This is a genomic window from Sanguibacteroides justesenii, assembly GCF_003204205.1.
GTDB classification, from domain to species: domain Bacteria; phylum Bacteroidota; class Bacteroidia; order Bacteroidales; family Marinifilaceae; genus Gabonibacter; species Gabonibacter massiliensis.
The window spans coordinates 403,700-519,042 of sequence record NZ_QJPL01000001.1 but is presented as its reverse complement, the minus strand read 5'-3'; the positions used below and the strand labels follow the sequence as shown (position 1 = coordinate 519,042).

102 protein-coding genes and 3 CRISPR repeat arrays (2 of these 105 running past the window's edge) are annotated in these 115,343 nt (G+C 41.6%); of the genes, 28 read left to right on the top strand and 74 right to left on the bottom strand.

Translation table 11 applies throughout. The features are described 5' to 3' along the window. The 5 genes from DMB45_RS02340 to guaA form a co-directional block, all read right to left on the bottom strand. Positions 1-1,003 carry the 5' portion of an aminoacyl-histidine dipeptidase gene (locus tag DMB45_RS02340; RefSeq protein ID WP_041504908.1) on the bottom strand. Its footprint begins 452 nt before the window's first position, so 1,003 of the gene's 1,455 nt are visible here — the first part of the coding sequence; its start codon is at positions 1,001-1,003; its stop codon lies beyond the left edge, outside the window. A gap of 135 nt (positions 1,004-1,138) precedes the next feature. Then, on the bottom strand, positions 1,139-1,564 hold the full coding sequence (locus DMB45_RS02335) for a MarR family winged helix-turn-helix transcriptional regulator (protein ID WP_041503669.1): 426 nt from the start codon (positions 1,562-1,564) through the stop codon (positions 1,139-1,141). Positions 1,565-1,652: 88 nt separating this feature from the next. After that, a complete protein-coding gene (locus tag DMB45_RS02330) occupies positions 1,653-1,979 on the bottom strand; it encodes a DUF1904 family protein (protein ID WP_041503670.1) in 327 nt (108 codons plus the stop codon). Positions 1,980-1,983: 4 nt separating this feature from the next. Then, the gene (locus DMB45_RS02325; RefSeq protein ID WP_041504909.1) at positions 1,984-3,009 is read right to left on the bottom strand and encodes a DHH family phosphoesterase; all 1,026 of its coding nucleotides are present in this window, start codon (positions 3,007-3,009) and stop codon (positions 1,984-1,986) included. A gap of 230 nt (positions 3,010-3,239) precedes the next feature. After that, on the bottom strand, positions 3,240-4,769 hold the full coding sequence (guaA, locus tag DMB45_RS02320) for a glutamine-hydrolyzing GMP synthase (protein WP_041503672.1): 1,530 nt from the start codon (positions 4,767-4,769) through the stop codon (positions 3,240-3,242). A 252-nt stretch (positions 4,770-5,021) separates the two neighbouring features. Here guaA and DMB45_RS02315 point away from each other — a divergent pair, with 252 nt between their 5' ends. After that, positions 5,022-6,371 carry a sodium-dependent transporter gene (locus tag DMB45_RS02315; protein WP_041503674.1) on the top strand — a complete coding sequence of 450 codons (1,350 nt, stop codon included), beginning with the start codon at positions 5,022-5,024 and terminating at the stop codon, positions 6,369-6,371. A gap of 114 nt (positions 6,372-6,485) precedes the next feature. Here the strand turns inward: DMB45_RS02315 and DMB45_RS02310 are convergent, their stop codons facing one another. Next, entirely contained in the window at positions 6,486-7,673 is a 1,188-nt protein-coding gene (locus DMB45_RS02310; protein WP_041503675.1) for a carboxypeptidase-like regulatory domain-containing protein, read from the bottom strand. Between the two features lie 327 nt (positions 7,674-8,000). Here DMB45_RS02310 and DMB45_RS02305 point away from each other — a divergent pair, with 327 nt between their 5' ends. Further along, on the top strand, positions 8,001-8,651 hold the full coding sequence (locus DMB45_RS02305) for a hypothetical protein (RefSeq protein WP_041503676.1): 651 nt from the start codon (positions 8,001-8,003) through the stop codon (positions 8,649-8,651). Between the two features lie 4 nt (positions 8,652-8,655). Then, a complete protein-coding gene (locus DMB45_RS02300; protein WP_041503677.1) occupies positions 8,656-9,018 on the top strand; it encodes a hypothetical protein in 363 nt (120 codons plus the stop codon). Here the strand turns inward: DMB45_RS02300 and DMB45_RS02295 are convergent. After that, entirely contained in the window at positions 9,010-10,299 is a 1,290-nt protein-coding gene (locus tag DMB45_RS02295) for a DUF2851 family protein (RefSeq protein WP_041503678.1), read from the bottom strand. The genes DMB45_RS02300 and DMB45_RS02295 overlap by 9 nt on opposite strands. 168 nt (positions 10,300-10,467) lie before the next feature. Between DMB45_RS02295 and DMB45_RS02290 the strand changes: the two genes are divergently transcribed. The 5 genes from DMB45_RS02290 to DMB45_RS02270 all read left to right on the top strand — a co-directional run bounded on the left by DMB45_RS02290 (position 10,468) and on the right by DMB45_RS02270 (position 16,878). Further along, positions 10,468-11,355: a hypothetical protein gene (locus DMB45_RS02290; RefSeq protein ID WP_041503679.1), complete on the top strand. Its 888-nt coding sequence runs from the start codon at positions 10,468-10,470 to the stop codon at positions 11,353-11,355. A 21-nt stretch (positions 11,356-11,376) separates the two neighbouring features. Beyond that, positions 11,377-13,047 (top strand): formate--tetrahydrofolate ligase, encoded by a 1,671-nt coding sequence (locus tag DMB45_RS02285; protein WP_041503680.1) that lies wholly within the window; start codon positions 11,377-11,379, stop codon positions 13,045-13,047. A 144-nt stretch (positions 13,048-13,191) separates the two neighbouring features. After that, positions 13,192-13,776 (top strand): carbohydrate-binding family 9-like protein, encoded by a 585-nt coding sequence (locus DMB45_RS02280; protein WP_052634662.1) that lies wholly within the window; start codon positions 13,192-13,194, stop codon positions 13,774-13,776. Between the two features lie 10 nt (positions 13,777-13,786). Further along, positions 13,787-14,974, top strand: a complete 1,188-nt coding sequence (locus DMB45_RS02275) for a metallophosphoesterase (RefSeq protein ID WP_041503681.1) — start codon at positions 13,787-13,789, stop codon at positions 14,972-14,974. Beyond that, entirely contained in the window at positions 14,971-16,878 is a 1,908-nt protein-coding gene (locus DMB45_RS02270; RefSeq protein ID WP_041503682.1) for a SpoIIE family protein phosphatase, read from the top strand. The genes DMB45_RS02275 and DMB45_RS02270 overlap by 4 nt, the downstream gene beginning before the upstream one ends. Here DMB45_RS02270 and DMB45_RS02265 read toward each other — a convergent pair. From DMB45_RS02265 to recN, 5 genes are all read right to left on the bottom strand, one after another. Continuing rightward, a complete protein-coding gene (locus DMB45_RS02265) occupies positions 16,865-18,673 on the bottom strand; it encodes an LTA synthase family protein (protein ID WP_041503683.1) in 1,809 nt (602 codons plus the stop codon). The genes DMB45_RS02270 and DMB45_RS02265 overlap by 14 nt on opposite strands. 16 nt (positions 18,674-18,689) lie before the next feature. Further along, the gene (dnaB, locus tag DMB45_RS02260; protein WP_041504043.1) at positions 18,690-20,228 is read right to left on the bottom strand and encodes a replicative DNA helicase; all 1,539 of its coding nucleotides are present in this window, start codon (positions 20,226-20,228) and stop codon (positions 18,690-18,692) included. 245 nt (positions 20,229-20,473) lie between these two features. After that, complete coding sequence (locus DMB45_RS02255) at positions 20,474-21,046, bottom strand: 3'-5' exonuclease (RefSeq protein ID WP_041503684.1); 573 nt, start codon at positions 21,044-21,046, stop codon at positions 20,474-20,476. Positions 21,047-21,090: 44 nt separating this feature from the next. Next, positions 21,091-21,918 (bottom strand): enoyl-ACP reductase FabI, encoded by an 828-nt coding sequence (locus DMB45_RS02250; protein WP_041503685.1) that lies wholly within the window; start codon positions 21,916-21,918, stop codon positions 21,091-21,093. A 134-nt stretch (positions 21,919-22,052) separates the two neighbouring features. After that, positions 22,053-23,711: a DNA repair protein RecN gene (gene recN, locus DMB45_RS02245; protein ID WP_041503686.1), complete on the bottom strand. Its 1,659-nt coding sequence runs from the start codon at positions 23,709-23,711 to the stop codon at positions 22,053-22,055. A gap of 116 nt (positions 23,712-23,827) precedes the next feature. Between recN and nusB the strand changes: the two genes are divergently transcribed. Beyond that, entirely contained in the window at positions 23,828-24,775 is a 948-nt protein-coding gene (gene nusB, locus DMB45_RS02240) for a transcription antitermination factor NusB (protein ID WP_110688392.1), read from the top strand. A 135-nt stretch (positions 24,776-24,910) separates the two neighbouring features. On the opposite strand, the gene DMB45_RS02235 is transcribed toward nusB, so the two are convergent. The 3 genes from DMB45_RS02235 to DMB45_RS02225 all read right to left on the bottom strand — a co-directional run bounded on the left by DMB45_RS02235 (position 24,911) and on the right by DMB45_RS02225 (position 28,896). After that, the gene (locus DMB45_RS02235) at positions 24,911-25,474 is read right to left on the bottom strand and encodes an LOG family protein (RefSeq protein ID WP_041503688.1); all 564 of its coding nucleotides are present in this window, start codon (positions 25,472-25,474) and stop codon (positions 24,911-24,913) included. A gap of 96 nt (positions 25,475-25,570) precedes the next feature. Next, the gene (gene gyrB / locus DMB45_RS02230; RefSeq protein WP_041503689.1) at positions 25,571-27,532 is read right to left on the bottom strand and encodes a DNA topoisomerase (ATP-hydrolyzing) subunit B; all 1,962 of its coding nucleotides are present in this window, start codon (positions 27,530-27,532) and stop codon (positions 25,571-25,573) included. Between the two features lie 161 nt (positions 27,533-27,693). Next, positions 27,694-28,896, bottom strand: coding sequence for an ATP-grasp domain-containing protein (locus tag DMB45_RS02225; protein ID WP_110688391.1), 1,203 nt, complete (start codon positions 28,894-28,896; stop codon positions 27,694-27,696). A 212-nt stretch (positions 28,897-29,108) separates the two neighbouring features. Between DMB45_RS02225 and DMB45_RS02220 the strand changes: the two genes are divergently transcribed. The 3 genes from DMB45_RS02220 (at position 29,109) to DMB45_RS02210 (ending at position 32,783) form a co-directional block, all read left to right on the top strand. Continuing rightward, on the top strand, positions 29,109-30,419 hold the full coding sequence (locus tag DMB45_RS02220; protein ID WP_041504044.1) for an anaerobic C4-dicarboxylate transporter family protein: 1,311 nt from the start codon (positions 29,109-29,111) through the stop codon (positions 30,417-30,419). Between the two features lie 38 nt (positions 30,420-30,457). Continuing rightward, positions 30,458-31,519, top strand: coding sequence for an L-asparaginase 2 (ansB, locus tag DMB45_RS02215; RefSeq protein ID WP_041503691.1), 1,062 nt, complete (start codon positions 30,458-30,460; stop codon positions 31,517-31,519). A gap of 88 nt (positions 31,520-31,607) precedes the next feature. After that, entirely contained in the window at positions 31,608-32,783 is a 1,176-nt protein-coding gene (locus DMB45_RS02210; RefSeq protein ID WP_041503692.1) for a porin, read from the top strand. Positions 32,784-32,892: 109 nt separating this feature from the next. Here DMB45_RS02210 and DMB45_RS02205 read toward each other — a convergent pair whose 3' ends face one another. The 4 genes from DMB45_RS02205 to DMB45_RS02190 form a co-directional block, all read right to left on the bottom strand. Beyond that, on the bottom strand, positions 32,893-35,199 hold the full coding sequence (locus DMB45_RS02205; RefSeq protein WP_041503693.1) for an ABC transporter permease: 2,307 nt from the start codon (positions 35,197-35,199) through the stop codon (positions 32,893-32,895). A 230-nt stretch (positions 35,200-35,429) separates the two neighbouring features. After that, entirely contained in the window at positions 35,430-35,810 is a 381-nt protein-coding gene (locus DMB45_RS15110; protein WP_449415970.1) for a golvesin C-terminal-like domain-containing protein, read from the bottom strand. A gap of 16 nt (positions 35,811-35,826) precedes the next feature. Beyond that, positions 35,827-38,652 carry an ABC transporter permease/M1 family aminopeptidase gene (locus DMB45_RS02195; RefSeq protein ID WP_110688389.1) on the bottom strand — a complete coding sequence of 942 codons (2,826 nt, stop codon included), beginning with the start codon at positions 38,650-38,652 and terminating at the stop codon, positions 35,827-35,829. A 66-nt stretch (positions 38,653-38,718) separates the two neighbouring features. Beyond that, positions 38,719-39,129 carry a fibronectin type III domain-containing protein gene (locus DMB45_RS02190; protein ID WP_041503695.1) on the bottom strand — a complete coding sequence of 137 codons (411 nt, stop codon included), beginning with the start codon at positions 39,127-39,129 and terminating at the stop codon, positions 38,719-38,721. Between the two features lie 106 nt (positions 39,130-39,235). Between DMB45_RS02190 and DMB45_RS02185 the strand changes: the two genes are divergently transcribed. Then, positions 39,236-40,348 carry a hypothetical protein gene (locus DMB45_RS02185; protein ID WP_236684950.1) on the top strand — a complete coding sequence of 371 codons (1,113 nt, stop codon included), beginning with the start codon at positions 39,236-39,238 and terminating at the stop codon, positions 40,346-40,348. 307 nt (positions 40,349-40,655) lie between these two features. Continuing rightward, positions 40,656-41,843 carry a porin gene (locus DMB45_RS02180; RefSeq protein ID WP_041504913.1) on the top strand — a complete coding sequence of 396 codons (1,188 nt, stop codon included), beginning with the start codon at positions 40,656-40,658 and terminating at the stop codon, positions 41,841-41,843. A 183-nt stretch (positions 41,844-42,026) separates the two neighbouring features. On the opposite strand, the gene DMB45_RS02175 is transcribed toward DMB45_RS02180, so the two are convergent. The 19 genes from DMB45_RS02175 to DMB45_RS02090 all read right to left on the bottom strand — a co-directional run bounded on the left by DMB45_RS02175 (position 42,027) and on the right by DMB45_RS02090 (position 61,238). Further along, positions 42,027-42,824 (bottom strand): nitrilase-related carbon-nitrogen hydrolase, encoded by a 798-nt coding sequence (locus DMB45_RS02175; protein WP_052634668.1) that lies wholly within the window; start codon positions 42,822-42,824, stop codon positions 42,027-42,029. 21 nt (positions 42,825-42,845) lie between these two features. Then, positions 42,846-44,594 (bottom strand): aconitase family protein, encoded by a 1,749-nt coding sequence (locus DMB45_RS02170; protein WP_041503704.1) that lies wholly within the window; start codon positions 44,592-44,594, stop codon positions 42,846-42,848. Positions 44,595-44,600: 6 nt separating this feature from the next. Beyond that, complete coding sequence (locus DMB45_RS02165; protein WP_316929911.1) at positions 44,601-45,350, bottom strand: copper homeostasis protein CutC; 750 nt, start codon at positions 45,348-45,350, stop codon at positions 44,601-44,603. 199 nt (positions 45,351-45,549) lie between these two features. Continuing rightward, on the bottom strand, positions 45,550-46,149 hold the full coding sequence (locus DMB45_RS02160; RefSeq protein WP_235375075.1) for a GNAT family N-acetyltransferase: 600 nt from the start codon (positions 46,147-46,149) through the stop codon (positions 45,550-45,552). 228 nt (positions 46,150-46,377) lie between these two features. After that, positions 46,378-47,052: a lipoyl(octanoyl) transferase LipB gene (lipB, locus tag DMB45_RS02155; RefSeq protein ID WP_181416478.1), complete on the bottom strand. Its 675-nt coding sequence runs from the start codon at positions 47,050-47,052 to the stop codon at positions 46,378-46,380. 1 nt (position 47,053) lies between these two features. After that, entirely contained in the window at positions 47,054-47,908 is an 855-nt protein-coding gene (gene lipA, locus DMB45_RS02150; RefSeq protein ID WP_041503706.1) for a lipoyl synthase, read from the bottom strand. A 213-nt stretch (positions 47,909-48,121) separates the two neighbouring features. Further along, positions 48,122-48,757 (bottom strand): endonuclease III, encoded by a 636-nt coding sequence (gene nth / locus DMB45_RS02145; RefSeq protein ID WP_041504051.1) that lies wholly within the window; start codon positions 48,755-48,757, stop codon positions 48,122-48,124. Between the two features lie 45 nt (positions 48,758-48,802). Further along, complete coding sequence (locus DMB45_RS02140) at positions 48,803-49,675, bottom strand: SDR family oxidoreductase (protein ID WP_041503707.1); 873 nt, start codon at positions 49,673-49,675, stop codon at positions 48,803-48,805. Between the two features lie 48 nt (positions 49,676-49,723). Continuing rightward, a complete protein-coding gene (locus tag DMB45_RS02135) occupies positions 49,724-50,518 on the bottom strand; it encodes an SDR family NAD(P)-dependent oxidoreductase (RefSeq protein ID WP_041503708.1) in 795 nt (264 codons plus the stop codon). A gap of 42 nt (positions 50,519-50,560) precedes the next feature. Next, on the bottom strand, positions 50,561-51,781 hold the full coding sequence (locus DMB45_RS02130; RefSeq protein WP_041503709.1) for an NADH:flavin oxidoreductase: 1,221 nt from the start codon (positions 51,779-51,781) through the stop codon (positions 50,561-50,563). 24 nt (positions 51,782-51,805) lie between these two features. Continuing rightward, positions 51,806-52,537: a DUF1295 domain-containing protein gene (locus DMB45_RS02125; protein ID WP_041504052.1), complete on the bottom strand. Its 732-nt coding sequence runs from the start codon at positions 52,535-52,537 to the stop codon at positions 51,806-51,808. A 205-nt stretch (positions 52,538-52,742) separates the two neighbouring features. After that, positions 52,743-53,492 (bottom strand): CDGSH iron-sulfur domain-containing protein, encoded by a 750-nt coding sequence (locus DMB45_RS02120; protein ID WP_041503710.1) that lies wholly within the window; start codon positions 53,490-53,492, stop codon positions 52,743-52,745. 59 nt (positions 53,493-53,551) lie between these two features. After that, positions 53,552-54,322 (bottom strand): YaaA family protein, encoded by a 771-nt coding sequence (locus DMB45_RS02115; RefSeq protein ID WP_041503711.1) that lies wholly within the window; start codon positions 54,320-54,322, stop codon positions 53,552-53,554. Position 54,323: 1 nt separating this feature from the next. Further along, positions 54,324-54,539, bottom strand: a complete 216-nt coding sequence (locus DMB45_RS02110; RefSeq protein WP_041503712.1) for a heavy-metal-associated domain-containing protein — start codon at positions 54,537-54,539, stop codon at positions 54,324-54,326. 19 nt (positions 54,540-54,558) lie between these two features. Further along, positions 54,559-56,787, bottom strand: a complete 2,229-nt coding sequence (locus tag DMB45_RS02105; RefSeq protein WP_052634670.1) for a heavy metal translocating P-type ATPase — start codon at positions 56,785-56,787, stop codon at positions 54,559-54,561. 59 nt (positions 56,788-56,846) lie between these two features. Further along, positions 56,847-57,176 (bottom strand): cupin domain-containing protein, encoded by a 330-nt coding sequence (locus DMB45_RS02100; RefSeq protein WP_041503714.1) that lies wholly within the window; start codon positions 57,174-57,176, stop codon positions 56,847-56,849. A 143-nt stretch (positions 57,177-57,319) separates the two neighbouring features. Then, entirely contained in the window at positions 57,320-58,990 is a 1,671-nt protein-coding gene (locus DMB45_RS02095) for a putative transporter (RefSeq protein WP_041503715.1), read from the bottom strand. Between the two features lie 233 nt (positions 58,991-59,223). Continuing rightward, positions 59,224-59,394, bottom strand: coding sequence for a hypothetical protein (locus DMB45_RS14675; protein WP_160289146.1), 171 nt, complete (start codon positions 59,392-59,394; stop codon positions 59,224-59,226). A gap of 120 nt (positions 59,395-59,514) precedes the next feature. Continuing rightward, positions 59,515-59,940: direct repeats of the CRISPR family, unit length 30 nt; unit sequence ATTTCAAGTCTTCCGTAGTGCTATTAAAGT. Between the two features lie 389 nt (positions 59,941-60,329). Continuing rightward, the gene (locus DMB45_RS02090) at positions 60,330-61,238 is read right to left on the bottom strand and encodes a DUF5996 family protein (protein ID WP_041503716.1); all 909 of its coding nucleotides are present in this window, start codon (positions 61,236-61,238) and stop codon (positions 60,330-60,332) included. Between the two features lie 179 nt (positions 61,239-61,417). Between DMB45_RS02090 and DMB45_RS02085 the strand changes: the two genes are divergently transcribed. The 4 genes from DMB45_RS02085 to DMB45_RS02070 are packed head-to-tail and all read left to right on the top strand — an operon-like array spanning position 61,418 to position 64,836. After that, on the top strand, positions 61,418-62,551 hold the full coding sequence (locus DMB45_RS02085; protein ID WP_235375077.1) for a hypothetical protein: 1,134 nt from the start codon (positions 61,418-61,420) through the stop codon (positions 62,549-62,551). A 13-nt stretch (positions 62,552-62,564) separates the two neighbouring features. Next, positions 62,565-63,206 (top strand): ABC transporter permease, encoded by a 642-nt coding sequence (locus DMB45_RS14800; protein WP_041503717.1) that lies wholly within the window; start codon positions 62,565-62,567, stop codon positions 63,204-63,206. A gap of 6 nt (positions 63,207-63,212) precedes the next feature. Continuing rightward, positions 63,213-64,115, top strand: a complete 903-nt coding sequence (locus DMB45_RS14795; protein WP_041503718.1) for a glycine betaine ABC transporter substrate-binding protein — start codon at positions 63,213-63,215, stop codon at positions 64,113-64,115. Further along, positions 64,105-64,836 (top strand): ATP-binding cassette domain-containing protein, encoded by a 732-nt coding sequence (locus DMB45_RS02070; protein ID WP_110688388.1) that lies wholly within the window; start codon positions 64,105-64,107, stop codon positions 64,834-64,836. The genes DMB45_RS14795 and DMB45_RS02070 overlap by 11 nt, the downstream gene beginning before the upstream one ends. On the opposite strand, the gene DMB45_RS02065 is transcribed toward DMB45_RS02070, so the two are convergent. Then, complete coding sequence (locus DMB45_RS02065; protein WP_041503720.1) at positions 64,822-65,886, bottom strand: hypothetical protein; 1,065 nt, start codon at positions 65,884-65,886, stop codon at positions 64,822-64,824. The two genes, DMB45_RS02070 and DMB45_RS02065, sit on opposite strands and share 15 nt — an antisense overlap. 1 nt (position 65,887) lies before the next feature. Then, positions 65,888-67,174, bottom strand: a complete 1,287-nt coding sequence (locus tag DMB45_RS02060) for a DNA cytosine methyltransferase (protein WP_041503721.1) — start codon at positions 67,172-67,174, stop codon at positions 65,888-65,890. A 498-nt stretch (positions 67,175-67,672) separates the two neighbouring features. Here DMB45_RS02060 and DMB45_RS02055 point away from each other — a divergent pair, with 498 nt between their 5' ends. After that, positions 67,673-68,017 carry a hypothetical protein gene (locus DMB45_RS02055; RefSeq protein WP_041503722.1) on the top strand — a complete coding sequence of 115 codons (345 nt, stop codon included), beginning with the start codon at positions 67,673-67,675 and terminating at the stop codon, positions 68,015-68,017. A 455-nt stretch (positions 68,018-68,472) separates the two neighbouring features. On the opposite strand, the gene DMB45_RS02050 is transcribed toward DMB45_RS02055, so the two are convergent. Further along, positions 68,473-69,249, bottom strand: a complete 777-nt coding sequence (locus DMB45_RS02050; RefSeq protein ID WP_041503723.1) for a glucose 1-dehydrogenase — start codon at positions 69,247-69,249, stop codon at positions 68,473-68,475. Positions 69,250-69,540: 291 nt separating this feature from the next. Here DMB45_RS02050 and DMB45_RS02045 point away from each other — a divergent pair, with 291 nt between their 5' ends. Both DMB45_RS02045 and DMB45_RS02040 read left to right on the top strand, forming a co-directional pair. Further along, a complete protein-coding gene (locus DMB45_RS02045; protein ID WP_041503724.1) occupies positions 69,541-70,800 on the top strand; it encodes a Y-family DNA polymerase in 1,260 nt (419 codons plus the stop codon). A 3-nt stretch (positions 70,801-70,803) separates the two neighbouring features. Then, positions 70,804-71,511 carry an SOS response-associated peptidase gene (locus DMB45_RS02040; protein WP_041503725.1) on the top strand — a complete coding sequence of 236 codons (708 nt, stop codon included), beginning with the start codon at positions 70,804-70,806 and terminating at the stop codon, positions 71,509-71,511. A 1-nt stretch (position 71,512) separates the two neighbouring features. On the opposite strand, the gene DMB45_RS02035 is transcribed toward DMB45_RS02040, so the two are convergent. Beyond that, positions 71,513-71,956, bottom strand: a complete 444-nt coding sequence (locus DMB45_RS02035; RefSeq protein WP_041503726.1) for a LexA family protein — start codon at positions 71,954-71,956, stop codon at positions 71,513-71,515. A 602-nt stretch (positions 71,957-72,558) separates the two neighbouring features. On the opposite strand from DMB45_RS02035, the gene DMB45_RS02030 reads away from it, so the two are divergent. After that, complete coding sequence (locus DMB45_RS02030) at positions 72,559-72,921, top strand: hypothetical protein (protein WP_041503727.1); 363 nt, start codon at positions 72,559-72,561, stop codon at positions 72,919-72,921. Positions 72,922-73,106: 185 nt separating this feature from the next. On the opposite strand, the gene DMB45_RS02025 is transcribed toward DMB45_RS02030, so the two are convergent. The 4 genes from DMB45_RS02025 to DMB45_RS02010 are packed head-to-tail and all read right to left on the bottom strand — an operon-like array spanning position 73,107 to position 79,013. After that, the gene (locus DMB45_RS02025) at positions 73,107-73,523 is read right to left on the bottom strand and encodes a hypothetical protein (protein ID WP_041503728.1); all 417 of its coding nucleotides are present in this window, start codon (positions 73,521-73,523) and stop codon (positions 73,107-73,109) included. A gap of 12 nt (positions 73,524-73,535) precedes the next feature. Then, on the bottom strand, positions 73,536-74,159 hold the full coding sequence (locus DMB45_RS02020; protein ID WP_041503729.1) for a fasciclin domain-containing protein: 624 nt from the start codon (positions 74,157-74,159) through the stop codon (positions 73,536-73,538). Positions 74,160-74,170: 11 nt separating this feature from the next. Beyond that, on the bottom strand, positions 74,171-75,691 hold the full coding sequence (locus DMB45_RS02015) for a RagB/SusD family nutrient uptake outer membrane protein (protein ID WP_041503730.1): 1,521 nt from the start codon (positions 75,689-75,691) through the stop codon (positions 74,171-74,173). A gap of 4 nt (positions 75,692-75,695) precedes the next feature. Further along, a complete protein-coding gene (locus DMB45_RS02010) occupies positions 75,696-79,013 on the bottom strand; it encodes a SusC/RagA family TonB-linked outer membrane protein (protein ID WP_041503731.1) in 3,318 nt (1,105 codons plus the stop codon). 170 nt (positions 79,014-79,183) lie between these two features. On the opposite strand from DMB45_RS02010, the gene DMB45_RS02005 reads away from it, so the two are divergent. The 3 genes from DMB45_RS02005 to DMB45_RS01995 all read left to right on the top strand — a co-directional run bounded on the left by DMB45_RS02005 (position 79,184) and on the right by DMB45_RS01995 (position 81,812). Beyond that, a complete protein-coding gene (locus DMB45_RS02005) occupies positions 79,184-79,414 on the top strand; it encodes a helix-turn-helix domain-containing protein (RefSeq protein WP_041503732.1) in 231 nt (76 codons plus the stop codon). Between the two features lie 392 nt (positions 79,415-79,806). After that, complete coding sequence (locus tag DMB45_RS02000) at positions 79,807-80,034, top strand: helix-turn-helix domain-containing protein (RefSeq protein WP_041503733.1); 228 nt, start codon at positions 79,807-79,809, stop codon at positions 80,032-80,034. A 386-nt stretch (positions 80,035-80,420) separates the two neighbouring features. Beyond that, the gene (locus DMB45_RS01995; protein ID WP_041503734.1) at positions 80,421-81,812 is read left to right on the top strand and encodes a P-loop NTPase fold protein; all 1,392 of its coding nucleotides are present in this window, start codon (positions 80,421-80,423) and stop codon (positions 81,810-81,812) included. A 134-nt stretch (positions 81,813-81,946) separates the two neighbouring features. Here the strand turns inward: DMB45_RS01995 and DMB45_RS01990 are convergent, their stop codons facing one another. The 8 genes from DMB45_RS01990 to DMB45_RS01955 form a co-directional block, all read right to left on the bottom strand. Next, positions 81,947-82,306 (bottom strand): DUF5655 domain-containing protein, encoded by a 360-nt coding sequence (locus DMB45_RS01990; protein WP_262509257.1) that lies wholly within the window; start codon positions 82,304-82,306, stop codon positions 81,947-81,949. A gap of 188 nt (positions 82,307-82,494) precedes the next feature. Beyond that, positions 82,495-83,358 carry a DNA damage-inducible protein D gene (dinD, locus tag DMB45_RS01985; RefSeq protein WP_041503735.1) on the bottom strand — a complete coding sequence of 288 codons (864 nt, stop codon included), beginning with the start codon at positions 83,356-83,358 and terminating at the stop codon, positions 82,495-82,497. A 156-nt stretch (positions 83,359-83,514) separates the two neighbouring features. Next, positions 83,515-84,390, bottom strand: a complete 876-nt coding sequence (locus DMB45_RS01980; protein WP_235375078.1) for a DUF5655 domain-containing protein — start codon at positions 84,388-84,390, stop codon at positions 83,515-83,517. 303 nt (positions 84,391-84,693) lie between these two features. After that, positions 84,694-85,128 (bottom strand): DUF4405 domain-containing protein, encoded by a 435-nt coding sequence (locus DMB45_RS01975; RefSeq protein WP_041503736.1) that lies wholly within the window; start codon positions 85,126-85,128, stop codon positions 84,694-84,696. Between the two features lie 78 nt (positions 85,129-85,206). Then, positions 85,207-85,788, bottom strand: coding sequence for a Crp/Fnr family transcriptional regulator (locus DMB45_RS01970; protein WP_082032906.1), 582 nt, complete (start codon positions 85,786-85,788; stop codon positions 85,207-85,209). Positions 85,789-86,024: 236 nt separating this feature from the next. Beyond that, a complete protein-coding gene (locus tag DMB45_RS01965; RefSeq protein ID WP_041503737.1) occupies positions 86,025-88,775 on the bottom strand; it encodes a peptidase associated domain and porin domain-containing protein in 2,751 nt (916 codons plus the stop codon). An 80-nt stretch (positions 88,776-88,855) separates the two neighbouring features. After that, the gene (locus DMB45_RS01960; RefSeq protein WP_146216407.1) at positions 88,856-89,257 is read right to left on the bottom strand and encodes a hypothetical protein; all 402 of its coding nucleotides are present in this window, start codon (positions 89,255-89,257) and stop codon (positions 88,856-88,858) included. Between the two features lie 38 nt (positions 89,258-89,295). Further along, complete coding sequence (locus DMB45_RS01955; protein WP_041503739.1) at positions 89,296-89,703, bottom strand: hypothetical protein; 408 nt, start codon at positions 89,701-89,703, stop codon at positions 89,296-89,298. 424 nt (positions 89,704-90,127) lie between these two features. Here DMB45_RS01955 and DMB45_RS01950 point away from each other — a divergent pair, with 424 nt between their 5' ends. From DMB45_RS01950 to DMB45_RS01940, 3 genes are read left to right on the top strand one after another with little or no spacing between them, the layout of a single operon-like run. After that, positions 90,128-90,973, top strand: a complete 846-nt coding sequence (locus DMB45_RS01950) for an aldo/keto reductase (RefSeq protein ID WP_041503740.1) — start codon at positions 90,128-90,130, stop codon at positions 90,971-90,973. A 4-nt stretch (positions 90,974-90,977) separates the two neighbouring features. Continuing rightward, the gene (locus tag DMB45_RS01945; RefSeq protein WP_082032907.1) at positions 90,978-91,799 is read left to right on the top strand and encodes a carboxymuconolactone decarboxylase family protein; all 822 of its coding nucleotides are present in this window, start codon (positions 90,978-90,980) and stop codon (positions 91,797-91,799) included. Positions 91,800-91,835: 36 nt separating this feature from the next. Further along, positions 91,836-91,958 carry a twin-arginine translocase TatA/TatE family subunit gene (locus tag DMB45_RS01940; protein ID WP_235375079.1) on the top strand — a complete coding sequence of 41 codons (123 nt, stop codon included), beginning with the start codon at positions 91,836-91,838 and terminating at the stop codon, positions 91,956-91,958. A gap of 265 nt (positions 91,959-92,223) precedes the next feature. Here DMB45_RS01940 and DMB45_RS01935 read toward each other — a convergent pair whose 3' ends face one another. The 20 genes from DMB45_RS01935 to DMB45_RS01835 all read right to left on the bottom strand — a co-directional run. Continuing rightward, a complete protein-coding gene (locus DMB45_RS01935) occupies positions 92,224-93,579 on the bottom strand; it encodes an MATE family efflux transporter (protein ID WP_041503741.1) in 1,356 nt (451 codons plus the stop codon). Positions 93,580-93,773: 194 nt separating this feature from the next. Then, positions 93,774-94,068: a CRISPR direct-repeat array (repeat unit 30 nt; unit sequence ATTTCAATTCTACTTTAGTTCAATTAATAG). A 219-nt stretch (positions 94,069-94,287) separates the two neighbouring features. Continuing rightward, complete coding sequence (locus tag DMB45_RS01930) at positions 94,288-94,392, bottom strand: CRISPR-associated endonuclease Cas2 (protein ID WP_181416477.1); 105 nt, start codon at positions 94,390-94,392, stop codon at positions 94,288-94,290. Between the two features lie 56 nt (positions 94,393-94,448). Further along, positions 94,449-95,390: a HipA domain-containing protein gene (locus tag DMB45_RS01925; RefSeq protein ID WP_041503742.1), complete on the bottom strand. Its 942-nt coding sequence runs from the start codon at positions 95,388-95,390 to the stop codon at positions 94,449-94,451. Continuing rightward, positions 95,390-95,719, bottom strand: coding sequence for a HipA N-terminal domain-containing protein (locus tag DMB45_RS01920; RefSeq protein WP_041503743.1), 330 nt, complete (start codon positions 95,717-95,719; stop codon positions 95,390-95,392). Before DMB45_RS01920 ends, DMB45_RS01925 begins: the two co-directional genes overlap by 1 nt. After that, on the bottom strand, positions 95,716-95,931 hold the full coding sequence (locus DMB45_RS01915) for a helix-turn-helix transcriptional regulator (RefSeq protein WP_041503744.1): 216 nt from the start codon (positions 95,929-95,931) through the stop codon (positions 95,716-95,718). The genes DMB45_RS01920 and DMB45_RS01915 overlap by 4 nt, the downstream gene beginning before the upstream one ends. A gap of 110 nt (positions 95,932-96,041) precedes the next feature. Beyond that, positions 96,042-96,599: direct repeats of the CRISPR family, unit length 30 nt; unit sequence ATTTAAATTCTACTTTAGTTCAATTAATAG. A 219-nt stretch (positions 96,600-96,818) separates the two neighbouring features. Beyond that, entirely contained in the window at positions 96,819-97,079 is a 261-nt protein-coding gene (gene cas2, locus DMB45_RS01910; protein ID WP_041503745.1) for a CRISPR-associated endonuclease Cas2, read from the bottom strand. Further along, positions 97,080-98,084 (bottom strand): type I-B CRISPR-associated endonuclease Cas1b, encoded by a 1,005-nt coding sequence (gene cas1b / locus DMB45_RS01905; protein ID WP_041503746.1) that lies wholly within the window; start codon positions 98,082-98,084, stop codon positions 97,080-97,082. Between the two features lie 36 nt (positions 98,085-98,120). Next, entirely contained in the window at positions 98,121-98,633 is a 513-nt protein-coding gene (cas4, locus tag DMB45_RS01900; RefSeq protein ID WP_041503747.1) for a CRISPR-associated protein Cas4, read from the bottom strand. Between the two features lie 36 nt (positions 98,634-98,669). Further along, positions 98,670-100,943 carry a CRISPR-associated helicase/endonuclease Cas3 gene (locus DMB45_RS01895; RefSeq protein ID WP_052634676.1) on the bottom strand — a complete coding sequence of 758 codons (2,274 nt, stop codon included), beginning with the start codon at positions 100,941-100,943 and terminating at the stop codon, positions 98,670-98,672. Beyond that, the gene (gene cas5b / locus DMB45_RS01890; protein ID WP_041503748.1) at positions 100,940-101,611 is read right to left on the bottom strand and encodes a type I-B CRISPR-associated protein Cas5b; all 672 of its coding nucleotides are present in this window, start codon (positions 101,609-101,611) and stop codon (positions 100,940-100,942) included. The genes DMB45_RS01895 and cas5b overlap by 4 nt, the downstream gene beginning before the upstream one ends. Further along, positions 101,608-102,666: a type I-B CRISPR-associated protein Cas7/Cst2/DevR gene (cas7i, locus tag DMB45_RS01885; protein WP_041503749.1), complete on the bottom strand. Its 1,059-nt coding sequence runs from the start codon at positions 102,664-102,666 to the stop codon at positions 101,608-101,610. The genes cas5b and cas7i overlap by 4 nt, the downstream gene beginning before the upstream one ends. Before the next feature lie 10 nt (positions 102,667-102,676). Next, positions 102,677-104,080 (bottom strand): type I-B CRISPR-associated protein Cas8b1/Cst1, encoded by a 1,404-nt coding sequence (cas8a1, locus tag DMB45_RS01880; protein ID WP_041503750.1) that lies wholly within the window; start codon positions 104,078-104,080, stop codon positions 102,677-102,679. 510 nt (positions 104,081-104,590) lie between these two features. Beyond that, on the bottom strand, positions 104,591-105,316 hold the full coding sequence (locus DMB45_RS01875) for a DUF5036 family protein (RefSeq protein WP_052634678.1): 726 nt from the start codon (positions 105,314-105,316) through the stop codon (positions 104,591-104,593). Positions 105,317-105,548: 232 nt separating this feature from the next. Next, a complete protein-coding gene (locus tag DMB45_RS01870) occupies positions 105,549-105,914 on the bottom strand; it encodes a DUF488 domain-containing protein (RefSeq protein ID WP_041503751.1) in 366 nt (121 codons plus the stop codon). Positions 105,915-106,058: 144 nt separating this feature from the next. After that, positions 106,059-107,648 carry a S41 family peptidase gene (locus DMB45_RS01860; RefSeq protein WP_041503753.1) on the bottom strand — a complete coding sequence of 530 codons (1,590 nt, stop codon included), beginning with the start codon at positions 107,646-107,648 and terminating at the stop codon, positions 106,059-106,061. Positions 107,649-107,747: 99 nt separating this feature from the next. Continuing rightward, entirely contained in the window at positions 107,748-108,239 is a 492-nt protein-coding gene (locus DMB45_RS01855) for a metallophosphoesterase family protein (protein WP_041504060.1), read from the bottom strand. A 3-nt stretch (positions 108,240-108,242) separates the two neighbouring features. Further along, complete coding sequence (locus DMB45_RS01850; protein ID WP_041503754.1) at positions 108,243-111,314, bottom strand: AAA family ATPase; 3,072 nt, start codon at positions 111,312-111,314, stop codon at positions 108,243-108,245. Between the two features lie 21 nt (positions 111,315-111,335). Next, positions 111,336-112,559, bottom strand: coding sequence for a metallophosphoesterase family protein (locus DMB45_RS01845; protein ID WP_041503755.1), 1,224 nt, complete (start codon positions 112,557-112,559; stop codon positions 111,336-111,338). Between the two features lie 189 nt (positions 112,560-112,748). Next, on the bottom strand, positions 112,749-113,597 hold the full coding sequence (gene nfo, locus DMB45_RS01840) for a deoxyribonuclease IV (RefSeq protein ID WP_110688387.1): 849 nt from the start codon (positions 113,595-113,597) through the stop codon (positions 112,749-112,751). A gap of 338 nt (positions 113,598-113,935) precedes the next feature. Next, positions 113,936-115,343: the 3' end of a golvesin C-terminal-like domain-containing protein gene (locus tag DMB45_RS01835; protein ID WP_041503757.1), read on the bottom strand. The gene runs 1,904 nt beyond the window's last position; 1,408 of the gene's 3,312 nt are visible here — the last part of the coding sequence; the start codon falls outside the window, past its right edge; its stop codon occupies positions 113,936-113,938.

Sequence of the window (115,343 nt, the reverse complement as noted above, 5' to 3'; positions counted from 1 at the left end):
TCATGGAAAAGACTCCGTGAGGACAAGCATAGAGGGCGTTCAACAGATCGGCGTTACTCTTCGCGCTTAAAACGCACTCCGGAAGTTCCGTAGATTCCATCGTCAACTGTAATCCCGGCTCGGTAATATGCCATACATTTTCCATTTCAGCCGCATAAACATTAAAATCGGCCCTTATCTGTTCTTTTTGGTTTCCGTCAAAGGTAATCACGGCTGTCGCCTCACGGGCGATCGCATTCCGAAGATTTCCCCCTTCCAAAGATGCGACCCTCACTCCGTATTTGGCATTTAAATCCCAAACGAAACGATTCAATATCTTAATGGCATTTCCCCTGCCCTTATTGATATCGTCTCCGGAATGACCGCCTTGCAATCCTTTTACCCGTATGTTAACGGCGAAAGCGTTTGAGGAAAGTTTTTCCGTTTCATATCCCAAATGAATAACGGTATCGATACCACCCGCGCAACCGATAAATAACTCACCTTCATCCTCCGAATCCAGATTCAACAATATATTTCCGCTGATGAATCCCGGTTTTAAGGCGAAAGCTCCTGTCAATCCGGTCTCTTCATCCACCGTAAACAAACATTCGATCGGACCGTGCTGGATATCTTTGGAGGTTAAAATTGCCATACAGGCAGCCACTCCGATTCCATCATCCGCTCCTAAAGTAGTTCCCTTTGCCTTTACCCATTCTCCATCTATATAGGGGATAATCGGATCTTTATCGAAATCGTGTACCGTATCTGAATTTTTCTCGCAAACCATATCCATATGAGCTTGCAAAACGACGGTCGGTACATTCTCTTTTCCCATGGTTGCCGGCTTACGGATCAACACGTTGCCGGCTTCGTCACGAAAAGTTTCCAAACCGTTCTTTTGTCCGAATTCCAACAAAAAAGCTATAATTTTTCCTTCCTTTTTAGAAGGTCTGGGGACTTGACATATTTCCTCGAAATAATTCCAAACCGCTTCCGGTTTTAATCCTTTAAAAATACCCATACTTATTTTTTATGATTTATGATTTATAAATAGATTTAACGATTCTGTAATTCTGCGATTTAATGATTTAGTGATTGGGGAATTAAAATATAATCACAGAATCACCTAATCTTATAATCACTCAATCCTTTTTATCTAAACCAGCCTATCGGTTATCTTTTTTAATACCCAGATCCCCGATTTAATCTCCTGAGGAGAGATCGTAAATGCAATATCCGTATGTAACTGCTCTTCGATCGCACGTAAAGATTTTTCAGCCGCAATACCTTTATCCGTCAACACGACGAAGTTATTCCGTCTGTCCTCCTTTCCCATCTTCCTCTGTACGTAACCTCTTTTTTGAAGCGTATTCAACAATTTCGTCACGTTGTACTTATCCTTATGAAGTTTTTTAGAGATGGTTTGCTGATTCACGTTATCTCCTTCCCACAACACCTGTAAAAGTTCATATTGTTCCCGGCTGAGATCAAAACCGGCATTCAGAAAACTCCGGTTTAAAATTTTCGTGTAACCTCTTTCCGATTCACTCAAAAGTGTTACTAATTCTTTCAGGTCAGTCATTGTCGTTGCATTTTATACTATGCACAAACTTAATTATTTTAATTGTAAATTGCAGTTTTTAATTAAGAAAATTATCGACAATTTGTTGCTATAACCTCACTCCGTTCTCGTAATAGTTACATTTTTGCAAACAGGAGAAGTACACGTCCGAATCCGCATACCCCGCTTCCCTCAGACAATCATATAGAATTTGAGCTATTTTATCCTGTTGTTCCGGTGGACGTTCAAAATAGAGGACCTCTACGAACGCGTAAGGCTGAATCTTATCCGCTCCAGAGACAAAAGAGGAATTCATCACTTCCAGTACGACCGTTTCTCTTGGACATCCTAACGTCTTGACGATCTCCGAGACCAACTGCTCTCCTACCCGCTCCAATCTCTTTTGCTCTACGGCGTGAAATCTTAAAAAAGGCATGGCATTAAATTTTATCGCTGATTTGTTTAAAAAACCATTCGGCTGTATCCCTGAGTTTTTTTGTTACCTCTTCCAAAGGCAATGGCATTTGGCCTCCGGCCGCATTCTGGTGTCCTCCCCCGTTAAAATACTCTTTTGCCCAAAGGTTCACGGGTATATCTCCTTTCGACCTGAAAGAGAGTTTCACCTTCTCTTTCCTCTCCGTGATTTGTACGGATACCCGTATATGTTCTATGGAAAGGGGTACGTTTACCAAACCTTCCAGATCCCCGTCCTTATAGTCGTAAAGTTCCAATTCCTGTAAGGTGATCGGGATAACGGCCAAAGGATACTTTTCGTCTATCGTCAGCTTGTTTAACAGACAATTTCCGGTCAAACGCAATCGGGATAACGTATTCCGTTGGTATAGCTGCTCGTGGACATACCCCTTGTCCAATCCAAGTTCCAATAAGTCCGCTATAACCCGGTAAGTCTGCGGACAGGAAGAGTTATGACTTAATCCTCCGGTATCTGTCGAAATCCCGCTGTAAATGGCATTGGCCATATCCCGGTCCACCATCTCCCTTCCCCAAATCTTCAGGATAACCTGATACAATAATTCGCAAGTAGACGAAACGCTAATATCCGAAATACGGTAATCCACATCATCGGGTTCCGGATGGTGGTCTATCATTACCTTGTCCCCCCTGAATTCTCTCACCAAAGGTTCCAGATCCCCCTCCCGCTTTATCGTATTGTGATCCATCATAAAGATCAGATCGGCCTGACGAATCAAACGTCTGCACTCTTGTGGACGATTTTGAAATGAAATAGCATCCGGTATTCTCTTCAACCATTTCAGATAATCCGGTATGTAATCACAAGTAATCAGATGACAATGCATACTTAACCGATCAAAAACCTGCCATAGAGCCGAACAGGAACCGACGGCATCTCCGTCCGGAGAAATATGCGGGATAATCACTATTTTCAATCTCTTATCGCTTAAACGCTCCTTTAATCTCTCTATTATGATGCTATTTGACTTCATATTTTTGTAACCTCCCGTTTTTAGAAGTTACAAAGATAAAAAATTTACCCTTTTACCGTTTCCGGAGACTGATTATTCTCCGTTTTAGCACCGATTTTCTTTCGTCTCTCTTTACGAAAAAACAAAGCTTCTTTTTAAAAGGATCCGAATTGTACAAAAGAAAAACCAGTCACTTGATGTTAAATGACTGGTTCCTATCCGATCAAGCATTTTTCCGGATGAAGAGCATTTTACTCCCATTCGATGGTGGCTGGCGGTTTTGAACTGATATCATAGACAACCCGGTTGATTCCCCGTACGTTGTTTATGATTTTATTGGAAACCTTGGCTAAAAACTCATAGGGAAGATGACACCAGTCGGCTGTCATACCGTCGGTGGACTCAACCGCCCGTAAAGCCACTACGTTCTCGTAAGTACGTTCGTCTCCCATGACTCCCACGCTCTTGATAGGTAAAAGGATGGTTCCGGCTTGCCATACATGATGATACAATCCCTCTTCCTGAAGCATGGTAATATAGATATGATCCGCCTCTTGCAAGAGACGTACTTTTTCTTTCGTGATCTCTCCGAGTATACGAATTGCCAAACCGGGACCGGGGAAAGGATGACGCTGCAGAAACTTATCGGCCAATCCGAGACTCTTACCTACTCTCCGTACTTCATCTTTAAAAAGTAACCGCAAAGGCTCTACGACCTTTAATTTCATATATTCGGGAAGTCCTCCCACGTTATGATGAGATTTGATCGTCTGCGAAGGACCGTTTACCGATAAAGATTCGATCACATCGGGATAAATAGTTCCTTGCCCCAACCATTTTGCATCCTCCACTTTCCGGGATTCGGCATCAAATACATCTACAAAAGTACTTCCTATGATTTTGCGCTTTTTCTCCGGTTCTTCCACTCCCGCCAGTCTGGAAAGAAAAAGATCCCCCGCATTCACTCCAATGACGTTTAATCCCAATTCTTTATAATTTTCCAACACGGAAGAGAATTCATTCTTTCGCAATAAACCGTTATCCACAAAAATGCAAGTGAGATTTTTTCCGATCGCCCGGTGCAGCAGCATGGCCGCAACAGTAGAGTCAACACCTCCGGATAAGCCCAGGATCACCCGGTCATTCCCGATTTTAGTCTTCAAATCGGCTACCGTTGTCTCGATAAAGGAATCCGGCGTCCAATCTTGTTTACAACCGCATATACCGACGACAAAATTCTTTAGTAACTCTTTTCCCTCGGTACTATGATACACTTCAGGGTGAAATTGTATGCCGTAAGTTGTCTCCCCCTCGACACGATAGGCAGCATGAGTCACATCATGCGTGCTTGCCACTACTTTATAATGGGCCGGTAAAAATTCGATGGTATCCCCGTGAGACATCCATACCTGGGAATGGTCGCTTATACCCGTAAACAAAGGACAAGTTTTATCCACGAAAGACAAATTCGCCCTCCCGTACTCTCTCTTGTTAGAAGCCTTTACCTCCCCACCGAAATAGTGAGCCAAATATTGAGCCCCGTAACATACGCCGAGCAAGGGTAATTTACCCTTAATAGCGGACAAATCGGGTTTAGGAGCCTTCTCGTCCCTTACCGAGAAGGGACTGCCTGATAAAATAACACCTTTCACAGAAGCATCCGGAACCGGATAATGATTATAAGGATAAATCTCACAATAGACATTCAACTCTCTTACTCTTCTGGCAATCAATTGAGTATATTGAGAACCGAAATCCAGTATTAAAATTTTTTCTTGCATTTGAACAGCTTATTGATTTGCGCACAAAGATAACTTTTTCCGTTGAAAGTTAAAAATGAAAATCCTACTGTGTTTACAAATCTTTCCGCCTCTTTTCATATTAAAAAAAGTATCTTACGTCCATAAAGCAACCCCGACACCTTTGCATCGGGTATCGAATCCCTGATAGTACGCACTCGTTTTTTTTACCAAACTCCGAACGTTTCTCCATAAAATTCGTAAATTCGTAGCAAAACCTTTAAAATCTTAATAATGCATACGAATACGAGAGACGGTTTCGGTTCCAAATTCGGAGCTATCGCCGCGTTAGCGGGTTCAGCCGTGGGATTGGGAAACATCTGGAAATTCCCTTACGAAGCAGGTAATAACGGAGGAGGAGCCTTCCTGCTGGTATATGTATTTTTTACCGTTGCCATCGGATTGCCGGTTATGCTCTCGGAATTCGCCATAGGTCGGCATTCCGGACGAAACGCCTTCGGAACCTTCATGACTTTAGGCGGCAAAACCCACTGGCGACATTTCGGTATCCTCGTTTTGTTAGCAGCCTGTATGATTCTCTCTTTTTACGGTACGGTCGCAGGTTGGACACTGGAATACGTGGTCAAATCCTTCACCCATTCGTTAAACGGATTATCCGGCACGGAACTGAACACCCTCTTCTCCGATTTTATCAGCAATCCCTATAAGCCGGTTATCTGGCAAATCATCTTTATGATATTAACGGGCTTTATCGTGTTAGCCGGTATAAAAAAAGGCATCGAACGATACACGAAAATGATGATGCCGTTACTCTTTGTCATCATTGTTATTCTTTGTATCCGGGCATGTACTTTGGACGGAGCCTCCGAAGGCCTGAAGTTTTTATTTCTTCCTAAATTTTCGGAATTATCCGCCCAAGGAGTTCTTTCGGCTTTGGGGCAGGCATTCTTTTCTCTCTCCATCGGCATGGGTGTATTACTCACCTATGCTTCCTATATCCCCAAATCGGAAAATCTGACTTCAATCTCCATTCAGGTAATTTGTGCAGATACAGCCATTGCCCTTTTGGCCGGAATCGCCATATTTCCTGCCGTATTCGCCTTCAATATAAGTCCCGATTCCGGACCGGGGTTGGTATTTTTAACCTTGCCCCAAGTATTTCAAAGTATGGCCTTCGGACAATTTTGGGCTATTCTCTTCTTCCTGCTTCTGACGATGGCCGCCCTGACCTCTTCCATCTCTTTACTGGAGGTAATCGTCGCTTTTTTCGTGGAAGAAAGGAAAATGACAAGACGAAAAGCCACTATGCTCTCCACTTTTATCGTGACCTTTTTCGGAGCAATCTGTACGCTCTCGTTCGGCCCTTTAGGTAAATTGCATATCGCAGGTCTGACCCTATTCGAAATATTCGATTTCGTGAGTTCCAATATACTTCTCCCGTTAGGCGGAATCTTGTTATCTGTTTATGCAGGTTGGAAATTCGACCGCCATCTGCTGGAAGCAGAGCTGACGAATAACGGGAAATTAAGATTACGTCTTTTTAAACCGTTGGTGTTTATTCTAAAATACATCGCACCGCTCTTTATCTCGATTATTCTTTTACATGCCCTCCATCTCTTTTAAGGGAATAAAAAAACAAGACGCCGCTTTTTCCGGATCAAAAGAGGTAACGACCCAAAACGATCGCCGCCGGCTTAACGAAGGAGGATATATTCCCGAACTATATCCTACCTGTTATTATTCCTCTTCTTCCAAGTAAATAGTATAACGATTCCAAAAATCGTGATCTGTTTTCATATCCTCGTAATACGTACGCCCTTCGATCGCCTCCACATTACTTATACCGACGCGGGTCGTCTGGTATTGTAATTCTCCTTTTACTACATCCTTGCCTTCATTATAGGAATACACCATACTGACACCGCTAAGGAAGTAATAGGAACTGATTTTCTTATAATTCGTGGTGATAGTCGTTACCACATTGGATTTCGAGTCTCCTTCGATCGGCAATAAATTGCGTCCCATCCTATTGAATCCGGCAGAACGAATGTGCATCACATTCTTGAGGACGGCGGCATTTTTCATATGGATATAGATCTCCCCGCTGTATTGCGTTACAGAAGCATCTCCGGCATTCGATAGAGTAGGTTTTTTACATTCGTACCCGATCACCTGAACCGAATCTCCGTCATATAAAATAATGCCTTTGTTTTTTAACGTGTAATCACGCAAATTCTCAATATCCAATATGTTCCGGGTATTACGAACGATATCGGCAGAGATGATATCATCAAAATAGATCATTCCGTCAGCCACGGATACGGCTTCCTCACTCCGGCGAACCTGAGTAAATTTATAGTTCAACGCGAGAAAATTCTCTTCGACATTACTCCGCTCGTATCCATTCTTATCGTATATTTTTACTATTGCCTCTTTTGATTTTCGCTCCCCGTCGTTTACCCGGATTCCGTACTCGAAATATCCTTCGTAATTATAGGCCCGCGGAATATAATTCAATCCGATATTGGCGACAGCCCTCTCTAATAATTTTTTAAACACCAAGGATTCTGCTGTCACATCAACTGTTTTAATACCGTAAGTCGTAGGTTGCAAAAGGATTTCAACCTTTCCTTTATCCTTTACATCATATACTTTACACTCTTTACTTCCGTATCCGATGGCCGAAACCTTCAGTACGTGCGAAATACATCTCTCCGGAATTATCAATTCAAATTGTCCGTCTATATCGGAGGCGACCCCCAACACCGTTCCCAATACCCCCAAGTTGGCAAAAGCGATCGGTTCCCGTGTTTTCTCATCCAAAACGACTCCTTTTATTCTGATTTTTCCATCATCATCTTGAGCCTGAACGAAAGAAAACACACCGAAAAATAACACCAGCAACAAGAATATCCTTTTATTCATACCTAATAATCTACATGTTCAACAATAAATCATCCTTGCAAATATACATGATATAAATCTTATTTCAGACATATCAACAAATAAAAATAGCTTTTATCCCCGAAAATGACGGAAACAATCTTCACCAGAAAAAGATTATTTTCAACCGAATGAACATCTGCCGCTTTTTTTGTTATACACAAATATTTTCGTTACTTTTGTCTCCATGATGAAAATCGGAGCGAAAGATTCACCAACGGCTAATTCGGTTTAGCCTAATGGTTAACAATTAGGAATCAATCGTTCAAAATACAGAAATTATAATTTGTAACCCTTAAACATTTCGATATGAGAAGAGCGTTATTTTACATTTCAGGCATTTTAATGATAACCGTGTCTCTTTCTTCCTGCGTCTCGAAAAAGAAATTCGAAGAGTTGGCAAGAGCTAAAAGAAGTAGCGATCGAGAGGTCGTAAATCTGCAAAACGATAAAAAGAGAATGGAAGCCGAAATAGTGAAAATGAAAAATGATTTCAATGCCATCCGATATCAGTTAACGGCCAATATCGCTGCAAAAGATAAACAGATTGACGCCTTATATGCTAAACTTCGCGTATTGGAAACGAAAGAGTCGGCATTGAAATCAGAACTAAAAGACGTTTCGGATCAAGTAAAATACAAAGAACAAAACAGCAATGTTCAACTGGAAACCTTGGAAAACCAAATAAAAACGGTAAAGAGCGAACGGGATCAATTAAAAAAAGAGTTAGCCGATCTAAAAACAAATTCGGAGTGGGATAACCGAAAATTAAAAAGTGAGATCGAAACGATTAAATCCAACATTCAATTTAAAGATAGCGAAATAACCCGGTTGGAAAAGGAAGTAAAAAGTATAAAAAATCAATTGGCTGCAAACAAAAAACTTTTATCCCAAAAAAACCAAGAGGTAGAGAAACTGAGCAATCAGGTTAAGTTGTTGAAAAAAGAATTGGGGAAATAAAAAAATGATCTATATAATTCTGAGTGTAATAGGGCTGCTAATCATAGTTGCCCTATTTACATTCTTCCAAAAAACAAAAAACGAGGTCCGGGAAAAAGAACCGGTCACTCCTCCGGTAGAATGCTGCGGAGCGCATGCTATATGTGAGAAAGGACTAAAAAAAATAACCGAAAAAATCGATTATTTTGACGATGAAGAGTTGGACCGATTCCGAGGTGTTCCGTCTGATACTTATAAAGACGAAGAGATCGACCTCTTTCGGGAAGTTTTATACACCTTACGTCCTGAAGAGATAAACGATTGGCTGATCAGTTTGGAAAAAAGAGAGATCGAGATCCCGGATGTTTTAAAACAGGAATTAAACTGATTCCGTCTCTTTTAATCCCCTGAACACTTCGCGGGCTATTTTGCATTGAAGACAACGATGTTTTTCGCAATACTCCCTCCTAATTTGTAAAAGAGCTTGACTTTGTAAGGCCGTTTGAATCGTCAGACCGTATCGTTGCCATTGACGGGTTATACGATTCTTTTCCGCCTTCAGTCCATCCAACCACCTCAACGCTTTTTCGCAATAATGCTCTTCTCCCCTTTCCTTACCGTACACGAACAGTAAAGGAATAACCGCATTAATTAGAATAACGTCTTTCATGGCCTCTCCTATCTTTTTCACCCTGTAAGGAGAAACAACGTTGAAACGATAATGCGTATTCCAATAAACAGAAGTCTTCGCATCAAATAGTTCTTTGGCTTTCGGAAGCGAGTGAATTTCCAAAAAAACGGAAAACAAAGACTGAAAACGATACATCATTCCGGCAAGCAAAGCCAAACGAACCGACGGAAAATTGATAGGACGAACACGCATAAACCTCCATTGAAAAATCTCCATCCGTGCCAATTCAAACTTCGCCGACTGATACTCGTATTCCCGTTGTAAGGAACTCCTGTATTCGTCCGATTCGAACTCCTCCTCCAGAAAACCGGAAGATCCGAACAATAGAGCTTCAATCTTGAACAGCGAGTCTCCGCAACGCAAAATTTTCTTGTAAGGAAGATATTCGGCCAACAAAGAAAAGGCATCGGCATTCACGTTTCCTGACCAATATTTCAACAACAGACGATAAAAACACTCTTCCCAATCGTTCCGATTCCGGGTCAACATCTCTTTTATTTCATGACACTTCCTTTCCAAACGCTCTACGGCGTATCCAGAAAGAATAATCTCTTTCCCGTATCTACCTACGTGCTTTAAATGCCGGTGACAACGAGGTATTAACGGTATGCCCCGCATATAAACATATTCATCCCATAACCCTTTATCAAATCCTAAAATAACGGATTCTATTTTAATTCCTTTACTGCTATATATGTCTTTATCGGCAACCTCTACGATAGAAAGGATCACATTGTCATAAGCCGGATCTTCATGATGACGGTGATGATACCAATCGCTTCCTCTTTGATGTATCTCCACGTTTCCCACCAAAACAATACCGTCGACTTCAATTCTGGCACAAAAAAAATCAGGTCCCGAATCGAGATTCTGTGTTCCGACATGCAGAATGCGAATCTGTTTTTTCCCGGTAGAAAAACAGACGGATTCCCGAAAAAGAGAATTTGCCCATACGTATTGTAAGAATTCCTCATTCATATTCTAACATTGAGATGGTTTCTACGAAATTACAATTTTCTTTACAAAAAATCAACTGCTAAATTTTTAAAAAAAGCTCAACCATTACCAAGGTTTGGTTTATTATCTTTATCTTTGCTTGCAGAATAAAAAAAACAGAAAACGGAGGAAACCAAACGTAAAAAAACTATGGAAGAGAAGAAATTAATCAAGGATAAGAAAGACAAAACCTTATTGGTTATTATTGGAGCTTTATCCCTTGTACTTATTGTACTTTTTATATTTTTTTTGATAGAAAGAAGTGAAAATAAAGCGAATATGCTTGCAATCACGTCGGAGAAAGAAGCGTTGGAACAAGAATTGACGGATTTAAGTCATAATTACGATAATTTAAAAACGGATAACGATACATTAAACGCCAAACTGACCCATGAACAGGAAAAGATCACCCATCTACTGGAAAGGATGAAGGAGTTTAAGAATAATTCATACGCTGAAATCAATCGGTACAAACGGGAAATAAACACGTTGAAGGGTGTCCTCAGAAGTTACGTGGTTCAAATTGACTCCTTAAATCAATTGAACAAGAAATTACTGGCAGAAAATACGGAGGTAAAAAAACAGATGAACTGGGTAAGGGAGAAGAGCCAGAAATTAGAGAAAAAAACAGAATTAATGGCCGAAACTCTGGAGAAAGCAAGTACCCTCTCCGCAGAAAATATAAACATTTATCCCATTAACAAGAGAGGCAAAGAGACATCGGTAAAGAAATGCTCTCAATTAAAGACCGATTTTGTCATCGCGAAAAACATCACGGCTAAAAGAGGACCGAGACTTATCTATTTGCGACTGACGCGTCCTGACGGAAAAGTAATCGCGGCCTCAGAAAAGTCATTCTTCAAGTATCAGAATACAAGCCTCACCTACTCGGCCAAACGGGAAATAGAATACGAGGGCGAACGTTTGGAAATTTCCATCTACTGGCCGAACGACGGAAGTCTGGTAAAAGGAAAATACATTGCAGATCTTTTTAGTGATAATCAACAGATCGGATCTACTGAATTCATACTGAAATAGGAATATTAAATTATATAACACATGAAAACAGATATCGAAATTGCTAATTCGGTAGCTCTAAAACCTATTTACGAAATTGCAGATAAATTAGGTATCGAAAGAGATTTACTCGAACCGTACGGCAAATACAAGGCGAAATTACCGTTAAGTCTTATAGACTTTGATAAAATAAAGGATAAGAAATTAGTTTTGGTATCGGCAATTTCCCCTACCCCGGCGGGAGAAGGAAAGACGACCATATCCATCGGGCTAACCGAAGGATTGAACCGCATCGGTAAAAAAACGACCGTCGTTTTACGCGAACCCTCTTTAGGACCGGTATTCGGTATCAAAGGCGGTGCCACGGGAGGAGGATACTCGCAAGTAGTACCGATGGAAGATATCAATCTGCATTTCACAGGTGATTTTGCTGCCATCGAGAAAGCGCACAACCTATTGGCAGCTTTGATTGACAACAACATACAGAGTAAGACACACTCCTTAAACATCGATCCGCGAACGGTTACTTGGAAAAGAGTGATGGACATGAACGATCGTTCCCTGCGTCACATCATCGTGGGGTTAGGCGGAACGACTGCCGGTATTCCGCGGGAGACCGGTTTCGATATCACGGCCGCATCCGAGGTAATGGCTATACTATGCCTCTCGGATGACTTTGAAGATTTGAAGAATCGGTTAGGTAATATATTTATCGGATATACGTTTGACAAAAAGCCCATATACGCCCGCGATCTTCAGGCTAACGGAGCAATGGCAGCCTTATTGAAAGACGCGATAAAACCCAACCTCGTCCAAACGATGGAAGGCAATCCCGCCATTATTCACGGAGGACCTTTTGCCAACATAGCGCAGGGTACCAACTCGATCATCGCAACACGCATGGGACTGACACTTTCCGATTACGTGGTAACGGAAGCCGGATTCGGGTTTGATTTAGGTGCGGAAAAATTCTTTGACATCAAATGCGTTAAAGCCGGTCTGGAACCGAGCGCCGTGGTCTTGGTCGCTACCGTAAGAGCATTGAAGTACCACGGAGGTGTTAAAATAGACCAGTTGAAAGAACCTAACGTGGAAGCATTGAAGAAAGGGATAGGTAATCTCGAGAAACAGGTTGAAAACATGAAAAAGTTCAACATTTGTCCGGTCGTGGCAATCAATAAATTCGAATCCGATACGGAGGAAGAGATCGCTTATTTGGCCCAGAAATGTAATGAACTGGAAGTTCCCATGGAGGTGGCGGAAGTTTGGGCAAAAGGAGGCGCAGGAGCTGAAAACCTGGCTAAACTTGTTGCTAAAGTGGCCGAACAATGCAGCTGTACCTTAAAACCCCTTTACGAATGGGAATGGAGCGTCGAAAAGAAAATCGAAACGGTAGCGAAAGAACTTTACGGGGCTGCTGCTATCGATTACACGAGCGAGGCTAAAAACGACTTGAAAAAGGTAATGGATTTGGGATTAGACAAACTGCCGGTTTGTATCGCGAAAACTCAAAAATCATTATCCGATAATCCGAAATTATTAGGTCGTCCGAAAGATTTCGTGGTCACCGTGCGACAAATCGAAATCGCCTCCGGAGCCGGATTTATCATTCCGATTACAGGAAGTATCATGAGAATGCCCGGTCTGCCCGATATCCCTGCTGCTGAAAAAATCGATATCGACAACAACGGGAAGATTACCGGTCTGTTCTAATAAAATAATAAAACGAAAGTGGGAGAACCAAATCCTCTCCCACTATATTTTACGACACTACCAAAGGCGATGGATCCGATACACCTCGAAAAAATTCCACACCTGTCTGAAACTACTTATTCGCTTGATCGAATAGGTAGTTCAATGGATGAAAAATGTACTTTTCTTCCTGTCGATCAGGTAAACTGGAAAAATTCATGCCAGAGTATTCCTCGCGTACGATGCAAAATAGCTTACAACGAACAAGCTCTATTCCTGAAATTTCAGGTGGAGGAAACCGCCTTCAGAGCCCAAGAAGTAAGCGATAACGGAAACATATGGGAAGACTCTTGCGTCGAATTTTTCTTACAGCCCCTACCCTTCTCGCCTTTTTATTACAATTTCGAATTCAATGCCATAGGTGCATTGTTAATAGGCTACGGCACGGGACGGAACGACCGGATTCTGGCGGATTCCGTCATTACAAATTCAGTTCGTAGGGAGATACAACTATCCGTTTCCCGCGGAGGAGGTAAAAAAGACTCTTTTTGTTGGGAACTGACGGCCGAAATCCCTTTTACCGCTTTATTCAAGACGAATTTCACACCGCAAGAAGGTACGATCGTAAAAGCCAATATCTACAAATGCGGCAATAAATTGCCTTTCCCCCATTTTTTATCCTGGCGACCTATTCATACCGAACAACCTGATTTTCACCGATCGGAATTTTTTGGTTCATTGATTTTTTAATTGATATAAAATGAAAACCGGAACGATTATACTATTAGTAGGATTAGGCTATATATGGCTAAACGATCTTTTTCTCTACCTCGAAATAAAACGTTACCTGAAAAGTAAAACGGGAAAAATTCTATACGCGATACACTCGTTGCTATTTATCATCGGGTTGTTAAGTTATCATTTTATTATTCCCCGGATAAAATCCCCGGAAGCCTATTTTTGGTTTGGAAAAGGGATCGCTGTTTTATTCTTATGTTATGTTCCAAAAACAATCTATATCGTATTGAATGGTATCGCCTTAATGGTCAGACGACTGAAACTGTTATCAGGCATAATCCACTATTTCGCTTTCGGATTGAGTGTCTTGGTTTTCTTCGTTATTTTCTATGGAATAACGTGGGGAAGATACGATTATAAAGTGGTCAAACAGGAGGTATGCATAAAAGAGTTACCGGATACCTTCGACCATTTTCGCATCGTGCAATTAACGGATCTTCATCTGGGGAGCTACCGGAAAGGGTACGTCGGTATATCTGAACTCGTCCAAAAAGTAAACGCTCTCCAACCGGATTTAATTGTTTTTACCGGAGATATGGTGAATAATTTCGCTTCCGAAATGACTCCTTGGCAAGATACGTTAAAATTATTAACTTCCCGCCATGGAAAATACGCGATAACGGGAAATCACGATTACGGTCACTATACGCGTTGGAAAACGGAAGAGGACCGCAAGGAGAACCTCGTCCAATTCTTTAAGAATATGCGAGATATGGGCTTTCATATGTTGAATAACACGAATATACCGCTCATTATTCAAACGGACACGATTTATTTGTCGGGAGTCGAAAACTGGGGATTACCTCCTTTCCCTCAATATGGAAAACTCCCCGAAGCGCTGCGAGGAACAGAAGGCCACGTGGTGATTCTCCTTTCTCACGATCCTTCCCATTGGCGCCAGGAAGTAATTTACCATCCCGTGGCTTTAACTTTGGCGGGGCACACGCACGCGATGCAAATGGGAATCCAAATAGGTCGATTCCGATGGAGTCCCTCTCAATACATCTATCCGGAATACAACGGTCTTTACAAACACGATCGGCATCAACTCTATGTATCCCGAGGTGCAGGTTACTTGGGATTTCCGGGACGCATAGGGCAACGTCCGGAGATCACGTTAATAGAATTAACAAATGATTGCAAACAATGAAAGTAAACAAGAAGAAGTCGTTTAGTACGAAACTGACCATATACATTATTTCAGTCTGTGCTGCCATCTACGTGATAATCTTTATCATGCTGTACGTGATTCCTAAAATCTCGCAATACAAGACGGTAGTCACCTACGCCGGGATGATAACGGAAAAGGTATCCGAAAGAATCTCGGAACAAGGTAAAAACATTGAGCGGGTCAACTCCATGTTCAAGTTAGAACCCATGAAAAACTTATTGATCTCCGAAGATACCTCTCTTTACGTTCAAGTGTTGAAAAATACACCCGAATTATGCGGATTAGCGATGGAGTTCGCCCCGGAATACAGAGACTACGATATCTATGTTTATCAAAACAACAACCGAATTCTTGTCAAGAAACTCAATCATTCCGAAAAGCATTTTTCCGATGAAAGACTCCACGCTCAAACCTTGCAGAAAAAAGGATCTTATTGGAGCCGCCATTATTCCGATACGCTGTTCGTAAAACAGCGTATATTCTCTCGTTACGAACCGATTTACAATGCAGCCCAAACCTTTATCGGCTACCTCCGTTTAGACGTCCCCATCAAAGAATTCACCAAATTTGTTCGAGATCTGAAATTATATCAAACGGGATATTGTTACCTGTTAAATCAGGAAGGAATCATTCTTTCTCATCCCAATCAAGAGATAAAACGATATGCCAACATCTGGCAATACGCCAAAGCCAAAAATATCGATTACGATAAGATTATCAACCGCATCGTTAAAGGAGAAGACGGTACCGATAAACTTACTGTAGAAGGAAAGAACTTTTTCATTCATTTTAAACGTTTGCCCCATACCAATTGGTCGTTGGTAACGCTTTGCCCGTTCAATGAAGTATATAACTCCATATCCAACATTAGTGACCTGATTCTAATCGGATGTTTCATTTGCCTGCTCCTGCTCTTTTGGATCATTATCCGCATTATCAGGCAAGTGTTTAAACCGTTACGGCAATTCGCTACCGTCACCCGTACGATTGCAGACGGTAATTTCAATGTTCCCATACCGGAAACAAACGATAACGACGAGCTGCGGGAACTGCGGAATTCATTTATGTATATGCAGCACCGAATTATCGAATCCATCAAAAACCTGAAAAAGACAACGATGGAGAAAGAAAAGTTCGAAAGCGAAATCCGGGTTGCGCAAAACATTCAGGAACAATTTTTACCTACTTCGAATAAATTGGACAAAGAACACATCTCCCTCTATTCCGTGCTGGAACAATCAAAAGCGGTAGGAGGAGATATGTACAGTTACCTCGTCAAAAACGACCTGCTCTACTTCACGGTAGGAGACGTACGGGGTAAAGGAGTCCCGGCCGCACTCTATATGGCCTCTGTCTGCACGTTATTCAACTATATGGCAACTTCGAAACAATCTTCAGCCAGCATATGCAACACGCTCAATGATTATTTATGCAGCAATTTGAACGAAGACATGTTCATAACGATGTTCGTGGGTATTTTAAATTTAAAAACCGGCCTGTTGAATTACACGAATGCGGGACATCCTTACCCTATCGTCCAAAGGGAACAAAGAGAGAATAGCATGTTTCTGGAAGAGGCTTTGGATATTCCTATCGGGATTATGAAGAATGTTTATAAAGACACGCATCTCCAACTCTACCCGGGCGATACCCTCCTCATCTACACGGACGGAATCAGCGAAGCACAAAACGAAGCCCGGGCGTTTTACGGCAAAGAAAGATTATTGCAATTCGTCAAAACCCTTCAAACCAGAACCCCGGAAGAGCTGATCGACGAAATTTTGGCAGATCTGATTAATTATATCGGGGACATGGACGAAGCAGATGACTTAACCATGTTGTCTATAAAGTACTTGAAAAACGATCAAATTATTTACTTTTAAAATCACGATCCAATACCTGAAGATAAGCTTTAACCAATTCTCCGGCTTCAGGATTCACGTTATTACCCAGATTCCGTTTGGTTCCCAACTCGTAAATATAGGCTCCATCGCCGTTAACTACGGCTATCGCATTGGGATAAGCGTAAAAAGCAAAGGGTATCACGGAAGGATTCAATAGATTCTTACTATATTTAAAAGCAGAAGCGTCCATCCCCAATTGGGCATACAAGGTCGCCACCATATCGGTCTGCGAGCCGATAGTGGAGACGACCGAATCCCTCACCGACATGACTCCCCCCGTAAAGACCATCGGAATTTCATAAGCTTCAGGAACAAACGGTTGCAAAGGACCGATGTGTCGCGTTCCATGATCTGCAATCAATACAAAAAGCGTATTGTCCCATATTCCGGCCTTCTTGCACTTTTGAAAGAATTTTCCCAGACACGCATCGGTGTATGCTATCGCATTCTTTAATTTGGAACCGTTATCTTCTCCCGGAAACTTCGTCTCCATCGGGACGACAAAGGGTTCATGGCTACTCATGGTAAACGCCATATAGAGATAAGGTGTCGGGGCTTTCAACAGGTCTTCATACAAACGATCCAACAGGTAACCGTCGTGTACTCCCCATTTAAAACGATTTTCAATAGCTTCTCCTGAAAAATCATCTTCGGTTACGCTCTCCTGAAAACTCATGGTAATATAAGAACGGAAACCGCCGAAATTCAAATCCCCGGCATAATAAAAACGGGTAGCATATCCCTCCTTCTCGAAATCGACCGGAAAACGTGGATGACCGTATGTTTTATTCGGATACTTCAACATGGATACCTTCGGATAGGAAGGAAAACCACCGATAACTCCTTGAATACCTCGATCCGAACGGTTTCCGGTAGCGTAAACGCGAGAAAAGAAAATTCCTTCCCTGGCAACGGCCTTTAGATTAGGCATAGCCTCCAAGGCCTGAGAAGTGAATGTTTCCAATAAAAATACAACTATATTGGGACGATCTGTCTTCAACACCTTCGGGAAATTTCCCCGCTCCGTATAAATACTATCCACCAATTGTTGGGCTCTCTCTAATGGCATGAAATTATAAGAATCTTTTAATTTCCCCACATGCATCACCTCATAGAGAAAATTCCAAACCGGATTTACCGCGGCTTGATTGGCATACATGTTTTTATTGTTAAAAAACACGAAACTGACATTCATCGGGGCAACATTAAACCCACCCCTTACGGGAATGATCATAATCCCCCCCAATAATATATACACAATACTATGCCACCACTTATCTTTTCCTTGTTTCAAACCCGTCGAAATCCATCCGCGATATAAATAATAAAAACCCGCAACCAAAAGAACGCACAACAGGACTAAAACCGCAATAAGCCACACCGGAGTCGAAGCCATTGCATCTCCCGGTGTTTTCAAATAAGTCAAAGGCGTGGAGTCCATATGGTATCCCCAATTTTTAAAAAGTTCCAAATCTCCGCATACGATCAAGCTACTCACCGTCAGCAATAAAATTGTCAATACGGCATATACGACTTTCAATATTTTCAACGGCAAAAATATTCCGACAGCCATAACGACACAAGCCAACATCATGACGTATCCGCCATAAGAAAGATCCATTCGGAATCCTCCGATAAAAATCATGAAATAGTCATGCAGAGTCAACGAAACGGTCTCCTGATATTGATACAATAAAAACAACACCTTCGCCACCAGGGCAAATACGATCCATAACAGATAATATTTCAGTAGAAACAGTAATTTTGCCTTCATGATTTACTTATTCCGATTAAAAAGGTGCGTCGTTCGTGTTGACAGCACGTTCAAAACTTGCGCCTCCTTCTTTAAAATCCGTATTCAGGGGCTCTACCGGTAAGGTGTCCTCGTTCATTTTGGAACTGAATGTTCTCGTCACGACATCCGTATTCTCAAAAGCAAAAGGCGAAGTTCTTTCCAAATCACAAAACTGAGCCAGCTCGTTCCTGAAGCGTAATTGCACCTCTCCTACGGCTCCGTTACGATGCTTGGCAATAATGATATCCGCTATCCCCTTTAAACTGTTTCCCATACTGTCCTCCAAGATTCCGTATCTTTCCGGACGATGAATGAAAAGTACCATATCCGCATCCTGTTCAATGGCTCCGGATTCGCGCAAATCCGATAACATGGGTTTTTTAGACTCTCCCGTACGTTGTTCTACCCCCCGGTTCAACTGAGACAACGCTATGACCGGAATATTCAACTCCTTGGCTATAATTTTCAACTGGCGGGAAATCATACTCACCTCCTGTTCCCGGTTACCTCGCATATCGGCTCCCGCAGTCATTAACTGCAAATAATCGATAATCAAAACCTTTATACCGTATCGCTGTTGCAAACGCCGGCATTTGGCCCTCAATTCAAATATGGAGAGCGCAGGCGTGTCGTCCACGTAAATCGGAGCATTCATCAACGCTCTTATCTTGGCATGAAGTTGCTGCCATTCGTCATCCGTCAATCGTCCGTTTCGTATTTTTTCAGATCCTAATTCCGTCTCGCTGGCAATCAAACGGTTCACTAATTGCACCGAAGACATCTCCAACGAGAACAAAGCGATGGGCTGCTTATGCATAACAGCCATGTTTCGAGCCATAGATAAAACAAATGCCGTCTTACCCATGGATGGACGGGCTGCTATAATCACGAGATCCGAAGGCTGCCAGCCGGAAGTGATTTCATCGAGAGCGGTAAAACCGGAAGGAATTCCGCTTAAACCGTCAGGACGTTTCCCGGCCAACTCGATTCCCTTGAGCGCTTCGTCGATAATGGCATTAATTGCCGTCGTCTCCTTCTTTATATTACCTTCGGCTATCTCAAAAACGGTCTTTTGGGCCATATCCACCAAATCGGCTACATCCGTGGCATCATCGTAAGCCCGATTTTGAATATCCGTACATACCCGTATCAACTCCCGCTGAATGTATTTCTGCACGATAATACGAGCGTGAAACTCGATATGTGCGGCTGAGGCGACCCGGGAAGTCAATTGAGACAAATAGTAAGGTCCCCCCACCTCCTCCAGAAGTCCGAGGCGTTTCAACTCTTCGCTAACCGTAAGTAAATCGACAGGTTCGTTATTAATAGATAAATTCTGAATAGCTTGATATATCTTCTGGTGAGACTCTTTGTAAAAACAATCCGGCTTCAAAAAATCGCTCACCATAATGAAAGCATCCTTCTCCAACATCAATGAACCCAAAATCGCTTCTTCCAGATCAATTGCCTGAGGAGGCATCTTTCCGTAATCCGATTGCAATGATTTATAATTATATTCCGATCTTTTAGCCATACTTTTTTGATTTACAAAAGATTGTCCAACAATAATATCCATATACAAAATTATCGAACAAGCATTTGTTTCCTGTTACAACATCATTCGCCGAGCTATCTCCATTTTTATTGATTCAAAGATAGTAATTATTTTAAACTCAAAACTCGTATTGTCAAAATGTACGGCCGGATTTTTAGCCGACGCTACACAGTCCGACCCTAAAAACAACCGGTAACGACTCTCCCAATCACAGGACCTCCGAATCATTGAATTACTTTCAATTCTTTTAATTTCCAGAAACAGCGAACGGTAGCCTCGACATCCGCCAACGCATTGTGAGCATCGTCAAATCCCGCGCCAAACAAAATCTGATGCAATTCGGATAACTTCGGAGATTTGAAGCCCTGCTTGCCGGGCAATTGGCAGTATGCCTTGGAAAGCTTCATCGTACAATATTTAGGCTTCAAAAATAAGGAGGTCATCATTCTGTTCCGTTCAAATTCCGCACCCACAATGCATTCGTCAAAACTAATATTATGAGCGACAAGAGCATAAGCTTCATCCATCCTGTCGGAAAATAAAGTCAAAACAGATTCTATATCCTCTCCTTCGGACATCGCTTTAGCCGTTGTTATTCCGTGTATTCGCGAAGACTCTTCCGGAATCGTAAATCCTTCCGGTTTAATGATATCATTCCGTTTTTCTATGATCCCTCCTTTATCATCACACATAACCCACGCCAATTGAACCAATCTCGGCCAATTGTCCACATCCGTCACGGGAGCGTTCCAACGCTTCGGCAAACCCGTCGTTTCCGTATCGAAAAATAAATACATAACAATATTTTAATAGCAAGCCCCTGGAATCTCCCGGAACTTGATTACTCGTTATCGAAACTTTTATTATACTGGTGCATAGCCCTATAACTCATTCCCATACTCGAAAATCCGCCATCATGATATAAATTCTGCATGGTCACTTTCCGCGTCAAATCCGAAAACAACGTAATACAATAGTCCGCACACTCATCCGCCGTGGCGTTCCCCAAAGGAGACATCCTTTCTGCAAAATCAATCAAAGAATCGAAACCTTTGATTCCGCTCCCGGCAGTCGTAACAGTCGGCGATTGGGATATCGTATTTACCCGGATTCGCTTTTCCCTTCCGTAAATATATCCAAAACTACGGGCGATGGATTCCAACATCGCTTTCGCGTCTGCCATATCGTTATACTCGAACATCGTACGCTGTGCCGCTACATAAGAAAGAGCGACCACAGACCCCCACTCGTTGATAGCATCCAATTTTTTAGCCGTTTGCAATACCTTATGAAACGAAACGGCTGAAATATCCAATGTTTTTTGTAAAAAATCGTAATCCAAATTATCGTATGATCGTTTTTTACGTACATTCAGCGACATAGCCACCGAATGCAGGATAAAATCGATTCTCCCTCCCAAATGATCCATGGCTTCCTTAAACAACCTCTCCAAATCCTCCGTATTCGTAGCATCTGCCGGGATCAACGGGATATTATTTTTAGCCGCAAAATCCTTCACCTCACCCATCCGAATGGATAATTCCGTATTGGTCAAAACGATTTGAGCTCCCTCTTCCAAACACTTTTCCGCTACTTTCCAAGCAATCGATTTATCATTCAGAACACCAAAAATAATCCCCTTTTTACCTCTCAATAAATTGTAACTCATACTTAAAAATTTAATTCTACTTTGTCAAAACTTATACAAAGGTAGTTCTCTTTTTCGGAAAGCAGGAGATAAAAAACATTTTTTAGTAAAAAGCAGTATAAAAATATCTCCTGCCGATCGGCATTTGATGGATGCTAATAGCTTCGAACAAGCAAACGGGCATTTTCCAACGCCGCTTTACTGATCTCATGCCCACTGATCATTCCGGCAATCTCCCTGATTCGTTCCTCCTCATCAAGCCATTTGATGCGGGATACCGTGTTAGCTTGCCCGTCTTCCTTGTATACCTTGAAATGATTCGTCCCGGCCGCCGCTATCTGAGGCAAATGGGAAATACTGATAACCTGCATCCGGCAAGACATTTCCCTCATCATGGAAGCCATTCTATGAGCGATCTCTCCCGATACTCCCGTATCAATTTCATCAAAGATAATGACCGGTAATTGCCTGTTCCTGCAAAGTATATATTTCAAGGATAACATGAGTCTCGATATCTCTCCTCCCGATGCGACTCTCGACAACTCTCCCGGTTCTTGATTTTTATTTGCAGCAAACTTGAACTGCACATCATCTTTTCCGGACGCGACGAAATGATCGAGAGGATTGATGGAGATCGAAAATACGGCATGCTTAATTCCTAAACCGACCAACAAGGCACGCATCTCCTCTTTCATCTTACCTTCTCCTTCCACCCGGCTTTTGTGAATCCTCCCGGCCAATTTCTCCATCTCTTTTTCCAGATCTTCTATCTTCTTTTGCAATATATCTATTTGTTCAGAAAAGGAAACTATACCTTTCAACCTAATACCGATATCCTCTTTTATCCGAATTAAATCTTCCACTCCCTCAACCCTATGTTTGTGTAATAAATCATATATTACATTCAAACGCCCCTCCACACTCTCAACACGGTCCGGGGTATATTCTATACGCTCTCCCAATCTCTCCGACTCGTCAGCCATATCTTCAAGTTCCAAAATGATCGACTGCAACCGTTCCTCGTATCCGGCAGCCTCTTTTACGACATTTCTCAAAGCCGATATATGATTTTTAACACCTTTCAACTGTTGCACGAGCGGAGTATCGGAACCCGTTAACAGGTAGCTTAACTCCAAAAAAGTGGTTTTTATATTTTCGGCATTGGCCAACACCCTCTGCTCCTCCTCCAGCTCTCGTTGCTCCCCCATTCTCAAATTGGCCGCATCCAACTGATTGAATTGAAATTTCAAATAATCTTCTTCCTTCTCCGCGGCAAGAACCCGCTCTTTTAACCGTGCCAATTCGGCAATCAATCTTTGACGCTCCCTATACCGGATTTGATAGGCAGCCAATAATTCCTGATTTCCGCAATAACTGTCCAGCACGTTTAACTGATATTCGGGCTGTCCGATAAGCAAAGACTGATGTTGCGAATGAATATCAACCAAAAAATCGCCCAACTCTTTCAACATCTTGTTGTTTACCGGTGTATCGTTGATAAAGGCACGGGATTTTCCGTCAACCGCAATCTCCCGGCGCACGATTACCTGCTCGTCATAATCCAACTCGTTCTCGGCGAACCAATTCTCAAGAGCATATCCCTTTACCTGATAAGTCACCTCGATAACACATTTCCGACTCTTATCCATGATAACGGAAGAATCCGCACGTTGCCCCAGGGTCAAACCGATCGCCCCCAACAATATCGATTTACCGGCTCCCGTCTCTCCGGTAATTACAGAGAATCCCCCCGCCATATTGATCTCCGTGCGATCGATCAACGCGTAATTATTTATCGTGATGCTACTTATCATAACAAATTCTTCATGACTTTAGTTTTTGCGAAAATAGCAATTATTTTGAACTTTCGATTTTCAATTTTGAATTTAATTCGTACTTTTGCGCTCCGATTTAATATAGTTCTTTCAACATGACGAGTAGAAGATTAATTAGAATTAAAGTATTGCAACTTCTCTACGCTTTCTCTAAAAAAGAGGGAAACACGATAGCCGAAGGTGAAAAAGATCTGTTTAAAAGTATATCTAAAAGTACGGATTTATACTATTACATTTTTCTATTAATAACAGAGATCCAACGTAAGGCTTTTTTAAAAATTGATGCGGCCAAAAACCGAAAAGCACCGACGCGAGAAGATCTGAATCCCAATACTCGATTTATTGAAAATCCGGTTATAGCTCAAATCGCCGGTAACCGGAAATTCAAGACCTATATCAACGCCAATCTGATTTCCCTGAACGATACGCCTGAAATCATAACCAAACTTTACAATCATCTGACGGAATTGGAATGCTACAAAACCTATATGGAAAAGACCGATATCAGTTATGAAGATCATAAAAAAATGGTATTGGATATTATCGTCGATCTGATCGCTCAGGATGAAGAATTTTTTGAAACGATGGAAGAAAAAAATATCTTCTGGAATGACGATTTCGACCTGGTGCTGAGTATTGTATACAAGACAATCAAAAATATGAAATCGAATTTCAAAGAAGAGGATCTGTTTTTCATCGCCCTCTACAACGAAGAAGAAGATTACGATTTCGCTAAAACACTTTTCAGAAAAACAATTTTAGACAAGGATACAAACACGGAAATCATCGATAAATTCGCTTACAATTGGGAAATAGACCGGATTTCTGATATGGATAAATTGATTATGAGCACCGCCATTACCGAATTGAAATATTTCTCTTCTATACCGGTAAAAGTAACCTTGGACGAATACATCGAGATTTCAAAATCCTATTGCTCTCCTAAAAGCAGTGGTTTCATTAACGGGGTATTAGACAAAGTTGTAGCCCTATTGAAAGAAAACAACGAAATTCAAAAGATGGGACGTGGACTTATGGAATAAAGTAAAGGGTGGTAAACCACCCTTTACATTCTAAACTAAACTAACCAAACTTTTGTAATCACTACAATAGTAAATTTACGCTATACAAGCACTTCGGTAAATTTATAAGTTGTTTTTAAAAAAAGCAAGTTTTTTTTAATATTTAAATTGCAAGTTTTCTATTTTATAGTTTTCTATATAATCCATCGCCTCTTCCACGGAAGACAAAACTTCAAAAATACGGTCGTATCCGGAAGAAATAAATCCCTCTTTTTGGATGGTATGGATAAAAAGAAAAAAATATTCATAGAAATCATTCGTATTCAAGAATACGATAGGTTTATGATGCTCTCCTAACTGTTTCAACGTAACCACCTCCGTGATCTCCTCCAGCGTTCCCCACCCTCCAGGCAATGCGATAAAAGCATCGGCCCGCTCTCTCAACAAACTTTTACGCTCTTTCATATCATCAACAACCGTTAACTCGGAAATATCCCGGGCTGCAACACCCCGATCAACAATACAGCGAGGTATAATCCCGGTAACCCTTCCCCCTCCTTTCAACGTAGCTTCGGCAACCACCCGCATCAACCCGCAAGTCGTCCCTCCGTAAACCAAATTCCATCCCCGGGCAGCGATTTGTTTCCCCAACAGAGATGCTGCACGAACGTAAGTCGGGTCGATTTGTTCTGAAGAAGCACAAAAAACACAAATATTCATACCATTCAATTTATTTTCTAAAAAAATACCGCTTAACAAGCGTCGAACCTAACAACATCCGAACCATTGAAAAGCAGTACTATTTTATTCGCTATATCAAGCGTCAATCGTCGCGTAAGTAGCGTTTTGTTCGATGAATTGCCGTCTTGGCGGAACATCATCTCCCATCAGCATGGAGAATATCCGATCCGCTTCGGCAGCATTTTCAATGGTGACCTGTCTTAACGTCCTGCCGTCCGGAGACATGGTCGTATCCCACAATTGTTCCGCCGTCATCTCTCCAAGACCTTTGTAACGTTGAATATGCAAGCTATTCTCTTTACCACCGCCCATCTCCTGTATCAATTGCAGTCTCTGTTCTTCCGTCCAGCAATAACGCTGCTCCTTCCCCTTCTTCACGGAATAAAGAGGAGGCGTTGCGATATAAAGATAACCGTTCTCGATAACCGACCTCATATAACGGAAAAAGAGAGTCATGATCAACGTGGCAATATGCGCTCCATCGACATCGGCATCGGCCATAATAATAATTTTATGATAACGTATCTTCTCAAGGTTTTCCGCCTTGCTATCCTCGGCCGTACCTATCGTGATTCCCAATGCCTGGAATATGATTTTAATTTCTTCACTCTCCCATACCCGGTGGGCCATCGCTTTCTCAACGTTCAATATTTTTCCGCGCAAAGGCAATATAGCCTGAAAACGACGATCCCGTCCTTGTTTGGCCGTACCCCCCGCCGAATCTCCTTCGACCAAAAATATCTCACAATTCTCCGCGTTATTATCGGAACAATCAGCTAATTTACCGGGAAGACCGGAACCGGAAAGCACCGTTTTACGCTGTACCAATTCTCTGGCTTTACGAGCCGCATGACGGGCTGTCGCCGCCAATATGACTTTATCCACAATAGCTCTGGCGTCTTTCGGATGCTCTTCCAAATAGTTGGCCAACACCGTACTAACCGCTTGCGCAACGGCTGTTCCGACCTCCGTATTTCCTAACTTGGTCTTCGTCTGGCCTTCGAATTGCGGTTCTGCCACCTTCACGGAGATAATTGCCGTCAATCCCTCTCTGAAGTCGTCGCCATTGATTTCAAACTTTAACTTATTCAACATACCCATATTTTCGGCGTAGGTTTTCAAAGTCTGCGTCAACCCGCGACGGAAACCGGCCAAGTGAGTTCCCCCCTCCATGGTATTGATATTATTCACGTACGAAAATATGTTCTCTTTAAACTCCGTGTTATAATGTAACGCGACTTCAATAGGTATACCGTTTTTCTCCGTAGTGATATGAATGGTTTCATCTATCAGCTTCTCCCGGTTGGCGTCCAAATATTCCACAAATTCTTTCAGTCCCTCTTCGGAATAGAAAACCTCCGATTTATATTCATTCGTATCGGGATCTATCATCCGCTTATCCGTAAGCGACAAACGAATACCTTTGTTCAAATAGGCTAATTCCCGTAAACGAGCCGCCAAGATATCGTATTTGTACTCGGTTACGTAAAATATCGTATCATCGGGTTTAAATAAAATCGTCGTCCCGGTACGATCCGTCTCTCCGACGACCTCTACATCTCCTAAAGGAGCCCCTTTGCTATACTCCTGTTTCCAAATTTTTCCTTCGCGATATACCAATGCCACCAATTTCTCCGATAAGGCATTCACACACGATACGCCAACCCCGTGCAAACCGCCGGACACTTTATAAGAACCTTTGTCGAATTTTCCCCCGGCATGCAAAACGGTCATAACGACCTCCAAGGCAGAACGATTCTCTTTATGGTGCTGCGCTGTCGGTATTCCCCGCCCGTCATCCTCGACCATGATCGAATTATCTTCGTTTATCGTGACTTCTATATTTTTACAATAACCGGCTAATGCCTCATCAATGGAGTTATCCACGACCTCATATACCAAATGGTGTAACCCCTTCGTGTTCACATCCCCTATATACATGGAAGGCCGCATTCGAACGGCTTCCAATCCTTCCAACACCTGAATACTATCCGCAGAATACTCTTTTGCTGCTGCTTGCTCTAATTCTTCACTCATTGATTTATATATTTTATTTTATTCCTGTATACAATACCAACCTCTTTCTTAAACATGCAAATATAAACATTTTTGTCCAAATAAACGAGCAGAATACAAGATATTTTTGTGGGGGAACATCACAATACAAATATTTGATAATAAATACATTACATCACATTTTATCTTCCATTGACCAGCAGATTGGCGATAAAGATCGTATCTTCAAGAACCGGTGTCAAAGAGAGGCAACCCGACACGATTCTCCCTTCTTCAACAATCAAGGGAAAATCCCTTTTCGTTTCTAAATAATAGCGATAAGCTTCACCTTGGCGAGAAAAACATTGCACTTGAAACACCCCTTCACTCTCTTCTGCCATATAATGCCTGAAAAGAGAGAGAGCCACAATCCCCATCGTGTATCTTAAATTGATTTCCACGCAAGGATGAATCCTATATTCACCCCGTTCGTCCCGATAAATCATCATATCGACCCCGAGACAACCGATATAATTTTTACCGTATAACCTTTCTATAACCAGATTTACGGTATCCCGCAAAACCAGAAAATCTTTTTTTCCGACATAACGCGTAATTTTCTCTTCGATTTTTTCCTGTTTTCCCACGTAATTCCCCTTGTATCCGCCTTCCCCCCCCACGTAAAAATCAGACAATCCCAAAAAAGAGGAAATCCCATTGCCGTCAATCTCAAACTCCATGGCAAAATCCCATACCTTATCCCACATTTTTTCTACCATTACATATTTCTGCCTATGGAATATACCATTCATCCATTCGATCGTCTTAGAGGTCAGCTTTCCTTTCTCAAGCATAAATACTCCCCTTCCCGAAGAAGACCAAGGCGATTTTACAACGATACTCCCCTTCTCCGATAATCTTTTGACCTCCTCTACCGAATAGCATACTACCGGGACAAGCTCATCCGAAAAATCCATATAAGAGCGTAAAATGTGAAAATAATCGATCACTTTCCGGCGACTATACCACTCCTCCCGTCCCGGACCCCATTCCCCCATGACGCTCTCCGTAAACTCTTTTTTACATTGAGATTTCAACTTTTTTAATACATAATGCACTCTGGGACTCCACCCCCAAGGACGCAATTCATCGAAAAAGATCCGATCCGCTTCTTCCCAGGTAATTCCGGATTCGACCAGCCCAGGAAAAACCTCGCATTCTTTCTTAAAACAATCCGCTAAAGGACTGTTTAACAAGACGAAATCTCCTTTATCTGCCAAAAAGGCTGGCAAAAATGCCAAATCGTTCATCATCTTCATAATCTTCACGGGAGGAGTATAACTAATTCGTCCATTGGCAATTGCCATCTCGTTATCCGAATTAAAAAAGTAAAGATTTTGCATCATGTTAAAATTTTGTGAACAACAACACACCATCGTGGTATATTTTTTGTATTATCCATACAAAATTATCGACAAAATGCGGTTAAGCAAAAAAAAATTATATAACGTTATAAATATTAATCATTCTATAACATAATTAACGAAACCTTTTTTAAGAATATAAGTATACACGCTTATGTGTCGATAATCGGTTAATGACAGAAAATTTAAATGAGATGATTTTACAATTAGCATTCGTTTTAACAGCTATCATTGTCGGAGCCCGCCTTGGAGGTATCGGGCTTGGCGTCATGGGTGGTATCGGACTAGGAATTCTTACTTTCGTTTTCGGCTTACAACCGACGGCCCCTCCCATCGATGTAATGTTGATGATTGTGGCCGTAATATCCGCGGCGGCCTGTATGCAAGCTGCCGGAGGATTGGATCTTATGGTAAAAGTAGCCGAAAGATTACTCCGTAAAAATCCGGCCCACGTAACCATTTTAAGTCCCCTGGTAACTTACATTTTTACGTTCATCGCCGGAACAGGTCACGTGGCTTATTCCGTACTGCCGGTAATCGCAGAGGTCGCCACGGAAACCAAGATCCGACCCGAACGTCCTTTGGGAATTGCGGTCATAGCCTCCCAACAGGCTATCACGGCCAGCCCTATATCCGCGGCGACGGTTGCACTATTAGGATTATTGGCAGGATATGACATTTCTCTGTTCGATATTCTGAAAGTCACGATTCCCGCAACCTTGATCGGAGTATTGACAGGAGCGATCTATTCCATGCGGGTTGGAAAAGAGCTGGTGGATGATCCGGAATACCAAAAACGATTGGCCGACGGAGAATTTTCCAATAAAAAATACCAAACCCAGGATGTAAAAAATAAAAGAAACGCCAGCATATCCGTATTCGTCTTTATTATAGCTACGGTATTTATCGTACTCTTTGGCTCTTTCGACAGTTTCCGTCCCTCCTATTTGATCGACGGAGAAACCGTCATTCTCGATATGCCTTCAATCATCGAAATCCTAATGTTGACAGCAGCAGCTTTAATACTCATGTTAACGAAAACCAACGGCTTAAAAGCCGCACAGGGTTCCGTGTTCTCCGCCGGCATGCAGGCCGTTGTCGCAATTTTCGGTATCGCGTGGATGGGTGATACTTTCCTGCAAGGAAATATGACAGAACTAAAAAGCTCCATTGAAGGAATCGTTACCCAAATGCCCTGGTTATTCGGAATCGCCCTTTTCGCCATGTCTATTTTGCTTTATAGCCAGGCCGCGACGGTAAGAGCCTTTATGCCCTTAGGAATCGCTTTAGGCATATCTCCTTATATGTTAATCGCCATGTTCCCGGCCGTAAACGGCTATTTCTTCATACCTAACTATCCGACCGTCGTTGCAGCTATTAACTTCGACAGAACGGGAACAACTCATATCGGAAAATACATATTAAATCATTCATTTATGATGCCCGGTCTTATCGCCACGGTTGTCGCCGTGGGACTCGGCCTGTTATTTGTCCAAATTTTTTAATAAACATAGCTTAATCGTTTAACTAAAATTGAGAAATCATGAAAATGTTAAAAAGAATCAGTTTGGTGATAGCCTTAGCGCTATTCTCGGTTGCAACCGTATTTGCACAAAAATTACCGAACATCCACATTCTTGCCACGGGAGGTACGATCGCAGGTACAGGATCTTCCAGTACGGGAACGAATTACACGGCCGGTCAAGTTGCCATTGGCACCCTGCTTTCTGCCGTTCCTGAAATTCAGAAAATTGCCAATGTTACCGGTGAACAAATCGTAAAGATCGGTTCTCAGGATATGACAGACGACGTGTGGTTAAAATTAGCCAAAACCATTAACACTTTATTGGCCAGAAAAGATATCGACGGTATTGTGATCACTCACGGGACCGATACGATGGAAGAGACAGCCTTTTTCTTGAACCTGACCGTAAAAAGCAATAAGCCGGTAGTATTGGTCGGAGCCATGCGTCCTTCCACGGCATTAAGTGCTGACGGACCGTTGAATCTTTACAATGCCGTCGTTGTGGCCGGTGCGAAAGAATCCATGGGCAAAGGCGTATTGGTAGCCATGAACGGCATCATTTTGGGAGCTCAAAGTGTACTGAAAATGAATACCATTGACGTACAAACATTCCAGGCCCCTAATGCAGGTCCCCTCGGATACATCTACAATGGAAAAGTTTTCTATAACCAAAGTCCGTTGAAAAAACACACCACGCAATCTATTTTCGATGTAACCAACTTAAATTCTCTTCCGAAAGTAGGTATCGTTTACAGTTATTCAAATATGGAAGGCGATGTCGTAAAAATGATGGCTAATAGCGGATATAAAGGAATTATTCATGCCGGTTTAGGAAATGGCAACATCCATAAGAATGTATTCCCGGAATTGATTAACGCACGTAAAAAAGGTATACTTGTCGTTCGCTCAACCAGAGTTCCGACAGGTCCTACTACCTTAGATGCCGAAGTAGATGATAATCAATACCAATTCATTGCTTCTCAGGAATTGAATCCTCAGAAATCAAGAATTTTACTGATGCTCGCCTTAACAAAAACCAACGACTGGAAGACGATCCAAGAATATTTCAACGAATATTAATCTGATTCTTTTATAAAGATAAACACCCCGGCATACAAGCCGTAAAAAGAATGTTGCCGGGGTATAAACCAAAAGAAAACGCTATCTTATGAAAAAAATAGTATTATTAGTATTGGTAATGGGTTGCGTACAAGGACTTTTTGCCCAAAGTACATCCAACGAGAAAACGCTTTTCGAAAGGGTTTCCAAAATCGAAAAGAAAGTAGACTGGTTCCACCTTTATTTGAACATGCAAGGAACATTCAACGCCAATTTTAACTACGAAGGTGTAAACGGACTTCAACAGGCTGCTTTCAAAATGAACCAATTGCGTATCGAGGCCAAAGGCAATGTTACACCGTGGTTATCTTACCGCTGGAGACAACGTCTGAACCGGGGAAGCGGTAACGGAAGCACGAATATCGATAATATGCCGACCTCTATCGACATTGCCGGAATCGGAGTAAGACTGAACGATCAGTTTTCTTTTTTTGCCGGTAAGCAATGTACCGTTTACGGAGGTATCGAATTTGACCTCAATCCGATCGAGATCTACGAGTATTGCGATATGATCGAATACATGAGTAACTTCATGACCGGATTGAATATCGCCTTCCAGGCCAACGAAAACCACCAAATCCAGTTTCAGATTTTGGACAGCAGAAACGGTTCAGTAGAAGAGACTTACGGTGATATCAACGAAGTAGGTATCGGTAACGGCCGGGCCCCGCTCGTGTATACCTTAAACTGGAACGGTAATTTCTTCGACGGAGCCTTCAAAACCCGTTGGTCTGCCTCCATCATGAGTGAAGCTGAAAAAAAACAGATGTATTATTACGCTTTGGGTAATGAATTAACCTTGGGTGATTTCAATATGTATTTCGACTTTATGTATTCTGACGAAGATTTGGATCGTAAAGGAATCATGACCGACATTTTAGGCGGAAGAAACAACCTGGACAACCACGTGGCCTTCAATGCCAAATACATGTCGATGGTAGCCAAATTCAACTACCGCGTGGCACCGAAATGGAACGTTTTCATCAAAGGAATGTACGAAACGGCCTCCATATTCAAAGCTACGGACGGAATTGAAAAAGGTAAATATCGTACTTCTTACGGTTATTTGGCAGGTGTGGAATACTATCCGATGGAAAGCAATCTGCATTTCTTCGCTAACTTTACCGGACGTTCTTATAACTTCACACACCGCGCAGCAGGTTACAATAATTACGATACTCAACGGGTATCCGTTGGATTCATTTACCAGTTACCGATGTTCTAATATAAAAAAATCCGGCAGATTCGAACTGCCGGATTTTTTAATCCAACCCGAAATCGTTTATCCTCCCTCCGATCAATTAATCACCCGATCACTTAATCATCTATTCGGATTATTCGCTTTTCAGCGAATGCACCGGATTAAGAGTTGCCGCTTTGTAACTTTGCCAACCCACCATCAATAAGGCCACGATACAAGCAAAAACACCGGCGACAACAAATATCCACCAACTAATCCCGATTCGGTATACATACCCGGATAACCAGTAGTCCGTCGCCCACCAACCGATCGGACAAGCAATCACGAAAGCAAACAGAATCCACCGGAGAAAACCGGATATCAACATCCTCAGTACTTCCCGGATCGAAGCTCCGTTTACCCGGCGTAAGCCGATCTCCCGCAATCGTTGTTGAATAAAATAAGTGGACATAGCCAATATACCCATCATGCTCAACATAACGGCTAACAAACAAAAAATACCTACCAAAGAAGCGGTACGTTCGCCCTCTTTGTACCACAAATTAATTCTATCGTCCAAGAAACCGGAACCATAAGGACGTCCTTCGATGAATTTCGCGTACACGCTCTTTACCCGTTCATATGCCTTTATCGGGTTTCCGGTAACCCTCACCAGAATCAAAGATCTGCCAAATCTATTACCGAACGACACCTCTAACGGCCCCATCGCCTCTTTAAATCCGGCGAAATGAAAATCATCCATAATCCCCAAGATGGGAATAAGCCGCCCATTCCGTTTGTATGAAGTAGGTTCACCTTCCAGTTCCAGGTTTTTTACGGCCGTACGATTCAGATAAACCCCCGGACCCGTTATCCCGGTAGGAGTCACCGGTATATTGAAAACAGAAAAGAAGGCCGTATCCGTACAATAAACGGTAAAACCGATCCACTTACCTTCGGATTCAAACGTGTTGTTATCTCCCCAAAAACCGGGAGCTCCCGAAGAGAAAGTACAGCTTTTTACTTCCGGCAATTGAGATAATTCGCTTCTGAATCCGGCATCCTGGCCATAATTTATCCTGTTCGTCAACCAAATAACGTTCTCTTTGTCAAAACCCAAATAATAATTTCGCATATAATCCGTTTGTCCCCGAATCACCAAGGTGCCGATAATTAAAACGATCGTCACTACAAATTGGAAACAGATCAATACCTTACCGTACACGCTCTTGCTCTTCCGGTGAAACATCCCTTTAACCACCTCCACGGAATTAAAACGGGTAACCATCCAGGCAGGCATAATGCCGGCAACGATACCCGTCAAAACGACAAATCCCAGAATACCGATAAGATTAAAAAGAGAGAAATGGTCTTTGATAGATATTTCAGTCTCCAACAAGGTATTGAACAAAGGCTCCATACTTACAGCCAATATCGCAGCTATGATAAAAGCAAGCATGCAAAGCCAAACGGACTCTCCGATAAACTGTTTGTAAAGATTGGTGTTACCAGCCCCCAGCATTTTTTTCACGGCAGCCTCCTTCGCCCGAAATCCGGCACGGGCCATCGACAGATTGTTGTAATTAATCAATGCCAAAAGAAAAATAATAACCACAATTGCCGTCAATATACTGACCAACACTTTACTGTTTCCGTGGGTAGCGACCCCGTCATATTCGCTGAAATAAATATCCTGTAAAGGTTGCAAATCGAAAATTTTCGCCCTACCCGACTTATAAATCCAATAACTCTCCTTAAAATCAGTCAATATTCGGGGAATCTTCGAGATCAAATCGGTACCCGGTTTAGTCAAAAAATAGAGTCCGAAAGAGTTGTTATCATTGTTTTTCAATAGTTCCGGACTCCCCCACATACGAGCAAGATACTCAAAGTTAACCACGGCATCACAAGCGTTAAAATGAGTATTTTTCGGCAAATCTTCCATGATCCCGGTTACCTTCAACCGGTGCTGTTCATCGAGTTCCACCTCCTGTCCGAGAGCCGATCCGTTTCCGAACAGCTTTCTTGCATAAGAGCGGGTTAAAACAATACTTTGAGCCGTACACAATACTTCATCCGGATCTCCCTCCAACAAACGAAAAGAGAAAATATTAAAAAAAGAGGAATCCGCCATAAGAATATTTATGTCCGACTTCTGCCCCTGTTCGTCGGTAACAATTACATTTTGCTGAAAGATTCGGGTATACGATTCGATTTCCGGATATTTTGAAGCCAACTCCCCTCCCACCAAAGTGCCGAAATAAGAACCGTAATCGGCAATCGCCCTGTAAATCCTATCCTTCTTACTATGGAAATTATCTACCGACAGTTCCTGATGAATATATACGCTCAACAAGATAACAAAAGCCATGGAAAAGGCAAAACCCGAAACGGTGATAGCAGTATAGAGCTTATTTCTCTGCAGGTTTCTAAAAAATATTTTTAAATTCGATAAATTCATACGGATTATTTTTAGTCCAAAGAGAATTATCAACCCTTATGCCATAAAAACAACCTGTTTATTGCCAACAAGGTACGCTCGAACGGTTCTCTTATCCTATCAAAAAATCATACAACGAGTGTATGATTTTTTGTCACTATCCCTTTCTCTCAAAATCTCGATTTCGAAAAAAACAAAGATAAAGCGTATTATGATCCGAAGATTCATCTCATAACATTAAATTTTCATTATTACTTTAGCTTTACCCATTTAACGGCGTCGGCCACGACTAATTGGGCATACTTCAACCCGCCATCACTTTCGATAGGAGGAACTCCCCGGTCATCCAACACGACACGGGATGCACCTGCCGGTAAGGAAAAGGTACCCAGGGATAACCATGCCGGATCGCCTTTTTGAACTTCTAAGACGATTTCTTCCTTTCCCCCTGAAGTGTAGACGGTATAGTAGTTTTTCATCCCCGGGTAATCGGTTGTATATTGATCTATGTTCTGTGTCTCTACATGAGGCCGATGGATAAATATCTCGTATTTGCCTGCTTCCGGAAGACTTGCCGTCCATTCGGCCTTGAATTGTCCCGTGCCGACGGCTTTTGTAAAAGCGCTCCGAATATACTCGCCGTAAGCCTTATTTAATCCATTTTCTAAGGCTGGCCCCCCCCCAGGCGTTAGCCTTAATATTACAACCTGCGAAAAAGTATTCTTGATTGTCCTCGCTTTTGATCAGATCCGCCAATCGTTTCCGGTTGTTTGCCGAATCGGTCAACTGGAAGTTCTCGTCCTCGTTGTCCACGACAATCTCCCTCGGGGGGTAGAATTGATCCCTATCGAGCGGGATAACCCCTTCTTTGGGTACAGGACCCGACAAGGGTGACTCCCCCCTATTCAATAAAATATTTTTCGGTAAATTGCCCGAGTAGTTCGTGGTTAATTTCAGGGAATATCTCAAGTTTTCATGAACGACGATTCGTTTACATCCCCCGGGTTCGATCCGGTAACCCCGGCAATTTACGATCGTCTCTTCCCCGCTTTGCGTCCAACCGCGTGTAATGACCGAAACGATACCTTCCGTTTCACTGAAATTGCCGACCTTGAAATCGATGACTTGTATCTCTTTTGCCGTTTTACAGGAGAGATCTTTTATCGATAACAGGGGAAGTTGACGACTCGCGTACCACTCGTCCATGTATTCCTTGATGTTCTGCCCGAAACGCCGTTCGAACTCCTCGACAAACGAGTCGAAGTCCGCTTCCCGGAAACGGGCACGCTCGCTAAATTCCCGTGTAAACCGGGTCAGGGAGTCCCAGGTGGTAATCGTCGTGAGGTAACCCAATAAATGAGAAACTTTTAATGAAATGGCGATGCTTTGCTCCGGGCTATACCCTTCCGTGATGACCCCTTCCAATCCTTTTTCCACGATACGATTCAATATTTTCGGCGTTATATTTAATCTGACTTCTTCCGGCTGTATCATTTGATTGAATATCAAGTCCATCCCCCTATACCGGTCGGAGGTTATACTTCGATTGTGGTCCGTGAAAATATAACCCGTGTTTACCCGATCCAAGTAATAGGGCATATCGTTGTACAGCATGTATTCCTGTACACTCATGTCTTTGGGAGACCTCCCGGAAAGAGTACCGGGTTTTCTATGGGTCTTCGTGCAAAATCGTTCCTCGAAAAACGCTATTTCCGGTTGAATGTTATCGCTGAACGGCACACTGTTCAGAAAAGATACTGGAACCTCGACCAGCTTGAAATAGTGAAAGGGGTAAGGATTGGGCTTACCCTCCTCGATGATAGCTTTGCATCGATTAAATATCCTCGTTAAATTTCTCTCCCGCTCCGGGTTGTCTTCTTCCAACTCCTCCCACTCATCGAGGAATTTCAGATAAAAATCATTTCCCGGGTAAGTGTAAAACTCGACGGTAAGAGAATCGACGGTGATCGCTCTTTTCTCGTATTTCCCGATACAAAGGCTTAACCCCGTCAGGTTTTGTAGATTATGGAACGTGACCTTATCTCCCTCACTCGTCGGTTTGCCTTGCGATAAAACGGTCATATCCCCCGGTTTCTTGACATGGAGGGTGTAATCCGTGAAATCGGTCTCACTGGACGCCTGCAACCCGACCGGGGCAACCGCCATCGGGTACCACATCAATGGCGGCAAAAGCAAAGTGTATTTACCCGATACAAAAGCCGAACGCTTGCCGTAATTTTCTCCGCGGGAACTATACATGACGGGAGAAAAGAAATCCTCGTCCGGAATGTTTACCTGGTAAATATCCTCGTCGATACATCCCTCGTACTCCATCTCTATCTCGATATTTTCCCCGGGAGCCAGGGGACGCTCGATAACGATCACCTGCCGATCCCTGTGAAAGGAAAGGTTTTGTCCCCCGGATTCAATCCTGCCGATCTTTAATCCCGGGTTTAAAAAGAGCAGAAGCCGATCCATTGTTACTTTTTTCCGGTTTTGGATCTTCATCCGGCTTGTTGCCGAGAAATTATCTCCCATAGGTCGATAAGTGATATCGTGCTCGAGTACCCGTGCCTTGGGGTATTCATCGTATTTAAGAAAGACCGCACGGTATTCGATTCTATTTTTAAAACGGGTTCGAAACTTTTCAATATAGAAAAACCCGAGACCTATAGCAATTACTAAAAACAGGGAGGCCGGAACGATAAAATAGCGTCTTCGGCCGGGAACACCGGGAAGTCTCTTCGTGAACAAAACGGCAAAATAGAGAAAACTTGTTCCCAATAGTAAAAAAACCCCCCGCTGAAGCAGATAATCCCCGAGATGCATGAATCCAACGATAGTGGAAAAAGAGTCAGGCAACAGACTTCCCCGGAAATCAAGTATCCCGTGAAGAGGTGTCGTCAGGTAAGTGTACGCGAAATAGAGAAAAGCTAACAGGATAAGCCAACTGACAAACGGGTATTTGACTAACCTGTTCACGATCAAGGAGAGCCCGGTGATAAAAATAAGCGTGGGTAACACGTACGTGAGAAGATAAAAAAGATTTACCAGGGGGTTTACAGGCGAGTCTGGCATGAACATGTTGATAAACACGCAAATAATCATGAAAATAACATCGATTACTAAAAATGGGATAAAAATTCCTAAGGATTCCCCGAGGAAAGATCGGCCGTTACCGATAGGTCGCACGGAAAAGACCTCCCGGGTTTCCGCTTTTTTCCGCTTTCTATGAATATCACAGGCTATAAAGGTGACGATCACGGATTGAAACAGGTTTAAAAAGTAAATCCCGCGTAAAGGAATGGAAGAAGCGAACGCGATATCCCACCACACGACACGATGAATATCCCACGGGATCAGAATGCCTGACGTGTATCCCAATAGCCCGAGGATAAAGAGGTAAAATAACCAGCTTCTTTTTACTAACTTGCTCTCGTAAAATATAGCGGTTTTAAGGGCTGTCGTTTCCATAATCGTAAGTTTAAATCCCGAATAATCATAATATGGATTATTCGGGATTTTTTATTTCTTGATATTTTACTTCGACGGGTGTGGATCTTCAAATGTCACTTCATTGGACTCCTTTGACGGCTTACTTGCTCCATATTTATTTCTAGCTATAACACGAAATATTGCCGTATATCCTTCAATCATATCACTAACGGTATGTTCAGTCGTATAAGACGTACCCTTATCTTCCCATCTGGAGAAAAAGCCATCATACTGACCTTCAATAATATAACACATAATCGGTGACCCTCCATCATTTCGGGGTGCTTCATATCTTAATAGACATCCGGTAGTCGATACCTCAACAGCAATGGGCTTCCCCGGAGGATCAGGAGGGCCAACAGTCAACCTTGCGCCAGCAAATACAATTGTCGTAACAGTCAAACCTAAACAGATAAACAAGAATGACTTTAAAGCATTTTTTCTAATCTTTTTCATGATTTTTCAATTTAAATATCAACATTAGATGTATTGGTTTGCAAAACTAATTATTATATTTATATTTGCAAAAAATTATTATTATATTTTTAAATATATCATAGTTATGACAATAAAAAATCAATTTTCATCAATTTTAATCGTTACATTTCTTCTTAGCTGCAATAGTGCAAAGAATTCGATTACCCCGATCTCGAATATAGATGAAGATTTTCCCGTTACCGAAAAATTAGAATTTAAGCCCTTTAAAAAATATGACATTTTTGAAAGAGGGGGCTGCGTGATCGATGATTCTGTACTTTGGCATTTCGAAAGAGGAAAACAGGATTTCGGCTCCTGTTATGACTTAAACACGGGAGAGAAATTAGCCGTAATTGCTTCGAGAGGAAATGCGGCCAATGAATTAGCCGAGTTAGAGTGGTTTAACATGGTGGGTGATTCTGTTCTACTTTACGCAAATCGAAACACGATAAAAACCTTTGCTATAAAAGATATCGTAAGTAATATGCCTGCGGGAGAGAGAGAATTTTCCGTGACCACCTCTCCGGATAGTATTTTGGCATCTCGAATGACCAAACTTCCCAATGGTTCTGCCCTCGCGACAATACGTCCGGTCTTATTTTACGATATAGGAAAAAGAAACGAGATCAATAAAAAATCGGTTGTTGTATTTGACAATAACAAAGCAAACGCTTACGAAACCATAATCTATGATAGTTTTGATATCGAGAAAGCAAAAGGAGAGCAATTAGCCGCAAACGATCTGATAAAATACGCTTACGCCCAAGGTTCTATTGCCGTAAAAAATAATGATACGGCTGTTTTTTCCGTGAATCATCAATTCATAATGTACACGTTCGACATTAACAATGGAAATGTCGTAAACGAAAAAAGATACACGAAGATACAACGCAAGGACGGGAAGGAAGCGTCGTTTACTACCATAAACGACAGGAATCTGAGTATCGGTGCAATGAAAGTTACCGACAAATACATTTTATGCGGGGTTGACGGTTATTTGAGTGAAAAAGACAAAGAATCAGGACTACGGAAAAAAGCGATATTCGTGTTCGACTGGAATTTAAACCCGATCAAAAAGTTCGAGTTGCCCAATAGGAAAAAAGGCTATTATACGATATCCAATGATTGTAGTTCGGTATACTTCTGCGAGTATAACGAGGAGGGTCTAACGCTGTATAAAGCGGATTTAACGATTTAAATAGAGATGTACGAGATTATAAATTAACCCTTTTAGGGTCGGTCGTCGTTTCTACCATTGTAAGTTTAAATTCCGAATAATCATGACATGGATTAGTCGGGATTTTTTATTTCTTGATATTTTTGCAATCAATAAGGATCTTCAAATTTTATGAGATTACAAACCTTCGACGGCCGACTCCCCTGTTTTATTCGAATAGCCCACTCTCCTTACAGGAAGGTCGATTTATTTTGCAAAAGAGGAATATAGTATTATTTTTGCGGCCTTTAATTGAACTTTACCAAAAACACGTTAAACAGAATTATTCATGAAAATCGCCTTGTTTATTATTTTGCTGTCGTTATTTTTTTCCCGAAGTCATTCACAAACCCTTCTATCGCATCTATCGGAACAAGACTCTCTGTCCGGAAAATCTTTATTTGAAGTGGTCAGCGGCATGGAAAAGAAGACCGATTATTTCAATCTCTCCATACTCATGCAGGTAGGATTCAACGCTAACTTCAAAGGCGATCGGCTCGAGCAAGCCGCATTCAAAATGAAAGAGTTCCGTATCGATGCCCGCGGAAAAATCACCCCCTGGCTCTCCTATCGATGGCGTCAACGCCTGAATCGGGAAAATACCCCGGCCGAACTGGATAACCTTCCCCTCTCCATCGATTACGCCATGATCGATCTCAAATTTTCGGACCGCTTCTCTTTTAAAATAGGTAAACAGGCTGCCGCATACGGCGGATTCGAATACGACCTCGATCCCCACGAAATTTACCAGTATAGCGATATGATCGATTATATGTATTTCGACTTTATGACCGGGGTAACCGGAATATATCAATTTAACGCGAATCAACAAATTCAGGTTCAAATCGTCAATAGTCGTTGCAGCTCTTTAGAAGAACTCTACGGGGTGTTACCGGAAGGAATCGAGAAAAGTAAGTTTCCGTTAGCCTATACCCTAAACTGGAACGGCTGCTTTTTCGATAACAAATGGGCTACCCGCTGGTCCTTTTCTCTACTGAATCAAGCCCGCAACACTCGTAGTCTCTACTACGTCTTAGGAAATCAACTGAACCTCGGTAAATTGAATATCTATATAGATTTTACACTTTCGGACGAAGAGTTGGACAGCCGGGAAATCATTTCCGATATCACCCGTACGGAAACAAATCCCAGTTGCGCAGAGTATACCAGGTATCAATCCTACGTGACTAAACTCAACTACCGTTTCCGGCCGCGTTGGAATCTGTTTGTAAAAGGAATGTACGAAACAGCCTCTGTGTACAAACAAAACCGGAACCGGGAAAAAGGGAAATACCAGACTTCATACGGTTATTTCGGAGGAGTCGAGTTCTATCCCGCGAAAGAAAACCTCCGTTTCTATTTGGCTTACATCGGACGTTCTTACAAATACACGAATAGAGCAAAACAATTCGGTACAAAGGATTATTCAACCACACAACTTTCTTTAGGCTTAATCTATAATCTTCCCCTTTTTTAATAACAGAAAGATAGAATGATCGGGAGATTGAGGGATATAATGATTAGGTGATTGGGAGATTAGGTGATTGGGAGATTGGGTGATTAAAAAGATTGACGATGTAGATTAAAATAAGGCATTCGATTTACAATCAGAAGATTCAAATTAAATCACAGAATCAATAAATCATTGAACCACAAAATTCTAATTATCAATATCGACCCAAACAATTTCGTCGGTAAAATCACGGCACTCTCCCAACACCTTCCCATCGGGATTCAATACCCGTGATCCACCGGCATATTTCAATCCGTTTGGATCAGTACCGCAACAATTTACACCCGCGATATACGCTTTGTTTTCTACGGCCCGTTCCCGCAACAAGGTCTCCCAATCTTTTTGACGAGACTCCGGCCAATTGGCTACATAAACAGCCATATCGTAACCTTCCGTATTTTTACTCCATTCCGGAAAACGCAAATCATAACATATATAAGTGGCTATTTTATACCCTTTGTATTCAAAAAACAACTGCTTCTCTCCCGGAGTATAACCGCCCATTCTAAAACAATTATGTTTGTCGTAAAAACGACAGATACCGTCCGGAAAAGCCACGATCAATCGATTATAAAATTTCCCATTTTCATCGTACACCGTCGATCCCATAAGTAAGGCTCCCGTACGGGCAGACCATTGTTTCAGAGAATCCGTAACGCGAGTAAAATAAGAAGCGATCCGTACTTTTTCACTTAAAGACTCCTGTTTATCCCTCTTCTTCATCAGACATCCGGAAGCAAATAATTCGGGTAAGATAATCACATCCCCTTTCTTGCTTTGCGATATCCTCCTGCTAAATGCTTTTAAATTCTCTTCAACATCTCCCCAAGCCAGAGAAGCTTGTACCAAACCGACTCTTAAGCCGCTTTTTTGTCGAACTTGTTGTGCTTTTATCTCCCCACACCAACTCAAACATAAACACAGAATACATAATCGAAATATCATAATAAAACTATTGTATACTTATCAACTAATTTTTTTTCCAAGAAATCCGAAAAAAAGCGGGTCTACTTCCGGTAAAATATATTCCCGGTTATTCAGGTATACTTTCCCGGCTTCCATATCCAAAGTCAATTGATCGCCGGACGTATAGTCTTTCGCCACCTCCCGATTTATGATAATGTACAGCCCGTGATTCATTGCCATACGATAAAAATTACGGTTAACCGACTTCACTATGATTAAGCGTATTCCTACTGCCATCAATCCCGTCACGGCATGTTTGATCAATCCGCCGCATCCGAAATTTTCCCCGGCAACAATCAGATCTCCCGGTTTTACCTCCACGGAAAAATTCATATCCAACCCGGCAAAAAGAGCCGGTTTAATCAAATCCGTCTGCTCATGCGTTATCTTATAAGTCAATTTCTCGGAAAATATCTGTCGACAAGAGATATTATCTATATCGGAATAGTTCCAAACGGCCGCTCTCCTGCGATAGTCATACCCTTCTATACACCTTTGTTCTTCGGGCTTGGGCCTGCATTTAAATTCGGCACCCTGAAAATGAATTACGGTCGACAATTCTCCCCGCATGGCGGTCATGGCCACCGTTACCGGAGAAGCCACGTATTTCTTTACACCCGATGTTGCCGTATTCCCGATAAAATAACTATTGGTCGTCGAAATTAAACGACTGTTGTCGGCAGAAGCCATATGCCCTACACTTAAACAAGGACCACAACTGGCACCCAGAATAACAGCTCCGGCACGGGACAATATATCGATAACGCCCTCTTCGATGGCCTGTAAATAAATAGCCCGGGAAGCCGGAACAATAAAAAGCTGAAAATGATCAGCCACATGTTTTCCGTCCAATATCATCGCCGCCAACCTCAAATCTTCCAAACGACCGGCAGCGCATCCTCCTATCAGTCCTTGTTGTATTTTAATACCCTCGATTTCGTTCACTCCCCTGATCTCTCCCTTTACCGTATCCAACACCAACGGGAACACTTTTGCCAAATCGATTTCGATATACCTGACATAATTTGCCCCCTTATCCGCCCATATTCCGCGGACAGCAGGTTCTCCAAAATAATCAGCCAATACGTCGTCAGGCGGAAAAACAGAACACTCGATACCCATTTCCGTGGATACATTGGCTATCGTCATCCGATCGGCAATAGACAAACTTCCCACACCGTCTCCATGGTACTCGACGATCTGTCCGTTTACCTCTATTTCACTCAGTATTCCCATAATCCACAAAGCCAAATCCTTCGCCACAACACCATCGGACAAGCTGTTTTTTAAAACAATCTTTATGGTCTCGGGAACCCTGAACCATATCTTCCCCGTTTTCCACAAAGCCGCGGTCTCCGTCTTATTCACACCCATGGCAAAACAGTTAAAAGCCCCGGCTGTAGCCATATGACTGTCGCTTCCCGTGATTAACATCCCCGGCTTTACAATATCTGCCAGCACCTGGTGGCAAATGCCCCGGTCGCAATCGTAGAAACGTTCTATATGTTGTTCTTCCACAAAATTGCGAATAGAATTATATTCGTTGATCATTTCATTCGTCAATCCGGATACTTTTCCATCCAGCACAATAACCAATTGATTCGGACAATACACGTCTTCCCCTCCCATTCGTTCGAATATCCTACGGATCCGGGCCGAGTTATCATGGCTTAAAACATAATCCGGTTCCCGAACAACAATACTCCCGACAGGTGCATTCAATATTTTCTCTACAAATGTACGTTCCATAATTTATTAATTTATCAATTTGACTACAGCCTCTATTTTTTCAATATCGCTATAATATTCTTCGTACTCGGAAATACCGGAAACCCCTCCCATTGATACCCTCGGGTTACGATAAATCATCTTACTATCTCTATGATTTTTGCCGCTCATGTGCAACGCATCCACCCCGGTTTTTGCTATACGCGGGGCATTCGTAGCGTTGACGCCGGATCCGGCCATAATTTTTATCCTTCCCTTTGCCAAATCGACTAAACGCCGGATACCCTCTTTTCCTCTCTCCGCGTCACTCTCCCCTCCCGATGTCAATACCCGGTAACAACCGGCTCGGATCACCTCTTCCAACGCCTCTTCCATATCTCTGACCATATCTATCGCCCGATGGAAAGTTACCTTCAAAGGAGCGGCATACTCCACTAACCCCCTCGTTCGTTCCGTATCCACCCGGCCGTCTGCCGACAAAATACCCAAAACGACCCCATCCGCACGGCAAGATTTGGCATAAAGAATCTCCTCTTTCATCTGTTGAAATTCTAAATCGGAATAGAAAAAATCTCCTCCCCGCGGCCGGATCATTACGTACAATTCGATGGACAATAACTCTCTCGCCATTCGGATGGCAGCAGCCGGCGGAGTCAATCCCCCGTCATACATAGCCGTACACAATTCCACCCGATCCGCCCCCGCCATTTGCGCATTCAAACAGGATTCCAATGAATAAGCACAAACCTCAACTTCCACTTTATGTTCCATATCCATACCCAATATCAATTAGATTATAAAAATAAACCTTTATTCCGTTCTATTCAAATAATCCACAAAGAAATTCATACGGAACCGGAGAAAACAGACCTACGCCTATAAACAATACGAGTACCGATCCGAGGTACATGACGATACTTATCGTAGTTTCATACGCTACCATAAACGTTCATACCGTTTCATCGCCTTCTAAAAATCAGGAACGCAGTATACTGTAATAATAGAAATCGATTACCCTACCGTTTTTCACAGCCGCTTTATGCAACACGGCTTCCAAGGTATATCCCACCTTTTCCAGAACATGCATGGAAGACCGATTGAAATCGAATACCAGGGCATACAACTTCTGAAAAGGGAATGTCTCAAAAGCATATTCCGTAACCGCTTTTATAACCTTAGGCATGATTCCTTTCCCCCAATAAGCTTCTCCCAGCCAATATCCGATCTCGGCCGTTATCCTTTCAATATCGCCTTCGGAACCGAAACCTATACTACCGACCGCTCTGCCTTCGATCTCAATGGCAAAGCGCATGGGAGGTCCCGGCAACAAATGGACCATGCTGATGTAATCGAAAGCATCCTGTTTCGTGTAAGGATGCGGAAAATGATCCATCACATTATTCCATACTTTCACATTATTTGCATTTTCTGCCAAGGAATTACAATCGGAGAAACGCCACTCTCTCAACACAAATCCGTCTCCTTCAAGGCGCACGGGACGTGCTTCTTTCGGTAATAATAAAGTTTCCCTCCCGGAACACATCGACGAAGGAAAATCACCTGCATCTGTTTTCATAATCGCAAGATTCCTTTCAGAATCTTCCTCTGTTCAAATTGTTTTTTTATCATTAAAACTACGCAAACATACGGAGATTAATGATTCGCTGTACTCCGAAACCAAAATAAATTTATGATCGATAATACATTACAAAACAATTAATTACAAGGAAACAGATCTCGCTTTTTATAGAAAATCACGGAAAACTAAATCAAGATAGATCGGTTTGCATCGTACGGGAAGAAATTATTCCCATTCCATCCCGAATAACTCCTCAAACTTCCGTTTTACGACATCCTTCACCTCTCCCATCACCAATTTATGTCCCAACTCCCGAGTCATCGAAGTAACACCCTTATCCACGAACCCGCAAGGATGGATGTAATTGAAATAATTCATATCGGTATTCACGTTCAAAGCAAAACCATGCATGGTCACAAAACGGGAACATTTGATTCCAATAGCACAAATTTTACGAGCCTTCGGTCCCATAGCGTCCAACCATACGCCGGTCGCCCCCGCTAATCGTTCTCCTCGAATCCCGTATTCACCTATACTCTGAATAACGACCTCTTCCAAACGGTCCACGTAATCCTTCACACCCAATCCGAAATTAACCATATCCAAAATCGGGTATGCCACCAATTGGCCCGGGCCGTGGTAGGTAATATCCCCTCCCCGGTCTACTTTCACGAATTCAGCCTGCTTTGCCCGCAGCTGAATGGAGTCAATCAACATATGGGCCGAATCCCCGCTCTTTCCCAAAGTATAAACATGAGGATGCTCCACGAACAAAAGATAATTGGATGTAGTTTCACCTTTCAGTTTACGGGCTTTGATCCCATCCATCAATTCCTCCTGCTTTTGCCAGACGGAACGATAATCCGCCAATCCCATATCTAAAAATACGGTCTTCTTCATCTTATCTGACATGTTTCTCGGCATGGTAACTGGACCTTACCAACGGACCGCTCTCCACGTGTGTAAACCCTTTCTCCAGACCAATCCGATGATACTCTTCGAACACCTCCGGCGTAACGTATTCCTTCACTTCCAAATTTTTAGCCGTAGGTTGCAAATACTGGCCAATCGTCATGACCTTACAGCCCACGCCGCGTAAATCATCCATCGTCTCTAAAATCTCGTCTTTCGTCTCTCCTAACCCCAACATAATACCGGATTTCGATACGATCCCGGAATCCGCAACCTGTTTGATCACCTCCAAAGAAACCGGATAGGTAGCCCTGCTTCTGACCCTGTCGGACAAACGTTTTACGGTCTCTAAATTATGGGAAATCACATCCGGACGAGCATCGATAACCTGCTGGATCAACTCTTTCCGTCCTTGGAAATCAGGTATCAACACCTCCATGGTAACCTCCGGATTTACCTCTTTCACCTTCTGTATAACCTTCACCCAGTGAGAAGCACCCAAATCATCCACATCGTCCCGGTCTACCGAAGTAATTACGGCATGCCTTAACTTCAGCAACTGTATGGACCGTGCGATATTGTCCGGTTCCTGAGGATCCAAAGGTGCCGGACGTCCGGTCTTTACATTACAAAATTTACAGGAACGGGTACAAACATCTCCCCCGATCATAAACGTGGCCGTTCCGTTTCCCCAACATTCCCCCTGATTCGGACACATTCCGCTCGTACATATCGTATGCAAATGATGTCCCCGAACAATATTTAATACTTCTGTTGAATTTTGTCCTTTCGGCAACTTTATTTTCAACCATTCCGGTTTTCTTCTGCTATTACAACACGCCATATGAAGTCTTTTAAATTTTCGGCAAATATACCTCTTCTCCGCAGCATAAAAAAGAAAAGCTGTCTAAAAAGACAGCTTTACCACTACTACTAACCCTAATTTTGACTTGATCAATTTATGAACCTTTCAAATCCAATTAAAAATTCCCGTTTTTATTACTTAGTTATTTCTTAGATGCAGAAAAACGGAAAAGGTTGCGTCAGTTCAAAAAAATTATTTATTCCCGTAATAACGGCAATAGGGAGCGATACCGCAATGTTCACATTTCGGTTTACGGGCCGTACATACATATCTTCCGTGCAATATCAACCAATGATGTGCCGTTGAAAGAATTTCGGTCGGGATGTGCTGCACTAATTGTTTCTCCGTTTCCAACGGGGTTTTCGCGTCAGTAGTCAATCCGATCCTGTCGGATACCCGAAATACATGGGTATCCACGGGCATAGCCGCTTTTCCGAAAGCCACAGCCTCCACGACATTGGCCGTCTTCCTGCCCACACCCGGTAAAGTCTGCAATTTTTCCATGTCATCGGGAACTTCCCCACCGAAATCGGTAACCAGTTTTTTGGCCATCGCGGAAAGATGTTTCGATTTATTATTAGGGAAAGAGATGGATTTAATTAATTCGAATATTTCCGATACCTCCGCCACTGCCATAGCTTCGGCATTCGGGAAACGGGCCAAAAGCCCCGGCGTCACCATGTTCACCCGCTTATCCGTACATTGGGCCGATAAAATCACCGCCACGATCAACTCAAACGGGTCATGATAAAGCAGTTCGGTCTCGGCTACCGGCATATTTTCCTTAAACCACTCAATGACATTTTTATATCTCTCTTCTAATTTCATTTTTTTATTCATTCTATTCCCTATCAAGATAATACATAATAATGGTTAAAAAGAAAGGCTCACTTTATCCTGAAAACGAATTCCTCTCTTTTTCTCTAAAAAATCCTCCGTAGCTTTCCATAAACGTACGCGGTTCTCCCGGTCCAACATATCATCCGGAAGTTTTCTCTCTTTTCTTTTCCTAAAGAAACATCCCGTGTAATTCTCTGCCTCTTTTGAAGTAGTCAACCAGATAGTAGTATCAGCACCCTTTTCCGGAGATTGAATAAAAGGGCGAAAGAAACGATCGGCCAGCGGGTCGAACCATTGATGCATCGTGATCATTCCCGTGTTTACCACTCCCGGATCCACGGCGTTGACAACAACGGACTTCTCTTTTAAACGATCGGCCAACTCCGAAGTATACAGTAAAATAGCCCGCTTCGAGGCGGAATAAGCCTTAAAACGACGAAAATTCTCCCGTACAGGCTCAAAAAAATATTCATCGATTTTTCCTATCCGGAAAGTACATGAAGAAACGTTAATGATCCTGGAGATTTTATTTATCCCCATATAAGGCAGCAGTAACCGGGTCAATAACCAAGGGCCCACGTAATTCACTCCCACGGTCGTCTCTAACCCGTCGGGGGTGACGGAAAATTCCTTACACATGATACCCGCATTATTCACCAATCCCCCCACTTCCCGATCATCCAACTGTTCCACAAAACGATGGATAGAGTCAAAAGAAGATAAATCCAAACGCAACAATTCTACTTTTCGGTTACCGCTTTCATTCACGATACGATTTCTGATATCCATGGACCGTTCCGTATTCCGGCAGGCCATAACTACCGGATGCCCGGCCTTTGCCAACGATTCGGTAATGGCCCGGCCCATTCCGCCATTAGCCCCGGTTACAATAATCCATCTGTCCATACGATCTCGTTATATATAGTTGCAATATTAACTTTCAAAATAAACTTCTTATATCATCTTCGTTTTTCTCATGATCCACCGGACCATCCCCAATGGAAGGAAAAACAAGAAAAACATAAAAAAATAATTCACCAACCCGGGCATCATCCAGGCTCGCTTGCGAAACATCCCCCGAATCGCCCGGCGAGCCAATTTTTGCGGAGTCATCATAACTCCCAAACGTAAAGCCAATTTCTGCAAACGCTTACTCAAATGATAAAGATCCGTCGCTATCGCCCCGGGACATAATACCGTCACGTAAATGCCATAATCCAACATTTCCAGACGAAAAGCCCTGGAGAAACACTTTAAGAAGCATTTGGTAGAGGCATACAGGGAAATTCCCGGATAAGAGAGCCAAGCCGACATGGAAGACATATTCAAAATATACCCCCGACCCCGACCCTTCATGTCTTCGCCGAAATACCGACACAACATAGCAGGCGTAACCATATGCAATAACAACATTTTCTCCGTAACGGCAACAGGAAGATTCACCACCTTGCTCATTTTAAATATGCCCGCGTTATTCACTAAAACCTCTATCTCCAGATTTCTATCCTTACAATACGTATAAAGGTGCTCCGCCGCATTCGTTACGGCCAAATCCATGTACAAAGGATGAGTTTCCACTCCATACTCCGCCGCCAATTCCGCTCCGACCTCCCGAATACGTTCTTCCTCATTGCTCACGAGCACCAATCCGTACCCCATAGCTCCCAACTCCCGGGCATACTCTTTTCCGATTCCGGAACTCGCCCCCGTCACTAATGCAAATTTCCCCTTTAGCTTATTTCTATCCATCTGTTTTACATTCTAACGATTCTCTCTTAATATCTAAAAGGATTATCCCTTTCTTTTTATCTTTTCAATCTCCCGTTCTAACTTTCGAGGTAAATCTTTCATATGCTGGTGGCACGCCATTTCCTGCGAATACATCCGGGCGATACAGTAATTCACGTGTTCGCAGGCATTCCGAGCATGTTCCTCTTTCGCCATCCGGTTTACAAAATCAGGCTCATTCAGCAGAGCTCTCGCCATGGATACGAACTCAAAGCCGGCATCCAGTACCATATCGATCTTCTCCTTAGATACCAATCCGCCGACATACACCAAAGGCAACTTAACCTCTTTTCTGAATTTTACCGCATCATCAAAAAAGTAAGCTTCCCGGAAGGGAACCGTCGGAATCATAAACCGACCGGCCATGGCAACCCCTATCGGCAGCCAAAACTGTTGCATGTAATGAGTCAATGTTTTTATCGGCATAGCCCCCCGCATAACATACATAGGAGCGCAGCTCACGAATCCCCCGCTCAGAATTAAGGCATGCACGCCTTCCCGTTCCAAAGTTTTAGCCACTTCTATACATTCGTCAATCTCCATTCCTCCCTTAAACCCGTCCCTCATGTTCATCTTCACCAATACCGCCATATCATCACCGGCCGCCTTCATGACCTCTCCGATTGCCATTCGCGTAAACCGCATCCGGTTTTCCAACGAACCACCGAACTCGTCTTTACGATGATTGGTATAAGGAGACAAGAATTGACTGAGCAAATACCCGTGTCCCGCGTGAACTTCCACCGCATCGAAACCGGCCTCCCGGGCCATATGCACGGCACGTCCGAAAGCCTTGGCCATCTCGTATATCTCCTCTTTTTTCATTCCCCGGACAAAAGTCGGCGAATAGATATTGAATCCGGTAGAGGCAGATATCGGCGTACACCCGGCCATCGCCGGCTTGGACATATTGCCGCAATGCCCGATTTGAATGGAAGCCGCAGCCCCCTCTTTATGTATATCATCCGTCAGCCGGCGTAAATCCGGGACAATTTCCGGCCTTAACCATAATTGATGGGGGAAAGACAAGCCACTTCGCACGATAGCCGCATAAGCGATCGTGGTCATTCCGATACCTCCCTTAGCCACGGAACAATGATAATCGCGCAACATCTGAGAAGGAGCATTTCCCGGACACATTCCCTCGAATGCCGCCGCACGAATGGTTCTATTTCGTAACGTCAAAGGACCTATAGCTCCCGGTGTAAACAAATTAGATGACATGGTACTATTTTTTTTATTGCTCTGTCAATATATAAACGGGAAAACCCGTTTCAAATGAGATTTTTTCATTTCTTCGCCAAACATATGCTGATAACGCTGGTATATGGAATGGGCACGCGGAACCAAATTGGCCAAGGTCCACACGACGAATACCAATCCGGCCCAGGACCAAGTCAAAATGGCAAAACCGCTCCACTCCACGATCTCCCCGAAATAATTAGCGGAAGTAACATAACGGAACATCCCTCCTCGAGGCAAATAGTGTCCCTTGTCTCCCGGCTTCCGCAGAGTACGGATAATATGATCCGAATGAATATTAATTCCCATCCCAACGAAAAACAACACGCTTCCGATGATAAACTGGGGTGTGGTCAACCAGTCAACCGTATACATATCTTCAGGAGACAGATAAAAAATCCATCCTCCCTGCATGCAAGCATTCAACAGATTAAACACGATTCCCATGACCATGATCCCCATCGGCATCTTACTCCTCCCTTTCAATAAAAGAGGAAAGATAAAAGAACGCTGGAAATAATGAAGCTCGAAATAAAGAAAAAACAACAAAGGAACAATCTCGAAACGACGACCGGAAAAATACCAGAAAAGAAACATGGCCACAAAAACGGGCGACTCCATCAAAACCCACCCTATCCTGTTGTCGATCGGTCTTCCCCACTTTCCGTCGAAAAAAATTCCGTATCCAGCTTTCACAAAATAAAGAACGATAAAAACAATTACCGCCAATACCGTCATAGAGATTAAAAAACTATTGAATGCCTCCATATATTAATCGTTGTCTAAATTTAGGCAAACATAACAAAAATTATGCCTGATTACTATAGGAATAGCAAAAAAAAGACATCCGGCCGGTACATATTTTATTTCAACCTTCCGGATGTCCAACTCCCGCCCGATCCGGTATGGATCGGTTCTTCCCCTCTATCAGTTCGTTATATTTTCATTTTTTCGGTTCTTGAGGCAACTTATCCTGAAAATGAATACTGGCATGAGAACCATCGCAAAACGGCTTATTGGAAGAAACTCCGCAACGGCATAAAGTGACCCGGTTACGTAACTCGTATTCAACACCTTTATCATCATTGATCGGAATACCTCCCTTTACCCATAACGGACCGCTGCAATCCTCTACCGGATCTTCAATTAAGCTCAATGCCGGTTTCAAATGATGTTCGATAAATTCTCCCTTCTCCTTGTCCCATGTCTTCAATCTCCCGGCAGGACAATAATTGGATTCGCGGATCGTTAGTTCCCGCGCCTCCCCCTCATCCGATTCCTCTACCAAATTCCATACCTTTCCGTAAGCATCGCAAAAACGGGCAAAAGCACAATATCTTTCATTATCCGTCAAAGCCAAGGTCGGTCCTTCTATAACGTCGGCCCTTTCCAATAAAGGTACGTTATCGGCCGTCAAAGCCGGGTCCCAATCCGCCGTTACATGGGCTCCGTCACAATAAGGCTTATGTTTGGAAGCCCCGCAACGGCATAAAACCGTCGGCTCGTCCGCCGTCGAATAATTTTCTCCGGGAACATATTCCCATGAACTTCCCTCCTCGTTCGGCATAATGAATTCCTGTTTCAAAGGGGGTTGTCCATATACAAAATAAGGACCTTTCCGATCGATAACAATGGAGTACTTACTATCTACCTTAGGAGTCCCCGGTTCTACATTACGTTTTTTTTGTGTCATGACATATAGAATTGGTTTGTGCTCTATATACTACAAAACCCATCGTTTTGTTCCCGAATTCAATACCTTTCTCGGGTAAAAATATAGTGCCGCTCGTCGGACAGATCCGTATCGAAAGCAAATCCTTTCCAACTGAAAGACTTTAAATCCTCCGGATCTTCGATCCGGTCCCGTATGATATACCCCGTCATCATTCCCCGGGCCATCTTGGCATAAGTACGGACGGTTTCCCATTTTCCGTTTCTGAACTCCTGAAATTCAGGAGTAATCACCCTTACCTCCTCGTTGATTTGATCCATTCGTAAGGCTCCCAGAATATCCAAACTGGCTAAATTCACGAGAATACCGCCGGCCTTACGAACGTCTTCGATCAAAAGCCGGGTTAATTTGGGTCGCCAGTAATCATACAAATTTTTTCCCTCTACCTTATCCAATTTCAACGTATAAGCGATACGATAAGCCTGAATCAAATCCAAAGGACGTACCGAACCGTATAAAGTCGACACGATACGCACATGCTCCTGAGCGTATTCGAAATCGGCATCGGTAAAAGAGGCCGTATCCATAGCCTTAAAAACCGTTCCGTCGTAAGCAATGATGGCTTGTTTACGAGGACTCGACAAGGACCCGAAACGCCGATAACGTTGAAAACTCTCTTCGGCCAACCTATCGCTTACCTTAAGCAAACGAGCCAGCTCGATCACGGAATACTTTTGCATCCGTTCCGCAAGAAATTCGGCTTCGGCGGCATATAACGGTGTCGTATGGGGTATGTCTTGTTCGACCAAAGACATATTCATGGTCTTGGCCGGAGATAACAGGACCAGCATCCTACCTCAACTCCTCAATCTTATACCCGACACCGGAAACAGCCTTCATCACGGAATCCGTATCTCCGGTTTTCAATGTTACCGTCAATACCCGGTCCGGAGAATTCAAATCAACAGACCATTCGGTCACATCCTTTAAACTGTTCAACAAAGGGGTAACCTTAGCTACACAACCTCCGCATTTCAATGTTGTTCTAAATCTGAATTTTTTTTCCATACCCTCTCATTTTAATTTTTTACAAACCTTTAAATCTAATGCGTAAACTGTTCGTTACGACCGAAACTGAACTGAATGCCATAGCCGCCGCAGCAATCATCGGATTCAAAAGGAAACCGGTAAAAGGATACAATACACCAGCGGCCAAAGGTATTCCGATCACGTTATAAATAAAAGCCCAGAACAAATTCTGCCGAATCGTCCTTACGGTCTGTACAGACAGGTTTATCGCCTTCGGAAGTACATTCAAATCGGAAGTAATCAAAGTCACCTCAGCCACATCCATAGCGATATCCGACCCTCTTCCCATAGCGATGCTCACGTCGGCTTGAGCCAATGCTTGCGAATCGTTTATACCGTCGCCGACCATAGCCACGATTTTTCCCTCCTGCTGCAACTCCCGGATAAAATCAGCCTTATCCGAGGGCATTACCTCCGATTTAAAACGATGAACGCCCAAAATATCCGCCACCCGCCGAGCCGTACGCGTATTATCTCCGGTCAGCATATAAACCTCCACTCCCATCCGCTGCAATGTCTTTATAGCTTGCCCGGAAGTAACTTTGATCTTATCGGCAATAGCGATAACGGCAATAACTCCTTCCCGTCCGGCAAAAAATACGACCGTTTTTCCCTCTTCCTCCCAACCGGATGCCAAAACATCTTCCTCTCCGGTCAAAGCGACATGCATATCCTCCAATAACTTACGATTACCTACACCATAAACCTCTCCCCCTGCGTAGGCTATAACCCCTTTCCCCACGCTCGTTTCGAAATCCTTTACCTCGATATCCGTAACAGAACCTGCCCTCAACGACTCTACCACAGCATCCGCCAGAGGATGTTCCGAACGACGCTCGATCGCGGATAAAATACCCCGGTACACCTCCCGTCTATCCTCCCCTCTCCAGCTCATATCGGTGACGACCGGTTGCCCTTCCGTAATCGTTCCCGTTTTGTCCAATACGATCGCGTTTACCAGATGCATCATCTCCAACCCCTCCGCATCTTTAATTAAAATATTATTCTCGGCTCCCTTACCTATTCCGACCATAATGGCGGTCGGGGTGGCCAATCCCAACGCACAGGGACAAGCAATTACCAATACAGTAATTGAAGTCAGCAAGGCATGGGTAAACGCCTCCTCACCCCCTACAAGCATCCAGATCACAAAGGTCAGCACGGCTATTCCCATAACAACGGGAACGAATATTCCGGCAATCCTATCCACCAATTTCTGTACCGGAGCTTTACTTCCTTGCGCCTCCTGTACCATTTTGATGATATGGGCCAATATAGTCTCGTTCCCGACTTTTTCGGCCCGGAATCTGAAACTTCCCTTCTGATTAATGGTTCCCGCGTAGACAACACTACCGGATGTTTTTTCCACCGGAATGGGCTCGCCCGTGATCATACTCTCGTCCACAAACGAAACTCCCCCCGTAACACTTCCATCCACCGGAATTTTATCGCCCGGTTTAACGACCAAGACATCTCCGACCGACACCTCTTTGATGGGGATCTCCACCTCCCGGCCATCCCCTTCGATCTTCACCACGGTTTTCGGCTGTAATCCCATCAATTTCTTTATAGCGGTAGAAGTACTGAACCTGGCCCTTGCTTCCAATAGCCGGCCCAATAAAATCAAAGCAATAATAACGGCTGCAGCCTCATAATAAACATGTGCCTCCAATCCCCGTTCAGTCCAGTATTCAGGCCAAATCGTATTAAACAAACTGAAAAGAAAAGCAACTCCCGTACTCACGGCCACCAGCGTATCCATATTGGCCCGGCCATGCCGGAACTGTTTATAGGCATGCACGAAAAAATCACGCCCGAAAAAGAGCATCACGGGCAAAGTAAAGGCAAGCATGATCCAATTTCCGTAAGGCATATGCATAAAAAACATTCCGATCACAAAAACAGGAATGGCAAGCAATATCGCTCCGGTAGTCTTTCGCTTTAACGAAAGATATTCCTCCCTTTGCAAACGTCCAGCCTCCTCCGGATCATCCTGTTTTTCTATCACCAATTCATAACCGGCAGCCTCTACGGCCTTCCGCAACTCATCCGGCGTAACTATCTGCGGATCAAATTCAACGAACACGGTTGAATTCGACAGATTAACCCTTGCTTCCCGCACTCCCTTCTGGGCACTTAAAGTCGACTCCACACTCACGGCACATGAAGCACAACTCATTCCTAATACCTGATAGGTTTCCCTGATATGACCTAAATGATCTGACATATTGATTTTCCTTGATTTTACTATACGTTATTATCCGGGTTTAGTTTCAACCCCGACGCTTACTTCCAAAACAGACACAACCAGATACAAGGAGGTTTTTCTCCCGTTTTCTCTACCCGGTGTTTACAATGTTTCGGCAAAAATAAATAGTCCCCTTGCTTTAGTTCCTTCCATTCTCCCTCCACATTTAACACGGCCTCTCCTTGTACGATCATCAACCACTCGTTTTCCTCCTGGTCATACCAAAAACCTTCGGGAGATACCTGCCCCGTGGAAACAATTCGTTCTACGCGAACATTTTCCTTACGCAACAAAACGGTCACCAGCTCCTCGCTTCCCGCCTGTCCGATCGCCTCGTAAATTGATTTCATTCCTCTTTTTTCTTTCATACAAGTATACAACTTTCTACATTTAAAAAAAAGAGCATTTTATTAAAAAATACAGCACTTTTTCACGTTTTTATTCCGCCGTTATCTATGATACCAGCCGAAAAAATCCGGATAAATCAGTACAATAACACAGAACAGCGCAATTACAAGAAAAGCATTAGGATTACCTGGGCCATGATCACCCGAACAAACATCGTCAACGGGTAGACGGTAGCATATGCAACAGATGGAGTATCCCCATCGATGGTAGTGTTTATATAATTCAGGGCCATCGGATTGGACATACTGCCGCATAACATCCCGGCAACCGAACCGAAGTCCACTTTTATCACGCTAACGGATAAGATAGCCACCAACACCACGGGAACAAAGGTGATCGCAAATCCCAAACCCACCCACAACAAGCCTTCCGGCCTGAAAACGGTATCGAAAAAATGAACGCCCGCATCCAACCCGAGACACGCCAAATACATGGACAATCCCAACCCTCTCAACATCAGGTTGGCACTAATGGTAGTGTAAGTAATCATATGAATCCGAGGGCCGAATGCCCCCACGAGAATCCCGACAACAATCGGTCCCCCGGCTAATCCTAATTTTACCGGAAAGCTGATTCCCGGTATCGCCAAAGGTATGGAACCCAAAAGCAAACCGACAACCATACCGACAAAAACCGAGACTAAATTCGGTTCGTCCAAATCTTTCACGGCATTTCCGAGTACTTTTTCCACATTAGCAATGGCAGCAGCTTCCCCCACCACGGTCAATCGATCTCCTAACTGAAGCGTCAAATCGGGTGTCGGTAACAGGGTTACCCCCGATCGGTAAATACGGGTAATATTGATACCGTACTGGTTTCTCAGACGTAATGCCCCTAATTTCTTCCCGTTGATCTCCGAACGGGTAACCACAATCCGATGAGACTCCAATTGACTGTCGATGGCATCCCAATCGATATCCTCTTTATTCCAATCCTGACTATCCAATTCACCGATAACAATCTCCAGGGATTTCACCTCGCTCTCGGTTGTAATCACCAAGATCCGGTCCCCGTCCTCCACAATCGTATCGGAGGCCGGAATAATTACCCTCCCTTCTCTCCAAAGCCTCGATATAACGAATCTTTTGGACAACAATTTAGCAATATCCTTTATCGATTTATTGAAGATTCCCGGATTACTCACCCGGAAACCGACAATAATGGTCTTCTTGGTTTTATCTTCGTCCCCCCGTTTAAAAAATATACGGGAGGCAAACAGTTTCCGAATCATAATCAAGGCTATAATTACACCGACAACACCCAAAGGATAAGTCACAGCGCAACTCAAAGCCAGATCGGAAGATAAATAAGCGGGATCATTGATCTGTTTCAACGTCTGCTGGGCAGCTCCTAAAGCGGGTGTATTGGTCACGGCCCCGCTTAATATTCCGACCATATCCGGCAAAGAAACTCCTGCCGTCCAATGAAACAATAACGTCATGACCACTCCTAAAATGACCACCGTCATAGCCAATAGGTTCAATCGTATTCCGGATTTACCCAAAGAGGCGAAGAAACCCGGCCCCACCTGCAGTCCCAAAGCATACACGAAAAGGATCAACCCGAAACTCTCCGCGTAATTCAACATTTGCGGATCGATCGTCAATCCCCAATGACCTGCCATGATTCCGGCAAAGAACACGAACGTCACTCCCAACGATACGCCCCAAAGCGTAATTTTACCCAATACCAATCCTATGGCCGAAACCAACGAAACGACAATAACAGCCTGTATAACAGAATGTTCAGCTAATATTCCATTTAACCATTCCATACCCTATTCCTTTCCGAAAAATCTTGTAAAGAAAATAATAAAAAATAAAACTTCATCCTCCTTTTACGAAAAACTCTCCTAAAGATACATCTTAATTGTAGATTAAAAGAATGAAGAGATTCTGTGATTGGAAGATTTACGATTTCGGATTTTAGATTGACGATTTAAAGAATCAAGGGATTCGGGGATTAAAGGATTCAGTGATTGAGTGATTGAGGATTAAGGGGGAAGGGCTAAAAACGAAGGGGCATCAATAGTGAACGGCGAGCGTCGTGTCCGGTTTGAGGAACGGCCAACCGACGGATTGTTTGAGCGAAGCGAGTCCCGGAGGGTAGTGAACGAAAAACGGCTACATGACCGACGGAAACGTCCCGCCCCGAAGGGTTCAGCCCTCTCAATTGCAAATGAAGAGATTCTGTGATTGAAAGATTTACGATTTCGGATTTTAGATTGACGATTTAAAGATAGCTGAATCAGAAGCTTGTCTTGTCCTAAAAAAGTTTAGAAGTTAATTCTGATTTATATTTTTAAATCTTCCGTAGTGCTATTAAAGTTTTTGAATATGTTTGGATTCAAGGTTTCTGCTTGTAATTTCAAGTCTTCCGTAGTGCTATTAAAGTTAAAACGAACAACTTTAAGAACATTCCGAACGGCTTTATTTCAAGTCTTCCGTAGTGCTATTAAAGTGATTTGTACGAATCCTACGATTGTTCAGGTTTCTCAATTTCAAGTCTTCCGTAGTGCTATTAAAGTTGATTTTTTTGAAGACGAGAAAATAGGTGCTATATCATTTCAAGTCTTCCGTAGTGCTATTAAAGTTGTCACTTCGTGCTCCCCGATGCGATCGTTAAAGCATTTCAAGTCTTCCGTAGTGCTATTAAAGTCGAATTTCTTGTATTCGGAGTATACAGAGCGACAAAATTTCAAGTCTTCCGTAGTGCTATTAAAGTCCGTTATAGGTTTCAATATAACAAACTAACAATCAATAAATTAATCTTTCATAACAGTACTTTTTCATGGGTATTTTTCAGTCGACCCCTAATTCGTAGATTTTACCGGGAGGTCGACGACTTTATTTAATTCGTTTATTATCAAAACATCAAAGAACTTTTATTACCAAATATAATCCCCGTAACCACGCTCAGACCCCCTTTCATCGAAGGTCGACTTCCGCAAACATTTATATAGCCTTAAAGATAGATAAATTATAAAACAAACCCAAACCATTGCAAAATCAAATAAAATTCAAAAGAATTATATACATAAAAATAAGACTTTATCGTTATAAAACAACGTATAAAGTCTTATCAATCAATATACAAAAAAGGATTTTCCTTGCCTATTTCGAATAACTTAATGGAGTGGTTATCCAATCGTAATTTTTCCAAGGTGACAACTTATTAAAAATAGTCAATCCGGAATTACAAAACTGTACCACGGCATTCGCCGGATCACTATACGAAAAAACATCCTCCAGATTTAAAAAAAACTCCTTTTTAGCCGGAAGAAAGAAAGCTTTATCCGGATGAAGCATATCATCATGTCCCTGAATATCCTCGATAAAAGGATAGGGTAAACCGTAAAAAGCGGGTTTTCCGTAATTCACATCTCCCGGCCAAAATCCGCATTCGAAATACCGTTCGTCAAAAGCATGATCCGAAATCGACTTATTCATACCGAAAGGAGCCGATTCCCCGCTATACACGATACAAGTCAAATCCATCGTTCCGAAATAATACGCGGGACCGTCTACCTTTCCCCGGAAACCGGAAAGAAATTGCCTCATAGCCCCGTAAGCAAAAAGTAAATTCTGAAGCCACAATTCAACGGCAGCCTTATCGTAGTGATGATGTTTTCTATCCTGGTCAAAAGGTATCGGATCATAAAACTCTTGCGGTTTTATATTAATCTCAGTGGCCGCACCGATCTGCTCGAGAGCATCCATAAACTGGTGATAATATACGGCTATCGACGTACCGTCCTCCAATGGCAACGTATGACTCTTTCCTTCCTCATTATGAATCTCGATCTGATGCTTTCTCAAATTGACAAAAATCTCGAAAGGAGAGGTACTACAAGGTATAATCCCGGAAGACAATCCGTCCAAAGTCATGTAAAGACGTACATGTGCCCATTCCGGACGTTTGTGACAACGCTCTAATTTTACTTTCCCTACCATTTGCAGTAAAAGATGTACCAAATCGGCCGTATCCTGCCATTCCGTATAATTTAAAAATTTTTTATCCATATCGTCATTATTTTAAACATTCATATAGGATTGATTAAACGGTGATAATAGAAAATAGTTTTAACAGGATGTATAGTAAAACAAGCGTGTAATGCGTTTTTTCTTTGTCTATTTTTAAAAAAGGGTAACAAAACCTACTCGATATCGTTAAATTCTCCAAGAACAATTAACAATATTATATGATGAAAAACAAATATTTCTATTTCATGAGTTGCATGTTACTGTTTACCTTATCCCTGTATGCGACAGAAAAAGAGAAACCTAAATTCAAATTAGGGGGAGCCTTGCGTTTCAATTACAATTTTTCGGACTGGAACCGGGGACACCGGGATAGAGGGGGAGATTTCGGTTTTGATGTATTACGATTCACACTCGCCGGATCCTATAAAAATATTCTGTTAGATGCAGACTATCGTTTTTACAGCAAGGACTACGGTGGGCCTATGTTAAAATACGGCTGGATCGGTTACCGGTTCAATTCTAAAAATCAGATACAAGTCGGGTTGACCGGGGTACCGTTCGGAATCCAACCTATCGGTTCTCACAACTTTTTTCTACAAATCACCTATTACGTGGGCCTGGAAGACGATTCGGATATGGGAATCAAATTCGTCCATAAGGGAGAAAAATGGGACTATGCTATCGCCTTCTTTAAAAATGCCGACGAACTCCTGTTCGGCTCGGATTCGGAGGTGACGGACGACCGATACGGTTATGACGTGGCAGGACGTAATAAAGAGATCAATCAATTCAATTTGCAGGCTTTCTACAAATGGGGAACCTATACATTGAATAAATTCGGCGGATCCGCCGAATTCGGGCAACTCTACAATTTGGACACCCGCAACAACGGAACTCACTACGCTTTGGCCCTACATTATGAGCTATACTGGAAAAATCTGAGCCTGAAAACGCAGTTGACAACCTATGCCATGTATCCCAAAAACAAAGAAGGAGAAGAGAGAAATGTCATCACGATGACAGCCTACGGAGCTCCCTATCTCGTAGCCGCCAAAGCCAACATCTACACGGTTGGTGCCGGGTATACCTTCAATATTGATTCGAAACTAATCGAAAAAATACAAGTGTATAACGATTTTGGTTGCCTGCAAAAGTGGGACAAACTGTTGAAAAACAGTTATCAAAACGTGACAGGACTTCTGGTCGTTGCCGGTCCGGTATGGTTATACGTGGATTACGCGTTGGGTAAAAATCACGCCTGGTTAGGTCCCGATTGGAACGGCTTCGGCCCCGGGGGGGCAAGCGAATCCTGGCACGCTCGTTTTAATATGAATATCGGATACTATTTTTAAACTAAACCAACCTATGATCAAAGAATTATATAACCTTTACGTCGGTCGATGGCATTTCTTTTTAAACCTGACCCTGCAACACATCGAAATCTCCGTTATCTCGATCGTGTTGGCCACTATCATCGGATTGGGATTAGGAATTTTCATCAGTCAATATAAACGAAGCTCTTCAACCGTCTTGGGAATTACCAATTTCATCTATACCATCCCCTCCATTGCCCTTTTCGGTTTTTTAATTCCTTTCTCTGGTATAGGTAATACAACGGCTATCGTCGCTCTGACGGTCTATGCCCTACTCCCCATGGTACGTAATACCTACACGGGAATCACGGGGATCGACAAAGAGATCACGGAAGCTGCCAAAGGAATGGGAAGCACTCCCTTTCAAATCTTATACAAGATAGAACTTCCGCTTGCCTTCCCCGTTATTCTTTCAGGCATTCGCAATATGGTCGTCATGACCATTGCCTTAACCGGTATAGCGGCCTTTATCGGAGCCGGGGGATTGGGCGTCGCCATCTACCGGGGAATAACGACCAATAATTCGGCCATGACCGTAGCAGGCAGTTTACTGATTGCCGTTCTGGCCCTATTCGCAGACTGGGGAGTAGGATGCTACGAAAAATACATCAAAAGAAAACGTAAACTGATTTGATAGACCATGAAAAATTCATTTATAGCCATAGCTCTAAGTTTTATATTACTTTATAGCTGCAACACGCCTGACGATACGATCCGTATCGCTACCAAACCCATGACGGAACAATTCATTCTCGGTGAAATGTTGAGATTGCTCATAGAGGAAAATTCCGATTTACAAGTGAAAATCACGAAAGGCATCGGAGGCGGAACCAGCAATATCCATCCCGCTATCGTAAAAGGAGATTTCGACCTTTATCCGGAATACACGGGTACCGGATGGCTCGTTATCCTGAAAAAAGACTCGTTGCTTCCCGCGGACGAATTGTATTCGGCCCTGCAAAAAGAGTATCTCGATAAATACCGCCTGTACTGGATCGGTCGATACGGCTTTAATAATGCTTACAGCTTAGCCGTAAGTAACGACAAAGCTCGAAAATACCATCTGAAAACTTATTCCGATCTGACCAGGTATCCCGATCAATTCATATTCGGTGCGGAATACGATTTCTTTGAAATTCACGACGGATACGATGCTCTATGCAAGTTCTACGATCTGAAATTTAAAAAGACGATGGATATGGACATCGGTTTAAAATACGAGGCGATCAAATCGAATAAAATCGATGTGATGAACATATTCACAACCGACGGCCAGCTAAGCGGAGCCGAACTGACGGTATTGGAAGACGATAAACGATTCTTCCCCACATACTACTGCGCCACGGTCGTCCGGGAGGAAACATTAAAAAAACACCCGGAGTTAAAGAAAATACTCATGTTGATGGACGGTATACTGACCGATCAAGAGATGGCTGACCTGAACTATCAGGTTGAGATCGCCGGCAACTCGGAGCGGGACGTTGCCGCTAATTTTCTACAAAGTAAAGGATTAATCAAAAAAAACAAAAATCATGGAAAATGAAACGGTTATCCGGTTTGAACATGTTTCTAAAAACTACGGGGAACATCAGGTGTTGGAAGATTTCAACTTAGAAATTAAAAAAGGTGAGTTTCTGACCGTTATCGGTACTTCCGGCTCCGGAAAAACGACCGTGTTGAAACTCATCAACGGCTTGCTGGCCCCCACTTACGGGTCTGTCTATGTAAACGGGAAAGATATCACAAAAGAGAATCAAACCCTGCTACGTAGAAATATCGGCTACGTGATTCAAGGTATCGGCCTCTTCCCTCACATGACCATTCGCAAAAATATCGCCTATGTACCTAACCTTTTGAATCATAAAGATAAAGAAAAAAACAAAAAAGCCGTGGAGCGACTGATCCGGGTGGTGGGCTTGGAAGAGGAGATGCTCGATCGTTATCCCGCCGAACTCTCAGGAGGACAACGTCAACGGGTTGGTATTGCACGGGCACTGGCCGCCGATCCGAATATCCTGCTCATGGATGAATCCTTCGGGGCCGTGGATGAAATCACCCGTAAAATGTTACAGAACAAGATCATCCGCATCCACAACGAGTTGGGAGTAACCATCGTCTTCGTAACCCACGATATCAAAGAAGCCCTGAAATTAGGAACACGCGTACTGGTTATGAACAAAGGTAAAATCGAACAAGACGGAACCCCGGAAGAGATAGAAAAAACACCCGCGACTCTTTTCGTAAAGGAATTAATCGGAGGATAAAACTTCACGCAATGACTCCTGCATAGGGAAACCGTTTTCCAATTGTTTCCCTACATACCCCGTTACCCGGTCTATCCAGCAGGCAATCCTGCCTTTTCCCTTCACATCGTTTCCCCAAAAATCAATCCATTCCGTTTCGTCTGCCGAAAGGATAAACTGCTTTATCAACGGCAAATGCTCGTACAAACGACAAACGGACTTCGGCACTCTCTCGTAACGAACCGACCGGTAGATGATGCTCCCCTGCCCTCCTGCCGAGAATACATCCCGTACGTTAGGACACACGACACCTTCACGGGTAGACAACCATACGGCAAAACGATTAAACTTATCCTTATGACTGCTTAATAATTCGGGAAAAAAACAAAATCCTTTTATCATATAAACATTCCGTTCCTCCGGGGTCAGGTTATTCCATAACCGGATCACCATTCCCGTCCCCGACGAGGCCGATTCCGAATCCAACCACCATAACTCTTCCCCCGGCTTTAACTTGGAGCGATAATAGCTCAAAATAGTACGGATAGGTGTTGTTTGACGACGCAATTCATCGTAAGAAATACCCATCTTATCGAATATCGTCTCTCCCGAAAGCAAATTCATATCGATCGCATACCGGGGCGAATGGGTGACAACGACTTCCGGCAAACACTCTTCATACAACCGGCATTTAAATTCTACCGGTTCGCACATCTTACCGAACAGCATGTAAATCCGTTCCACCCCGTTCACCCGGGTTCCTTCGGCGACACTGCTTCCCGTCGATTTCCAGTGATTCGCCTGAGTCGTCTTGACCTCTATGCCGAAGTATCCTTGAATCACGATATCGGGAAAGCGCTGTCCCGAAACCAACTCTATATCATCTTCAAACGGTGTACCCACGGCGCATTTCCGAAGGACATCCGCCACCTTCCCCTCCAAACGGTTACCCAAAAGTTTCTTGTAGTGCTCAGGCTGCTCTCTTGCTTCGGTCCGTAACACCTGAAGCATTTGCTCGATCAAAAGCTCAAAAGCTTTTATATCCGGCTCCTGACACCATAAAGATTTCATACTATTTGAAATAAAGATCCCACAATGATTCTATGCGCCTGGCAATATGATAAGCAAGCAAAGGAGGTACCGCATTCCCGATAATCTTATAAGCCGCAGAGGGACTCAATACGAACTGACGGGATTTCCCTTCTTTCGGTATCACGAATTCGTAATCGGGCGGAAAGGTCTGTATCAAAGCACACTCCCTCGGTGTCAAGCGCCGCTCCTTCAATCCCCGTTTCAACTCTTTATCCATTTGTCCTCCATGCTCTTTCGATAGGCGGCGATACTCTATATTGCCGTGATGTTCGGCCCGGATCGTCGGACCAATGCCCCGAATATCCACCTCGGTCTGTCCCTGGCAATGCGTCCCCATAAATTTGGCCCGGGAATAATACATCTGAGAAGGATCCCGGCTCTCCTCCGGTTCTTTCAGACCGGCAAATACCTTGGCTAAAGTTTGTGGTGTAGCCAGCTCTCTATTCGTCTCGTCATGGAAAGCATGACTCGCCCCCGGATAAGGATTATAATTATCCGGAACTGTTTTCCGTGTTAATGCCCGGAAAGCCTCTTCTCGCAAGGCCGATTTTCGAATACCGATAAAAATCACACGCTCTCGGGATTGCGGTACGCCGTAATCGGCGGCATGCAATACCTGAGGCTCCAGTACGATATACCCGTGCTCGTCAGCCATGGAAAAATCATGCTGGATGATCTCTTTAACATTCGAAAGATTGACTAACCCTTTTACATTCTCGGCAATAAATATCTTAGGCTTGGTAATCTCAATGACCTCTTTCATCCACATGTATAACTTTCCCCGGGTCTCCTCCGTGGCCATCTCCCCCTCGATGATACGTCCGTTATGGTCTTTACGGGAGTCGAATCCTTTTCTCTTCCCGGCCACGCTAAAATCCTGACAAGGAAACCCACCCGTCACCACATCCACATCTTCCGGAAAAACCTGCTCACCGGACCGGTGACGTTTCACTAAATCCACGATACTCTCGTTCCTGTAAATCTCCTGCGAATAGCCGTACTTTTTAAAATAATATACCCAGGCAGTCCTCGCCTCTTTCAAAATATCATTGGCAAAAACCAATTCGAAACGAGTCGGTTTCAGTTTCACGAAGTCTCCCCTCCCTTTACTCTCTACAAAATCCGGGTTCCTCGCTTCACACAAACTATCCTTGTGAACCGAAAATCCGCCCTCCCATCCCAGGTCCATACCTCCGCAACCGGAAAACAACGAAAGGACGCGAATATTTTTACCTTTATTCCCTGCCTCCACAGAAGAAACTCCCATATCTGATTCCCCTAATATATTACACTTTTATTTTATTTAATACAACAACACGAATAAGAAAGATACTCCCGCAGTGGAACGATCGAGTATCTTATTTCAAATCTTATTAATGCAGTAAAAATATTCTATACTCTGAAAATAGAAATAATATCACTTATTTCAATTCCATCGATACAATACAACCACGACAAAAATAGTAAAATAATTTTCAATTCCATTCCATATAATACAACGAACAATTTTCTAAAAGAATGTTCCCCCGAGATACCTATCCTTAAATCACAGAATCACTCCATTTCTTAATCCTTCAATTATATGATCGCGGAACCACATCGTCTTACAACCTCCTAATTTATAACCGTCGATCTCTTTAATCTCTTAATCACCTAATCCAAACAGTTTCTTGTTTAATTAAAAGAAATGTCGTAACTTACAGGAAATATTCTCAAAAGGGGCTGTGACCATATCTTTTTTTCGTTAAACCTAAAAAAACTACCAATGAAAAAAACTATTATTATCGGCATCATCTTATCCATGGCGATAGGTTTTGCATTCACGAACCTGAATATCCTACAATCGACTGGAGAAGTTAACGGAACCGTACACGATGTATTTACTCACCAGACATTAGAACATATTTGGGTTGAAGAGATCGTAAACAAGGTTGCAATACAGTCTGTAAAAACCGATTCAGAAGGCAGATTCTCCATTTCTGTTCGTCACAACCCGGCTAACCTAAGATTTTCTGATCCGGATCAAAATCGTTACAAGACACAAAGCGATAATTTCGATTGGAAAAATACTGCTTGTAGTAACGAAACCATTTACTTAGAACCCAAATAACCTGTAAAACAGACGCTAAAACAATAAATACGTAAACTGAATCGGAATATTTTCTATTGATCTCCCATTCGGAATAACCTTCGAAATAGCCGAATCACAAAACAAACCGGTGTCTAACGACAATATTTTTAACGACTTTCGATAACCCGATAAGAGGAGATAGGAGTTCTTTGTACACCTATCTCCCCTATATGAGTTCAATTAACAGCGGAGATAAAGGACTGGAAAGAGTTTAAAATATGCATTTCAATTCCGCCTGACTTCAATTAACAACCGTTACCACCCTCCCCCTCCAAAAAAAACAAATAATCAGATAGTTATACTTTACCAAAGTGTTATTTTTAGGATGTGCTTTCTAAAGATACAAAAATTTTCTCCCAATCACTCAATCTTCCAATCACTGAATCCTTTAATCTCTTAATCACCGAATCGCTAAATTTTACAATCGCCGGTTTTTAATCCAAGGTTTGTATTCCTCCCCCGTTTACAAACAATACTTGTCCGCTTACCCACTCGGAAACAGGAGCGGCAAAATAAAGAACAGCACCAGCGATATCCGATACCTTGCCCAATCTCTTTATAGGCGTATGTTGCAACATACGTTGCTCTATTTCCGGGGTCAGAATCGACTGAAGCGCATTCGTAACAGTAGCACCCGGTCCGACGTTATTGATACGTACTCCCATGGAACCGAAATCATAAGCAAGATTGGCAACCAAATGATTCAAGGCCGCTTTAGAAGAAGCATACACACTCATGTCGGGACTCTTGTTTACGCTACTCATCGAAGTAATATTGATAATACTCCCGTAACCTGATTTTGCCATATGGGGTACTGTTAGCTGACACAACCGCCAAGCACTGAATACGTTGAAATTAAAAATCTTCTCGAAATACTCCCGATCTATCTTAAACGGATTCTCTCGTCCGCCTCCCCCGCCTCCGGCATTGTTTACCAAAATATTTACGGTTCCAAACTCTTTCACGGCCCTATCCACGAGGTTTACAAGGTCCTCGTCCTTCAGCACGTTACACTCCGCGGCAATTGCTCTTCCTCCCTTGCTTTTTATTTCATCCGCAACTAATTGCGCCTTGTCGATATTCAAATCACTGATTACGACGCACGCACCCGCCTCTGCAAGTATTTCACAACATCCCTTGCCAATACCGTCACCGCCGCCCGTCACGACAGCGACTTTTTCTTTAAGATCAAACAATTTATTAATTTCCATAGTGATACATTATTTATTAAATCATTAAACTTCTTTTGTCGAAGGCGATACCTCACCGGACGACTATATTTCTTAAACTAAGAATAAAAAAAATAGTTCTTCATTTTGTCATAAAATAACACAATTACAAACTTTATAATTCTCTCCTTGTAAAGCCGCTTATACTCCTCTTATTCTACTGTAATCTCTAACCATATAACAGAATATTACAAACTTTATAACAGTTAATCGAGCATAATCCGACTCTCGGAAAACAAACATTATTTATTTTTGGCAGCAAGAAGGTGTGTTATGTTTGGTTTACTTGATTGCAACAACTTTTACGCGAGTTGTGAACGTGTTTTTCGTCCGGATTTGAACGGAAAACCGGTTATTGTTTTATCGAATAACGACGGGTGTGTTATCGCCAGAAGTAATGAAGCGAAGGCTGTAGGAATAAGAATGGGTGTCCCTGCCTTCGAAATCAAAGAGATTGTCTCACGTCATCAGGTACACGTGTTCTCGACAAATTTCCCGCTCTACGGGGATATGTCAAACCGGGTAATGAACACGCTGTCGAATTTTGTGAAGGAGATCGAAGTTTACAGCATTGACGAAAGTTTTTTAGATCTTAGCGGATACGAACGGTACAACCTTTGGGAATATGGAAAATCCATCGTTAAAACAGTACGCCAAAACACCGGAATTCCCGTTTCCATCGGCATTGCCAACACAAAAACACTATCCAAAATTGCCAATAAATTCGCAAAAAAATACAAGGCTTACAATGGAGTCTGTATCATTGACACGGAATACAAACGGTTACGGGCTTTACAATTGACAAAAATCGAAGATATCTGGGGCATCGGTCGAAAACAAACTGAAAAATTAAAATCAAAAGGAATTGATACCGCTTTTGATTTCACGAACCTATCTCGCGAATGGGTAAGAAAACACATGACCGTTACAGGGGAAAGAACGTGGAGAGAATTAAACGGGGAGGCTTGCATCGAGCTCCATACGATTCCTCCCGCTAAAAAACAGATTTGTACAAGCAGGAGCTTTGGAGATATGCTTACCGATTACACGAGTCTGTCGGAAGCCATCTCCACTTTTGCCGCCAGCTGCTCGGAGAAATTAAGAGGGCAGAAATCATATGCGATTTCCCTCATGGTATTCATTCACACGAACAACTTCCGACCTGATATGCCACAATATTATCGAAATTGTATTGTCACCTTACCGACACCGACGAACAGTACAATAGAAATCGTGCGACACGCCCGAGAAGCATTGAGGAAAATCTACATAAAGGGATACGCTTACAAAAAAGGCGGGGTAATCATCACGGAAATCACCGGGAAAAACGCACAACTCAACCTGTTTCATCAGATAGACAGGGAAAAACACGACCGGATGATGAACACCCTGGATAAACTTAATGACCGCTATTACCGTAATAAAGTATATCTCGCAGCACAAGGAACCGGGGGAACATGGAAGCTGAAGCAGGAACATTTCTCCCGACACTACACGACAAGGCTGGATGAGATCATAACGATTAAAGTATAGATTATGTGTTTTCATAATTCAATGTCAAAGAAGGCCCAACGTTTGGCAGCCCGGTACGGGAAACAATTGAATATTATTGAAATCGCGGAAAAAATTATCCAGGAACAATATCATGTCTCCGCATTCAATAATCCCGACTTCCCTATCATCACCACCGATCCGGAGATACAAGTCTACAAATGGGGATTGATCCCGTTTTGGATAAAGAACGAGGAAGCAGCTAACAAAATCAGGACCAGAACATACAACGCAAGGGCTGAAAGTATATTTGAAAAACCATCGTTCCGGGGTTCGATCAACACGAAAAGGTGCATCGTACCCTCCACGGGCTTTTTTGACTGGCGGCACGAGGGAAAGAAGAAAATCCCGTATTTCATACAGGTTAATGATGAAGATATCTTTTCTATGGCCGGGATCTACTCCGACTGGACTGATCCTCAGACTGGAGAAATTATAAAAACCTTCTCGATCATCACCACCGAAGCGAACGATTTAATGAAATACATCCACAACACCAATTCCCGGATGCCTGTTATACTCCTGCAAGAGGAAGAAAAAAACTGGTTAGATCCCCGGTTAACCAAACAAGAGATCGAAAGTTTTTTACATCCCTTCCCGGACACGCTTATGAAAGCGTACGAAATAAATAACGACTTCATCCTGAAAAATCCTCATGATCCGTCCATCATTGAACCGAAAAAAAGTGCATGATTCATTTGCGTCTCTTTTTGATCGTATAGGTAACCACTCCCCAAATCATAAAATCATTTTCTTCGGTTATTTTTATAGGTTGATAATCGGTGTTTGCAGGTAATAACCATATCGTCTTCTTTTCAAACTTTATAATCTTCAGCGTAAACTCTCCATCCACGAAACATACGGCCATATCCCCTTCCCGGGGTTTTATGGATTTGTCGATAATCAAAATATCCCCTTCCTCGATTCCCGCGTCTTTTAAAGAATCACCCACCACTCTACCGTAAAAGGTTGCCGACGGATGTTTTATCAACTCGGTATTCAAATCAATTGATAAATCCATAAAATCCTGCGCGGGATTCGGAAATCCGGCCCGGATTCCACAATCAGCATAAAGCAGTTCAATGTGCATCGACGAATCACACGAATAAATTTCCAAACACACTTTCTTCTTTTCCATCCTGAATACAAATATAATACAACAACACCATATTCCATTGACAGATAATTATTTAATAGAATTATTAAACTTGTTTAAGAAGATCAACATACGAACACGCCTATTCTTTAACAGGTCAAAAAATAACACGACTTATGAGAAAAATTGTCGAAATACATAAAACTATTCCCCCGATCCACAATTTTTAAATCACCCAATCACTTAATCCTTTAATCACTCAATCCTTTAATCACTCAATCCTTTAATCACTCAATCCTTTAATCACTTAATCCTTTAATCACTCAATCCTTTAATCACTCAATCCTTTAATCACTTAATCCTTTAATCACTCAATCCTTTAATCACTCAATCCTTTAATCACTTAATCCTTTAATCACTCAATCCTTTAATCACTCAATCCTTTAATCACTCAATCCTTTAATCACTCAATCCTTTAATCACTCAATCCTTTAATCACTTAATCCTTTAATTTCCTAATCGTCAATCTAAAATCTACAATCGTCAATTGTTTAATTAAAAGAAATGTCGTAACTTACAGGAAATATTCTCAAAAGGGGCTGTGTATCATATCTTTTTTTCGTTAAACCTAAAAACAACTACCAATGAAAAAAACTATTTTTATCGGCCTCATCCTATCCATGGCGATAGGTTTTGTCTTCACGAATTTTACCGCTCCGCAAACTACAGGAACGATTAGTGGAACAGTGTACGATGCCCTTACCCATAAAGTTTTGGAAGGAATTTTGATTGAAGAGGTTACAAGTACAGGAGTATTAAACTCGGAAAGAACCAATGTTAGCGGAAAATTTTCTATTTCCGTCAGCAACAGCCCTTCCGACTTAAGGTTTTCAGATCCGGATTACAACCAATACGGAACCAAGACCGTCAGTTTTGATTGGGAAAACACAGATTGCAGCGATGTCTCAGTCTATTTGACGCCAACATCATCCCCTGGTCTCAAATAGGCCAACGAACAGACGTCACAACCTGAAAAGAGGGGATTCCACTCCCCTCTCTTTTTATTCAGACTCTTTTGTTTTTGTTAATCGCAAATCCCTTGATTCCTCAATCCCCCAATCACTGAATCACAGAATCACTGAATCACAGAATCACTTAATCTCCTAATCTTCTAATCTACAATCGTCATTTCTTATTTAACGATCACCGTAAAAACAGAGTCCAGATCATGCATATACCCTTCGTTTTCTATCCTTAAGTCAATCACGTACCTGCCGACAGGAACCGTATGATCGTATGGCAATTCGATAATTCCTTTCCCGTACATCCGGAACTGTGACAAAGATTCTGCATGTTCGTTACCGATGCCCCGGATCGAGTAACGTACCGGGGATGTTCCCTGTACTCCTTCCATGGCCGTCGATTGCCAGGGAATACGGAATTGAATCCGGCGGGCATCCGTTACCGGGTCCAACACGGCTTTTACGATTAACGTATCGGGAGTATATTTTGCATTCCGGGTCATCAGATACCCCACTGTTATATCCTGACAACCGACTCCCGCGAACAGAACCGATAGGATAACCGATACTTTATATATTACTTTCATCTGTATTCGTGTTTAAAGTTCAACCATTTGATAACTATAACTTAAGGAGTGTACCATCCCCGTATTCGTCACGATATCGGCAGAAGCCACTCCCGCGATAAAGCCGTTGACCAAAGCATGAATACCCAAACCCTCGGGACCGATATCGGGGATACCGTTGTAATCTCCTTTGGTCCGAAAGACGCGTAACTCTATCCCGGTAAGCGTTTGCAGGATCGTCCCTCCCGTGAGGGTTCCCCTTACCTCGTAATCGAAATCCTCCTTTATCCTTCTACCGGGAATAATATGGGATTTTACGAGACGTTCGCAGGTCTCTGCCGAGATGTCGGCAATCCGGTGATACAACCGATTTCCGGCACGATCCGTTGTCGTCAACAAAAATTGAATGATCGAAAGGTTCGTCGGCCCGAAAAAAGTGATCTCCGGGTATTCGGCAGATTTTCCCTCGAACAGGGGTACAAGTCCGGCCCGTTGGATCAACAGAACCGTGGAGTCCCAATTTTCGTGATCCGACCGCAAGTACTCCCACATCGTGCAATCATGTACCCCATTCGCTAATCCCGTGTCGTGAAAATAGTTATCGTCACATTCCCATAAAAAGGAAGCAATCAAAACGATCATATATATCTTTCTCATAATCTGTGATTTTAATTTTGGAACCCTTGTTTTTTCCAATAGATATTTTGTCGCATAAGCGTATTATTAAAGAAGGCACTCTTACCCACCGGGAGAAACAGGGCTCCGTCTGCTACATCCTGATCGGTAAGCGTTTTAAATCCGCCTCTTAATTTTTCCCGGAAAGTCCCGTTACGCAGGATATCGAAAAAGCGAATCGTGATTCCTTCACAAAACAGCTCCCGGTCCCGCTCGACAGCGATGGCCTCTTTCAGATCGTTTTCTCCGGCCGGATATTCTGCGGCCCCCGCCCGGCGACGGACACGGTTGAGATCGGCAATAGCGCCCCCGGTATCTCCTGTTTTAGCCCGTAGTTCGGCCCGCAGCAAAAGGATATCGGCCAACCGGATTATAATCTGGTTATCCTCGTATCCTTTCAACCTCCCATCCAGTGGTCCTCCCACGTAAATGACAACGTGCCGTATCTTTCGTATATAGGCTCTTCCCCTCGTGATGGCAGTCGATACCCCGGCCATACTGTCCAATTTATAAAAATACTCTTCCCGCCGCTGATCCGTTTTATCGGGATAGAGACGGTAAACCGCAGCACTGCTGATGGCAAGCTGACTTCTTGAATAAGTGGCCGGAGTGGTTAAAGGAAGAACGGGCCATCTTTGGCAAAGATCGGAATATCCCCCTTTGAGAGATAAATCACCATCGGAATCTTTCCCGAAATCCAATTCAAAAATGCCCTCCCGGCTGTTTCCCAACATCACCGCTTCACATACTTCCCGAATCGAACCGACCAAATCGTACGAGGGATCGGAAACAACGGAATCACACTCCGCCAAGGCCGATCGGTTTAACTCCGGTTCCCGGTTTAATCCGGCTTTCCACGCGTACACCTGTGCCAATATGGCATGAGCAGCTCCTTTGGAAGGAATTTGTTTGCTCTCGATAAATTTTCCCTGACTGTCCTGTAAAGCATCGGCCCGGGGTAAAAGGTCGATAGCCTGTTTTAAATCCCGGATAATATACGCTGCAATCTCCTGCCAGGGGATACGTCCCTTCTCTCCCACGTCTTCATTGTGATCGATCCAGGGAGCATCCCCCCAATTGCAAATAATATAAAAATAAAGCCATGCCCGGACCACCAACGTCTGTCCCAAATAAAAACGATATCTTTCTTCAGGTAACGAAGCCCGGGAAATATTATCGAGAATCGAATTGGCAAGGCAGATTACATTATAATAGTCTCTCCAAAAAAGACGCGAATCCGAAATCTGATAAAACGAGCGCAAATCGTTATTCACTAAACGCAACCAGGGAGCGGGCAACATATCGAATATCACTCCCCTATCCCGATCTTGCGGGTTACCGTTCCCCATCGCATAACGAAATTGCAGATGCATTCCGTAAACGGCACTCTCCACATCCTGTTCGGTTTTCCAGTAATTGTTATTCGTAACGGAAACTTCCGGCTCCTCGTTCAAAAAGTCGTTGCATCCCCAACACAGCAACAACAAGGGTATAAAATAGATAATTCTGATCATCGTTTTACAAATTAACGGTTAAACCTAAAGTCACTCGCCGGGCCAAAGGATAATTGCTTAAATTATCGATGCCGGACACCATATCGACGGATTCCGGGTCGGGGCCCGTGTAGTTTGTCCAGGTAAAGAGGTTCTCTCCCGACACGAAAACACGCACACCGAACCCGATCTTTTTCTTTATCGTTTCCGGCAGGGTATACCCGACAGTCATGGTCTTTAATTTGATAAAGTTTACCTTCTGCACGTTGCTCGCTATATGGGTGGAGAAATCTTTCAAACCCATCTCCACGCTATTTCTCGGAAAATCGCTCTTGTCTCCCGGTTTTTCCCAGAAAGTGACCTTGGTCAGATCGGCAAAAACGGGTTTCACGATATCCTTTACACTTATTCCGAGAACCGTTCCCACGCTTGCTCCCCTCCCGGCATTCAGGATATGACGTCCCAACACGTAGTTAAACAATACATTCAGGTCAAACCTCTTCCAATTCAGCGAGGAGGTGATCCCACCGTGGGCGATGGGGAGCGGTGAGCCGACATACACCCTATCGTCGGCATACGGCAAGTCAGCCTCTATCTTACCGTTCCCGTCCGTATCCATAAAAACCCGGTTTCCCGGGCGATAGAATTGGGAGGTGGATACATTGAGAGGCGTGTACCTTCCGCTCTGGTAGGTGTAGGGAACCTCCTTCTGATCCGAGTAGTAACCGTTCGTCTGAAAAGCGTAAATCCCGTTCAGGGGTTTCCCGATAATATTCAAATTATTGTACCTATTCTCCGTCCAAAAGTCTCTCCCGTTCGTACTTTTTTCCAAGCGATTCCAGTTACGGGCGATATTAAAGGTCATGTTCCATTGCCATTTGCTCTTCCGGATAATATCCCATTTCACCTGTAATTCCACCCCTTCGTTCGAAATAGCATAAGCATTCTGCCATTGCAGGAGAAAGCCTGAATAGTCTCCCGGTAACCCGACCTTATACAACAACTTATCCGTGTAGCGGTAATAGTAATCGAAGGTAATGCCCAACCTGTAATTAAAGAAATCGAGGTCTATCCCCGCATCCCATTGCCGGGTCTCCTCCCAGGTCAGTTCCCGGTTGATCAACCCTTCCGCCAAATAGGGCTGAACCGTCGGCTTTCCTAAAAAAGGATCTCCCGGGAGCAATAAACCATACGCTATATAAGGCTGGTCGAATTGCCGGCCCGACTTCCCCAGGCTCACCCTGATCTTCCCGAAATCCAGCACGTTCCGGCTCCAATCCATAAACGGCTCTTCCGAAAAGGCATATCCCACGGCATAAGAGGGAAAAGTCCCCCATCGCACTTTTTCCCCGAACTTGGAAGAGGCATCCCGGCGTAAGGTAAAGGAAGCCAGATATTTTTGTTTAAAATTGTAATTGATTCGTCCGAAAAGGCCGACCATCGTACTTTTCTCCCGACTACTCATAAAATCCTTCAACGCTCGTTTATCCGGTACATCGAACACGTTTCCCCTCCACGACACGTAATGGATCAGATCGCTCGGGGCCCGCTTCCCCCACCCCTTGTTAAAATTCATCTCGTCCGCCTGCAAAGAGAGTCCGACCAATAGATCGATGGCATGATCCTCCCCGAAACGACGCTTGTACGTCAGCAGGTTTTCATTTAGCAACATCAGGTTGCGCCCGATCTGTCCCAACGAGAAAGATTCGTGATACTCGTCGAGTTCGGAAGGCGTAAAGAGGTTATGGTTTTGTTGCGAATAATCGAGGGAAAGCGACGCCCTCCATTGCAATCCCTTGATAAGCTCGTAACTCAGATCGAAGCTCGCCCGCAAGCGATAGGACTCGTTTTTCTCGATAATCGAGTTAAAGCGTTTTACCGTCTCCTCGAAAGCGGGATGCCCCGGGCCGGGATAGAGGGTCGGAAACTCCATCAGCTCATCGGGAATTTGTTCCAGTTCCATTCCCGAGAAGAAACCGCTGACGCTACTTAGACGGGAAGAACGTTTCCGGCCCGTGCGTGCTATATAAAAACGCAGGTTGGCCTCCATATTTTCAAAGGGTCGTATCGTAAAATTACTCAACAACTTGATCCGACTAAACCCGGTGTTACGCAACACGCCATCCTCGTTATAATAACCGAGTCCCACGTTGTAGCTGACCTGCCGGGTTCCCCCGTTCAGTTGCAGGTTGGCATCCGTCACCTTCGCCGCCCGAAAATAGTAATCGAACATATTGGTCGAGTTGTTGTAGAACTTGTTCAGACTATCCTGATAAGGAGCAACCGAGGTTCCTCCTCCCTTGTTCCAGAAATAATTGTAATGCAATCCCTTCCGGTAAGACTCCTCGTAGGACTCCACGTATCGATACGTATTGGTTTCCGGATCGTAGTAAGCCTGTTGTAAATTCCTCAACGCCTCCATCCGGTGGTGTCGTTCCTTGTTTCCCCCGGTCAGATCGGGCAAGGAAGGATTAAAGGCAAACGTACGGGATACATTGATATTCACCTTAGCCCGTTCGTTCAAGCGTCCTTTTTTCGTGGTGACCAGAATCACCCCGTTTGCCGCCCTCGACCCGTATATGGAAGCGGAAGCGGCATCTTTCAGCACCTGCACGCTCTCGATATCGTTCGGGTCGATCTCCGCCACGGTATTGGTTCCGGTAATGGGCGAAGTAAACGACAACATGGGAATCCCGTCGATCACCCAAAGCGGCTCCGACCCTCTCCGGGAGGCTTCGATCGAGAGACTGTTAAACCCTCGTATCGTCACCGATATACCGCCCCCACCGGGAGCCCCGGTAGCGTTGATCACGTTCATCCCGGGCACTCTCCCCTGTAAAAGATTGGCTAACGAAGGGGTAGGAATATCCTTTATCTCCTCGGCCCTTACGGTCGACATGGCCCCAATCACCTCCCTCCTGCTCTGCGTCCCGTAAGCAACAATCGTCACCTCGTCTAACGTTGAAACATCTTCTTTCATCTTCACGGACAAAAACTTATCGGCGTTAAAATCCATTTTTACCGTTTTAAATCCCACAAACGAGAAAATCAGCTTTCCCGTCTTTCGGGGTAGCAAAAAAGAAAAATGTCCCTTTTTATCGGTCGTACATCCCAAGAAAGTACTATCCAACCGGACGGTCACCCCCGGCAAAGGCTCATTCTTTTCATCCACGACCTTCCCTTTGATCGCGTAACTTTTTTGCCGGGTAGAATCTTGGGTATTCGCCTGCATCATCAGGGGAAATCCCACGAGCACCACCGTTTGCAACAAAATAATAATCACCCGAATCCTCCTGCCGGGCAATTTTCGCTTAAACACTTTTCGATCATAAGTTTTTTTCATAACTTTGATTGTTAGTTAATAATTATTGACTGATTCAGGAGGAAGTGTCCACGTTTGCAAGACAGAGAGACACTTCCTCCGTTTTTTATTTTATAAATACTTACAAAACAAGACTTATAGGTCTATAGATCGTCTACAAAATATCCTTTCATTTGTATTCAAATTAGATTATGATGATAACTGCTATTGATTTATATGTTATAGAAAAAGTAAAAGAAAAAAGAAAAGCTTGTAAATTAACACAAGAAGCTCTTTCTATAGCTCTTAATTATAGTGAAGGTTATATCAATAAATTTGAGACAGGTAAAAAGAAATATAATATTTTTCATCTTAATGAAATTGCAAAAGTTTTAAAATGTTCTCCAAAAGATTTCTTACCAGAAGAACCTATAAAACTATAGAAATAATAATTTCCATTTTACATTGTTTTCAAGGTAGCTTTAAATATAAAGCGCGGACCATCTACTATCACGTTCGAGGTATCGCTAATACCCAACAACAAATAGACAACAGTCCACGCTTATCTTGCATGAATCTAATGCCTAATCTTGCTGTTTTGATTTTTAGCGATTTTCGAACAAAGATTAGAACAAACTCACAATATCTTCAAAAAATGCGGACTTTTCCGCATTTTATTTTATACTTTCGCAAATATACAAATCAGTTTGTAAATTAGCAACTTTTTAATCCAAAATAATTTAATTTTGTATTATATCAATCTAAACGAAAAACTACATGATATTTCGATTATACCTATAAGATTCTAAATATACTTTTTACACAAGAATCCATTATGAAATCAAAAATTGAAATGTATGTAGCTCAAAATGTCCGAGAGCGACGGATGAAAAAAGATTGGAGTCAACAGTATATCGCTGACTGTCTTAATATATCACAATCTTTTATTAGTCAAATAGAATCTCCTATAAAAGACAAAGCCTATAATATTGATCATCTAAATGGACTTGCTAAAATATTTGAATGTTCTCCCCGGGACTTTTTACCAGAAAAGCCTTTATAAGCTGTCGTTTTTTTCATAGTCTTAGTTTATATATTTCCTAATATAACAATGGGATAATATCTTATTACATCTCAACATGATAAAAAACCAACACACACCTTTTACACTACACTTTTGCAAATATATAAACCATTTTTCAATAATCCAAATATTGATTAAAATAATCCATCTTAATTGTATCGAATTTCTAACATCAACAAAAACCTATTCAAAAAACAACAATAAAATAATTTCCAAAATAATAACTATATATTCTGGAACAGTATTTTTGTAACTCATTTAGAAAATTAATAAACTATATTTTATACGTTAATTCTAATCTTTTTGAATAAAATTTATATCTTAGTTTCAAATAACTTATTTTTAGAGATTAATAAAAAACTATTATGACCGAAAATGTAATTTCAATTGATGATGAAACATCTCGATTTTACAATTATTTAAGTTACAATGAACGAATAATGTTTTCTGCTCAATTTGGAGATGGAAAAACTTTTTTTCTAAATCATTTTTTTGATAACTATAAAGAAGAAATTTATTGTGTTAAGATATATCCCGTAAACTATCAAGTTGAAGATAATAAAGATATATTTGAATTAATAAAAAAAGATATTTTAATTCAATTATTTGCTAGTAATGAATTACAAGAAGAAGAAATCATAGATACCTCATTACATGCTCAATATTATTTATTCAATAAAGGAGAAGATATTATATTAGATCTTTTAAGTTGTATCCCATATACAAAAACCCCTGTAGAATTTGTACAAAAGTGTCTCAAGCATCTTTCAAAATATAGGCAAAATAAAAAAGAGAGCCAAAAAGGTATACAAGACTTATTAGAAGACTATTTTAAAGGTTTCTCTCAAAAACCAGGAAGTTGTGAATATGATACATTTTCAAGTATTATTACAAAGTGCGTAAATACTATTAAAAAGAAAGGTAAAAAAGTTGTTTGCCTGATTGAAGATTTAGATCGTATAGATCCCGCTCATATATTTCGGATATTAAATATACTAACAGCCCATATTGACAGAGTTAATGCTTTACCAAATGAAGGGGAATTTAACCAACAAAACAATAAGTTCAATTTTGATAATATTATACTTGCATGTCATTATGAAAATATAAAGTCTATCTTCGAACATTTCTATGGTAGCAAAACTCATTTTGATGGATATATTCGAAAATTTTTCTCTACTAATCCCTTCCACTATTCCTTAAATAATACTAAACATAAATATAAAATCACAACCCTATCTAAATTATTCAACTGTAATGGAAATGAATTACTTAATGTCAGTAGTATAATAAAAAAAATGAGAGATATTTCTATACGTGATTTTATATGTTACACATCTGAATTAGAAAAAGAAATAAAACCTGGTTTTATACCAGTCATTGATAAATATAAAATATCAACAATTAATACAGTAACCCTTTTACTTGTTTTTTTACGTAGATTAGAAATCCCCACACCTACTATTACAGATCTTAACAATTGGGGAAACAACAAAAAGGAAACTGCAAACTTGCTATTTAATATAGTGGGAGTATGTTGGTTCATTTATGCGCCAAATAAAATAGACAAATTAAATTTTCCAACTAAAAATTCTAAAAATTGGAATACGTCAATCGATATTCCTATTAATCCTAAAATTGATAAAAGAAGAAAAATAATAATCGCTATCCCATATGAGAATGTAAATTTAGATTATGATGTCGTTGTAGAAAGAACACGTGAAATATTTATTAAAATGTCAAAATATATATTATAATAAATATCCATTCATAGACAATAACATCTACTGATATTACAAAACTTATTACAACCAACTCATTGAGCCTTGCAAACCGTCTCTAAATATTCAAAAGATATTAAAAACAAATTGAAACACTTCCTTACAAAACATTATCTTTCAATAATTGCCTGTTTAATAAGGCTCATAACATACTCTAAATTCTTATCGTCCGATACTTTTAACTCGTAATCACCGTTGCCTAAGTGACCTAATTCGGAAATATCCCTTGTTATCTTTTTCGGATCATCAAGAGTTCCTTTCTTCACATTAATCGCTATCTTAAGACCTGCTTTCTGAATCTCAATATCACAGATGTTTCGTTTGTCTTTTTTAAAAGCGATATACCATTTCTGTGGCTTAACCTCAATATCATCGGTCAAGTTAATAATTGCCGATCTGTATTTTTCGTACAACGCAATAACCTCTTCCGATTTATTGGATAAAAGATTTTCTTCCGTGTATACCTTAATTTCATCGACGACACTTTTATACTCCTTATTCCTTTGCGTAATCGGTTTTAAAATACTCCGGGTTCATTCTGGAATTTTTCAAAATGATACCTCATTTCATTTGTATTATCATTAAAGTATACAAACACTAAGGTTTGAGTATATCAAATCAAGGTCTTTATATCTTATTTGCTCTAATGTCGTCATTGTTATTCTTTCTTTTTCGGTAATTTCTTCGTGCTCTTCTCCAACGCCTTTTCTTCTTTAGCCACACGGCGTTCTACCTTCTTTATATCTTCGGCTGGGGGCAGGTTTTCGGGCTGAATGCCTCGTTTACCTAGCATATCCCTTACGCTAAGGTTATTTTGAATGTGCTCACCTGTGATTGGAGCCTCACCCATCAAATCCTTTTGCTCTACGTTATAGTTGGTCATTTCTGTGGCAAGATTCTTTGCTACAATAGTCAGCGTTGGCAGGTGGTCGGCGAGTGCTCCGCTCTTTACTCCAAGTCGAAGTTTCATCTGTTCGGTAGTCTTTCCACCAAAGAGAGCTGCATCACCCTTCGAACGGATACGTCCAAAGCCTTTGTCGTCCACTCCACGTTCATAAATATTCTGACTGAGTTGTTTCTCGGATGCACGTAGTCTCTCCCTTGTCTCCAAGCGTGAAAGCAAGTTTAATCGTTCCTCTATTATCTCCGCACGACGTGTTTGTACTGCAAAGTAACCTTGAGCAAAAGCTATCTCCTCTTTCTTGGGGTCACCATTCTGAGCTATCAAATAGCAGGCATAGCGGGTGAGCATGAAATCTTGTACGGGACGTTGACCTCCTTTGCCTATCTCGATCATTTTCGTGACTTCACGAAAATGATCATCCACGCAGACTCCCTGTGTTGTACACGATTCAATAGCACGAATAATGGCTACCACAAAATTTTCCCAGCGAGCATACCCTAATAGGGCTTGCAACTCACGGGCATACCACACCTCTACCGATTCTCTATTATCATCAGTTATCTCCTTTGCAATGGAGTCAAAAGAGCTTTTATATTGACTAATACGTTGAATATCCATAGTCCCTAAATTTTAATCTTTGCCAAATTATTTTTAATCAGTGCATTAAACTCACGTCTGTCATATTACAAAGATATAAAAATTTACGCTATATTAACCCTCAAGGACGGTTCTCTATGCTCATTTCTAATTCCCAAGAACCGTCCTTGCAAAACATCACCGTTCAATAATTGCCTGTTTAATAAGGCTCATTACATACTCTAAATGCTTATTGTCCAATACTTTTAACTCGTAATCACCGTTGCCCAAGTGACCTAATCCGGAAATATCCCTTGTTATCTTTTTAGGATCATCAAGAGTTCCTTTCTTTACATTAATGGCTACCTTAAGACCTGCTTTCTGAATCTCAATATCACAGATGTTCCGTCTGTCTTTTTTAAAAGCAATGTACCATTTCTGAGGCTTAACCTCGATATCATCCGTCAAGTTAATAATTGCCGATCTGTATTTTTCGTATAACGCAATAACCTCTTCCGATTTATTGGATAAAAGATTTTCTTCCGTGTATACCTTAATTTCGTCGACGACACTTTTATACTCCTTATTCCTTTGCGTAATCGGTTTTATACTCTCCGCAGCTTTGCTCTTTTTAATGGGAGTAATCAATAGATGATCCCCGTATCGTTTGACATCGTACAACTCGATAGCTATATCTTTAAAATTAGTCGCCTCGATCTGATTATCTGTAAAATCGGAAGATACAAACACAACCCGGCTTTGCGACCAATCAACATCATTACGCGATAATGTTTTATTTGGATTCTGCTCATTGAATTCCAATATAAAATCCGCTTTATTCTGAAGCATTAAACTTAGATACGTAAAACCTTGATCTACCACGCTACTATTTCGATCCCTCTTGTACTCGATAATCACAAAAGCCTTTGATTCCTGATCAAACGCAAGCGTATCGACCCGTTTGTTCTTAATCACGAACTCGGATTTTACTAACATCAGCCCCATAATCTGAGGTAAATTAGCTTCAAATATATTCTGTAACTCTCGTTCTTTCTTAAACGGAGTCTCTTTCAAAGGCTCAAGATTTTTTGATATTTTGTAAAGTGATGGTTGCACTATTAATTCTTCTTTAGATCACATTCTAACCCTGAACAAGAATTTGTGTCACTTGCATTTTTTTGAGTTTTTACAAAGATATAAAAGAAGATATTATAAAAAAAGCTCCATAATGTCAAATTTCAAATTAATTATTCCAAGTATCGTCTCCGATTATTTAATTCATTTTTCCATACACTCCACCATATTTTCCATAATTCAATTAATAGGGCTTGTCTTGAAACCGGAGGGAGCAGTAGCACCCATTTCAATTCGAAATCATTAGACAGTTCTCTTTTTTAAAAATTTGCGTAACATCGAAATACGTTTGAAGATATGGCCAATAGATAGTACACTCGTTACAATCCCTATTTTATAATGCCATAATCCTATATTGGAGTTCGCCCCGTCCATACAGAGCAAAACGATACCCGTGACCGTAACAAATACAAACAGCACGGATAAACATAACGTACCCCTGCTTTTCTTTCCTACTCCTTTATTCACAATTCCCTTGTACCAATTCCAGTGTGTTGTTATATGGCATATTCCAAAAATAAAAAACAAAAGACTCATCACTACATGAAAAACGGCCCAATTATGCCATATTTCATGGTTGTTTCCATGACCGGCAACGTGCAGTTCTATTCCGGTATACAAGGAAAAGATAAACGAGGGAATTAATAACCAGTCTATTAAAAAAATATTCTTTATCATGTTTCTGTTTTTATGTAGACGGGGCCAAGTTCGCCATTTTATCAGAAACGAGACGATAACAATTGTAAAGAAATGGCATTAACGCCTATTCCTAATTCGGGACAAGGACACGGGGGTAATTCCAAGATAAGATGCTATATAATGCTGCGGAATTCGCTGTATGATGTGGGGACATTCTTTCAATAATTCCTTATATCGTTGTGCCGGAGTGCTCTTTATTCGAGAAAGGAATAATCGTTGATAAACATGAAAACGATCTATGAGTTTCTCTTCATACACTTTTCTTAACAAGGGAATCTGCTCGACAAGAGTGTAAAAATGCTCCTTTTTTACAGAGAAGACCTCGGATGGCTCTATACTTTCCAATGAAAAAAGACTCGGTTGACTTTTGTACAGGCTATCAAACGAAGCCACAAAGTCGCCCTCAAAAAAAAATTGAAAGGTAACATCTTTCTCCTCGTTGCAGAAAAAAAGGCGCAAGCAGCCTTTTCTAATCAAATACAACGTGTCGGCTATCTTACCTTCATTTAGCAATATTGTTTTTGAAGGAAGAGATAACCCATTGACATTCTTACAAAAATGCTCTAAAATACAACATTCTTTCGAAGACAATTTTTCTACCAAAGAGCCAAATAAGTTGCTTGAACAGTCGTTTATCATATTTGCAAATATAAAAAAAGTATGTATGGTATACCTCTATGAATGGGCTCTTTTTTATATCTCTCGGGAACGGTTTCCGGAAATTAAAACAAACCTCGAGAATCTTCCTAAAGATCAAATAAATTATTCAAAACCATACTATCCCGTTTTCATTACCACGATATTGCAAGATCAATATTAAAAACAGAAAAAAACTATATCATTCCTTTCAGATTAAAATGTAAAAAATATCTTCTTTATTTGGTGTTGTTAAATCTGTATTCAAACGAAAGTGAAAAATAAGAGGAGGATAACTGTCGCCACGTATTATTAACATACTGGTCATTTACAGAAGTCACAAAATTAGTTGTGCGATCAAGAATATTATAAGCATTAAAACTTACCAGACCTTTACGATTTTTGAATACCCGACAGCCCATAGAAGCATTTAGAATATGGTTTTCCACGGTTTTCGAATAAGTTCCTTTGAGGTATTCAAACGTGTAAGAGCTTGTCAAATAAACTCTTTTAAGAAAATCCCAACGGAATTTTGCTTTCAATACCTCATTTACCCCTTCATCTATTTGCGCGTTACCGTTTTCAAACCATCGGTATCGAGTGTCATTGCTAATTTCACCCCTGAATTTAGATGATAAATTCATAACCAAATTTGCCGAAAAATTACTAATTTGTTCATGGGTACGGACCAATCTATCTTCAATGCCGACTTGTGGATTCTGATAATGATACTCCAATTTAAAATCAACGATAGATTTGATTTTATCCCAACGAACTTTATAGGACAAATTGGCTCCGGTTCGCAAAAAATCATCGGCATTCACCGGAATTGTCAAAGTAGCTCCTGCCGGTGCTTCATAATTATCGTATTGAGGAAGAACTGTCGAATTTTTGAAATACATACGACTGTAAACTATGCTGTTATGATTTATCGAAAAGTCTACACCGAAACTAATCGCACGAGGGATATTTTGTTTACGATTATATGAAGTAAAAGACACGATGTACGTTTTAGAGTCTTTAAGATCAGGATTACCCGCAAAAAGGAACATGGGATTATTATCATTTATGACTGTTATCATATGACTGTTAGAAGGTACCGATTGCGAGGTTGACAAAGATATATCATAAGTACGCCTCGTGAAAGAATAGCCGTAAGTGATGGCCGGGAGAAAAGCGTGAAATGAGCGATACACTTTATCATAAACAGGTAACTTATCTCTCCGGTTCATAAAAGTGCCGGTATATGCAAGATTTACATTTAATGAATGTTTTCCATTACCAAAATAATACACAACATCCTCATTAACAATTGTTTGACTTGAGGTATAATCAACTGAAAGAGAACGATCCATATCTCCGGTAATCCTATTCAACGCCACATTATAAAAGGACAAGTTTTCATATTTAACTTTAGAAATAAAAGAGAACGATCCCGCTTTTTTAAAATTTACATTATATTCAACACTCGGTACTATATTCCAATCAGGTCTTTTGGTAGTTATATTTAATACGGTTCTCTCTTTAAATCCAACGGTAAAAGTGGTATCGTTTCGAATTTCATTACCATTTGACTTATTAATATTCGAATAAACGGATACTTTCAACCCTCCGATCCCTATATTTTTAGTAAAACTTACTGCCGGACTTATGTTTACGCTATTATTATCAGAATGACCGACTCTTTCTGTTTTTGTTAGCAAAACATCATCTCTGTAAGTATCTGAATAATAATCCGAAAGATCTGCACTTTTATAAATTCCGATGTCACAAGAGGCATCTATATTAACTTTTCGTTGCTTCAGGTAATTGTATTCCAATTTAATCCTGTGATTTTTCTCATCGTTTTCATTATAATTAAAATTTTCAGAGAATTGCGATTGGAATTGATCGGTTGGAAAATAGTTTATGTTCGATAAACTCTCTTCCGTCGAGTATTCATTACCATAATCATAGGATACAGCATAACGGTTCGATTCATTTATGGTACTATTAACTTCTGCCCCGGCATTCCATTTTCGCGTATACCCGGAAGGGGGAGACCAAATAATCAAATTACGATTGTCAATTCCTCCTTTCAACCTTATTTGTTGTTGCTCCCGGTAGAAACCGATATCTCCATTCGCGCAGTAGCGCTCCTGTCTGCCACCGTCTATATCTTTGTTTTTATCCAAACCACCCTCAAGCATCATATTTCCCGCCAAGTAAGATGTGAATTGTTGGAAAGTCATAACATTAACAACCTTCCTTTTCCGGGCGTTATCTCCACGTAAAATTTCATCTTTTTCATCAACTTCGTCATAAATCGCCATTACTGAAGCGTCTTTCGCATCAAGAGATTTCATCAGGGTCCTAACATCGTCCCCAAAAAGCATCCGCCCGTTCACCAACCCCTTCTCGATTTTCATTTTACCTATATATACATCGCCTTCCTCCGTAACCTTGGCTCCCGGAATTTGCCGAAAAATCTCCAACAGATTATCTCCCTCCATGTACCTGAAAGCCTGTGGATATACCATTAACGTGTCTCCTTTCTGTTTATACATTTCCCTGCGCACCTGAACGACAACTTCATCAATTTTTAACGTGTCCGGAATTAACTTGATTTTACCGAAATTCACCAACGGTTGATCCTGAGAAAGAATCTTTTTAAATATTTTATATCCCAAATGAGTAATTTCTAACACCCAACGTTTATCCTTATCGCAATAAACACAAAAATAGCCGTTTTTATCCACCGCAAAAGTTCTTACCGAAACGTTCGCTTTATTCGGGTTTACAAAATGAATCAACGCTCCGGGCAAGGGCTCATTAGTCACGGAATCCACTACAATAGCTTCATAAAAAATCATATTATATCCTATTAAAGTTGAAGAATTAAGCCTTACCCTATCCTCTGTAGTCAATTTCCCTTGCCATTGGGCCTTAACCATAGTGACTGGAAACGAAAAAATAAACAATTGCAGGCAAACAAATTTAAAAGCTTTCATAAACGTCTCACCATTTTATAGTTTGGAATACCAACAAAAACATATCGTAATCCGGGCCGAATACATCGGCCCGAATACTTTTAGTTTGCTGAAGATGCTGTCACAGTTATCGGTATAGTTTTAGATTCTTCAATTGCATCTGACCAACGACCATTTTCTTTAACCTTTACATTAACAGGAACATTCACATTATAAGTTCCAGATGTAGGAATAGTAATTCTAAAATTTATCTCAACCTTTGTCTCCGTTTTCGATTTCTCTATTTTCTGCACCATTGTCCCATCAGGAAAGCCGGTCGGAATTTGACATTTTACATCTATCGGATTATCACATTCGACAACAATAACAATCACGCATGTAGTACCCTGTTCAACTGATATACTATTAGGAGAAATAGTTATAACTGGCCGAGTTACAGGAGCTGCCGCCGATACAGGCAACATAATGAATATTAGGGTGATAGCGAAAAGTAATTTCTTCATAAGAACGTATTTTAAATCATTAACAACCATATAAATCCTTATAATACTTCAACTTCTTTTTTTATTACTTTAACAACAACTGTTTCGGTCACAGTTTTAGTAACTGTAGTTTTACCATCTTTGTAAGTCACATCTATTTTAAAAGTTAAAGTATATGTACCTGGTTGATCTATTTTCATATCAACTTGTGCTTCATACTTTCTATCACGTTGGTTTATAATCGAAGCTTCAAGTACACTCCCTGATGGAAAACCCGTGACATCAATAACGACCTCTTGTATAGTACCTGATGATAGTTCGACTAATACGTTAAAAACACATGTCTCTCCTACATTTACTTCTATAGATTTAGGAGAAACTTTAACCGTTGGAGCCGCAGTTACCCGAGAAGGCAAATAAGTCAATGCGAAAACGAGCGTCGCTAAAATCAATAATAATTTTTTCATAATTAAATAAGGTTTAGTTAATAAATCACAAGATGAATAAAATCACATTGCTATTTTGCAAATTAAACGAAATAATAAGTTATTCGAAATATATTAAATCACACAAATCATACAATTTAAGTTAAATACATGAAAATAAATTAAACAATTTAGTTTAACAAACTTTCAGATGATTCGGCATGTATCAAAACAATCTGCCCTATCCTTTTCATCGACACGACAGTCTGTTTCGTACTGACCGATGAAATTGGTTATTCAATCCGTAAAATTGATATCAACGGAATGAGAACTCTTCTGTAATTTTGTAATAGATAAACTGGTAAATCGACAGATAAGCAAAGTGAGTTATTGAACGGAAGGGGGAGAAATAACCCTAACGCATTCATTATAAAAGAATAGAATCAATAAATAACGACAATAAGACATGGAAACAGTAAAATTACACAATGGCGTTGAAATGCCGATACTTGGTTACGGTGTTTACCAGGTAACACCCGAAGAGTGCGAACGTTGCGTAACCGATGCCTTGCGTGTCGGTTATCGCTTGATCGACACGGCACAAGCCTATTTCAACGAACAGCAGGTAGGCGATGCCATCCGGAAGAGCGGAATCGCCCGTGGAGAAATCTTTCTTACCACCAAGATATGGATTACCAATGGCGGCGAAAAAAAAGCGATGAAATCCATTAACGAATCCCTGCTTAAATTACAGACCGATTACGTGGATCTTTTACTCATCCACCAACCGTTCGGCGATTATTACGGAACCTATCGCGCGATGGAGGCTGCTTATAACGACGGAAAAACACGTGCCATCGGCGTGAGTAATTTCTATCCCGATCGCTTTATCGACCTCGCGGAACACGTGAAAATCAAACCGATGGTCAATCAGGTGGAAACTCATGTGTTCAACCAGCAGTTCAAGGCTCAGGAAATCATGGAGAAATACGGAACTCGAATCATGTCGTGGGGACCTTTTGCCGAGGGCCGAAACAATATGTTCCACGACCCTACGCTGATGAAAATCGGTAACGAATACGGTAAAACCGCCGCACAGGTTGCTCTGCGTTATCTGATTCAACGGGGCGTAATCGTGATTCCCAAATCCACCCGTATGGAGCGGATGCGTCAGAATATGGAAGTGTTCGATTTCACGCTCGCCGATGACGACATGTCGGCAATCGCCGCTTTGGACGAAGGCAAAACCCTCTTCTTCTCGCATTACGATCCGGAGTTCGTCAATTTTTTACTGACTTTAAAAGCAGATTGATTTTATGAAAAAGATAATTTTTATATTCATTGCGATGCTTACGACATTTACCAACATTACACTTATGGCTCAGAATAAAATAACCCAAACTGCCGGACGCACCGTTCTCGGTGAGTTCGCCCCAAAATTTGCGGCACTCAATGACGATGTTCTTTTCGGCGAAGCCGTCTGGAACGATTCCACGCTCAGTCTTCACGACCACAGCATGATTACCATCTCTATCCTCCTCGGCAAAGGAGTGATCGATTCCTCTTTCCGTTCGCATCTGGAGATGGGCAAAAAACATGGCATCACCCGCCGTGAGATTGCCGCGTTGTTGACACAAGCAGCCTTTTATGCCGGCTGGCCCAACGCATGGGCAGGGTTCTGCATGGCTAAGGAGGTTTGGGCGGACGAGGATGCGGTAACGGAGAAAGAACGTTTCCAGCAGGAGATGATTTTCCCTATCGGCGAACCGAACACGGCATATGCCGAATATTTCGTTGGCAACAGTTACCTCGCCCGTGTATCGAATTCGCAGATTCCGTTCGCTAACGTGACATTCGAACCGCGTTGCCGTAACAACTGGCACATCCACCGGGCAACGAAAGGCGGCGGTCAGATGCTCGTCGGCATGGCCGGATGCGGCTGGTATCAGGAAGAGGGTAATCCCGCACAAAAGATCCTGCCCGGCACGGTCATTCATATTCCCGCCGGCGTAAAGCATTGGCACGGTGCGGCAGCCGACAGTTGGTTCGCACACCTCGCCTTCGAGATACCCGGAGAAAATACCTCCAACGAGTGGCTCGAACCGGTGACGGACGAAGAATATGACAAATTAAAGTAAGGACATATAAGAGATTATGATTTCGGTGGTCTCGGAATGCAAGAGGTACTTGTTATCGCTTCGGTCGTACTGCTGTTTTTCGTCGGTAAAAAGATTCCCGAACTCATGAAAGGTATCGGGAAAGGTGTACGCTCTTTCAAGGAGGGAGAGAATGAATAGTATCGAGAACAAAATCGAATAACCGGAAATCGTATCGGAACGAGTTGAGATGCCGGAACAGTTAACCAGGGATGATTCTCGGGGTTTAAAATAATCTTTGAGAACCGTCCCCTTTGTTTCCTATATTACGTTTTACAACCCGATTCAACACGCGTGTTTCCACTCCGTACAGTTTTAGCAATCAACTATTTTCAGAATATCAACACCTCCGGGGCCAGCCTGAGGGACAAAATCAAGTACCCATTTAATATTGGAATTTTATTTATCAATTAATCTCGTTTCTCAATCGATACTCGTTTATAGTTTTACGATAATAGGCTAATCCGATTATATCAGCCAAGAACCAGCCGATAGGAATAGCCCACCAGATTCCCACGACACCGATAGACGGAATATTTGCCAACACGTAAGCCAAAATAACACGAGTTCCCAGAGAAATGACCGTCAATACCACGGACATCGCCGGTTTTCGGACTGCACGGTAAAAACCGTACAACAGGAAAAGACAACCTATCCCGCAATAAAATACCCCCTCTACACGAAGATACTGCACTCCGATAGAGATGATTTCCGTTTCATCTGGTCGTACAAAAATCAGCATCAACGGACGGGCAAACAAAAACACGAGAACGGAAATAATAACACAAAAAACGGTAGTAGTCATAATAGCACTACGAATCCCACGGCGAATACGGTCTGTCTGTTTAGCTCCGAAATTTTGAGCAATAAAAGTTGAGAAAGCGTTACCAAAATCCTGTACTGGCATGTAAGCAAACGAATCGATCTTAACCGCAGCAGCAAAAGCTGCCATTACAGCAGTACCAAAGCTGTTTATTAATCCCTGTATCATCAATATACCAAAATTCATAACGGATTGTTGAGCACATGTCAGCATAGAATAAGAAGTAATCTCTCTTATAGTAGGCCAATCTAAATGCATATCCGTACGTCGTATTCTAAGTTCCGGAAATCGTTGAACAGCATAAATACACAATCCGATAGCCGATACAGCCTGAGAAATAACCGTGGCAACACCGGCTCCCATAACTCCCCAGTCAAAAACGAGGATAAACAGGAGATCGAAGACAATATTTAATACTACCGCTATGGCTAAGAACCATAAAGGAACGATGGAATTCCCGATCGCACGTAATAGCGATGCATAGAAATTATAAACAAAAGTGAAACCTATTCCCCAAAAGATAACCCATAAATAATCATACATCAGGTCATACAACTCTTCGGGCACTTGCAGTACACCGATAATCTGATCAATCCATGTAAAAACAGCTATATTAAGCACAACCGTTACCAAACTGATCAATACTAATGAAACATAAATACTCCGTCTTAAGGCTACACCGTCTTTTGCTCCATACCGGAGAGAGAATATAGCCCCACTCCCCATGCATAAACCGAGAAGCACAGAAGTAAGAAAAATCATCAGCGTATAAGCCGAACCGACTGCAGCTAACGCATCCGCACCCAAGTATCGTCCAACAATCAACGTGTCAGCCACATTATAAAACTGCTGTAACAGATTTCCTACTATCATGGGAACCGCAAACAAAAGCATCGTCCGGCTGATAGGTCCTACCGTCAAATCAATGGATTTCGTCATTAAAATCAGGTCTTGTTTTTACCGGCGCAAAGGTACATAAATAAACGATAAAGCATCTCCTCCCCTTACGCTCTCCCCTTCCTCGACGAATCAGTCTTATTTTTCTATCACCAATTGCCTAATCATCGAATTCACCAATCCCTTGTTCAATCAATAGTAAAACACACCTTATTAATTATAACAACCCCTCAATGATTTCAATTCTACTTTAGTTCAATTAATAGATATCGAACTACATTAAAGAAAAATGTATAACTATAATTTCAATTCTACTTTAGTTCAATTAATAGTAAAGATAAAGTACTTATAACAAATTCAGACCTGGAAATTTCAATTCTACTTTAGTTCAATTAATAGCAGGTCTCTCCCCCGCTCTTGCCTATTCGAGTTTAAAATTTCAATTCTACTTTAGTTCAATTAATAGCTCGTTACCTTCAGGCTCCTTCTGAGGTTAAAGCTATTTCAATTCTACTTTAGTTCAATTAATAGCCGTTATAAAATTAATTAAAACAGACAAAGAATCAAATAGTTATACTTTGTCAGTATCTTATTTTCTGAGGTATTTTTCAGTCGACCTCCAATTCGTTGATTTTACCGGGAGGTCGACGACTTCACCTAATCTACTTATTATCAATATGTCAAAGAACTTTAGGCTTCGTTCTTTATTCTCGAGTGTATCTTTTTCACCATTATATCAAAAGGTCGACTTCATAAAAAATTAGAAATGCTGGCTCTTTCATCCCCGATGATCTCTTTCTGTAGCCATTTTTCATCCCGGCTTTTAAAGACGATTAAACTATCTTTATCATCCATAAGATTTTTAGCCTCTATATTTAATTGTTCAAACCTCTATCCAATTATCTATATATTTATTCCTTCATTAACTCAAAATTATTTTTAATGAGCTCTTTAAATTCTTCTTTCGTTTTTTCCTCTAAAAAAGAAATATCAATAAATTCGAGCCATTTGGATAGAACCTTTTCAAACTTCTTAAAAATATTCCCAATGATTTTATTTTCCAATCCTGTTAATTTCATAGCCATTACAAAATCAGATTTACCTATTTTTCTCTTTTTTCCATTGAGAGTTAACGCTAATTCTTCGGAATCCAAAGGAAGCACCAACTTAGTAGGCAATAGATCATAAGCTGGTGTCAGCACGTAATTATAAGGCTTTATGCTATATAAAGAAAAGTTTTTCAAATGCATATCCGAATTTCCCGTTATCCACGCAAAAAGCACTTCCTCCCAAAAGTTAATCACATCTAATTTAGGCGTAGCGGAATACTTGAGAATACATTTAGCTATCTGCTCATACGAACCCTTATATTTATATTCAGTAAGCTTTTCCGTTAGCTGACACATATCTTCCATCGCATACTTCTGCCCTCTTGCATTCCGGTCAATACGTTTTGTAATATAACATAATTCCCCATCTTCAAAACGGATCAAAGAATGAGGAACGACTCTAATTTTAGCAATTTCTGCTAAATGCATTGTTAAATCCTCTAACTCTGGCAATTGTTTATAATATCGACTCTGTGGCTTCAAGATATAGCATCCCCATAAGCCGACGATAGTAAACCTTTTAGAAACTCCTTCTGCTTTTTCAATATTTAAAGAGAGTTTAGGCTGTACTCCCGTAAGTGTAGTTTGACTCCTCACGACCTTTTTAGCAAGTTTCACTAAATCTTTCTTGTTATAAGGAAGAATAGGAGGTTCTTTGGAACCATATATTTTTTTAGAACATTGAGAATGATAATCCATCATTTGGTTATCCAACTCCCGATAACAGTATAAACATCTCTTCATTAATTACCCTCCTCTCTTTTAGCGACAACACTCACATTTCCGATACAATCCTTACAGCAAGCCAAAAGAAGTGCCATGCGGTCACGGCTATTAATTTTCCAACTCTCTTCTGCGATAGCTAATAACCAACCTTCAGGAATTAATCCGTCAAAAAATGGAAATAGTACAGAACTCCTATAAGGTGTCGAGACAATAGGAAGAGTTAAACTAACAGGTTGTGAATCATGTTCCGAGACATATTCATCCATATAAGTGAATGTGAACCCATTCTCATCTTCAATCAAAATCCCGGCTAATTGATTGCCAACATAGATCTCAGCTTTTTTCATAACTTATCTCTTTTGGCCGGTACAACACCTACTTCACTTCCGAACAAAATAAGAACCTGATTTACTTTATCTAATCGAAGTGTTTCTTTTCCTTGTTCCAACTCACGAACAAAGCGCAGACCGACACCTGCTTTCTCAGATAAATCCACTTGCGTAAGCCCTGTCTCTTTACGCATTTGCTTTACATATCCCGCTATAGTTTGGTTTTTCATATTATACCCGTTTAGGTACAAATATAGCAATTATATTCATATTATACCTCATGGGGTATAAAATTATTAATCTAAAACTTCTTTACACCCCAAAGGGTATAAAATAAAAAATCTCAATTCTACTTTAGTTCAATTAATAGCTCGCCGAGAATCTTGGATGCTATATATCTTCGCTTATTTAAATTCTACTTTAGTTCAATTAATAGTGTTTCGATTAAGAAGTTTGCCTCTTGAATATCGTGATTTAAATTCTACTTTAGTTCAATTAATAGACTCCTGCCTTTACTCGTATTAGAGAGTATTTTGATATTTAAATTCTACTTTAGTTCAATTAATAGAAAAGGGGGGATAAAATGCCGCAATTATCTGACCTCATTTAAATTCTACTTTAGTTCAATTAATAGTGGGCCGCTATTCAACGATTATTCTCTGACAAAGTCATTTAAATTCTACTTTAGTTCAATTAATAGGTACTGGTGATCTTTTTGCCGAATTTTCCTCTGATATTTAAATTCTACTTTAGTTCAATTAATAGTCAAAAGATTTATCAGGATCATTTTCGTTTTGAACAAATTTAAATTCTACTTTAGTTCAATTAATAGACGCTTGGTATGATTTCTCATCTTTGTGCTATTGCTATTTAAATTCTACTTTAGTTCAATTAATAGTCGTTATAAATTTAAACAAAATCGACAAAGAATCAAATAGTTATACTTTGTCGATAGACCGTTCTTTGAGATATTTTTCAGTCGACCTCTAATTCGTAGATTTTACCGGGAGGTCGACGACTTTATCTAATTCGTTTATTATCAATATTTCAAAGAGCGTTTTATGTTAATATGCATTTACGGAACCCTCTTTTTAATCGTTAAAACAAGAGGTCGACTTCATAAAAAATTAGAAATGCTGGCTTTTTCATCCCCGATGATCTCCTTTTGTAGCCATTTTTCATCCCGACTTTTGAAGATAATCAAACTATCTTTATCCTCCATAAGATTTTTAGCTTCTGCATTTAATTGTTTCAACTGCACTTCGGATATTTCTCCTTCAAAGACACTATTCTGAATCCAAGAAAGATAGCGACGACATAATTTCAACATCTTAGAGGTTCGCTTTTGATCCACGTCGTAAACCAATATCACATACATTTACCACCACATTTTTAAAGGTTTATACTCTTCTATATTCAATAAATGCTTTGTCAATTTATAACACTCTAACTTGATCAGGTGTTTATAGCTTACATGTCGACCCAACATTTTATGTTTAATCGTCTCTTTTACTTTGTTTTCCCATTCTTGAGAAACTTTTTTCATAGAGGAAGGCTTTAAAAGACAACCATTTAATTTCTGATCAAAATCAGATTTCTGAATTTGTTTACGATTAAACATCGAAAAAATCAACCGATCGGCCAATATAGGTTTAAAAATCTCTGCCAAATCCAATGCTAACGAATAACGCCTTTCTCCCGGCTCATGCAAAAAACTAATTGTTGGATTCAACTGCGTATGATAAATAGCATCCAGGCAAACAGAATAACACATACTATTAGCAAAAGAAATCATAGCGTTCACTTCATTCGAAGGAGGCATCTTACTCCTGTTACCCATAACGAAGCCATCGATAATAATATCGAAAGCCTCATAATAAGTTTGTCGGATATTACCTTCGATTCCCATTAATTCAGGTATTTCTATTGCAGTTTCAATTAAAGGAATATAATTTTCGATCCTGTTTATTTGTGACAAAGTATCTTTGGCTCGATTGTTATAATATTTCAGATTTTTCAACATATTAAAAGCCGCTCCCTGAATAAATCGCCGGGCAATGGCCATTCGTTTATCTTTACGAATATAATGTTTCATCTGTGCAATTTGCATCCTACCGGATAACAAATAATCTTTAGGCATAAAAGAACCGGTATAGTGTTCATAATAATCAAAAAAATGAACAGCTATTTGATTCTTACCCAAAAAATTATACATGGCACTATTGGCATCCAAACTACCGAATACAAATAAATTATCGACTGTTTCGACAGGGATATAACGAGATTGCCCTTCTCTCCCCTCCTCATCTACAGGCGTAAATTTTAACGTATTGTCCTTTCGAATCAAGCGTCCCGGATTAAACAAATAATATGTTCTTTTCATGTATCTTCTTTTTCCATTATAATCTAACAGCTTATCTTATATTTCTTCTTCTCCGGCATAACAAAACTCATAATATGAACATGAGCCACATTTACGTTTAGGTATTCTTTCCGGACAATTTTCCGATTCTATTATTTTAAGAATCTCCACTTCTATTTCCCGCAATCTTTCCCGGTCGCCCTCTTCCAATTCAACCCTCAACGTTTCCCGCAGCAATGGATATTCCAACAGGCCAATAACCCCTTCGATCCCTTCTTTCTCAAAAAGATTGATGTAATACTTTACCTGCCAGATATGGGCTTCTTCTTTTGCCGAAGATTTTTTTATTTCATGAATAACTCTATCACGAGGATCATAAAAATCAATAACCGAACCTCCAATGCGAACCTCATCGTAACGAGCAGCTCTATTTGAATAGGAGGTTTCATGTACTAATTTACCTTCAGTAACGATATCCGAAGTATGTTCCATATTTATCCCATTTGCAAAAAGCCAAAGTTTTCTCAAGCAAATATAATAATAGTTGACGTGAGTAGCTGTTATATACATAAATATTCGTTTTAACACTAATTGATCGTTTTTCTCTTACAAAAAACAGTCTATTTCGTCTTGCTCTATCTCATTTTTCAACAATCCTAATTCTTTAGAATATTTCCTATTTATCAAATAGGTATATTTATCATACATTTTTCCCGTTAGACCAGATGTAAACACAAATCTTTCACCGTATGCTTGTTGCTTTTTTAATAAACCGACAAAACTTCTCTCGTTTAGATTCACTAATAATCCCTCGGCTTTCACGAATTGATTCGCCTCCAAATACTCCTGATACGCTCTTCTTAAAGCAACTGGTAATACTTGTACTCCAGTAAATTGTTCATGAAATTGCTCCTCTCGTTCAGAAGAATATTTTAAAGGAGACAGTTCATGAAACACCGCATATTCTAATAAATTCACAGTCTGTTCGTATTCTTCTTTGGCTTCTTTATTCCAATCAGGATAAACAAAATTAATAGCATCCTGTAAATAAGTCTCTTTGATTACTCCCCCTTTTCGCTCTATTCTCATCAAAACTTCCAACGTTTTAAAAATTACGATTTCATCCCGATAAATATATTTATCAGTCTCATTTCTCTCTTCAAAAACACAGCAATCACATAAATCTTTTTCCCGTTTCCGGTTAACCCGTCCAAATCTCTGAATCAAGGCATCTAAAGGAGCTGGTTCTGTATAAATACAATCATAATCGATATCTAAACTTACTTCTATAGCCTGCGTCCCGACTAAAAGCTTTACATCACGATCTTTTAAAATTTTCTCTTTTGCAAAACGATCTTCTGCATTAAACGATCCATGTAATAATACTTTCTTTTGGGCATCCAAAGCATGATATATTTTTTGAGATTCAGCTATAGTATTACAAACAACTAATACCTTCCTGTCTTTATCCAATCTTCCCTGTATTTCATCCAACGCATCTTCCAATTTTCCTTTTCGTACGTGAATTCGATGCCGTGTAAATTTCTCATACAAATCTGTCGAAGCTTGTATATGGGTATAATCTCCCAGTACCTGCTCCAACTCCTTACACATGAATTGAGGCAATGTAGCCGTCATGATAAGTACCCTTGCGTTCATATAACGAAGCATAAATTTCAATAATACGATAATTTGAGCAAAGATACGTGGATCATAAGCATGGATTTCATCAAAAATCAAATAACAGCCACTCCATTCAAACATCCCTTTTTCAAAGCTTTTTAATCCAAATAGATGCTTTAATAATTGAAACGGAGTCACAATTTTTAAAGGCATTTGTAAAGACTTGAAATCCTCCAATAACTGTTTCCTTTCTTCCCCAGATAATACATCATCTTCCTCTGACATCCGATACTCCAAGTACTGAGCTAATTTACCATGCAACATCCCAACCTTTTTTTCATCCTTACTCAGCTCTTTATCTAACCGCTCGTACATGGCATTAATCGAAGCCGTAAATGGCAAAATATAAAATACCCGTCCTTGTCCTCTTTCTTCCATTTGTTTTCGTAACCACAACAAAGCTGTTTCCGTTTTTCCGGATCCGGTCGGGGCATTCGTGATCACGTTACCAATAGTTTGGAAGGCCATCTGTTGGTGGAAATATAAAGGATAACGAAATAAAAAATCAAAATCTTCTGTTTTTAATTGTGCTAAAGTTTGCATTCCTGCAGAAGCCATATGATCACATTGCTTCATTCCCCCGACCAATAATAACCTGTCCATAAATGCCGAATCTATGATATTGGGGCTCTCTCGCATTAAACGACGAATACAGTTACTGATATCAAAATTTTCTACTTCATCGTTCCATGTCCCTATATAGGTAACTACAAGTTCTTTGACGATAGCATAATCGATTTTAGCACACTCCTGCATGAACTCGACTAATCCGTCTACGTACTCTTCCAACAGTTCATTCTCGTTTTCCGTCTTATAATTCTTACTGATAAAATCGAATAACTCGTTCAATTGTTTATGATGTCCCGCAACAGCGTAGGACAATGCTTTTCTCTCCTCTTCTGTTATTTTAAGAGCATACAAAAAATACAGAGAAAACAACTCGTGTCTTTGTTGATGCCATTCGTGTTTCTTTATTTTTCGCAACAAACGCTGAAACTCAGGGTGAGCTTTGCCAAGATCGTGCATAACGACAGCTCTATACAGTTGTTTCCAAAAATGATCTCTGTCCGATACGGGCAAATTAGGAAAACAAAACCGCAATTGCCGATAAATATTCAAACAATCTTCAATATGTTGCTTTAAAGTAATTTCAGGTTCTGATTTTGCCAGAACCTGAAAATTAGTATCTATATTCATTTTTCAAAAATAAGCTGATGAAGATAGATATCTACCGGAGAATTATCTATGACATCCCTATATGCTTTTATGTTTGTTTTTCCGGTTTTTCCGAAACATGAAATGACAGAATAGGGCTCCGGACCTATATTTCTACGCGGAATCTCGTCGGTAAAATAATTAGATAATACCTGTATTACTCCCGGTAAAAAATTCCCTTTAAAAGGGACAAGCTGCCCTTTTATATGTTCAGCACCAACAATTTCTTGCAATTCAATCTCCTCGATCAATTCTACGCTGGCCAAATCGCTACTTCTTCCCAATACCAAAGGAAAATAGGGCTGTTTAAAGTACGTCACTAACGCAACATCACTTAAATAAACATACAACCGACAATCAAACAAGAATTCCCGCTTTATAACATTAGATTTTACTTCATTTTTAGGCGTTCCTTTGTCCGTTCTCTCGATCTGGTAGATCGTTTCTAAATCTACTTCTTTAGCTCCATATTCAAAATAATATCCTATCTCCAATTTTTCATGATTCAAATATTCTCCAGCACAAGCATTCATCAAGCCCAACACAGTACTTACAGGCGGGACTTCAAGCGTCGGCTGATACCCTGAAAGAATATTCGGATATCTGAAACTCGCTGTCCATGAACTAATCTTGATTCGGTATAATTTCATTCCTCCAATTGTTTTTTTATTTGTTCACAATAAGCATCAATCACCTCATTTACTGTTCCCAAAACAATCAAATCTTTATGTTTTTCGGCTAAAACATTTAAACTTTCATTTTCATCATCCCAAAAACCGCCTCGCTTTCCTATATATACTTTTCCTATAATAGTCTCCCGATAATCTTTAATAACCTCTTCTATACCATTTACATTTAACCTCGCAATGCCATCTCGAATTCCAGTCGTAGAAGCCACGTGAGAAAAAGGATGATTGCCCGTATTCGTGGTTGCCAAGATGATAAACTTTGGAGTTACGTCTCCCATATTATCCGTTTGCATTGCACCTCCCGAAATATGTTTCAATGCCTTTATCGTATCGACAGCACGGCGGATTCTTTCCGAACCCTTCAATCGAATCAGTTTTTGATTACGGATAAAAGGATCTTCTATTTCTACTCCACCCTTCTCTATCGCTTCTTTCTTCAATGTATCGGACAGATTCATATAGCCGGTTTTATTATAATTGGAAAAAGTTCCGATCATACTTAAATCCAGACTAAACATTCCTTTCATCACGGCACTATATTCCTGTTTCGTATAGGGTACGGAATCGCCTTCCTGACGGGCCATACTCGACCAATTTTCGGCTAAAGAGACAGATGCGACAGATACAATAGCAGAATTTCTCAAAGGCGAAACACGTGTTACCGTGATATTTTCTTTTTTCTCTTTTCCCTTATTGTCCTTCACTATCTCCGTTGCGGCACGCATATACCCGAACACATCGTCGTCAGGATACGTAATAGGATCCGCATTCGTGTAAGCAACTTTAGAATCGCGAATTACCGGAGATAATACCCATCCGCAATTTTTTTGTAACGCTTCGCGCCACCAATATCTCCAAGCTTGTCCGGAAACATAGACGTATGTTCTACCATTTTTTATGATCGTTTTCGTGGCAACACCGTTATCATTTAAAGTCGAAGTACTTTTCCCGGCATTATTCAATGCTACCACATCCACATCCAAAAGGACAAAACCCTGTGTTTTTAAATTTTTCATAGTCGCATGTTTATTCGTTTATATTATCGTCATCATCAATATCTTCTGCATTCAGATAAATGCCTTTTTCATGTAATCTTTGATAAATAGCAATCAAGAAAACATCCCTTACGTCTCTCCAATATACATCTTCCGGAAAAAGATAGAGACAATATTCTTCCACGGTGATAATCGGCGGATTTTTTAATTCCATATTCTTAGGGAGGACTTTATTTATTAAAAAACGACTTAAAGCCGAAGACGTTTTGGCATTCTTAATTTGTTGAATACACTTACCTATCCGATCTTTCCCTTCAATTTCTATCACAAAATCGGCTAATTGCAATAATTTTTTCTGTGCTTCTTGTTTCATATTTCTAATTAAGGTTAGGTATTTTTTTACGATCTCTATATTAAAATCGTGTTTTTCACTCCAATTTCTGATATAAGGTAAAATAGATTCTTCGTTTAACAGACACTCGTAAATCCGGTTAAACCACGTTTGATACTCAACGCAGTTTATATTTTCTATTTTATCCTTTTTTTCAAAATCAAAATTCCGGGTACTCTCGTTGTATTTCGCTCCTTTATACTCCGAATTCCGATAATACGCTTCAACAAATCGATTCCAATCTTCTTTATATTCTCCTCTTTGGGTAAAAGCATAAAAACGGAACAAAGTTGCAGGGAGCGTGTATATTTTTACATCCGGACTAGTACTGAAATTAGTAAAATGATAAAGGAGCAAAGAATAATTCCTAATTTCATATTCTCGTTCACTATCTCCAAATACCTTATCAATAAAGCGAAAAAGTGCCGTTGTCGGAGCCCGGTATTTGGACTTTAAAATTCCTTCCGAAACATTAATTGCCAATGCATGCAAATTTTCGCTGCAATTAGTAGCAGCGAAAAATGCGGTCAATTTATTATCATTACTATGAATCAAAGCTATTCGTCCCTGCAATGACATGCAAGCCAAAGGAACAAAATGATTACGAATCAATACTTCCTTGGATACCATAATTCCAGCTTCGAACGTATTATGAAAATTGACAAATGTTCCCGAACCGGATAAAATGGAATTATTCCGACCAGCTGGGAATAATTCTGTTTTTTGTCCGGTTATTCGACAAATTCCTTTTCCTATAGCCCCCTTTCCTTCTATCAATTCCCGAAAGTACTTCATTGTCTCTTCTATTTTCCGCCCCCCTTTAAAAGCAGATTGAGTAATCTTAGAATTCAAGAAAAAATTATATATATTGGCATCCCACCGATTAACATAAATCTTAGATACCTCTTCTATCAATTCCAAAATATCCTTATCCGGATATCTTTTGGCAAACTCCTCCAAGGCATATCCCCCCGCATCGACAAAAGGATCACCCGTCGGCTCTGTCAACCATCTATAATTTACATTTTCTATTTGCTGATTCATATAGCTTTAATTATATTTTGCAAAACTCTTTCCACAAATTCAGTTAATCTTTTACGATCGCCGACAAAACTATCACCAGATAATACACTACACTATCCATTCATATTTATTTAAATACATCCGAATTTTCACATATTAAATAGCAAACTTATTTCGCCCTTGAATATAATTACTATATCGACAATATCAAAAAAATTACATAATTTTTTAAAATAAAATAGTAATATTCCTTTTACATAAACCAAATCAGCATGAAGTATACTATTTACTATACAATACAAGATCATCAGATAGTATTTATACTATCTTTACACGACATTAAACATACAAACAAACCGTCATTATTTTAGCCAAATATTTACCCAAGAAAGATTTTAACACAATTGTGTTTTTTATTTATAGGGAAATATAAGGATCGAAATTTATTTTGAAGTCAATCATGCATCGATCGGCATATAATTAAAAAGCCCCGGCATTGAATTACCGGGGCTTCTTAATTTATTGCATTACTTACTGGGCCGTGAAAGTCAAATAAGTAAATGTATTGCCCGTTCGCAGGTACAAATACAAGGTTCTATGATAACTATAATTTCTTATCTGATTTATAGTCAGATATTTTACGACCTTTCCTTGTTCCTCTTCTTCATAAATGCTACAATCGAAATATTCTTCATTATCCGGGATGATATACTCGATATCCTTTAAGCGGGTAATGTCGATTTGCAACCGGTAATTATAAACGAAAGAACCGATATCCGTTCCGGGTTCTGGCAAAACATCATTGGATAATGTTACGGGAAGGTATTTCACTTTTATTCCCGTGTTATCTTCCATAGCCGATTCGATGTACATTTTATAATAGGTATCTTTTACCCTGAAGGCTTTATTTCCCGAAGGAAATTCCATTATCATATCCTGAGAATAGATCAAGTAGCCATGACTAACCGTGGCTGCGATTTCCGTGGCAGTAGCCAATACTTTTATATCGCTTACATGGCCTAAATTGGGCATTCTTCCTAAATCGGATATCCAAACCCCTCTTCCGGTAAGGTTATTCGATTTATTTAAGTAGACACCGGATTGACCGAGCATAACCTTTCCGTTATCTTCATTGAGCATATTTAACGTAATCGTACCCTCCGGCTCAACAATCGTTTTATCATCATCACTACAACTTACAAAACTACACACACTCAGGAATAACAAAAGCATTCCCCATAAATTTCTTTTCTCCATTTTTCAATTGACTTTAGTTTGACACACGATAATTTTACTTCGTTTCCAGCCTCAAAAATAGAGAAATATTAGACATTCGTTCCAATCTCTTCGATATTTAACAACAAAAATAAAGATTCCAGCAACGTAAAGATTGAGGATTTGGAGATTTAGGGATTGAATCATAAAATCGCCTAATCTCAGCATTCACCTAATTTAAATTTACAATTTAAAATTAAATGAATGGTAAAATTTATGATTTTGACAGCTCCTTTTCGAGGAAGGATTTTAGAACTTCAGCGTGATTGTGTTCTTTGTTCCGAGAAGCATACAAAAGGGTGACGACGGAATAGGATTTGATAGCCTCGACAAATTGGCGGGCCGCATCGGAATGTTCCAGTTCCTTCCCGTATGTAGAGGCAAAATCATTCCATCGGTTTTCAGGATCGACATGAAACCATTTGCGAAGGTCGGGCGACGGGGTGATCTCTTTGGCCCAGATATCGTAGTGAAAGTCTCCTTTTTTCATACCTCTCGGCCATAAACGATCCACAAAGACCCGTACTCCGTCTGTTTTTTCCGGATCGTCATACACTCTTTTCAATTGTATTTTCGTCATCTCTCTTCTGTTTTATCAGCTTCCCGTATATCCATTCATACCGGTTTATCCGGCCAAAAGTTACGTTTTTAACGAGTTTCCGGTCTATAAAAAAAGTCCGTGACAGCCTAAGGGTATCACGGACTTTCGTTTCGTCGATCGAAATCATTTCATCAATTTATCGTATGTACCATCGTGCAGAGCTTTAACAGCCGCATTCAGTGCCTTATTGTCCTCGTTGGTGATCATGTAGAGCTCATTCATGTCCCAGAGATCGCGGGCTATCAAAGCTTTAATAAATTGCTTCATCTCCGGAATAACGGGGGTGAGTAATTTCTGGTCTTTCTTTACTCCCTGTTTCTCTCCGTTAGCCACGATCTCGTTGATCATCGCCTCGGTCACGCGGAAGTCTTTCCGGAAATCTTCAAACTGAGGATACTGTTTTTTCAAACTCGCCCGGTTTTTATCCACGTAGTTCAAAATAAAATCGTTAATCACATTTTTGGCAATCAAGTGGTTGAAATAGGAGTAGTTGATTCCCGTATCGATCGGGACGAATAGATCGGGAATGATTCCACCGCCACCGTATACCAAACGATGTCTCTCTTTCGTGTAATACTTAGTAGAATCGGTCACCTGAATACTGTCCGCATTGACCAACTCTCCGCTATTGTAACGTTCGTACAACTCGGCCCGGTAATCTTTTCCTTTATAAGGTTTTTGGATACAGCGGCCGGAAGGTGTATAGTAATGAGACACGGTCAAACGCACCATAGAGCCGTCTGTCAGAGGAAATTGGCGTTGTACCAACCCCTTCCCGAAAGAACGACGCCCCACGATCAAACCGCGATCCCAATCCTGAACGGCTCCCGAAACGATTTCACTGGCAGAAGCCGAATTCCCATCCAGTAAAACAGCCACTCTTCCGTTTTGGAATAACCCGGCAGGCGTAGAATACTCATCCATACGTCCCGTGGCTTGCCCGTCGGTATAAACGATCAGTTTACGTCCGTCCAGCAAGTGATCGGCAATACCTATGGCCGCCCCCATGTATCCCCCGCCGTTTCCCTGCAAATCGATGATCAGGTCTTTCATTCCCTGAGCCTGCAACTTTTTCACGGCTTCCTCGAACTCTTCAACCGTGGTAGCCGCAAAACGGGCGATTTTTATATACCCGATGTTTTTGTCGATCATATAAGCCGCATCCACACTATGAATCGGTATTTTATCCCGGATAATATTAAAATCAAAACGTTCGTTACCTCTCAAGACGCCGACATTCACACGGGTTCCCTTCTCTCCCTTCAATCTCTTCCGGACCTCCGTGTTGGTCAATCCCATCCCGGCCACGTTTTGTCCATCGATCGCAACAATACGATCCCCGGCCATCATGCCCACCTTTTCGGCAGGTCCACCGGGTACAACGTCCACCACCATCAAAGTATCGCGCAAGATATTGAACTGTATACCGATACCGAAAAAACCGCCCTCCAGGGGTTCATTGGCCTCTTCCACCTCCTCGCGGGAGATGTAGACGGAATGAGGATCCAGATCCGCCAATACCTTTATGATAGCATCTTCCGTCAATTTGCCCAGGTTAACGGTATCCACGTATACCGCATCAATCATTTGCATCAATCGCTGGTACTTGATGGATTGCTCGCGAACGGCCCTTTCGTCCCGTTGTGCGTCTGCCCTTCCCCAGCTAAAACAGGCGATCACAATCAAAACCGCCGATAATAAACTTCTTCTCATATTGTATTATTTTAATTTCTCTTTCATCCTTCTACGTAAAGATTATGCAAATGTAACGAAGAGAAACTATTAATTCTATTAATATAGTCTTAAATCATACTATTTCTCCAATTCGATCAACTCCAGATCGGATATATTTCCGGCTGCAATAACAAAACGAACAGCCGTACGTACCGTATGAAAACCGAATTTTCCAGCCGCTCCCGGATTAATATGCAAACAATCCAAATTTTTATCATATTTTACCTTCGCAATGTGCGAATGCCCGCATACGAACAGTTTAGGATGTTCCTGGTAGATAATTCCGGCTACCTTTTGTTCATAATGTCCCGGATAACCGCCGATATGGGTCATCAACACCTTCACTCCTTCACAATCGAACAATTGTCTTTCAGGAAACATCCGGCGCAATATCCCTCCGTCGATATTACCGTAAACGGCCCGTAAGGTAAAACGCCCGGAGAGCTCGTCCGTAACGGCTGTATCCCCGATATCCCCGCAATGCCAAACCTCATCGCAATCTTTAAAAAATTCCACGATCTTAGGGTCTAACCACCCGTGCGTATCCGATAACAAACCGATTTTCATAATCATTTATTTTTGTGTTACAATAGTTCCTCTTTCACTCGTGTTTTCCACCTGTATACAGGCCGGAACCTCCTGCTGCATCTCCTCCACGTGAGATATAAGGCCCACGATCCGGTTTTCATCCCGTAAAGCTTTCAGGGTGTCGAAGACGACAGACAACGACTCTTTGTCGAGGGAACCGAACCCCTCGTCTAAAAAGAAAAAGTTCTGCTTGCACCCCGACAGATGCCGGATGTTATCCGTCAAAGCCAAAGCTAAAGAGAGGGAAGCCTGAAAGATTTGCCCGCCGGAAAGAGTTCTCGCACTCCGGGTCCTTCCCTCGTTCATAAAGTCACGCACCAGAAAATCGTTATCTTCACTCAACTCCAATTTCAATCGTTGACGGGTCATCCGGAAAAAACGCTCGTTCGCCGCATTACATAAATTCTGCAAATAAATGGAAGAGACAAATTTGACAAAATCGTTTCCCCGGAAAAGTCCTTTCAACAGCTGGAGATTCTGAAGACGCTCTTCCAAAACGGTTAACTCTTTCCGGATCTCCAGCAGGGAGGCATAGCGCTTCTCCAAATCCGAAATATGATTGTCTAAAGCCCCTAATTCCGCTACCAACTCCCGTTCGCGGAATTGTTTTGCGGAAATTTCTTTTTGCAAGGTCATGTACTGATCCTCATCATAGACAACGTCTTTCAACAAGTTTTCCAATTCGATTCTCCGTAACCTTACCGCATGCAGTTGCTGATTATATCGATTTATTTTTTCGTGGGATTCTTGAATATGTATCTTTTTCTTTAATACCTCTTTCACGGGTTCTATACCGGAATAATCCGTACCCTTTAAAAGGGAACCCAATTGTTTTCTCACACTCTCCTCTTCCTTTCTTAACCGGATAAATTCCCGCTCTTTTTCCTCTATATTTCCTTCCAATTTACGATTTTCCAACTCCATTTCCCGTCGCTTTTCCACGGCCCCCGCGTAATCCTTTTCCAATTTCTCCAATTCCCTGTTTCCTTCCGTCAACACCTTGTTCAACTGCTCCAAACCGTAGGATTCATATCTTTCCGTATCGAGTCCTTCGATCTGTGCCGCCAATAACTCCACCTGCGCTCTTCTCTGTACCAACAACCGGTCGATCTCATCCAACCTGAGTCTGTATTTTTCCAAGTTTTCCCGTTGAAGCTCAATCTGCTCGCCGGTTCGAGCGATCCGGCCCTCCTGCCTTTCCCGCCGGACTTTCAACTCCGCCGCCCGTTTCATCTCCTCCTCGACCTTCTCCGGACACTCCGGGGAATAGGTTTTCCAGCCAAATAGATCCGAATGTTTTTTCATTGCCTCTTCTGTCTCTTTCATCGCAGCCTCCAGCTGATCTTCCCGTTCCCGACATACCCGGTAACGTTCATTCAGCAAGGTCAAACGGGAAGTTAAAACCGAAAGCTCTTTCTCTTCGTTCTCCAACTGTACGATCAAATCGGTATTTTCCTTAACATCTCCCTCCACAGCTTCCGCATGCAAAGGATAAGGATGCGACAATGCACCGCATAAAGGGCAAGGAGTTCCTTCCGACAACTCCATGGCAAAAGTCGCCAAACATTCACGGGTTCCCAAACGCAACGCCTCTTTTCGCAAAAACTTCAACCGCTCGGCAACCGACTCCGTCTGTTCCCTGCATGCCTTTAACCATACTTCTCCTTCTACCTTCTCCAAATGTTGTATAACCGTATACTTTTTCCGCAACGCGATATACTCCCCGATAAGTTCCTCTTTCTCATTTTCGATTTTCTTTTTTTCTTTCCCGTCTTTTTCCCGACCCGTCAACAAGTGTTGACGAACGGTAAACCACTCCCGGATATCTGACAAAACCCTCATATCGGGGATAACCCGTATCAACTCTTCCAACTCCTTCTTCTCCCGTTTCGACTCTTCCTGTCGTTTTTCAATCTCCTGACGGGTCTTTACGACTATCTCTTCGCCTTTTGCTTTCCGACCTTCCAAATCACGGCATTCTCTTTCTACTTCCAAGCGACGAATAAAGGCATCTACACGCTCCATTCGTTTCCTTATCTCCTCTTTTTCCCCGTATCTCTCCTGAAGAACTTCAAAATTTTTCATAAAGGAGAGTAAAATCTCTTTTTTCTCTTCCCCGATTTTCCGCAGGTTTTCCAAAGCCAATCTCACCTCTCCCGAACGATGTTGGAGATCTTCCAGGTTTCCTACCGGTTGTTGAAAATGCTGAAGACAAAACTCATATTCCGTCAGTTCGGCCTGCAACCGCTCCATTTCCGGTTGCATATCAACCAACTGCCGCTCCGTCTCTTTTTTCACGGCCAATTCGTCCAAAAGCAGTTTTGTCGTTTTCAGCTTCTCTTCCCGGGATAAAATCTCCCGTATCTCCTCTTTCAATCGTTCCTCCTCCGTTTTCAACTCTTCCCGTTTCTCCCGTTTTTCTTGTATCGTTTCCGGGGCGACCTCTCCCAATCCGACGATCCGGCCTCGAAAATCAGTCACTTGTTGCCGGGTTTCGGTCTCTAATGTCGTCACGCTTTCTGAAAGATCGTATTGACGCAGATCTCCGAAAAGTTCCATCATCATCTCCGTTCGCTCCTTGTCCCGCAACATCAGGAAATCCTGAAACTTTCCTTGCGGAATAATCACGACCCGTTTAAAATTCTGCACGGTCAACCCGATGACTCCGATCAATCCCTCCCGGGTAAACGGGTGCCACTCTCCTTTCTCTTCAAAATAGTAATTGAACTTCGGAGAAGAAACATCCGTAAAATTCTTCCGGTTACGTTTACTCTCCACGGAAGCCCGGTATCTTCTCCCTTCCCTTCCCGCAACAAACTCAAAATCCACGAAAAGCCGATCGGCCTGCAAATTCATCAGATTGTACTTCACCTCCGTATTCAAACGATCGATAGTTCCGTATAAGACATATATCATCGCTTCCAATATAGTCGACTTACCGCTTCCTACCGGCCCGAATATACCGAACAGTTTAGCCCCGGTCAGTCGGGTAAAATCAATCGTTTGCCGCTCCCGGTACGAATAAATTCCTTCCAATGTCAGCTTTACGGGAATCATATAAATATAATTAATAGCACGTTATCGTTCTTTATTTTTAGCCAGTACCTCCTGAAAGAGTGTCATCAGTTCCTTGTTGGGTTCCTGTCCCTTCCGGCTTTTAAAATACTCGGCAAACAATGCGTTCACGTCCGAACGCAATTCATGAATCGAAACGGCACGGGCTGCCGTTAGCGACTCGTTCTTCACTTCCGGAATCAACCATACGATCCGGTCGTGAGCGGCGTATATGGCTCTTGTCTCCGCCGCCGTCAGGTAAGTATCCGTTACCACGGTCAACTCGACCCATACATCGGGATTTTCATTCAACCACCGGATAGCTTCTCCGGCTCCATAAAATCTTTTCCTGACCAGCGGACAACCGCTTTTTAAAACCCTTCTTTCGACCGATGGAGCCTTTCCGGGTTCTACCTCCACCAACACAACATACTTCTGTTGTTCCGCCTCGCTAAAACTGTAACTTAACGGGCTACCGCTATAAACTACCGGACAGGGAACCGTATCGATCATCCGATACCGGTGCAGATGGCCCAATCCCGCGTATTGTACGGCAGCCGGAATCATGGAGGAATATACCGCATCGGCACCTCCCACCTGAATAGGACGTTCATCTTCGGGCTCTTCAGGAACCTCGCCTCCTTCCCTCATTACAAAAAGATGGGCGATCAGTAGATTTACACCCGAATCGTCACAATAGCATTTGGCTGTTTCCTGCCAGTGTTCGGCCAACTCTTCCCGCAAACGGGCAGGTCGATCCTCTGTTCCTAAAAACTTCTTCAGTCGTTGCTCATTCGTGTATGGAGTATGTATAATCCGCAACGAATAATCGTATCCCGGAAGACGGAAAGCAGCGTATCCCCGGTCAGCCTCTATCAGGCTTACCTCTCCTTCGATAACGGAGGTCCTTAACTCCGTCATGGGATTACCCACGAAAAATATACCGCACTCTTTAGCCAGCACGTCGGGAGAGTCAATCCGGTCCGGCGAATCGTGATTTCCGGCAATGGCCACCACCAAACGACGTCCCCTGTCTGCCAACCGATAGAGGGTACGGTATAACAATTCGATGGCTTCCACCGGAGGATTGTAAGTATCGAAAAGATCTCCGGCCACCACGACGGCATCCACCCGCTCCTCCCCGGCAATACGTACAATCTCGTCCATTACCTCTATCTGCTCGGCCATCCGTTCCCGTTCGTTCAAACGTTTTCCCAAATGCCAATCCGAAGTATGCAAAATCTTCATACTTTATCTGTTTTATTCGTTATTTCGCACCCGTTACACACTTTTAAAACAGTTCTGCAATCCACCGGTCAGAAGATCCGATCCCAAAACCATATAACCTCTCAATCACCCAATCTTTTAATCACCTAATCCCTAAATCACCTAATCCCTAAATCACCTAATCCCTAAATCACCTAATCCCTAAATCGATCAATCCTTTACAAATCCTTTCAACATCTCTATCTCTTCCGGCCATAACGATTCGTCGGGAGTCTCCAAGATAAGCGGAATATCGTCGAAACGAGGATCCTGCATAATCATCTTAAATGTCTCTATCCCCAACCCGCCTTTACCGATACTTTCATGGCGGTCCACCCGTGAGCCCAATCCTTTTTTGGCATCGTTCAAGTGCATTCCCATCAGGTATTTAAAACCGATCACCCGGTCGAAATGCTCGAAAGTTTCCGTGAAACCGGAGGATGTCGACAAATCGTATCCCGCAGCAAAAGCATGACAGGTATCGATACATACCCCCACCCGGCTTTTATCTTCCACCCGGTCGATGACGTAAGCGATTTGCTCGAACCGGTAACCCAAATTAGAGCCTTGTCCGGCCGTGTTCTCGATAACGGCACTTACCCCTTCGGTCTTGCTCAACGCCCAATTGATGGATTCAGCAATCCGTTGCAGGCACTCCTCGTCGGTGATCTCTTTTAAGGAACTTCCCGGATGAAAATTCAACCGATCCAGTCCCAACTGCTCACAACGCTGCATCTCGTCCAAAAACGCCTCTCTCGATTTCTCCAAAGCACCCGCTTCGGGGTGCCCTAAGTTAATCAGATAGCTATCGTGCGGCAATATCTGCTTAGGCATATATCCCCATTGTTCGCAACGCTCCTTAAAAAGGACTATGTTTTCAGCCGAAAGCGGTGCTGCCTTCCATTGCCGCTGATTTTTCGTAAAGAGGGCAAAAGCCGTGGCCCCGATCTCATGAGCATTTAACGGAGCATTCTCTACTCCTCCCGATGCGCTCACGTGCGCTCCTATATATTTTTTCATTCTTTCAAGTTTTTAATCTCTTCATGCTAACTCCGTAATAACCTTTCAAACGATATAAATTGCAAGAAGTTATACTCGTATACAAAGATAGGGAGGTAATTTGAAAATTCAATAAAAAGTTCCGGATAGTTTAATTACCCGGAACTCCCACACCAGCGTGTTTTGTCTATTTCTTTTTTTCTTTTGTTTTATGCATGACCACATTAATTTCCGTTTGATTCCCAACCGTAATTTCCTGTGTTTTCATTCCTTTTTTCGAAAAGACCAATACTCCGCTTGCCGAAGCATATATGACATATTTCCCAAAACAATTTTAAAACAAAAATTATTAAAATAAATTATTTATCACCCATAAATTTCCATTTCACCGCATCGGCATAGATCACCTGTTCTTCCTCCACTCCTTTATCGCTTAACACGATTTGATTCTCTCCGGCAGAAAGGTCAAATTCACCCAAAGAAAGCCATCCCTTGCCCTCTTCCGTCTTCACCGAGACCTGCCTTATTCCATCACGATCTGTCAGCTCGTAATTCTGTACGGGCTCCCCATCCATTCTCACTTGATACGCTCCAATGTAAACAAACAGTTCGTACACCCCGCTCTTTGGCAAGTCTGTTTTCCAAATCGCCTTGGCTTTTCCTTCTCCTGCCTTTTTATATACCAGACTCCGAACTACATTTCCGTAAATTCCGGAACTTCCCGCACAATAAGTCCAGCGAGTCGGTAAAAGCTGTCCCATATCGCGTAAGGCGATATAATCAAACTGGTATTTTTTCTCCTTCCGACTCTCCTTTTCAAACAGACGCTGCCGTTTGTCCGCTTCCACCAATTGGAAACCGGGATCTTCATTATCCACGATAAATTCATCCGGGGCCGGAGCAAAAACACTATCGTCTATATCAAAAATACCATCCGCCGTATCCCGGACCTCATCCGGTTCCTTATAAAGGACTTCCGTATACCCGTGAGGTATATTGGAGGAGAGATTTAAATTCAATTCATAATTCAACTGTTTTGTCTTTACAAGCTTTTTAATCTCTTTACTCTCCCCTGCCGGAATAAAGTAACAATATGTCATCTTGTCAAAATCGGCAAGAGATAAAGACAAATTTACAATACCATCCACTTTACCGGTATTTTTTATTTTAAAACGTACCCTGTACATATCCTCCTCTTCATCGGTAATCACCTTATCCACCCCGATATCTTTTATCAGATAAGCGGGGATTTCTCGTCCACGAAACCAGTCCGGTAATATTTTTTCCAAGTCCACTCCCTTTTCCGATTTCAATTTTCGCATAAACTCGTTAAAGTCCATTTCCTGAAAAGGATAGAGAGATTTAAACTCTTCAACAAAGAGATAAAACTCTTTTTCTGGTATGCTAAGAGAGACATAGTCTTTAATATAATTCATTTTTAGCATAAGAATCGCTTCAAAAACAGGATCCGGAATAAAAGTATCTCGTAAGGCATCCTCCAAGCTACGAGTGGATAAATATCGATCAGCTTTCAGCATCTCATCACTTCCGTTAAAATCTGCTCTCCCGGCCCTTTTCCGTTCCAAGAGGGTAAACATAACCTTATCCATAATCGGATAATCGTTCGAAAAAAAATAACCGGAATAATTAAAAAACAACGGCGATACATATTGCCCGTTAGGTTCCAATCGCGGAACCCGAAAACCTTCGGCAAAAGCGGGAATAAAAACATTATTTATTCCCATGGACACCTTTTGAGACGTAAGA

Coding starts and splice junctions, on each gene's coding strand:
- cas5b (WP_041503748.1), bottom strand. CDS start 101,611: ATGAAATTATACCGAATCAAGATTAGTTCATGGACAGCGAGTTTCAGA.
- DMB45_RS01915 (WP_041503744.1), bottom strand. CDS start 95,931: ATGAAAAACCAAACTATAGCGGGATATGTAAAGCAAATGCGTAAAGAG.
- nth (WP_041504051.1), bottom strand. CDS start 48,757: ATGAAATTAGAAGAGAGATATAAAAATGTCATTGAGTGGTTTAAGGAA.
- DMB45_RS02000 (WP_041503733.1), top strand. CDS start 79,807: ATGAAATCAAAAATTGAAATGTATGTAGCTCAAAATGTCCGAGAGCGA.
- DMB45_RS02105 (WP_052634670.1), bottom strand. CDS start 56,787: ATGTCAGATCATTTAGGTCATATCAGGGAAACCTATCAGGTATTAGGA.
- DMB45_RS02020 (WP_041503729.1), bottom strand. CDS start 74,159: ATGAGAAAGATATATATGATCGTTTTGATTGCTTCCTTTTTATGGGAA.
- DMB45_RS14795 (WP_041503718.1), top strand. CDS start 63,213: ATGAAAAATTCATTTATAGCCATAGCTCTAAGTTTTATATTACTTTAT.
- DMB45_RS01950 (WP_041503740.1), top strand. CDS start 90,128: ATGGAAACAGTAAAATTACACAATGGCGTTGAAATGCCGATACTTGGT.
- DMB45_RS02165 (WP_316929911.1), bottom strand. CDS start 45,350: ATGGATATGGAACATAAAGTGGAAGTTGAGGTTTGTGCTTATTCATTG.
- DMB45_RS02295 (WP_041503678.1), bottom strand. CDS start 10,299: ATGAATGAGGAATTCTTACAATACGTATGGGCAAATTCTCTTTTTCGG.
- DMB45_RS02160 (WP_235375075.1), bottom strand. CDS start 46,149: ATGAAAACAGATGCAGGTGATTTTCCTTCGTCGATGTGTTCCGGGAGG.
- DMB45_RS02085 (WP_235375077.1), top strand. CDS start 61,418: ATGATGAAAAACAAATATTTCTATTTCATGAGTTGCATGTTACTGTTT.
- DMB45_RS02130 (WP_041503709.1), bottom strand. CDS start 51,781: ATGTCATCTAATTTGTTTACACCGGGAGCTATAGGTCCTTTGACGTTA.
- ansB (WP_041503691.1), top strand. CDS start 30,458: ATGAAAATGTTAAAAAGAATCAGTTTGGTGATAGCCTTAGCGCTATTC.
- DMB45_RS01870 (WP_041503751.1), bottom strand. CDS start 105,914: ATGACGAAAATACAATTGAAAAGAGTGTATGACGATCCGGAAAAAACA.
- DMB45_RS01935 (WP_041503741.1), bottom strand. CDS start 93,579: ATGACGAAATCCATTGATTTGACGGTAGGACCTATCAGCCGGACGATG.
- DMB45_RS02050 (WP_041503723.1), bottom strand. CDS start 69,249: ATGGAAATTAATAAATTGTTTGATCTTAAAGAAAAAGTCGCTGTCGTG.
- DMB45_RS02090 (WP_041503716.1), bottom strand. CDS start 61,238: ATGGATAAAAAATTTTTAAATTATACGGAATGGCAGGATACGGCCGAT.
- DMB45_RS01925 (WP_041503742.1), bottom strand. CDS start 95,390: ATGAAGAGATGTTTATACTGTTATCGGGAGTTGGATAACCAAATGATG.
- recN (WP_041503686.1), bottom strand. CDS start 23,711: ATGATAAGTAGCATCACGATAAATAATTACGCGTTGATCGATCGCACG.
- DMB45_RS01930 (WP_181416477.1), bottom strand. CDS start 94,392: ATGGATGATAAAGATAGTTTAATCGTCTTTAAAAGCCGGGATGAAAAA.
- DMB45_RS02045 (WP_041503724.1), top strand. CDS start 69,541: ATGTTTGGTTTACTTGATTGCAACAACTTTTACGCGAGTTGTGAACGT.
- nfo (WP_110688387.1), bottom strand. CDS start 113,597: ATGAAAAAATATATAGGAGCGCACGTGAGCGCATCGGGAGGAGTAGAG.
- DMB45_RS02125 (WP_041504052.1), bottom strand. CDS start 52,537: ATGACGGTATTGGCGGTAATTGTTTTTATCGTTCTTTATTTTGTGAAA.
- nusB (WP_110688392.1), top strand. CDS start 23,828: ATGACGAGTAGAAGATTAATTAGAATTAAAGTATTGCAACTTCTCTAC.
- DMB45_RS02100 (WP_041503714.1), bottom strand. CDS start 57,176: ATGAAAGAAAAAAGAGGAATGAAATCAATTTACGAGGCGATCGGACAG.
- DMB45_RS02040 (WP_041503725.1), top strand. CDS start 70,804: ATGTGTTTTCATAATTCAATGTCAAAGAAGGCCCAACGTTTGGCAGCC.
- DMB45_RS02110 (WP_041503712.1), bottom strand. CDS start 54,539: ATGGAAAAAAAATTCAGATTTAGAACAACATTGAAATGCGGAGGTTGT.
- DMB45_RS02015 (WP_041503730.1), bottom strand. CDS start 75,691: ATGATCAGAATTATCTATTTTATACCCTTGTTGTTGCTGTGTTGGGGA.
- DMB45_RS01895 (WP_052634676.1), bottom strand. CDS start 100,943: ATGAATATAGATACTAATTTTCAGGTTCTGGCAAAATCAGAACCTGAA.
- DMB45_RS02070 (WP_110688388.1), top strand. CDS start 64,105: ATGGAAAATGAAACGGTTATCCGGTTTGAACATGTTTCTAAAAACTAC.
- DMB45_RS02300 (WP_041503677.1), top strand. CDS start 8,656: ATGATCTATATAATTCTGAGTGTAATAGGGCTGCTAATCATAGTTGCC.
- DMB45_RS02060 (WP_041503721.1), bottom strand. CDS start 67,174: ATGGGAGTTTCTTCTGTGGAGGCAGGGAATAAAGGTAAAAATATTCGC.
- DMB45_RS14800 (WP_041503717.1), top strand. CDS start 62,565: ATGATCAAAGAATTATATAACCTTTACGTCGGTCGATGGCATTTCTTT.
- lipB (WP_181416478.1), bottom strand. CDS start 47,052: ATGAAGAAGACCGTATTTTTAGATATGGGATTGGCGGATTATCGTTCC.
- DMB45_RS01860 (WP_041503753.1), bottom strand. CDS start 107,648: ATGAGAAGAAGTTTATTATCGGCGGTTTTGATTGTGATCGCCTGTTTT.
- cas2 (WP_041503745.1), bottom strand. CDS start 97,079: ATGTATGTGATATTGGTTTACGACGTGGATCAAAAGCGAACCTCTAAG.
- DMB45_RS01955 (WP_041503739.1), bottom strand. CDS start 89,703: ATGAAAAAATTATTATTGATTTTAGCGACGCTCGTTTTCGCATTGACT.
- DMB45_RS02305 (WP_041503676.1), top strand. CDS start 8,001: ATGAGAAGAGCGTTATTTTACATTTCAGGCATTTTAATGATAACCGTG.
- DMB45_RS02330 (WP_041503670.1), bottom strand. CDS start 1,979: ATGCCTTTTTTAAGATTTCACGCCGTAGAGCAAAAGAGATTGGAGCGG.
- DMB45_RS02175 (WP_052634668.1), bottom strand. CDS start 42,824: ATGATATTTCGATTATGTATTCTGTGTTTATGTTTGAGTTGGTGTGGG.
- DMB45_RS02255 (WP_041503684.1), bottom strand. CDS start 21,046: ATGTATTTATTTTTCGATACGGAAACGACGGGTTTGCCGAAGCGTTGG.
- DMB45_RS01970 (WP_082032906.1), bottom strand. CDS start 85,788: ATGATAAACGACTGTTCAAGCAACTTATTTGGCTCTTTGGTAGAAAAA.
- DMB45_RS02095 (WP_041503715.1), bottom strand. CDS start 58,990: ATGGAATGGTTAAATGGAATATTAGCTGAACATTCTGTTATACAGGCT.
- DMB45_RS02315 (WP_041503674.1), top strand. CDS start 5,022: ATGCATACGAATACGAGAGACGGTTTCGGTTCCAAATTCGGAGCTATC.
- DMB45_RS01845 (WP_041503755.1), bottom strand. CDS start 112,559: ATGAAGATTTTGCATACTTCGGATTGGCATTTGGGAAAACGTTTGAAC.
- DMB45_RS02335 (WP_041503669.1), bottom strand. CDS start 1,564: ATGACTGACCTGAAAGAATTAGTAACACTTTTGAGTGAATCGGAAAGA.
- DMB45_RS02280 (WP_052634662.1), top strand. CDS start 13,192: ATGGATGAAAAATGTACTTTTCTTCCTGTCGATCAGGTAAACTGGAAA.
- DMB45_RS02115 (WP_041503711.1), bottom strand. CDS start 54,322: ATGCTGGTCCTGTTATCTCCGGCCAAGACCATGAATATGTCTTTGGTC.
- DMB45_RS02325 (WP_041504909.1), bottom strand. CDS start 3,009: ATGAAGTCAAATAGCATCATAATAGAGAGATTAAAGGAGCGTTTAAGC.
- DMB45_RS02170 (WP_041503704.1), bottom strand. CDS start 44,594: ATGGAACGTACATTTGTAGAGAAAATATTGAATGCACCTGTCGGGAGT.
- DMB45_RS02140 (WP_041503707.1), bottom strand. CDS start 49,675: ATGGACAGATGGATTATTGTAACCGGGGCTAATGGCGGAATGGGCCGG.
- DMB45_RS02120 (WP_041503710.1), bottom strand. CDS start 53,492: ATGACACAAAAAAAACGTAATGTAGAACCGGGGACTCCTAAGGTAGAT.
- DMB45_RS02030 (WP_041503727.1), top strand. CDS start 72,559: ATGAAAAAAACTATTTTTATCGGCCTCATCCTATCCATGGCGATAGGT.
- DMB45_RS02035 (WP_041503726.1), bottom strand. CDS start 71,956: ATGGAAAAGAAGAAAGTGTGTTTGGAAATTTATTCGTGTGATTCGTCG.
- DMB45_RS02225 (WP_110688391.1), bottom strand. CDS start 28,896: ATGATGCAAAATCTTTACTTTTTTAATTCGGATAACGAGATGGCAATT.
- DMB45_RS02210 (WP_041503692.1), top strand. CDS start 31,608: ATGAAAAAAATAGTATTATTAGTATTGGTAATGGGTTGCGTACAAGGA.
- DMB45_RS02135 (WP_041503708.1), bottom strand. CDS start 50,518: ATGGATAGAAATAAGCTAAAGGGGAAATTTGCATTAGTGACGGGGGCG.
- cas8a1 (WP_041503750.1), bottom strand. CDS start 104,080: ATGAATCAGCAAATAGAAAATGTAAATTATAGATGGTTGACAGAGCCG.
- DMB45_RS02180 (WP_041504913.1), top strand. CDS start 40,656: ATGAAAATCGCCTTGTTTATTATTTTGCTGTCGTTATTTTTTTCCCGA.
- DMB45_RS01850 (WP_041503754.1), bottom strand. CDS start 111,314: ATGATTCCCGTAAAGCTGACATTGGAAGGAATTTATTCGTACCGGGAG.
- DMB45_RS02235 (WP_041503688.1), bottom strand. CDS start 25,474: ATGAATATTTGTGTTTTTTGTGCTTCTTCAGAACAAATCGACCCGACT.
- gyrB (WP_041503689.1), bottom strand. CDS start 27,532: ATGAGTGAAGAATTAGAGCAAGCAGCAGCAAAAGAGTATTCTGCGGAT.
- dnaB (WP_041504043.1), bottom strand. CDS start 20,228: ATGGCTAAAAGATCGGAATATAATTATAAATCATTGCAATCGGATTAC.
- DMB45_RS01920 (WP_041503743.1), bottom strand. CDS start 95,719: ATGAAAAAAGCTGAGATCTATGTTGGCAATCAATTAGCCGGGATTTTG.
- DMB45_RS01995 (WP_041503734.1), top strand. CDS start 80,421: ATGACCGAAAATGTAATTTCAATTGATGATGAAACATCTCGATTTTAC.
- DMB45_RS01945 (WP_082032907.1), top strand. CDS start 90,978: ATGAAAAAGATAATTTTTATATTCATTGCGATGCTTACGACATTTACC.
- DMB45_RS02195 (WP_110688389.1), bottom strand. CDS start 38,652: ATGGAAACGACAGCCCTTAAAACCGCTATATTTTACGAGAGCAAGTTA.
- DMB45_RS01940 (WP_235375079.1), top strand. CDS start 91,836: ATGCAAGAGGTACTTGTTATCGCTTCGGTCGTACTGCTGTTTTTCGTC.
- DMB45_RS02270 (WP_041503682.1), top strand. CDS start 14,971: ATGAAAGTAAACAAGAAGAAGTCGTTTAGTACGAAACTGACCATATAC.
- DMB45_RS02265 (WP_041503683.1), bottom strand. CDS start 18,673: ATGAAGGCAAAATTACTGTTTCTACTGAAATATTATCTGTTATGGATC.
- guaA (WP_041503672.1), bottom strand. CDS start 4,769: ATGCAAGAAAAAATTTTAATACTGGATTTCGGTTCTCAATATACTCAA.
- DMB45_RS02010 (WP_041503731.1), bottom strand. CDS start 79,013: ATGAAAAAAACTTATGATCGAAAAGTGTTTAAGCGAAAATTGCCCGGC.
- DMB45_RS02065 (WP_041503720.1), bottom strand. CDS start 65,886: ATGAAATCTTTATGGTGTCAGGAGCCGGATATAAAAGCTTTTGAGCTT.
- DMB45_RS02025 (WP_041503728.1), bottom strand. CDS start 73,523: ATGAAAGTAATATATAAAGTATCGGTTATCCTATCGGTTCTGTTCGCG.
- DMB45_RS02290 (WP_041503679.1), top strand. CDS start 10,468: ATGGAAGAGAAGAAATTAATCAAGGATAAGAAAGACAAAACCTTATTG.
- lipA (WP_041503706.1), bottom strand. CDS start 47,908: ATGGCGTGTTGTAATAGCAGAAGAAAACCGGAATGGTTGAAAATAAAG.
- dinD (WP_041503735.1), bottom strand. CDS start 83,358: ATGGATATTCAACGTATTAGTCAATATAAAAGCTCTTTTGACTCCATT.
- cas1b (WP_041503746.1), bottom strand. CDS start 98,084: ATGAAAAGAACATATTATTTGTTTAATCCGGGACGCTTGATTCGAAAG.
- cas7i (WP_041503749.1), bottom strand. CDS start 102,666: ATGAAAAATTTAAAAACACAGGGTTTTGTCCTTTTGGATGTGGATGTG.
- cas4 (WP_041503747.1), bottom strand. CDS start 98,633: ATGTATATAACAGCTACTCACGTCAACTATTATTATATTTGCTTGAGA.
- DMB45_RS02250 (WP_041503685.1), bottom strand. CDS start 21,918: ATGAGTTACAATTTATTGAGAGGTAAAAAGGGGATTATTTTTGGTGTT.
- DMB45_RS02205 (WP_041503693.1), bottom strand. CDS start 35,199: ATGAATTTATCGAATTTAAAAATATTTTTTAGAAACCTGCAGAGAAAT.
- DMB45_RS02310 (WP_041503675.1), bottom strand. CDS start 7,673: ATGAATAAAAGGATATTCTTGTTGCTGGTGTTATTTTTCGGTGTGTTT.
- DMB45_RS02285 (WP_041503680.1), top strand. CDS start 11,377: ATGAAAACAGATATCGAAATTGCTAATTCGGTAGCTCTAAAACCTATT.
- DMB45_RS01975 (WP_041503736.1), bottom strand. CDS start 85,128: ATGATAAAGAATATTTTTTTAATAGACTGGTTATTAATTCCCTCGTTT.
- DMB45_RS02275 (WP_041503681.1), top strand. CDS start 13,787: ATGAAAACCGGAACGATTATACTATTAGTAGGATTAGGCTATATATGG.
- DMB45_RS02055 (WP_041503722.1), top strand. CDS start 67,673: ATGAAAAAAACTATTATTATCGGCATCATCTTATCCATGGCGATAGGT.
- DMB45_RS01965 (WP_041503737.1), bottom strand. CDS start 88,775: ATGAAAGCTTTTAAATTTGTTTGCCTGCAATTGTTTATTTTTTCGTTT.
- DMB45_RS02220 (WP_041504044.1), top strand. CDS start 29,109: ATGATTTTACAATTAGCATTCGTTTTAACAGCTATCATTGTCGGAGCC.
- DMB45_RS02005 (WP_041503732.1), top strand. CDS start 79,184: ATGATGATAACTGCTATTGATTTATATGTTATAGAAAAAGTAAAAGAA.
- DMB45_RS02190 (WP_041503695.1), bottom strand. CDS start 39,129: ATGAAAAAGATTAGAAAAAATGCTTTAAAGTCATTCTTGTTTATCTGT.
- DMB45_RS01875 (WP_052634678.1), bottom strand. CDS start 105,316: ATGGAGAAAAGAAATTTATGGGGAATGCTTTTGTTATTCCTGAGTGTG.
- DMB45_RS01960 (WP_146216407.1), bottom strand. CDS start 89,257: ATGAAGAAATTACTTTTCGCTATCACCCTAATATTCATTATGTTGCCT.
- DMB45_RS02185 (WP_236684950.1), top strand. CDS start 39,236: ATGACAATAAAAAATCAATTTTCATCAATTTTAATCGTTACATTTCTT.